Annotated in this window: 99 protein-coding genes and 1 pseudogene (2 of these 100 cut by a window edge); 66 read left to right on the forward strand and 34 right to left on the reverse strand. The window is 53.6% G+C overall.

Annotated elements, in window-relative coordinates:
• On the forward strand, nt 1–746 hold the 3' portion of the coding sequence (locus Y017_RS06325; protein ID WP_011587309.1) for an ATP-binding protein. The gene continues 31 nt to the left of window position 1, outside the view; only the last 746 of its 777 coding nucleotides appear in the window; its start codon lies beyond the left edge, outside the window; the stop codon is at nt 744–746.
• Nucleotides 747–894: 148 nt separating this feature from the next.
• On the opposite strand, the gene Y017_RS06330 is transcribed toward Y017_RS06325, so the two are convergent.
• Complete coding sequence (locus Y017_RS06330; protein WP_035459699.1) at nt 895–1,473, reverse strand: DNA-3-methyladenine glycosylase I; 579 nt, start codon at nt 1,471–1,473, stop codon at nt 895–897.
• 161 nt (nt 1,474–1,634) lie between these two features.
• On the opposite strand from Y017_RS06330, the gene glyQ reads away from it, so the two are divergent.
• From glyQ to Y017_RS06355, 5 genes are all read left to right on the forward strand, one after another.
• On the forward strand, nt 1,635–2,639 hold the full coding sequence (gene glyQ, locus Y017_RS06335) for a glycine--tRNA ligase subunit alpha (protein WP_011587307.1): 1,005 nt from the start codon (nt 1,635–1,637) through the stop codon (nt 2,637–2,639).
• Nucleotides 2,639–4,711 (forward strand): glycine--tRNA ligase subunit beta, encoded by a 2,073-nt coding sequence (gene glyS, locus Y017_RS06340; protein ID WP_035459701.1) that lies wholly within the window; start codon nt 2,639–2,641, stop codon nt 4,709–4,711. Before glyQ ends, glyS begins: the two co-directional genes overlap by 1 nt.
• 118 nt (nt 4,712–4,829) lie before the next feature.
• Nucleotides 4,830–5,378 (forward strand): D-glycero-beta-D-manno-heptose 1,7-bisphosphate 7-phosphatase, encoded by a 549-nt coding sequence (gene gmhB / locus Y017_RS06345; RefSeq protein WP_035459704.1) that lies wholly within the window; start codon nt 4,830–4,832, stop codon nt 5,376–5,378.
• Entirely contained in the window at nt 5,375–6,103 is a 729-nt protein-coding gene (locus tag Y017_RS06350) for a 1-acyl-sn-glycerol-3-phosphate acyltransferase (protein ID WP_011587304.1), read from the forward strand. Before gmhB ends, Y017_RS06350 begins: the two co-directional genes overlap by 4 nt.
• A 152-nt stretch (nt 6,104–6,255) precedes the next feature.
• Nucleotides 6,256–6,612 (forward strand): H-NS family nucleoid-associated regulatory protein, encoded by a 357-nt coding sequence (locus Y017_RS06355; protein WP_011587303.1) that lies wholly within the window; start codon nt 6,256–6,258, stop codon nt 6,610–6,612.
• 94 nt (nt 6,613–6,706) lie between these two features.
• Here Y017_RS06355 and gyrB read toward each other — a convergent pair whose 3' ends face one another.
• From gyrB to dnaA, 4 genes are all read right to left on the reverse strand, one after another.
• Nucleotides 6,707–9,124, reverse strand: a complete 2,418-nt coding sequence (gyrB, locus tag Y017_RS06360; protein ID WP_011587302.1) for a DNA topoisomerase (ATP-hydrolyzing) subunit B — start codon at nt 9,122–9,124, stop codon at nt 6,707–6,709.
• 9 nt (nt 9,125–9,133) lie between these two features.
• On the reverse strand, nt 9,134–10,243 hold the full coding sequence (recF, locus tag Y017_RS06365) for a DNA replication/repair protein RecF (RefSeq protein WP_035459707.1): 1,110 nt from the start codon (nt 10,241–10,243) through the stop codon (nt 9,134–9,136).
• A gap of 87 nt (nt 10,244–10,330) precedes the next feature.
• Nucleotides 10,331–11,431 carry a DNA polymerase III subunit beta gene (gene dnaN, locus Y017_RS06370; protein WP_035459709.1) on the reverse strand — a complete coding sequence of 367 codons (1,101 nt, stop codon included), beginning with the start codon at nt 11,429–11,431 and terminating at the stop codon, nt 10,331–10,333.
• Nucleotides 11,432–11,483: 52 nt separating this feature from the next.
• A complete protein-coding gene (dnaA, locus tag Y017_RS06375) occupies nt 11,484–12,908 on the reverse strand; it encodes a chromosomal replication initiator protein DnaA (protein WP_011587299.1) in 1,425 nt (474 codons plus the stop codon).
• A gap of 509 nt (nt 12,909–13,417) precedes the next feature.
• On the opposite strand from dnaA, the gene rpmH reads away from it, so the two are divergent.
• From rpmH to mnmE, 4 genes are all read left to right on the forward strand, one after another.
• On the forward strand, nt 13,418–13,552 hold the full coding sequence (rpmH, locus tag Y017_RS06380) for a 50S ribosomal protein L34 (protein WP_011590025.1): 135 nt from the start codon (nt 13,418–13,420) through the stop codon (nt 13,550–13,552).
• 38 nt (nt 13,553–13,590) lie between these two features.
• Nucleotides 13,591–13,956: a ribonuclease P protein component gene (gene rnpA / locus Y017_RS15025; protein ID WP_062810741.1), complete on the forward strand. Its 366-nt coding sequence runs from the start codon at nt 13,591–13,593 to the stop codon at nt 13,954–13,956.
• Between the two features lie 40 nt (nt 13,957–13,996).
• Nucleotides 13,997–15,745, forward strand: a complete 1,749-nt coding sequence (gene yidC, locus Y017_RS06385) for a membrane protein insertase YidC (protein ID WP_035459713.1) — start codon at nt 13,997–13,999, stop codon at nt 15,743–15,745.
• A gap of 113 nt (nt 15,746–15,858) precedes the next feature.
• Complete coding sequence (gene mnmE, locus Y017_RS06390; protein ID WP_011590022.1) at nt 15,859–17,229, forward strand: tRNA uridine-5-carboxymethylaminomethyl(34) synthesis GTPase MnmE; 1,371 nt, start codon at nt 15,859–15,861, stop codon at nt 17,227–17,229.
• Nucleotides 17,230–17,379: 150 nt separating this feature from the next.
• On the opposite strand, the gene Y017_RS06395 is transcribed toward mnmE, so the two are convergent.
• The gene (locus Y017_RS06395; RefSeq protein WP_011590021.1) at nt 17,380–17,946 is read right to left on the reverse strand and encodes a carboxymuconolactone decarboxylase family protein; all 567 of its coding nucleotides are present in this window, start codon (nt 17,944–17,946) and stop codon (nt 17,380–17,382) included.
• A 208-nt stretch (nt 17,947–18,154) separates the two neighbouring features.
• Here Y017_RS06395 and Y017_RS06400 point away from each other — a divergent pair, with 208 nt between their 5' ends.
• From Y017_RS06400 to Y017_RS06425, 6 genes are all read left to right on the forward strand, one after another.
• A complete protein-coding gene (locus Y017_RS06400) occupies nt 18,155–18,715 on the forward strand; it encodes a TetR/AcrR family transcriptional regulator (protein WP_101235005.1) in 561 nt (186 codons plus the stop codon).
• Nucleotides 18,716–18,830: 115 nt separating this feature from the next.
• Nucleotides 18,831–20,219 (forward strand): lyase family protein, encoded by a 1,389-nt coding sequence (locus Y017_RS06405; RefSeq protein WP_035459716.1) that lies wholly within the window; start codon nt 18,831–18,833, stop codon nt 20,217–20,219.
• 227 nt (nt 20,220–20,446) lie between these two features.
• A complete protein-coding gene (locus tag Y017_RS06410; protein ID WP_035459718.1) occupies nt 20,447–22,078 on the forward strand; it encodes a fatty acid--CoA ligase in 1,632 nt (543 codons plus the stop codon).
• Between the two features lie 307 nt (nt 22,079–22,385).
• Nucleotides 22,386–23,534, forward strand: a complete 1,149-nt coding sequence (locus Y017_RS06415) for an efflux RND transporter periplasmic adaptor subunit (protein ID WP_035459719.1) — start codon at nt 22,386–22,388, stop codon at nt 23,532–23,534.
• Nucleotides 23,531–26,623, forward strand: coding sequence for an efflux RND transporter permease subunit (locus Y017_RS06420; protein ID WP_035459720.1), 3,093 nt, complete (start codon nt 23,531–23,533; stop codon nt 26,621–26,623). Before Y017_RS06415 ends, Y017_RS06420 begins: the two co-directional genes overlap by 4 nt.
• A 153-nt stretch (nt 26,624–26,776) precedes the next feature.
• Complete coding sequence (locus Y017_RS06425; protein ID WP_011590015.1) at nt 26,777–27,442, forward strand: M48 family metallopeptidase; 666 nt, start codon at nt 26,777–26,779, stop codon at nt 27,440–27,442.
• A gap of 200 nt (nt 27,443–27,642) precedes the next feature.
• On the opposite strand, the gene Y017_RS06430 is transcribed toward Y017_RS06425, so the two are convergent.
• The 3 genes from Y017_RS06430 to Y017_RS06440 all read right to left on the reverse strand — a co-directional run bounded on the left by Y017_RS06430 (nt 27,643) and on the right by Y017_RS06440 (nt 30,360).
• A complete protein-coding gene (locus Y017_RS06430) occupies nt 27,643–27,846 on the reverse strand; it encodes a cold-shock protein (protein WP_011590014.1) in 204 nt (67 codons plus the stop codon).
• A gap of 187 nt (nt 27,847–28,033) precedes the next feature.
• On the reverse strand, nt 28,034–28,930 hold the full coding sequence (locus Y017_RS06435; protein WP_011590013.1) for a D-hexose-6-phosphate mutarotase: 897 nt from the start codon (nt 28,928–28,930) through the stop codon (nt 28,034–28,036).
• A gap of 56 nt (nt 28,931–28,986) precedes the next feature.
• Nucleotides 28,987–30,360, reverse strand: coding sequence for a wax ester/triacylglycerol synthase family O-acyltransferase (locus Y017_RS06440; RefSeq protein WP_011590012.1), 1,374 nt, complete (start codon nt 30,358–30,360; stop codon nt 28,987–28,989).
• A 423-nt stretch (nt 30,361–30,783) separates the two neighbouring features.
• Between Y017_RS06440 and Y017_RS06445 the strand changes: the two genes are divergently transcribed.
• Nucleotides 30,784–32,382, forward strand: coding sequence for an isocitrate lyase (locus Y017_RS06445; RefSeq protein WP_035459723.1), 1,599 nt, complete (start codon nt 30,784–30,786; stop codon nt 32,380–32,382).
• A gap of 358 nt (nt 32,383–32,740) precedes the next feature.
• Here the strand turns inward: Y017_RS06445 and Y017_RS06450 are convergent, their stop codons facing one another.
• The 3 genes from Y017_RS06450 to Y017_RS06460 form a co-directional block, all read right to left on the reverse strand.
• Nucleotides 32,741–34,042 (reverse strand): hypothetical protein, encoded by a 1,302-nt coding sequence (locus Y017_RS06450; RefSeq protein WP_035459726.1) that lies wholly within the window; start codon nt 34,040–34,042, stop codon nt 32,741–32,743.
• Nucleotides 34,043–34,243: 201 nt separating this feature from the next.
• Entirely contained in the window at nt 34,244–36,058 is a 1,815-nt protein-coding gene (locus tag Y017_RS06455; protein ID WP_011590009.1) for an acyl-CoA dehydrogenase C-terminal domain-containing protein, read from the reverse strand.
• A 274-nt stretch (nt 36,059–36,332) separates the two neighbouring features.
• Nucleotides 36,333–38,033 carry a potassium/proton antiporter gene (locus tag Y017_RS06460; RefSeq protein ID WP_035459729.1) on the reverse strand — a complete coding sequence of 567 codons (1,701 nt, stop codon included), beginning with the start codon at nt 38,031–38,033 and terminating at the stop codon, nt 36,333–36,335.
• A gap of 329 nt (nt 38,034–38,362) precedes the next feature.
• Between Y017_RS06460 and mnmG the strand changes: the two genes are divergently transcribed.
• The 30 genes from mnmG to Y017_RS06610 all read left to right on the forward strand — a co-directional run bounded on the left by mnmG (nt 38,363) and on the right by Y017_RS06610 (nt 65,179).
• Nucleotides 38,363–40,258, forward strand: a complete 1,896-nt coding sequence (mnmG, locus tag Y017_RS06465) for a tRNA uridine-5-carboxymethylaminomethyl(34) synthesis enzyme MnmG (RefSeq protein WP_011590007.1) — start codon at nt 38,363–38,365, stop codon at nt 40,256–40,258.
• Nucleotides 40,255–40,869, forward strand: a complete 615-nt coding sequence (gene rsmG / locus Y017_RS06470) for a 16S rRNA (guanine(527)-N(7))-methyltransferase RsmG (RefSeq protein ID WP_035459733.1) — start codon at nt 40,255–40,257, stop codon at nt 40,867–40,869. The genes mnmG and rsmG overlap by 4 nt, the downstream gene beginning before the upstream one ends.
• A gap of 63 nt (nt 40,870–40,932) precedes the next feature.
• Nucleotides 40,933–41,730 (forward strand): ParA family protein, encoded by a 798-nt coding sequence (locus Y017_RS06475; protein WP_011590005.1) that lies wholly within the window; start codon nt 40,933–40,935, stop codon nt 41,728–41,730.
• Between the two features lie 96 nt (nt 41,731–41,826).
• Nucleotides 41,827–42,741, forward strand: a complete 915-nt coding sequence (locus tag Y017_RS06480; protein ID WP_035459736.1) for a ParB/RepB/Spo0J family partition protein — start codon at nt 41,827–41,829, stop codon at nt 42,739–42,741.
• 383 nt (nt 42,742–43,124) lie between these two features.
• Complete coding sequence (locus Y017_RS06485) at nt 43,125–43,550, forward strand: ATP synthase subunit I (protein ID WP_231483423.1); 426 nt, start codon at nt 43,125–43,127, stop codon at nt 43,548–43,550.
• Between the two features lie 33 nt (nt 43,551–43,583).
• Nucleotides 43,584–44,492 (forward strand): F0F1 ATP synthase subunit A, encoded by a 909-nt coding sequence (atpB, locus tag Y017_RS06490; protein ID WP_011590002.1) that lies wholly within the window; start codon nt 43,584–43,586, stop codon nt 44,490–44,492.
• Nucleotides 44,493–44,563: 71 nt separating this feature from the next.
• Nucleotides 44,564–44,785: a F0F1 ATP synthase subunit C gene (atpE, locus tag Y017_RS06495; RefSeq protein ID WP_007151035.1), complete on the forward strand. Its 222-nt coding sequence runs from the start codon at nt 44,564–44,566 to the stop codon at nt 44,783–44,785.
• Nucleotides 44,786–44,850: 65 nt separating this feature from the next.
• Nucleotides 44,851–45,321: a F0F1 ATP synthase subunit B gene (locus tag Y017_RS06500; protein WP_011590001.1), complete on the forward strand. Its 471-nt coding sequence runs from the start codon at nt 44,851–44,853 to the stop codon at nt 45,319–45,321.
• A 15-nt stretch (nt 45,322–45,336) separates the two neighbouring features.
• Nucleotides 45,337–45,873 carry a F0F1 ATP synthase subunit delta gene (locus tag Y017_RS06505; protein WP_011590000.1) on the forward strand — a complete coding sequence of 179 codons (537 nt, stop codon included), beginning with the start codon at nt 45,337–45,339 and terminating at the stop codon, nt 45,871–45,873.
• 16 nt (nt 45,874–45,889) lie between these two features.
• Complete coding sequence (gene atpA / locus Y017_RS06510; RefSeq protein ID WP_011589999.1) at nt 45,890–47,434, forward strand: F0F1 ATP synthase subunit alpha; 1,545 nt, start codon at nt 45,890–45,892, stop codon at nt 47,432–47,434.
• A gap of 23 nt (nt 47,435–47,457) precedes the next feature.
• Nucleotides 47,458–48,318, forward strand: coding sequence for a F0F1 ATP synthase subunit gamma (gene atpG / locus Y017_RS06515; RefSeq protein WP_011589998.1), 861 nt, complete (start codon nt 47,458–47,460; stop codon nt 48,316–48,318).
• 49 nt (nt 48,319–48,367) lie between these two features.
• Nucleotides 48,368–49,750, forward strand: coding sequence for a F0F1 ATP synthase subunit beta (gene atpD, locus Y017_RS06520; RefSeq protein WP_011589997.1), 1,383 nt, complete (start codon nt 48,368–48,370; stop codon nt 49,748–49,750).
• A 22-nt stretch (nt 49,751–49,772) separates the two neighbouring features.
• Complete coding sequence (locus Y017_RS06525; protein ID WP_011589996.1) at nt 49,773–50,192, forward strand: F0F1 ATP synthase subunit epsilon; 420 nt, start codon at nt 49,773–49,775, stop codon at nt 50,190–50,192.
• A gap of 157 nt (nt 50,193–50,349) precedes the next feature.
• Nucleotides 50,350–51,708 (forward strand): bifunctional UDP-N-acetylglucosamine diphosphorylase/glucosamine-1-phosphate N-acetyltransferase GlmU, encoded by a 1,359-nt coding sequence (gene glmU / locus Y017_RS06530; RefSeq protein WP_035459741.1) that lies wholly within the window; start codon nt 50,350–50,352, stop codon nt 51,706–51,708.
• Between the two features lie 12 nt (nt 51,709–51,720).
• Nucleotides 51,721–53,550, forward strand: coding sequence for a glutamine--fructose-6-phosphate transaminase (isomerizing) (gene glmS, locus Y017_RS06535; RefSeq protein ID WP_035459744.1), 1,830 nt, complete (start codon nt 51,721–51,723; stop codon nt 53,548–53,550).
• A 396-nt stretch (nt 53,551–53,946) separates the two neighbouring features.
• Complete coding sequence (locus tag Y017_RS06540) at nt 53,947–54,702, forward strand: urease accessory protein UreD (protein WP_197017548.1); 756 nt, start codon at nt 53,947–53,949, stop codon at nt 54,700–54,702.
• 32 nt (nt 54,703–54,734) lie between these two features.
• Entirely contained in the window at nt 54,735–55,037 is a 303-nt protein-coding gene (gene ureA / locus Y017_RS06545; RefSeq protein ID WP_035459747.1) for an urease subunit gamma, read from the forward strand.
• 25 nt (nt 55,038–55,062) lie between these two features.
• Complete coding sequence (locus Y017_RS06550; RefSeq protein ID WP_011589991.1) at nt 55,063–55,368, forward strand: urease subunit beta; 306 nt, start codon at nt 55,063–55,065, stop codon at nt 55,366–55,368.
• A gap of 130 nt (nt 55,369–55,498) precedes the next feature.
• Nucleotides 55,499–57,193 carry an urease subunit alpha gene (gene ureC / locus Y017_RS06555; RefSeq protein WP_287963387.1) on the forward strand — a complete coding sequence of 565 codons (1,695 nt, stop codon included), beginning with the start codon at nt 55,499–55,501 and terminating at the stop codon, nt 57,191–57,193.
• Between the two features lie 21 nt (nt 57,194–57,214).
• Complete coding sequence (gene ureE, locus Y017_RS06560; protein WP_035459752.1) at nt 57,215–57,745, forward strand: urease accessory protein UreE; 531 nt, start codon at nt 57,215–57,217, stop codon at nt 57,743–57,745.
• A 45-nt stretch (nt 57,746–57,790) separates the two neighbouring features.
• On the forward strand, nt 57,791–58,375 hold the full coding sequence (locus Y017_RS06565; protein ID WP_051428716.1) for a HupE/UreJ family protein: 585 nt from the start codon (nt 57,791–57,793) through the stop codon (nt 58,373–58,375).
• A 7-nt stretch (nt 58,376–58,382) separates the two neighbouring features.
• The gene (locus Y017_RS06570) at nt 58,383–59,072 is read left to right on the forward strand and encodes an urease accessory protein UreF (protein ID WP_035459755.1); all 690 of its coding nucleotides are present in this window, start codon (nt 58,383–58,385) and stop codon (nt 59,070–59,072) included.
• Between the two features lie 140 nt (nt 59,073–59,212).
• Nucleotides 59,213–59,860 carry an urease accessory protein UreG gene (gene ureG / locus Y017_RS06575; RefSeq protein WP_035459758.1) on the forward strand — a complete coding sequence of 216 codons (648 nt, stop codon included), beginning with the start codon at nt 59,213–59,215 and terminating at the stop codon, nt 59,858–59,860.
• 511 nt (nt 59,861–60,371) lie between these two features.
• Nucleotides 60,372–60,830 carry a hypothetical protein gene (locus Y017_RS06580; RefSeq protein WP_011589585.1) on the forward strand — a complete coding sequence of 153 codons (459 nt, stop codon included), beginning with the start codon at nt 60,372–60,374 and terminating at the stop codon, nt 60,828–60,830.
• A 99-nt stretch (nt 60,831–60,929) separates the two neighbouring features.
• A complete protein-coding gene (locus tag Y017_RS06585) occupies nt 60,930–61,799 on the forward strand; it encodes a TIR domain-containing protein (protein ID WP_046962238.1) in 870 nt (289 codons plus the stop codon).
• Nucleotides 61,800–61,896: 97 nt separating this feature from the next.
• Nucleotides 61,897–62,286, forward strand: a complete 390-nt coding sequence (locus Y017_RS06590; protein WP_035459761.1) for a hypothetical protein — start codon at nt 61,897–61,899, stop codon at nt 62,284–62,286.
• An 89-nt stretch (nt 62,287–62,375) separates the two neighbouring features.
• The gene (locus tag Y017_RS06595) at nt 62,376–62,636 is read left to right on the forward strand and encodes a hypothetical protein (RefSeq protein WP_051428717.1); all 261 of its coding nucleotides are present in this window, start codon (nt 62,376–62,378) and stop codon (nt 62,634–62,636) included.
• Between the two features lie 89 nt (nt 62,637–62,725).
• The gene (locus Y017_RS06600) at nt 62,726–63,595 is read left to right on the forward strand and encodes a DUF3553 domain-containing protein (protein ID WP_035459762.1); all 870 of its coding nucleotides are present in this window, start codon (nt 62,726–62,728) and stop codon (nt 63,593–63,595) included.
• 115 nt (nt 63,596–63,710) lie between these two features.
• Entirely contained in the window at nt 63,711–64,823 is a 1,113-nt protein-coding gene (locus Y017_RS06605) for a hypothetical protein (RefSeq protein ID WP_051428718.1), read from the forward strand.
• Nucleotides 64,824–64,900: 77 nt separating this feature from the next.
• On the forward strand, nt 64,901–65,179 hold the full coding sequence (locus Y017_RS06610) for a hypothetical protein (protein ID WP_035459764.1): 279 nt from the start codon (nt 64,901–64,903) through the stop codon (nt 65,177–65,179).
• A 64-nt stretch (nt 65,180–65,243) separates the two neighbouring features.
• Here the strand turns inward: Y017_RS06610 and Y017_RS15030 are convergent.
• Nucleotides 65,244–65,465: pseudogene (locus Y017_RS15030) on the reverse strand (IS30 family transposase); the annotation flags it as partial.
• A 7-nt stretch (nt 65,466–65,472) separates the two neighbouring features.
• On the opposite strand from Y017_RS15030, the gene Y017_RS06615 reads away from it, so the two are divergent.
• Entirely contained in the window at nt 65,473–65,808 is a 336-nt protein-coding gene (locus Y017_RS06615) for an SMI1/KNR4 family protein (RefSeq protein WP_051428719.1), read from the forward strand.
• A 217-nt stretch (nt 65,809–66,025) separates the two neighbouring features.
• On the opposite strand, the gene Y017_RS06620 is transcribed toward Y017_RS06615, so the two are convergent.
• The 10 genes from Y017_RS06620 to Y017_RS06670 all read right to left on the reverse strand — a co-directional run bounded on the left by Y017_RS06620 (nt 66,026) and on the right by Y017_RS06670 (nt 77,610).
• Nucleotides 66,026–67,486 carry a hypothetical protein gene (locus tag Y017_RS06620; protein WP_035459766.1) on the reverse strand — a complete coding sequence of 487 codons (1,461 nt, stop codon included), beginning with the start codon at nt 67,484–67,486 and terminating at the stop codon, nt 66,026–66,028.
• 18 nt (nt 67,487–67,504) lie between these two features.
• Entirely contained in the window at nt 67,505–68,686 is a 1,182-nt protein-coding gene (locus Y017_RS06625) for a S41 family peptidase (RefSeq protein WP_035459768.1), read from the reverse strand.
• A 71-nt stretch (nt 68,687–68,757) separates the two neighbouring features.
• Nucleotides 68,758–69,390 carry a CsgG/HfaB family protein gene (locus Y017_RS06630; protein WP_035459771.1) on the reverse strand — a complete coding sequence of 211 codons (633 nt, stop codon included), beginning with the start codon at nt 69,388–69,390 and terminating at the stop codon, nt 68,758–68,760.
• 38 nt (nt 69,391–69,428) lie between these two features.
• The gene (locus Y017_RS06635; RefSeq protein WP_035459774.1) at nt 69,429–70,262 is read right to left on the reverse strand and encodes a hypothetical protein; all 834 of its coding nucleotides are present in this window, start codon (nt 70,260–70,262) and stop codon (nt 69,429–69,431) included.
• Nucleotides 70,259–70,705, reverse strand: a complete 447-nt coding sequence (locus Y017_RS06640) for a hypothetical protein (RefSeq protein ID WP_035459784.1) — start codon at nt 70,703–70,705, stop codon at nt 70,259–70,261. Before Y017_RS06640 ends, Y017_RS06635 begins: the two co-directional genes overlap by 4 nt.
• 20 nt (nt 70,706–70,725) lie before the next feature.
• Entirely contained in the window at nt 70,726–71,961 is a 1,236-nt protein-coding gene (locus tag Y017_RS06645) for a hypothetical protein (protein ID WP_197017549.1), read from the reverse strand.
• A gap of 650 nt (nt 71,962–72,611) precedes the next feature.
• The gene (locus Y017_RS06655) at nt 72,612–74,219 is read right to left on the reverse strand and encodes a GMC family oxidoreductase (RefSeq protein WP_035459788.1); all 1,608 of its coding nucleotides are present in this window, start codon (nt 74,217–74,219) and stop codon (nt 72,612–72,614) included.
• A gap of 27 nt (nt 74,220–74,246) precedes the next feature.
• Nucleotides 74,247–75,701, reverse strand: a complete 1,455-nt coding sequence (locus Y017_RS06660; RefSeq protein ID WP_035459789.1) for an aldehyde dehydrogenase family protein — start codon at nt 75,699–75,701, stop codon at nt 74,247–74,249.
• Nucleotides 75,702–75,752: 51 nt separating this feature from the next.
• Nucleotides 75,753–76,277: a rubredoxin gene (locus tag Y017_RS15555; protein ID WP_081737585.1), complete on the reverse strand. Its 525-nt coding sequence runs from the start codon at nt 76,275–76,277 to the stop codon at nt 75,753–75,755.
• Between the two features lie 118 nt (nt 76,278–76,395).
• Nucleotides 76,396–77,610 (reverse strand): alkane 1-monooxygenase, encoded by a 1,215-nt coding sequence (locus tag Y017_RS06670; RefSeq protein WP_035459793.1) that lies wholly within the window; start codon nt 77,608–77,610, stop codon nt 76,396–76,398.
• Nucleotides 77,611–77,873: 263 nt separating this feature from the next.
• Between Y017_RS06670 and Y017_RS06675 the strand changes: the two genes are divergently transcribed.
• From Y017_RS06675 to Y017_RS06685, 3 genes are all read left to right on the forward strand, one after another.
• Nucleotides 77,874–80,456, forward strand: a complete 2,583-nt coding sequence (locus Y017_RS06675) for a LuxR C-terminal-related transcriptional regulator (protein WP_231483428.1) — start codon at nt 77,874–77,876, stop codon at nt 80,454–80,456.
• 143 nt (nt 80,457–80,599) lie between these two features.
• Complete coding sequence (locus tag Y017_RS06680) at nt 80,600–81,946, forward strand: Na+/H+ antiporter NhaC family protein (RefSeq protein ID WP_011589976.1); 1,347 nt, start codon at nt 80,600–80,602, stop codon at nt 81,944–81,946.
• 46 nt (nt 81,947–81,992) lie between these two features.
• Nucleotides 81,993–82,925 (forward strand): DUF808 domain-containing protein, encoded by a 933-nt coding sequence (locus tag Y017_RS06685; protein WP_035459799.1) that lies wholly within the window; start codon nt 81,993–81,995, stop codon nt 82,923–82,925.
• A gap of 45 nt (nt 82,926–82,970) precedes the next feature.
• On the opposite strand, the gene msrB is transcribed toward Y017_RS06685, so the two are convergent.
• A complete protein-coding gene (gene msrB, locus Y017_RS06690) occupies nt 82,971–84,032 on the reverse strand; it encodes a peptide-methionine (R)-S-oxide reductase MsrB (protein WP_035459803.1) in 1,062 nt (353 codons plus the stop codon).
• A gap of 146 nt (nt 84,033–84,178) precedes the next feature.
• On the opposite strand from msrB, the gene Y017_RS06695 reads away from it, so the two are divergent.
• The gene (locus tag Y017_RS06695; RefSeq protein ID WP_035459805.1) at nt 84,179–85,030 is read left to right on the forward strand and encodes a DNA ligase; all 852 of its coding nucleotides are present in this window, start codon (nt 84,179–84,181) and stop codon (nt 85,028–85,030) included.
• Between the two features lie 67 nt (nt 85,031–85,097).
• Here the strand turns inward: Y017_RS06695 and Y017_RS06700 are convergent, their stop codons facing one another.
• Nucleotides 85,098–87,077: a bifunctional 2',3'-cyclic-nucleotide 2'-phosphodiesterase/3'-nucleotidase gene (locus tag Y017_RS06700; protein ID WP_035459808.1), complete on the reverse strand. Its 1,980-nt coding sequence runs from the start codon at nt 87,075–87,077 to the stop codon at nt 85,098–85,100.
• Between the two features lie 66 nt (nt 87,078–87,143).
• Entirely contained in the window at nt 87,144–89,030 is a 1,887-nt protein-coding gene (locus Y017_RS06705; RefSeq protein WP_035459817.1) for a hypothetical protein, read from the reverse strand.
• Between the two features lie 246 nt (nt 89,031–89,276).
• Between Y017_RS06705 and Y017_RS06710 the strand changes: the two genes are divergently transcribed.
• Together Y017_RS06710 and Y017_RS06715 are read left to right on the forward strand one after the other, a co-directional pair.
• Nucleotides 89,277–90,680: a phospholipase D family protein gene (locus Y017_RS06710; protein WP_011589970.1), complete on the forward strand. Its 1,404-nt coding sequence runs from the start codon at nt 89,277–89,279 to the stop codon at nt 90,678–90,680.
• A gap of 66 nt (nt 90,681–90,746) precedes the next feature.
• Complete coding sequence (locus Y017_RS06715) at nt 90,747–91,190, forward strand: thioesterase family protein (RefSeq protein WP_035459821.1); 444 nt, start codon at nt 90,747–90,749, stop codon at nt 91,188–91,190.
• A 101-nt stretch (nt 91,191–91,291) separates the two neighbouring features.
• On the opposite strand, the gene Y017_RS06720 is transcribed toward Y017_RS06715, so the two are convergent.
• From Y017_RS06720 to Y017_RS06730, 3 genes are all read right to left on the reverse strand, one after another.
• Nucleotides 91,292–92,134 carry a MerR family transcriptional regulator gene (locus Y017_RS06720; RefSeq protein ID WP_011589968.1) on the reverse strand — a complete coding sequence of 281 codons (843 nt, stop codon included), beginning with the start codon at nt 92,132–92,134 and terminating at the stop codon, nt 91,292–91,294.
• Between the two features lie 95 nt (nt 92,135–92,229).
• Nucleotides 92,230–93,975 (reverse strand): SDR family oxidoreductase, encoded by a 1,746-nt coding sequence (locus tag Y017_RS06725; protein WP_035459823.1) that lies wholly within the window; start codon nt 93,973–93,975, stop codon nt 92,230–92,232.
• Nucleotides 93,975–94,187: a hypothetical protein gene (locus Y017_RS06730; RefSeq protein ID WP_011589966.1), complete on the reverse strand. Its 213-nt coding sequence runs from the start codon at nt 94,185–94,187 to the stop codon at nt 93,975–93,977. Before Y017_RS06730 ends, Y017_RS06725 begins: the two co-directional genes overlap by 1 nt.
• A gap of 473 nt (nt 94,188–94,660) precedes the next feature.
• On the opposite strand from Y017_RS06730, the gene Y017_RS06735 reads away from it, so the two are divergent.
• Complete coding sequence (locus Y017_RS06735; protein WP_035459825.1) at nt 94,661–96,955, forward strand: mechanosensitive ion channel domain-containing protein; 2,295 nt, start codon at nt 94,661–94,663, stop codon at nt 96,953–96,955.
• A 163-nt stretch (nt 96,956–97,118) separates the two neighbouring features.
• On the opposite strand, the gene Y017_RS06740 is transcribed toward Y017_RS06735, so the two are convergent.
• Entirely contained in the window at nt 97,119–97,961 is an 843-nt protein-coding gene (locus tag Y017_RS06740) for a metal-dependent hydrolase (RefSeq protein WP_011589964.1), read from the reverse strand.
• 87 nt (nt 97,962–98,048) lie between these two features.
• Here Y017_RS06740 and Y017_RS06745 point away from each other — a divergent pair, with 87 nt between their 5' ends.
• Nucleotides 98,049–99,035 carry a hypothetical protein gene (locus Y017_RS06745; protein ID WP_035459826.1) on the forward strand — a complete coding sequence of 329 codons (987 nt, stop codon included), beginning with the start codon at nt 98,049–98,051 and terminating at the stop codon, nt 99,033–99,035.
• 122 nt (nt 99,036–99,157) lie between these two features.
• Here Y017_RS06745 and Y017_RS06750 read toward each other — a convergent pair whose 3' ends face one another.
• Nucleotides 99,158–102,037 (reverse strand): GGDEF domain-containing phosphodiesterase, encoded by a 2,880-nt coding sequence (locus tag Y017_RS06750; protein WP_011589962.1) that lies wholly within the window; start codon nt 102,035–102,037, stop codon nt 99,158–99,160.
• Nucleotides 102,038–102,211: 174 nt separating this feature from the next.
• On the opposite strand from Y017_RS06750, the gene uvrD reads away from it, so the two are divergent.
• Both uvrD and Y017_RS06760 read left to right on the forward strand, forming a co-directional pair.
• The gene (gene uvrD, locus Y017_RS06755; RefSeq protein ID WP_011589961.1) at nt 102,212–104,374 is read left to right on the forward strand and encodes a DNA helicase II; all 2,163 of its coding nucleotides are present in this window, start codon (nt 102,212–102,214) and stop codon (nt 104,372–104,374) included.
• Between the two features lie 139 nt (nt 104,375–104,513).
• A complete protein-coding gene (locus Y017_RS06760) occupies nt 104,514–105,662 on the forward strand; it encodes a TRAP transporter substrate-binding protein (protein WP_035459827.1) in 1,149 nt (382 codons plus the stop codon).
• A gap of 64 nt (nt 105,663–105,726) precedes the next feature.
• On the opposite strand, the gene Y017_RS06765 is transcribed toward Y017_RS06760, so the two are convergent.
• From Y017_RS06765 to Y017_RS06775, 3 genes are read right to left on the reverse strand one after another with little or no spacing between them, the layout of a single operon-like run.
• Complete coding sequence (locus tag Y017_RS06765; RefSeq protein ID WP_035459829.1) at nt 105,727–106,122, reverse strand: acyl-CoA thioesterase; 396 nt, start codon at nt 106,120–106,122, stop codon at nt 105,727–105,729.
• Between the two features lie 4 nt (nt 106,123–106,126).
• Nucleotides 106,127–107,497, reverse strand: a complete 1,371-nt coding sequence (locus tag Y017_RS06770) for a TRAP transporter large permease subunit (RefSeq protein WP_197017550.1) — start codon at nt 107,495–107,497, stop codon at nt 106,127–106,129.
• Nucleotides 107,497–108,057, reverse strand: coding sequence for a TRAP transporter small permease subunit (locus tag Y017_RS06775; protein ID WP_035459831.1), 561 nt, complete (start codon nt 108,055–108,057; stop codon nt 107,497–107,499). The genes Y017_RS06770 and Y017_RS06775 overlap by 1 nt, the downstream gene beginning before the upstream one ends.
• Before the next feature lie 252 nt (nt 108,058–108,309).
• Here Y017_RS06775 and Y017_RS06780 point away from each other — a divergent pair, with 252 nt between their 5' ends.
• The 8 genes from Y017_RS06780 to arsB all read left to right on the forward strand — a co-directional run.
• Nucleotides 108,310–109,356, forward strand: coding sequence for a substrate-binding domain-containing protein (locus Y017_RS06780; protein WP_011589956.1), 1,047 nt, complete (start codon nt 108,310–108,312; stop codon nt 109,354–109,356).
• Nucleotides 109,357–109,496: 140 nt separating this feature from the next.
• Entirely contained in the window at nt 109,497–110,885 is a 1,389-nt protein-coding gene (gene pstC / locus Y017_RS06785) for a phosphate ABC transporter permease subunit PstC (RefSeq protein ID WP_011589955.1), read from the forward strand.
• Between the two features lie 15 nt (nt 110,886–110,900).
• A complete protein-coding gene (gene pstA / locus Y017_RS06790; RefSeq protein ID WP_011589954.1) occupies nt 110,901–112,169 on the forward strand; it encodes a phosphate ABC transporter permease PstA in 1,269 nt (422 codons plus the stop codon).
• Between the two features lie 25 nt (nt 112,170–112,194).
• A complete protein-coding gene (pstB, locus tag Y017_RS06795; RefSeq protein WP_011589953.1) occupies nt 112,195–113,088 on the forward strand; it encodes a phosphate ABC transporter ATP-binding protein PstB in 894 nt (297 codons plus the stop codon).
• Between the two features lie 24 nt (nt 113,089–113,112).
• Nucleotides 113,113–113,826, forward strand: coding sequence for a phosphate signaling complex protein PhoU (gene phoU / locus Y017_RS06800; protein ID WP_035459833.1), 714 nt, complete (start codon nt 113,113–113,115; stop codon nt 113,824–113,826).
• A gap of 207 nt (nt 113,827–114,033) precedes the next feature.
• Nucleotides 114,034–114,351 carry a metalloregulator ArsR/SmtB family transcription factor gene (locus tag Y017_RS06805; protein WP_011589951.1) on the forward strand — a complete coding sequence of 106 codons (318 nt, stop codon included), beginning with the start codon at nt 114,034–114,036 and terminating at the stop codon, nt 114,349–114,351.
• Nucleotides 114,352–114,367: 16 nt separating this feature from the next.
• A complete protein-coding gene (locus Y017_RS06810; protein WP_011589950.1) occupies nt 114,368–114,862 on the forward strand; it encodes an arsenate reductase ArsC in 495 nt (164 codons plus the stop codon).
• Nucleotides 114,862–115,343, forward strand: partial view of an ACR3 family arsenite efflux transporter gene (gene arsB / locus Y017_RS06815; protein WP_035459837.1) — the start only. It continues 538 nt past the right edge of the window; 482 of the gene's 1,020 nt are visible here — the first part of the coding sequence; the start codon lies at nt 114,862–114,864; its stop codon lies off the right edge, out of view. The genes Y017_RS06810 and arsB overlap by 1 nt, the downstream gene beginning before the upstream one ends.

Raw genomic sequence — 115,343 nt, forward strand, 5'->3', positions numbered from 1 at the left:
GCCATACCCCAGCGGCCATCTGGCGCGGCCGTTCACAGACATTGCGTCCGGTTCCCCATCCGGACCCGGTACGATTGGACGACCTGCTCGGCATTGCCCCCCAAAAAGCCAAACTGGTGCAGAACACGGAACGATTTCTTGCCGGGCAACCTTGCAACCATGTGTTGCTGTGGGGCAGCCGCGGCACCGGCAAGTCCTCCATCGTCAAAGCCCTGCTCAATGAATATTCCCCACGCGGATTACGGGTAATCGAAGTGGACAAGGACGATCTGCACGACCTGCCGGATATCGTTGACGATATTCGTGACCGCAGTCAGCGGTTTATTATTTATTGCGATGACTTGTCTTTCGAAGATGGCGAGAACCAGTACAAACACCTGAAGAGCGTGCTGGAAGGGTCACTGGAATTGCCGCCGGAAAATGTGCGCATCTATGCCACCAGCAACCGACGCCACCTGCTGCCTGAATATATGAAAGACAACGAGCAAACCCAGGTCGTTAATCGAGAGTTGCACCATGGCGATGTGGTAGAAGAAAAAATCTCCCTGTCTGATCGGTTCGGTCTGGGACTGAGTTTTTACCCTATCAACGAAACCCAGTATTTTGACATCGTCGACCATCTGTTCGGCACGGTGCAAGACCGCGAACAACTGCACGTGCGAGCGCGGCGTTTTTCTATGGAAAAAGGCGTCCGCTCTGGCCGCACCGCCCGGCAGTTTTATAATCAGTTTGTTGGCGAATTTTAAACGCAGAAAACGTTAAATGTTGGAAGGGCAGGGGAGATACACGCTCTTCAACAGGCGATGGGTTGATCGAAAGGCCTTGCTCACGCGCACCGGAAACCGAAGCATGACAGCATAAGCTCATCCATTCACAACCCATTCTGGTGACGTGTCAGCTTTGTACTCCTGGATTCAAATCCCGGTGCCTCGGACAGCTAGTAAGATGATCATTCACCATACCCGTGGCCTGCATGAAAGCATAAACGATGGTGGGACCGACAAACCGGAAACCACGTTTTTTTAGATCTTTACTCATGGCTTGCGCCAGCGCCGTGGTCGTGGGCACCTCTTGCAGGGTGCGGTAATGATTAATTTGCGGCTTACCCTCCACAAAACCCCAGAGATACTGATCCAGAGTGAGGCCCTTGTCTCGCAAAGCCAGATAAGCCTGAGCATTGCCGATAGTAGCCGCCACTTTCAAACGATTGCGTATAATCCCCGAGTCCACCAGTAAGTCAGCCACCTTGCGCTCGTCATAGCGGGCGATTTTCTCCGCATCGAAACCATCAAACACCCGCCGGTAATGCTTGCGTTTGCGCAGCACCGTAATCCAACTCAACCCGGCTTGAGCGCCTTCCAAGTTCAAGCACTCGAACAGGCTGCGTTCGTCATGGTTGGGCACCCCCCACTCATGGTCGTGATAATACTGATAAAGCGGGTCATCTCCGCACCAGGGGCAACGCTCGTTCATTCTTTTTCCTCTCTCTTCTCTGCCCGGCATTGTCTGCTTGGCAGCAAGCAACCGCCACCGGTATCACCTATCGAGCCGGGCCGGTATACTTGGCGCCTTTCGCGGCCATCCCTCGCGACCATCTGGGACCGGAATACCTTTACCGAATAACAGGATTCACCATGGCGGAACAACCGCAAACGGATATTTTGACCTTTCAGGGCCTTATTCTTGCCCTGCAACAGTACTGGGCTGAACAGGGCTGTGTCGTTGTGCAGCCGCTGGATATGGAAGTAGGCGCGGGGACTTTCCACCCCTCCACTTTCCTGCGCGCCATTGGCCCGGAAAACTGGAACAGTGCCTATGTGCAGCCCTCCCGCCGACCCACCGATGGTCGCTACGGGGAAAACCCGAACCGGCTGCAGCACTATTATCAGTTCCAGGTGGTGCTGAAGCCATCGCCAGACAATATTCAGGAGCTCTATCTGGGCTCGCTGCGTATGCTGGGCTTTGATCCACTGGTGCACGACATCCGTTTCGTAGAAGACAACTGGGAATCGCCCACGCTGGGCGCCTGGGGCCTGGGCTGGGAAGTGTGGCTGAACGGCATGGAAGTCACCCAGTTCACCTATTTTCAGCAAGTGGGCGGTATCGACTGTTATCCGGTCACCGGTGAAATTACCTATGGCCTGGAACGCTTGGCCATGTACATCCAAGGCGTGGATTCCGTCTACGACTTGGTGTGGTCAGATGGCCCCTTCGGCAAGGTGACCTACGGTGATGTGTTCCTGCAAAACGAAGTGGAAATGTCCACCTTCAACTTCGAACACGCCAATGTTGACGAGCTATTCAAGCAGTTCGACCTGTTTGAGGGCGAATCCTCCAAGCTGATTGACGCGGGCCTACCGCTGCCGGCCTACGAGTACGTTCTCAAAGCCTCCCATACCTTTAACCTGCTGGATGCCCGCAAGGCTATTTCTGTCACCGAGCGTCAGCGCTTTATCTTGCGTGTGCGCACACTGGCACGGGCGGTGGCCCAGGCCTACTTCGACAAGCGGCGTGCGCTGGGCTTCCCCATGGCGGATGACACCGTTCGCGAGGAAGTAATGGCAGAGCTGCAAAAGCAGGATGACAAGGCCGCCAAGCAGGCCCAGAAAGACGGCCAAAAGAAAAAGGGGAAGCAATAATGTCCCGGGATTTACTGATTGAACTGGGCACCGAAGAGCTGCCCCCGAAAGCGCTGGCCTCACTGAGTGCCGCGCTCACTGATGAATTTGTCCGCCAACTGGATGAAGCTGGCCTGAACCACGGTGCTGTAGAACGTTTTGCCGCCCCTCGCCGTCTGGCTTTGCTGGTGCGGGATCTGGATGAGAAACAGGCCGACCGCGATATCGAACGCCAGGGCCCTGCGGTGCAGGCAGCCTTCGACAGCGACGGCAACCCAACAAAAGCCGCCCAAGGCTTTGCCGCCTCGCTGGGACTGACCGTAGACCAGCTCGGCCGCCAGGACACCGGCAAGGGTGAGCGCCTAGTGGCACAGATCACCGAGCAGGGCAAAAGCGCCGCCGAACTGATCCCCGCCTTTTTCACCCAGTCCATCCAGAAGCTGCCGATCCCCAAACGCATGCGTTGGGGCAAGCGCAAGGTGCAGTTTGTGCGCCCGGCCCACTGGCTGGTGGCGTTATTTGGTGACGAAGTCATTCCGTTTGAGCTACTGGATCTGCAATCTGGCCGCACCAGCTATGGCCACCGCTTCCATGCTCCAGGCGCTATCGAACTGGCCTCTGCCAGCGAATATGCCCAGCGCATCGAAAACGACGGTCACGTTCTGGCAGATTTTGACCGCCGTAAGGCCATGATTAAAGAACAGACCTTGGCGGCCGGCAAAGAAGCCGGCGGGGTCGCCCAGATCAATCCAGACCTGCTCAACGAAGTCACCGCTCTTGTGGAATGGCCAGAGGCACTCATGGGCAGCTTTGATGATGACTTCCTGCGCGTTCCCCAGGAAGCCCTGATCAGTGCCATGGAAGAGCACCAGAAATATTTTTCGGTACTGGATAACGACGGCAAGCTGATGCCCCGCTTTATTACCATCAGCAATATCCAGTCCAAGGATCCGCAACAGGTGATCCACGGTAATGAGAAGGTCATCCGTCCGCGCTTGGCCGACGCCGCCTTCTTTTACGACAACGATTGTAAGCGCACTTTGGCACAGCACGCCGAAGGCTTGACCAATGTGGTATTCCAACAGCAGCTAGGCACCGTCGCCGAAAAGTGCGAACGCATTGGTGGCCTGGCCGCCGTGATCGCCGAGAAAATCGGTGGCGACGTGGACAACGCTAAACTGGCCGGAAAGCTCAGCAAAGCCGACCTGAACAGCGAAATGGTCGGCGAATTCGACACGATGCAGGGCATCATGGGCTTCTATCTGGCCCAGCGGGAAGGTCAGCCGAAAGAGGTGGCTAACGCCTTGTATGAACAGTACCTGCCACGTTTCGCCGGCGACACCTTGCCGCAAAGCAAAACCGGCATGGCTGTTTCCTTGGCCGACAAAATCGATACCCTGGTGGGCATCTTCGGTATTGGCCAAAAACCCAGCGGGACCAAAGACCCCTATGCGCTACGTCGCGCTACCTTGGGCGTGCTGCGCATTATCATCGAACATGAACTGGCGCTTGACCTGCGTGAGCTACTGGATAAAGCAGCTGAACAATTGGGCGAGCGTATTGATACCGCCCAAGTGGATGATGCTTTTGAGTTCATCAAAGGCCGTTACCGCGCCATTTATCAGGAACAAGGCATCGCTACCCCGGTGATCTTGTCGGTGCTGGCCATCGACGATGCTTGCCGCAAGCCACTGGACTTCGACCGTCGGGTGAAAGCCGTGGCGGCCTTCCAACAACGTGACGAAGCGCAAGCACTAGCGGCTGCCAACAAGCGCGTCTCTAACATCCTTGCCAAGCTGGAAACCGCACCCGCCGAAGAAATCGATGGCGCCTTGCTGGAAGATGAAGCAGAAAAAACGTTGACCAATATGGTCGTGACCGCATTCGAACAGACCTACGAACTGCTGGAAGCCGGCGACTACGCCAGCGTGCTGGAAATGCTTGCGCAACTGCGTGAGCCTGTAGACACCTTTTTTGACACCGTCATGGTGATGGCGGAAGACGAAGCTGTGCGTAATAACCGGTTAGCGTTGCTCGCCTTCCTGCGGGATCTGTTCCTGAATGTGGCGGATATCAGTTTGTTGCAGGAATAAAAGCCATACGCTAAAACCTAAATAAAGGCCGCTTAATCAGCGGCCTTTATTATAATAATCTGCCGTAGAAACATTACTGGCAGCGACGCTCTGCGGCAGAGGAAATAAATATTCGCTCATGAATAAGATCATTATTCTCGATCGTGACGGTGTCATCAACGAAGACTCCAATGCTTACATCAAAACGGTAGACGAGTGGATCCCCATCCCCGGCAGCATTGACGCCATTGCCCGCTTGAGCAAAGCAGGCTATATCGTAACAGTGGCGACGAACCAATCGGGTATCGCCCGCGGCTACTATGATGTAGCCACGTTAGAGGCCATGCATGAGCGACTTCGCGCCTTAGTAGAAGAGCAGGGCGGCAAGCTCGGCAAGATCTTCTACTGCCCCCACGGTCCCGATGACGGCTGCACTTGCCGCAAACCGCTCCCCGGTCTTATCGATCAGATTGTTACCGAGTATGGCGATGTGGCCGGGGCTCCGCTGATTGGTGATAGCCTTAGGGATCTTGAAGCGGGAATCGCTCGCCATTGCCTACCGGTACTGGTACGCACCGGCAAAGGCAATAAGACTCTTGAAAAGGGCCTTCCGGACTCCTTGGGCACCGTTTCTATTTATGATTCCCTCGCTGACTTTACAGATCACCTCTTGAAGGAAAAAGCATGACCCCGCACGCTCCACCGTCGCTGTCGATCAAGGTCCGCAGCGCACTTTTTTTTGTGCTATATAGCCTGACCGGCATTTTTCACAGTTTCTTATGCGTGCTTATCGGCCCATTTCTGCCACGGCATGCGCGGCACCGGTTTATTAATCAGTGGACTCGTTTTGCCATGTGGCTCGACCAGCGGCTAAACCGTATTACCGTAACGTTAGAAGGCCACGAACACCTCAGCGAAGACCCTTGCGTCATTCTCGCTAACCATCAAAGCAGCTGGGAAACATTTTACCTACAGGTACTCATCAGCCCGCAAGCCACCGTGTTGAAAAGGGAACTCCTTTGGATTCCCTTCTTCGGCTGGGGTTTAGCGTTGCTTAATCCCATTCGCATCAACCGAAGTGATGGCAATGGTGCGCTGAAATCCGTTCTTTCCCAAGGCAAACAACGCCTCAAGAGCGGCCTGCGTGTGGTCATTTTTCCGGAAGGAACACGACAACCACCCGGTACGCTAGGCAAGTTCAACCACGGCGGCAGTTTGCTGGCAAGCCAAGCAGGTGTACCCGTGATAGCCATTTCCCATAACAGTGGAAATTGCTGGCCACGAAAAACCTGGATCCGTTATCCAGGTACTATCACCTTGCGCATAAGCCCCCCCATTTCGACCGAAAATAAAAAAGCCAAGCAAATAACCGCTGAAGTACACCAATGGATAGTGGATCATTACCCAAGCTAAAATTTACAACCTTCGCTATTTTATGAGTATGAGCGGTTGATAAACTGGGGTTAGATGTTACTTGGGCCATTTAATAGCTTTTATATTGCCAAGGCCTTTTAAAATAATTACAGTCTGAGCCGTTATTCTACGATCTAAATAAGGGCACCTTAATGAGCATTAATCTTGACCAATTGTCTGTCGACGAACTGGAAAAACTGATTAAGCAGGCAGAATCCGCGCTAGATAAAAAGCGTAAAGCCGAATTGAAAAATGCCCAGGCTGTACTGGAGAAAATGGCCAAAAATTTGGGTGTCGCTCCACAGGATCTGCTGAAAAGTTCTACTGAGAAGAAAAAAACTACTCGCAAGAACGCCGCAAAAAAGAAAACCGGAGTTCGTCGTCCGGCAAAAGTAAAATTCCGCGACCCTAACAACAGTGGCAATACCTGGACCGGTCGCGGCAAACGCCCGCTGTGGTTGCAGGATGCCCTGAGCAAAGGCGCCAAGCTGGAAGATTTTGCGGTATAAAAATTACCGCACGCTGCAGCAACACAAAAAAGCGAACCCTAAGGTTCGCTTTTTTTATACCTGCTACAAGTAACGTTACGCGTACAACGTCTCTTTACACATCCAAATTAGATACCTGAAGCGCGTTGGACTCGATGAACCGACGGCGCGGGTCTACATCATCACCCATCAGGCAGGTGAAAATCTGATCCGCTGCGATGGCATCTTCGATGGTCACCTGCAACATACGACGACTTTCCGGATCCATGGTGGTTTCCCATAGCTGGTCCGCGTTCATCTCACCCAGCCCTTTATAGCGCTGGAAACTGGTGCCACGACGAGCCTGGGCCATCAGCCAGTCTAGAGCTTCTGCGAAATGACGGATAGGCCGCTGTGACTCACCACGTTGAATATAGGCATCCTCAGCCAGCAAGCCTTCAAGGGTTTCCCCCAGCGCCTTGATTTTCTGGTAGTCCGGAGACTGCAAGAAATCCAGTGTCACCTTATATTCGCGGGGTACACCGTGAGCGAGCACTTGCACACGAGGAAGATACAGACCCCGCTCCTCGTCCCGCTGAGCAGTAATAGTGAAGGTCTGGGTCGCATCAGTAATCGCATCCACACGTTTACCCAAGGTCTCACACCATTGCATCATGGCAGCTTCGTCGTTCAATGAGCTTTCGCTGAGTGACGGCATATAAATCATCTGCTCCAGTACTTCTTCCGGGAATACCCGGGACTGGCGATCGACAATTTTCATTACACCACGGTATTCAGCAATCAGCTTGGCCAGCGGCTCACCACTGATCGGTGGTGCATCGTTGCCTGGATACAGGCCGGTTTTATCCAGTGCCAAGGTGGTTAAATACTCCTCCATGGCCGGATCATCTTTAAGGTAGGTCTCTTGCTTGCCTTTCTTCACCTTGTACAACGGCGGTTGAGCAATGTAGACGTAACCGCGCTCAATCAGCTCAGGGAGCTGACGGAAGAAGAAGGTGAGCAGCAGGGTACGAATGTGTGAGCCATCCACGTCCGCATCCGTCATGATGATGATACGGTGGTAACGCAGCTTTTCGATATTGTACTCATCTCGACCAATACCACAGCCCAGAGCCGTAATCAGGGTGCCCACTTCCTGAGAAGACAGCATCTTGTCGAAACGGGCTTTTTCCACGTTCAGAATTTTACCCTTGAGCGGCAAAATCGCCTGGTTCTTGCGGTCTCGACCCTGCTTGGCCGAACCACCCGCAGAATCACCCTCCACAATGTAGAGTTCAGACAACGCCGGATCTTTCTGCTGGCAATCAGCCAATTTTCCGGGCAGGCCAGCGATATCCAGCGCGCCTTTACGCCGAGTCATCTCACGGGCTTTACGAGCCGCGTCACGGGCGCGGGCCGCATCGATGATTTTTTGCACAATACTGCGTGCTTCACCTGGGTTTTCCAGCAAATAATCCTGGAAGAGATCACCCATAGTTTGCTCTACCGCGCTTTTCACCTCGGAGGACACCAGCTTATCTTTAGTCTGGCTGGAGAACTTGGGATCCGGCACTTTCACGGAAATCACCGCAGTCAGCCCTTCCCGAGCATCATCACCGGATGGACTAGCTTTTTCCTTCTTGAGGAACCCCTCCTTGTCCATGTAGCTGTTCAAGGTCCGGGTCAGCGCTGCCCGAAAGCCTGCCAGGTGAGTACCACCATCGCGCTGAGGAATATTATTGGTAAAGCAGAAGATATTTTCCTGATAGGAATCATTCCACTGCATGGCCACTTCTACCGCAATACCATCCTCTTCGCGCTCGTAATTGAAGTGGAATACCTGATTTAGCGGGGTTTTATTGGTATTCAGGTAGCTGACAAAGGCGCTTAAGCCACCTTCATACTCGAAAACATCCTCATCACCGCTACGCTCATCCATCAGATGAATACGCACACCAGAGTTCAGGAAACTCAGCTCACGCAGTCTCTTGGCAAGAATGTCGTAATGGAATTTGATATTGCTGAAGGTTTCCGGAGAAGGGCGGAAGTGCACCGCGGTGCCGCTGGAATCTGTCGTGCCCACTACTTCAAGTGGTTTTGCTGGCACCCCGTGATTATAAATCTGCTCGTGGACCTGGCCATTACGGCGAATAGTCAGTTTCAGCTCTTCTGACAAAGCATTCACCACCGATACGCCTACACCGTGAAGGCCACCGGACACCTTGTAGGTGTTATCGTCGAATTTACCACCAGCGTGCAGCACCGTCATGATCACTTCCGCTGCACTAACACCTTCTTCCTCGTGCATTTCGGTAGGAATGCCACGACCATTATCTTGAATAGACATGGACTCATCGGGATGGATAACCACTTTGATTTCAGAGCAAAACCCGGCGAGAGCTTCATCGATGGAGTTATCTACGACCTCAAACACCATGTGGTGCAGGCCTGTGCCATCATCCGTATCACCGATATACATGCCTGGACGTTTACGTACGGCATCCAATCCTTTCAGCACCTTAATGCTGGATGAATCGTATTTTTTCTCCGCCATGGTATTTCCTTATTTGCTCTCGGTGAGGGATCGCAGCTTTCCATGTTCCACGTGGAACATTTTGCTCTCGACCGACTGTAATGCGTCATTATCATTAACGATGGCAGCCCATTGGGGCATATCCAGCGCAGTAATCAATGTCTGGTGGCCCGTTGTGGCAAGATAGCCAAGCAATTGATTACGATGCTCTTCGTCCAATTCAGCCGCCAGATCATCCACCAACAAGGTGCAAACCTTACCTGACTGACTAATCATGGGCAGCTGAGCCAAGACCAGCCCATAAGCGACCAATTTCGCCTGCCCGCGAGATAAACGATCGCGGGCGACAACGCCGTGGCTCTCTATACGGATATCACTGCGGTGGAACCCAGCCTGGCTAAAACCGCGCCGCAAGTCATCAGACTGAAGACGCGACAATGCTTGGGCATAGGACTCACCCTTATGGAGCCCTGTTTGCAACCTAAGGCGTATTTTTAGCTCCGGTGCCAGTACCGTTAAGGCCTCATCAAGACCACGCTGCAGTGCATTCAGATAGCCTCTGCGCAACCCTTCAATTCTATCAGAAGTCTGCGACAGTTGCTGATTCCAAAAGCCCAGTTCGCGCAGGTTTGGATTGCCGGCTCGCAGCAGCGCGTTGCGCTGCTTTAGCGCGGCGGATCCCGCGCGCCACACTGGCATAAACTGATGTTCCACGTGGAACATTCCCCAGTCCATGAACCGACGACGCAGCTGAGATGCACCAAAAACCAACTCAACCGAAGTAGGGTGCAGCGCTAATACCGGCAACAGAACAGCCACTTCACTCAGCGCTTTGGGGGTCTGACCGTCCAACTTGATTGCATCAATCCCCCCAGGCGTACGGCGAATCCCGATACGGTGTACATCTTGAACACCAACCACTTCAGCGTACAAGGTGGCGGCCTCAGCACCATCACGCACTAACCGCGACAAACGACCACCACGAAAGGAACGACCGCCACTACCGATAAAATAAATCGCTTCCAGCAAACTGGTTTTGCCGCTGCCATTATCCCCAAGGATCACATTCAGGGACGAAGACAGATCCACTTCAGCGGTGCCGTAGTTACGGAAATTGCTTAACTGGAGACGGCTAAGCATAGGAAAGACAACAGCGGTCAAAAAAAGGGGAGGGGAAGAACATCAACGGGGCGACGATGGAGACCACCCCGGCAAGACAATACATACTCAGAGGCGCATCGGCATAACCACATACACGGCTGCCTTACTCTCAGGATCAAAAACCAGGGCACTGCTATTGCTATCACCCATCTCCAATTCCGCCTGCGTGCCACCCATAGTATTCAGCACGTCCAACAGATAGCTGACATTGAAACCAATCTCCAAGGGCGAGCCATTAAAATCTACGGACACTTCTTCTTCCGCTTCTTCCTGCTCTGGGTTGTTAGCCACAATCCGCAAACTACCCTCAGACAACTGCACCCGCACACCACGGTACTTTTCGTTAGAAAGGATCGCCACCCGAGCCAACGCTTGGCGCAGGGTCTCACGGTCAGCCACCACCTTACGGGATCCTTCCTTCGGGATTACTCGGTCATATTCCGGAAACTTACCATCAACTAACTTGGACGTGAAAGTGATCGCTCCGACCACGATACGCACATGATTACGACCAATAGTCAGGCGTGCAACTTCACCGCTATCCCCAAGGATTCTCGATAGTTCCATCACCCCTTTGCGCGGCAGAATAACCGACGCCTCTTCCACGGGTACATCCAGTTCTGCATCGCACAGGGCCAGGCGGTGGCCATCGGTAGCCACCGCACGCAAACGGCCAGACTTAAGTTCAAAAAGCATCCCGTTCAGGTAATAGCGCACATCCTGCTGAGCCATAGAAAACGCTGTTCGATCAATCAGACCACGCAACACATCCGGCTTAATCTCAAGGCTACTGCCAGCGGCATCTTCTTCCAGATTCGGGAATTCGGAGGCCGGCAGGGTGGACAGAGTAAAGCGGCTACGGCCAGAACGAACCAGCATGCGCTCACCATCCACCTCAAAACGGATATCCGCCTCCGCCGGCAAGCTCTTGGCAATGTCTACCAGCTTACGGGCCGGCACGGTGGTTTCGCCAGGCTCAAGCTCGCCCTCAAGCGGCAAACGGGCGACCAGCTCCAGTTCCAGGTCTGTCCCGGTCATAGATAGCTGGCCATCACCCACTTCCAATAACACATTGGACAGTACCGGCAAGGTCTGCCGCTTCTCCACCACTGCCGCAACCTGCTGTAGCGGCTTGAGCAGCTGTTCTCTATTGATTGAGAATTTCATCGCGCTTTCCCGTTCTGGTTATTGGGTCTTGCTCGCCACAGAGCCACCCCGATTAGGACGTCAATGTCCGTAACAGATTCAGATAATCTTCTTCAATTTCTGGATTGGATTCCCGCAACTCCAGTACTTTGCGACAGGCGTGCAGTACCGTAGTGTGATCCCGGCCACCAAAATTCTCACCAATTTCCGGCAAGCTGTGGCTGGTCAACTCTTTCGACAACGCCATAGCAACTTGCCGGGGCCGCGCCACGGAACGTGTGCGTCGTGGAGACAAAAGATCATTAATCTTAATTTTGTAGTATTCGGCTACGATGCGCTGAATATTATCAATACTGATCTGTCGCGCCTGCAGTGCAATCAAATCCTTCAGCGCTTCCTTGATCAGGCCGATATCAATCTGCGCACCGGTAAAGCGAACGTGAGCAATCACCCGACGCAATGCGCCTTCTAGCTCCCGCACGTTTGAACGAATCCGCTGGGCAATAAAGAAGGCCGCATCATTCGGCAGATCCACCTTGGCTTCTTCGGCTTTTTTCTTAAGAATCGCCACTCGCGTTTCCAATTCCGGCGGCTCCATCGGCTGAGACAACCCCCAACCAAAACGGCTCTTCAGACGCTCCTCTAGGCCATCCACCTCTTTAGGAAACTTGTCGCAGGTGAGAATGATCTGTTGCCCATTTTCCAGTAACGCATTGAAGGTGTGAAAAAACTCCTCCTGGGACTGCTCTTTTCCTGCAAAAAATTGAATATCATCAATCAGCAGAGCATCCACAGAACGATAAAACCGCTTAAACTCGTTAATGGTCTTGTTACGTAAGGCAGAAATCATATCTGCTACAAACCGTTCACTGTGCAGATAGACCACCTTGGCATTGGGGTTGCGTCGCAACAACTCATTGCCGACCGCATGCATCAGGTGAGTTTTACCCAGCCCCACACCACCATACAAAAGCAAAGGGTTATAGCCATGACTGGCCGGGTTTTCGGCTACCTGCTGCGCTGCCGCCGCTGCCATACGATTGGATTTACCCTCAACGAAGGTTGAGAAAGTAAAGCCTGTATTAAGGTTGCTGCGGTGCTTACGAGCTCCACCCAACGAAGTGGGTTGCGGTCGGCTATCAGACTCAGGCTGACGGGGCGCTGGAGCCGCGGCAGGCGTCGTTATCGGCCCATTACTAGAGGAGGAGGAGGAACCATTGAAGTACGATGCTGCAGGCGTGCTGGCACGGGTAGACCCTACCTCCAAACGCAATTGGGGAAGGGGGCCTGACTGCATCTCCCCTAGAACCTCGCTAATGCGATCTAGGTACTTGTCACGAACCCAATCCACCACAAACCGGTTAGGGGCAAACAATGTTAGCTCCGCACCATCTGCAGACGCAGCAACTTGAAGCGGCCGTATCCACATATTGAACTGCTGCGACGGCAACTCATCTTCCAGCCGCGTCAAACAGCGTTGCCAGAGCTCTTCAGACACGCACCCGCCTTGTGTTATCCAATGTATTACTCGCCATAAGGGCCCTTTACTAGGACACAAAGGCCAATCTAATCGAACATTCTACCCCTACAGACACCCACCTATCCACAGGATACAGGGCTTTTTTTTAACAACGCCCCCCTGTGGATAACTAGGCTTACAACCCTGTTAGCGAAGCACAGTGCAACCCGGTGGATAACTACACGAACAACTTATATCCACATTTAATGACAACTCATCCACACACGACCCCCATAGCTCTAACGGGTTAATACGCAAGTTATAAAAACCGCAACATATTGATTAATATAAATATATAGCACTTACACACAGAAAAAGCCGAAGCCTATAATTACCACTACAATCAATAAATACTTAAATATATAAAATCTATTAACAGCCATTTCTTTTCTTCCAAAGAGCAGGAAAAAAAGCACGTTGACACAGCCCCATTGGTTCCCTAGACTTGCCGCCCTTCTAATCGCTGTCTAATCCATGGGGAAGACGCCATGAAACGCACATTCCAGCCAAGCGTACTTAAGCGCAAACGTGCTCACGGTTTTCGTGCTCGTATGGCCACAAAAAATGGCCGTAAAATCTTGGCCGCTCGTCGTGCCAAGGGCCGTAAACGGTTGGCTGCATAAGCCAACCGTTTCACCTTGCTTTCCTGGCTGAGGTAACAGTGCCAATCTCACAGGCCTTTACCCGCCAACATCGCCTGCTTACTGGGCCCCAATATCAAACCGTCTTTGACCAACCCGAGTGGAAGGTTGGTTTAGGTGGCTATTTGCTATTGGTAACCCGAAATTCCCAACCGCATCCTAGACTAGGTTTGGTAATAGGCCGAAAACGCGTCAAACGCGCCGTAGATCGTGCGAGAATCAAACGACGAGTACGCGAACAGTTCCGCTGCCGACAGCAGGAATTGGCCGGTTTGGACATTATTCTTCTGGTTCGTGGTCGGATTGAAAACCCGAATCCAGACCAAGTGACCCTCGATATTACTCGGCTATTTGACAAGCTGCTTGCTAAGTGCCGGCAAGCTTGAGAAACTGCGGCCCGTTTTTCATGCCACAGATAAGCCTCCTATGGAAATCCAGCGCGCCTTAGTTATTACCGGCATTGCCGTTGTTTCATACCTGATGATTCAGGCTTGGCAGCGAGATTACGCAAACCCTGCAAGCCCTGTCCCTGTTGAACAGGTGGCAGAACAGGGAAACTCTTCATCCTCAGATAGTGCGGATTTGCCTTCGGTACAGTCGCAAACCGACAACAGCATTCCTTCGGCTCAGTCCGACAATGATCTGCCATCGGTTTCACCCGCAGATATTGCCCAACCCACACCCTCTTCTCAGCGTATTGAAGTCAATACGGATGTTCTTCGTGTGGAAATCAATCCTGTGGGGGGCGATATCGTTCGCCTGGCATTGCCCGATTATCCCAAGCATGTAGATACCCCTGATCAACCTTTTGTGTTGATGGATCAGAATAGCAATGGCACTTATGTGGCTCAGAGCGGGCTAGTAGGCAAGAATGGCACCGACTCCAGCAAAGGCCGCCCGCACTGGAATAGCGCCCAGCAAAGCTATCGACTTGCTGAAGGGGATAACGAACTTAACGTTGACCTGACACTTACTCAGGACAGCGGCGCAGAAATCATCAAACGTTATACTTTCGAGAAAGGCAGCTATCTGATTCGTGTTAGCCACATCGTGCGCAATAACGGCAGCACCCCTTGGACCGGCGCCTTGTACGGACAGATCAAGCGCGATGGGCGTGATGACCCGGGTCTCTCCAAAGCGGGGTTTGCCCCCATGCCTACCTACCTTGGAGCTGCGTACTGGAGTGCTGACAAGCCGTATAACAAGCTCACGTTTGACGACATGAGCGAAGACGACGTCAAGCTAGACCAGACCGTGGAAGGCGGCTGGCTGGCCATGGTGCAGCATTACTTTGTATCTGCCTGGATACCTGACGCCAAACAAAAGAACCATTACTCCAGCGTTTACCTGAAGTCTCGCGATCAGTACCTGCTGCGGTTTGTGTCGCCTAATACCACCATACAGCCGGGTGAAGAATCGGTGTTGTACTCCGAGTTCTATGCTGGGCCCAAGCAGCAAGATAACCTGGAAGCCATCAGTCCTGGGCTGAACATGACTGTGGACTATGGCTGGTTGTGGTTTATCTCCCAGCCTATCTTTGCCTTGTTGGTGTTCTTGCAAAGCGGAGAAGTGTCCGTATTCGGTATGGATATCGATATCGGTGGCGGTGTGGGTAACTGGGGTGTGGCGATCATCTTGTTGACCTTAATCATCAAGGCTATCTTCTTTAAGCTCAGCGCCACCAGCTATCGCTCCATGGCCAAAATGCGCAAGGTTGCGCCGGAAATGCAGCGCATCAAGGAGCAGAATAAGAACGATAAACAAAAGCAGCAGATGGAAACCATGAATCTGTTCAAGCGGGAAAAGATCAACCCGCTGGGCGGCTGTTTGCCAATGCTTGTGCAAATGCCCGTGTTTATCGCCCTATATTATGTGCTGCTGGAATCGGTGGAGCTGCGTCAGGCGCCGTTCTTCTTGTGGATTAATGACCTGTCTGTGATGGATCCGTACTTCGTACTGCCAATCCTGATGGGCGCCTCCATGTTCTTGCAGACCCGCCTAAACCCGACGCCGGCAGACCCGACTCAAGCGCAGGTGATGAAGTGGATGCCAATGATTTTTGCGGTGTTCATGCTCTGGTTCCCGGCTGGGTTGGTACTGTATTGGCTAACCAACAACATCTTGTCTATTGCTCAGCAGTGGATTATTACCCGTAATATTGAGAATAGTGCCTGACGCACGTCGTAGGACGTTGGCTGCAGAAAAGAGTAAAGCCGGTCTCACGACCGGCTTTACTCTTTTCTGGCCACGTCTAGCATCAAACGTCGAGTGCTTTCTATAATCAGCCTATGCTCACTTCGTCTCCAGATACCATTGTTGCCATTGCTACTGCTCCCGGGCGGGGCGGTGTCGGTGTGGTACGCCTTTCCGGCCCGCAGGCGCTAAGCATAGCGTCATCCATTGTTGGTGAGCGGTTACTTTCCCCACGGTTGGCGCATTTTTGTCGCTTTCGCAATCAGGATGGTGACGTTCTGGATGAAGGTTTGGTGATCAGCTTTCCCGCCCCTCACTCTTTTACCGGGGAAGATGTGGTCGAGTTGCAGGGGCACGGTGGCCCGGTAATTTTAGACATGTTGGTGGCCACATGTATTGAGGCGGGGGCTCGGCAGGCCCGTGCCGGTGAATTTTCCCAGCGGGCTTTCCTTAACGACAAGATGGATCTAACCCAGGCGGAAGCTATCGCCGATTTGATTGATGCGGGCACGGCTGCCTCCGCGAGGGCGGCGCTACATTCTTTACAAGGGGTTTTTTCTGCTGAAGTAAATCAACTGGTGGAAGCACTGATTGGCCTGCGCATCTATGTGGAGGCAGCCATCGATTTCCCGGAAGAAGAAATTGACTTCCTGTCTGATGGTAAGGTCGCTAGTGATCTTAGGGCGGTACGCAAGCAGTGCTTGCGGGTGCTCGGTGAAGCCAATCAAGGACGGTTGGTACGCGAAGGTATGACCTTGGTGATTGCTGGTAAACCGAACGCGGGAAAATCATCATTGATGAATGCTCTGGCCGGTTTTGATGCGGCTATCGTCACTGATATTGCCGGCACCACTCGGGATGTACTGCGTGAGTCCATTCAGTTGGATGGTATGCCCTTGAACCTGATTGATACCGCTGGGCTACGCGACAGTGCCGATGTGGTGGAACAGGAGGGTATCCGCCGCGCTTACGCTGAAATGCGTAAGGCTGATCGTTTGTTGGTCATGGTGGATTCCCGTGATCCGCTAGACGATATTCACAATCTCCACGATCTGTTGCCGCAAAGCCAACAGCAATTGGAAAATTTGGACTTACCGGTAACCGTAGTGCTCAATAAAGCCGATTTGTCAGGATTATCAACGGGTCCGCGTGCTGATGGGGCTTTTGTGATTTCCGCGGCCAATGGCGAGGGCTTGGATGCGTTGCGCGGCCATTTGAAGCAGGTTGCGGGTTATCAGGGGGAAGGCCAAAGCCGTTTTTCTGCCCGTCGTCGCCATATTACCGCTCTTGAGAAAGCGCTGATGGCATTGGAAAGTGGTGAGCAACAACTGCATGGTCAGGCTGCTGGAGAATTGTTAGCTGAAGACCTTCGTGCTGCTCAGAAGGCACTAGAAGAGATCACCGGAGTATTTACGGCGGATGATCTTTTAGGTCGTATTTTTTCATCATTTTGTATCGGTAAATAATCAAGCAACGTTACCCGCTAACCATAGCGACGCTTTTTCTTGGGAGTAACTATGGGCTTGTTAGGCTTATTGCCATGAGAGGGACGCGAGTAGCGAGGGGAAATCTTTACCTGCCCCACGGTCAAGGGTGAAGCAGGTAAAGGCGTTGCATTAAGATGATGGCGTACTATCGGCATGCCATTCAAATTTTTTGAACGGCTTATCAACTGGAGTGTTGGCCAGGTGGTTAGTGTAATTGCTCATCACCTTCTGAGACACGCCGAGAATGATTTCCAGGATATGCCGTTTTTCATAGCCTGCGTCCAAGAAAGCCTGCACCGTTTTTTCATCCACCTCACCGCGATCACGGACCACCGATAAAGTGAAATCGCGCAAGGCTTCGAGTTTGTCGGTGGGCAACGGTGTTTTGTCGCGCAATGCATTGGTAATGCTATCGTCAACGTCCATGGATTTGGCAATGCCGGTATGGGCTGGGACGCAGTAATGGCAGGCGTGTTCTACATTGATAGTTTGCCATACCACCGTCACTTCTTCGTCAGTAAAGCTCGTTTCTAGAAAAAGAGCGTGCAGTTTCTGATACCCCTCTAACAATCCTGGCGCTTCCGCCATTACCGCATGCAGATTGGGAATCATACCAAAGCTTTTTTGCGATTCTTTCAGTAAGGTCAAGCTAGCTTCGGGGGCTGTTTCATCGGTGTGAAGAGTGAAATCGGTCATAATTGCTCCTTTGTATCGGTTAATTGAGCGGTTTTATATTTGAGCAACCACTCAATAACGGTGCCACCCTAACATAGTGATCATGACCTGCAATAGTATTTTGAGTGATCACTCAGCTATTGTTAGACTCTTTTATTATCTGTGTGAAGGGGGAGCATCTATGCCCAGAGTAGTGGCGTATGATCGACAAGATTGCCTGGAAAAGGCCATGACTCTGTTCTGGCAGAAAGGGTTTCATGGCACCACGCTCAAAGATATTGAGCACACGCTGAATATGCGCCCGGGTAGTATTTATGCCGCTTTTGGCAATAAAGAGTCGCTCTACAGCCAGGCGTTGGATCTGTATGCCGGAACTATAGGCAGAGGTTTTCTCGAAAAATTGAAAGAAAAGGGCACTCCTCTTGAGGGCTTGGCAGATTATGTACATGAACTAGGTAATCTGCGCGACATAAACCCGCCTTCTCGGGCATGTATGCTAGTAAAAGGTTTATTGGAAACCGGAGATGAAACGCCTGCACTGCAGAGAAAAATTGAAACGCGGTTGGCCGATATGGAACGTATTTTTCGGCAAGCTTTTACTGAGGCACATGAAGCAGGGCAAATTCGAGATCCGGATCTTTCTGCTCATCAGCCGGATCGTTTAGCACGAAGACTGCAGTGTGAAGTGATGGGGTTACGTGCATTTGCCCAACGATCCGGTGATCAGGAAGAGTTGAAGTTGTTAGCCGAGGATATTGCGCAGAGCCTGCTTTCCATGCAGGCGGAATAAGCTTTCAGCGGGTTGCCGAAACGGTATATGTGTTGATTGCACTTCTAATGAATCTGGCTTGTTGCCGTGCCATCATAAGACCGAACGAGTTTTTAATGTTGGCAGGAGGCAGACCATGTCCACGGATCACTCTGATACTCGCATCGAAACGGACTCCTTGGGAGAGATAGCGGTTCCAAGTAGAGCTCGCTGGGGGGCACAGACACAGCGGGCGGTGGATAACTTTCCTATTAGCGGCCGCACGCTTCCGCCACGGTTTATTCAGGCGGTGGTGCACATTAAGCGTTGTGCGGCTGAAGCAAACCGGGAGCTGGGAGAATTGCCTTCCAATAAAGCAGTGGCCATTGTTGGGGCCTGTAATGACTTGTTGGCGGGTCACCATGGCGATCAGTTTCCTGTTGATATCTTTCAAACGGGTTCCGGCACTAGCACCAATATGAACGTTAATGAGGTGATTGCTCATCTGTGCGAAGAAGCGGGGGCTTCGATTCATCCCAATGATGATGTGAATTTGGGACAGAGCAGTAACGACACTATTCCCACCGCCATCCATGTGTCTGCGGCGTTAGCCGTGACCGAACACCTGATTCCTGCGCTGGAGCAGCTGATCGTCGAGCTGGGACTGCGCGCTCGGGAGCATCGGGAGACGGTGAAAACCGGGCGCACCCACCTTATGGATGCTATGCCAGTGACGGTCGAGCAGGAACTGCAAACCTGGGCGATGCAGTTGCAGGATGCTTGCGGGCGTGTGGCCGGTGCGCGCGACGCCTTGTTGGCCGTACCCCAAGGGGGGACGGCCGTGGGGAGTGGCATCAACGCGCATCCAGCGTTAGGTGAGACCTTTGCCAGCAAGCTAGCAGATGAAACTGGCCTGGCATTTCGGGCCTTACCGCACCCCTTTGTAGCGCAGAGCGCGCTGGATGGTCCGTTGGCATTATCGGCAGCGCTGCGTGGTATTGCTGTGGTGTTGATGAAGATCAGTAACGATTTGCGCTGGATGAATTCCGGGCCTACTCATGGGCTTGGTGAGATTCAATTACCGGCTACTCAGCCGGGTTCGTCGATTATGCCTGGCAAAGTGAACCCGGTTATTTGTGAGTCTGCCACTATGGTGGCAACTCAGGTTATGGGTTTGGATCAGGCCAATGCTATTGCCGCCCAGAGCGGCAATTTCCAGCTCAATGTGATGTTACCGCTGGTGGCCAGTAACTTGTTGGATATGACAGAGTGGTTAGGCAATAGCTGCACTAATCTGGCTGAGCGAGCGATTAAAGGGATGACTTTCAATGAAGCTCGATTGGCTGAAGGGGTGGGTAAGAACCCTATTTTAGTCACGGCCCTGAACCCTGTGATTGGTTATGAAAAAGCAGCGAAAATTGCTAAAGAAGCGTTTGCTAGCGGCAGGCCGGTACTGGAGGTAGCCGAAGAACAGTCTGGTCTATCTAGGCAGAAATTAGAGCAGCTGCTGGATCCAAAGGACCTGACGCATCCTTTAAAAGGATGATTGCGTTTATCCCTGGGTACATTACTACTTGCAGAACATAATCATTGGAAGTGATTCCTTGAAGTGAGCGTTCGGCGGGGTGTCTACCTGGGTGGGATTTGGTAACCTAGCGGCCTGGCGGCGGATGGCCCAAGTTCGGATTTATGGCAGTACTGAGCGTCAGTCATACTAACGGGTAGGGGGGTCCTTCCCGTGAACGGCAGAATAACAAGGGAACGGAGCAAGTTATGAGTAGTCAAGTGAACATCACTCGCAGCGACTCTGCGGTGGAGTCATCCTTAGTCATCAACCATATTCTCGCAGCCGGAGTACTCAAGTCCCCGGATCAGACCATTACTTATGGTGATCGCACTTTAACCTATCGTGAATTAAATGAGCGAATACACCGTTTGGCGGGTGTGTTGGCAGCCCAAGGCGTCAAGCCCGGCGATACGGTGGCGGTGATGGAGTGGGATACTAACCGTTATCTAGAAGCATTTTTTGCCATCCCGATGATGGGTGCCGTGCTGCATACAGTGAATGTACGCCTAAGCCCGGAGCAGATTCTTTACACCATCAACCACGCCGAAGATGATGCGATCCTGGTTAACAGTGAATTTCTGTCGACCCTGGAAGAGATTAAAGACCGTATCGAAACGGTGAAAACCTACATCCTACTCGACGACAGTGGGGTGAAAGGGAGTGACAGCCTGCCGTTAGCGGGTGAATACGAAGAGCTGCTGGCCAAGGCGCCGGCTCAGTACGATTTCCCTGAGCTGGACGAAAACACCCGCGCCACCACTTTTTACACTACCGGCACCACGGGTCTGCCCAAGGGAGTGTATTTCTCCCACCGTCAGCTGGTGCTGCATACTTTTGCTGCTCGCAATACTATTGCCGGTGTCGGGCAAGGGCGCTTCAATGAAAATGACGTCTATATGCCGATCACGCCCATGTTCCATGTGCATGCATGGGGCATTCCGTACATGGCGACCTTGATGGGTGTAAAGCAGGTCTATCCGGGTCGCTATGAGCCGGCCACTTTGCTCCGGCTGCTGGCTACCCACAAAGTCACTTTTTCACACTGTGTGCCCACGATCATCCAAATGTTATTGCAGTCGGAAGCGGCCGAGAGCGTCGATCTGAGCGGCTGGAAAGTCATTATTGGTGGTTCCGCCTTGCCCAAGGCGATGGCCACGAAAGCGCTTAAACGCGGCATCGATATCTACACCGGTTACGGTATGAGCGAAACTTGCCCGCTGTTGACCCTGGCTCTGTTGACCCCGGAACTGGAAAAGGCGGACCTGGAGACCCAGGTGGATTACCGCACCCGCACAGGCCGCCCGGTAGCCATGGTGCAGTTGCGTATTGTCGATGGAGAAATGAATGACGTGCCCCACGATGGTGAGAGCCAGGGTGAAGTGGTCGTGCGCGCCCCGTGGCTGACTCAGGGTTACCTGAAAGATCCGGCAAAATCTGAAGAGTTGTGGCACGGTGGTTGGTTGCATACCGGTGACGTAGCGGTGATGTCCGATGACGGTTGGTTGAAAATCGTCGACCGTATCAAGGATGTGATCAAGACGGGCGGTGAATGGGTGTCTTCCATCGACCTAGAAAGCCTAGTACTACAGCATCCCGGCGCAGGCGAGTGCGCGGTGGTTGGCGTGCCCGATGAAAAATGGGGCGAGCGCCCGGTGGCGCTGGTGGTAAAAAATGGTGAAGTCGATGAAGACAGCATCAAGGCACTGGTTGCTGATTATGCCGAGAAGGGTGTGATCAGCCGTTACGGGATTCCCGATCGAGTGATCTTCGTTGATGAGTTACCAAGAACATCCGTAGGTAAACTCGACAAGAAAAAGATGCGTGCCGAAATGGTTTAGCTAGACGCAATAGGCCAAGCGCTAAGATACAAAGCCCGCCATTTTGGTGGGCTTTTCTTTTTTATCGTAAAGCGTCGTTTTCTATGGATGGATGCATGGTCGTATTTAGCTCCTTCGTAGGGAACATCTTGAAAATCGTGCTTTCTTTGCCTCGTGTGGGTGCAGATTGTCCCCCAGCCTGAAAGACGCAGCATGCAAGGGGTTTTCAGCGGTCCTTTAAGGCGTGCTACACATTGCTTGCATAATTTAACGCTACACTGATGTGCTTCAATCAGTCTAGGTTTGAATGAAAATAATGGAGAGTGGCATGGCGCGGATTATCGCGGGGCTGGTGCTGTTAGTACTGGTGGGGGTTGCTGTGTGGTGGTTTTGGCCCACGGAACAGGCGCCCATGGGCTCGCGCCCGCCGACGGCGGTGAACTTAGCGCCGAGTATCGAGTGTCCTCTCTATGACCGGGTAGAAGCTGTGGGCACCGCTCGTGCTGCTCAGGCCGTTGTGCTGTTGGCAGAAGTACCAGGGCGGGTAGCGGAAATCCACTTCCAGCAGGGTCAGCAAGTCACGCGCGGGCAATTGCTGGTGACCTTGGATGACCGCAACGCCCGCGCTGAACTCGCTCGCGCTGAAGCGGAGCACCAGCGTGCCAAGGACGACTACCGTCGTGGCCAGCAATTGGTGGATCGGCGCGCCATTTCCCAGTCCGAGGTAGATACGTTCCGCACTACTTTGGAAGCCGCTCAAGCCAGCCGGGATGTCGCCCGCGCCAATTTCAGTGACCATACCATCCGCGCCCCATTTGCCGGCGTGTTGGGTCTTCGACAGGTGGACCCTGGCGCTTATCTGCAGACCGGTGATCCGATCACGACGCTGGATAATGTGGGGCATTTGGAAGTGGATTTCCAGATACCAGAACGCTACTTGGCTAAGTTGGCTGTTGGTTTGCCGGTGCAGATCCGCAATTCAGCGTTTGAAAATCAGACCTTTGAAGGGAGCATTACCCATCTGGATTCGCGAGTGAACAGTAGCAGCCGTAGCCTCACTGTGCGTGCGCGATTGAATAATCCTCAGGGCCAGTTATTGCCTGGGCAGTTTTTGCGAGTGTCTGTGCAATTAGCGCAACGCGATGCCTTGCTGGTGCCGGAGCAGGCAGTTATCACCCAGGGCGCGCAGAGCTATGTGTTCACCGTGAGCAAGGATAACCGGGCGCGGCGTCATCCGGTTACCTTGGGCGGGCGCCGTGATGGCTGGGTGGAAGTCACCAGTGGCCTAACGGATAAACCGGACGTAGTCGTCAATGGCCACTCCCGGCTCGGCAGCGGTCAGCCGGTAAAGGTGATTGATGATCCGGAGGCATTGCTGCCCGGCCAGCGGGTGTTGCTGAACTCGGAGCCAGCAGACGATGCTCCCTTTGGGGAGCCGCAACCGAATGATTCGGCTGTTAATGAGGCGGCGGCATGATCCTGTCGGATGTTTCTATTAAACGACCGGTCTTTGCCACCGTTATCAGCCTGCTGATCGTGGTGTTTGGCGTTAGCGCCTTGCTAAAATTGCCAATCCGGGAATATCCGGATATCGACCCGCCGGAAGTGTCGGTCAGTGTGGATTACGCTGGTGCCGCGCCGGAAGTCATCGATACCCAGATTATTCAGGTTATTGAAGGCGCGATTTCCGGAGTGGAAGGGGTGCGTAAGATTGAGTCGCGTAGTCGGCTGGGTTCCGCCCGCACAACGGTAGAATTTACCCTTGAGCGGGATGTGGATATCGCCGCCAATGACGTGCGTGATGCGGTGTCTCGGGTGCTAAACCGTTTACCTGAAGAAGCTGAATCCCCGGTTATCGCCAAGGCCGATGCAGATGCTCGGCCCATTATCTGGGTTACGTTGACCAGCAGTAGCCTAGCTCCCCAGGAACTCACGGACTTTGCTGAACGATCATTGGTGGACCGCTTTGCGATGCTCGATGGTGTGTCGGAAGTGATTATCGGCGGTGAGCGCCGTTATGCCATGCGGGTGTGGCTGGATCGCCAGAGTATGGCGGCCAATCAGGTTACCGTCACCGATATCGAGCAGGCTCTGCGTAACAATAATGTGGAGCTGCCGGCGGGTAAGCTGGAATCGGAATCCCGGGCTTTTACCATTCGCGCAGATAATCGTCTGGCCACGGTGCAGGCTTTTGAAAACCTGGTGGTTAGCCGTCAGGGGGATTATTTGTTGCGCTTAGGGGATGTGGCGCGGGTGGCGCTGGGCGTGGAAAACGATGATTCGGTGCTCCGTGCTAATGGCCAAACGGCTATTGGGCTAGGTGTGGTGCGTCAGTCTAAAGCCAACACGGTAGCAGTATCAGACCGGGTGCGCGAAGAAATTGTGGCCGTGCGTGACAACCTGCCGGCGGATATCCAGCTAGACATCAATTCTGATGAGTCCTTGTTTATTCGGGCCTCTATTCGTGAAGTGCTGATTACCCTGGGCATTTCCGTGGTACTGGTGATAGCGGTGATTTTTGCCTTCCTGGGTAACCTGCGGGCTACCTTGATTCCGGCGGTGACTATTCCAGTGTCTGTGATTGGTGCCTTTATCGGGTTCGGGGTGATGGATTTTTCCATCAACGTACTGACTTTGCTGGCGTTGATACTGGCCATTGGCCTGGTGGTGGACGATGCCATTGTGATGCTGGAAAACATTCAGCGTCGTATCGACGAAGGTGAGTCACGGCTGGTGGCAGCGTATCTCGGTGCCCGTCAGGTTGCGTTTGCTGTGGTGGCCACGACGCTGACATTAGTAGCGGTGTTTGTGCCCATCTCCTTTATGGGAGGCGATGTGGGCCGGCTGTTTAGTGAGTTTGGTTTTACACTGGCCTCGGCGGTGATTATTTCCAGCATCGTGGCGCTGAGCTTGGCTCCGATGTTGTGTTCACGCTGGCTGCACCGCCACAGTCATAAAGAAAGGCAGGGCCAGAGCAACGTTCTTCAACGCGGGCTTACCCGGTTAAACCAAGCCTACGCCAATGCTCTGCAACGAACGTTGAAAAGCCCTTGGCCGTTGGCGCTAGGGTGTGTGCTGCTGTGTTTGGTGGCAGCGTTATTATTTCGGCAGCTCCCCCAAGCGCTGGCGCCTACGGAAGATCGCGGCGTGTTTATTATTCCTGCTACCTCACCGCAGGGCTCCACCGTGGAATACGGTGCGCACCATACTCGGGCACTGGAAAAAATTCTGATCCCTCTGGTGGAAAAGGGGGAGGCAGAGCGGGTGCTGGCAATTATCGGTTTTCGTGGTGTGCCGGAGCGGGCGTTTACCATTGTGCGGCTAAAAGATTGGCAAGAGCGTGAACGCACTCAGCAGGAAATTGTTAGCGAGTTACGCGGCCAACTGTCCCAAGTCACCGGCTTGCGTGCCTTTGCCGTCAATCCGCCGGGGTTGGGGCAAAGTGCCTTCGACCAGGCTTTGGAAGTGGTGGTGGCCGGGCCGGACTATGAGCAGGTGCTGGCTTGGAGCGAGACTCTGATGGCGGCCCTGCGCGAAAACCCCAACTTGATCAGCATCGATACTGATTTTGAGCAGACCCAGCCGCAGCTGGATGTGAATTTGAATCGTGAACGGGCGGCAGATTTGGGGATCACAGCCACCGATGTGGGCACTACCCTGCAGGCCATGTTTGCCACCCTCACCGTATCCACCTATGTGGACCGGGGGAGGGAATACGATGTGCTACTGGAAGCGGAAAAGAGCGCCAGTGAAGTTCCCGAGGACGTGCTGCCGATCTATCTGCGCAGTGACAATGGTGGGTTGGTACCATTCTCCAGTGTGGTAAATCTGACGACCACTGGTGATGCACCAGAGCTGCGCAGGGTGGACCGGTTACCGGCTATCACTTTGTCTGCCAATCTGGCCGATGGCTATGACCTCGCCACCGCCATGCGCTATGTGGAAGCGAAAGCGAAGGAGCGGTTACCGCTGCAAGCGCGTATTGGCTACAAGGGTATGGCCGAGGAACTGAAGGAATCGGCGTCAGCGATTTTGGTGACTTTTGCATTGGCGTTGGTGATCGTGTTTTTAGTGCTGGCCGCCCAGTTTGAAAGTTGGATTCATCCGTTAATTATCATGCTCACGGTGCCACTGGCGTTAGCAGGTGCGGTAATTGCGATCAGTATTACCGGTGACAGCCTGAACATTTACAGTCAGATTGGCATGATCATGTTACTCGGGCTGATGGCGAAAAATGGCATCCTAATTGTGGAATTCGCCAACCAGCTTCGTGATCAGGGGCGCAGCGTTAAAGACGCTATCTACGAAGGTGCTATCGTGCGTTTTCGGCCAGTATTGATGACAGGGGTCTCCACTATCTTCGGTGCTGTGCCGTTGGTGCTGGCCACCGGCGCTGGTGCGGAAAGTCGTTTTACCATCGGCGTAGTGATACTCGGGGGGTTATTGTTTGCCACCGTGCTGACCTTGTTCATTATCCCGGTGCTGTATCAATGGCTGGCACCCTATGCCACACCGGCGGATGCGGTCAGCCAACAACTGGATCAGGAAATGCGCAAAAGCCGTTGAAAGTGCAAAATTAAAACACGGATGATATTTTGCCAGTCGAGAATGTTATTACCTGTGTGTCCCCCACAACGATTTCGCAGCCACGGCGAGCCAGAAAAAAATCTGCGCTCGCGGCATTTTCTTTAACGGTTAACTTTTTAGCCTGCCTTTGTAATGACTGATTACGAACTGATCCGCAGCAAGCGCCGCAGCCTGGAGCTTCGTGTTCTGGAAGATGGGCGTGTTCAAGTGCGCGCGCCTCAACAGACACCTCTACGGATGGTGCAGGCTTTTGTGGCAAGCCGTAGTCAATGGATTGCCGCGCAGCAAGAACGGCAAGCACAGCGGCCCCGACAGCGTTGGCACGACGGTGCTGCGTTTGTCCTGCGGGGGAAAACTCTCAGCCTGGATGTGAGCGAAGGGGCTACCCGGGTTTTCGTCAGTGGCGGCTATCTCACCGTACGAGTGAGCGATTCGGATCAGGAAAGCAGTGTGAAAACGGCGGTGCAAAACTGGTTACGCAAACAGGCGCGAGCGGCTTTCGAAGACAGTATTGAGCGCCAGTTCGACTGGTTTGCTGCTGAAGGATTCTCACGCCCGGTATTACGGGTGAAAAGCATGCGTACCCGTTGGGGGTCTCTGTCTGCCCGCGGCTACATAAATCTTAACTTGGCGCTGCTGCACTATCCTCCCAAGGCGCTGGATTATGTGGTCATGCATGAACTTTGCCATCTCATACACATGAACCACGGCCCCGGTTTTCACGCCCTGATGGACGCCCGTATGCCCGACTGGCGTCAGCGAAAAAATCTCCTAGACCAACCATGTTATCAGCCCTGAGCGCTGAGTTAATCGTGCAGAGTGTAAAGTTCAAACGCGGGAGGGTTGGTGATGGTGTGCCGGTGATGAATCAGAGTACGCGGGCATGGTCTTTCAACACGCGAGCACTTGTTGCGCGTTTTTAAACGTTACACTTTCAACGTTTCACCAGACATAAAAAAAAACCCGCCGAAGCGGGTTTTTTCTACTAACGTGGTTGCTTATTCAGCAACAACGTTAGCAGCCTGTGGACCTTTTGGGCCCTGCTGGATCTCGAAGGAAACCTTCTGACCCTCAGCCAGGGTTTTGAAGCCTGAGCCGGTAATTGCACTGAAATGAACGAACACGTCCGCACCACCATCGTCCTGGGAAATGAAGCCAAAACCCTTGGACTCGTTAAACCACTTCACAGTACCTGTAGCCATGTGAATATATACCTCAAAAACTATTACTTAGGGTGTTGCTTGCAAACCATGTTGAGCGGTGTTCGGAGACAACTTCAGCTTCACGCAGGGAAGACAACTACCAAAACAATCCACGGCCATAATTCGCAGCCACTTCTGACTCTACTCCCCTTTTTTTGATTGCACCACCCCTTTTTTTTGCCTGTTTTTAAGGCTGGAATGAACCATTGTCTCTAATCTCAACGGCCATTTCGTGGGACTCCCCTGGAGCCAAAGTGAGCACATCATCCAATACTCGAGCGGTTTCGATGCACAGCATTCGCTGCCATGCGTCGGGGGCAAATTGACTGAGCAACTGACTTTTTTTGATCCACGGATTCCAGATAACGGCGGAGTGGCTGCCTCGACAAGTCAGCTGAATTTGTCGTTGCCAGAGGGGATCTTCCACGTGTAGCTGCGAAGGCAGTTGCAGGTAAAGTCGGTCGGTTTCCTGATGCAATTGCAGTGGCTGATCGTCTTGGCGTGTCTGCCAGTCGTCCAGTGCATCCACGTAGGGAGTATGGGCGAGCCCGTGCACGGTAATCTGCCGGCTGTCGGCCACGGCCAGATAGGTGTGCAGGGCTTGGCTGAGAGTGACCGAACGGTTGCCGTGATTATGGTTGCTCAGGCTTAACGTTAGGGTGTTGCTGAGGGTGACAGTGAGTGTGGGCGTGACCGGGGGAAAATGCTGGTGGTCGCCATGCTCTGCCAGTTGGAAAATCAGTTGCACTTGTTCTTTGTCCATGTGCTCTTCGTCGAGCCGCCAGGGTTGCTGGCGAACCAGGCCGTGGGCGGGCGGCTCGTGGAGCTGATATTGCCGCTGAACACTGTCAGGGTTGCGCTCCAGTGCGCCGAACCAAGGCCAGCAGATCGGCACGCCGCCGCGCACGCCTTGGTCAACTTCGTAGGCCGCCTGTTCACTGAGCCACAGAATAGGTGGCTCGCCATCGCGCCGGTATTCGAGCACTTGGGCACCTTGTTCGGCGATTACCAGCGTCTGGCCGCGATGGTGTAACTGCCAGCAGTTGAGACCGCCTCGCCTGATGCGGTTTAGTTCAGTTGCCATAATTGTTCGCCGGATGCCAAACGTCGGACCGGTCAGGAATCAACAGCCTGGTGTGACTATTTAATTCCTGCACCGATTTCCAATTCGCGGATGGACTGTTCCAGGTAATCCAGTAGTCGCTGCATGGAAGGTAGAGTACGGCGGCAGGCGATAAGCCCAAATTCCATCTGGTCTACATAACTGGTGAGGGTGATATTTAGGGCGATGCGATCCAAGGCAATGGATACTGGATACACTCCTTGCAGCTGTGCACCATTCCAGTACAGCGGCTCTTTCGGCCCGGGTATGTTGGAAATCACCACGTTGAAGGCCCGCCATTTTGGCGCTAGGCCGGTCAGTAAGTTCAAGCCGGTGGGAGCCATGGTGAGGGCGGTGAAATTGAGAATTTCTTCCGGGCTCATCTGCGAGAAGCGGGATTTGGCTTCCTCGACGGAATCGTGGATGACGCGCAGGCGATTAGCTGGATCACAGATGTGGGTGCCCAGGTTAGCCAAGATCATACCGATCTGGTTGCCGCCAGTGCTGTCGTCCTGCCGCAGGCTCATGGGCACCATGGCAATCAGTGGCTCATCGGGCAGCGCGTGTTGGCTAATCAAGTATTCGCGCAGAGCGTGGCCACACATGGAGAGCACCACGGTGTTAATGGTGCAGTTATAGGCCTTGGCGATAACTTTCAGGCGCGGTAATGGAAAGCTCTGGGCGGCAAAGCGGCGTGAACCGGTGATGGTATTATTCAGAATCGTGTCGGGAGCCTGAAAAATAGACACATAGTTTTCATCTTTTTTGGCTTTTTGGGTTACTTTGTAAACCTCCCGCGCGAGACCGGGCACTGTGGCAGCTTGTTTGCTTATGCTCGCGGTTAGGCGCGCCATGCTGGAGGCCATGTCAACCGGGTTGCTGGGCAGTGAGCGGGAGCGTTTTTTGGTGTTGAACGCCCAAGCCGGAGCCATTTCACGTTCACTGGGGTCAGTGGAAAGCGTTTTGGAGGCGATACGCATGGCGGATATGCCATCCATCACCGAATGGTGGATCTTATAATAGAGAGCGAACTGGCGACCGCGGATCCCTTCGATCAAATGGGCTTCCCACATGGGGCGCTCCCGGTCCAGCAGGTTGGAATGTTCGGCGGAGACCAAAGAAAGCAGTTCGCGAATGCGACCGGGTTTGGGGAGTGCTTCGTGGCGGAAGTGGTGGTCGATATCGAACTGTTTGTCTCTAGTCCAGTAATACTGGCCGAGTCGACGGGTCAGGCGCTGGTTGAATGGCGCCACCGGGTGGCAGTAATCCCGCATTTGCTGGGCCAGCTCACTCACATACTTGGGGCCGGCACCTTCCGGGAAGGAAAACAGCTGCAAACCGCCTACGTGCATGGGTTGCTGTCGTTTTTCCAGCCACAGGAACAGTTGATCCACTGGGCTAAGCGCTTTCATATATTCTCCTTGGTAATAATTTTCTCCCTAGACACACGCTGTCTACCTTTAACAGGTTATGCACTCTCCATGCCAGCTGCGCAAGAGTAAATCATAGTAACAAAGAGGAGGGCGGGTCATTCTCTGTGTGCCTGTGTGTGGGCACGCAAAGAGTGGGCGTTGCGCTAAGCTGTCTTGGTGGGAGGGGATGATGGCCAGATTCTACTAGTGCTTAAGTCTTAGGTAAAAGGCCAGTCACTAGCGTTGAAAAGACAGCATTATCAAGGCATTCATGCTGTGAATACCGAATATAGATCATATTGATTATGTTTATGTGTTGTGGGGCACTAGAATGCGCGACATCGGTAGATCGGCATGGAATGTCATGAACAGGGTTTTCACTCTCCGGCATCGATAAACTAATTTCATATTCAGAGGTTCACCATGTCATACACCAAAGACATCGAAGCACTCGGCTCCGTGGTTGGTGCGCAAAGCACCTGGAAAGATATCAACCCGGAATCTGCGGTTCGCATGCGTCTGCAAAACCGTTTCAACACGCATCTGGACATCGCCAAGTACAACGCCAAGATCATGCGTGAAGACATGGCGGCCTATGACGCTGACACTTCCAAGTACACCCAGTCCCTGGGTTGCTGGCACGGTTTTGTTGGTCAGCAAAAAATGATCTCCATCAAAAAGCACTTCGGTAGCACTAAAGGTCGTTACCTGTACTTGTCTGGCTGGATGGTTGCTGCACTGCGTTCTGAGTTTGGTCCGCTGCCTGACCAATCCATGCACGAGAAGACTGTCGTCGCTGACCTGATCCGTGAACTGTACACCTTCTTGAAGCAGGCTGACGCTTGGGAACTGAATCACCTGTTCCGTGCGCTGGACGATGCCAAAGAAGCTGGCGACGAAGCCAAGCAGAAAGAAATCATCGATCAGATCGACAACTTCGAAACTCACGTTGTTCCGATCATTGCCGACATCGATGCTGGTTTCGGTAACCCGGAAGCCACCTACCTGATGGCCAAGCAACTGATCGAAGCCGGTGCTTGCTGTATCCAGATCGAAAACCAGGTGTCTGACGAGAAGCAGTGTGGCCACCAAGACGGTAAAGTAACCGTTCCTCACGCTGACTTCCTGGCCAAGATCAACGCTGTACGTTACGCGTTCCTGGAGCTGGGTGTGGACGATGGTGTAATCGTTGCCCGTACTGACTCCCTGGGTGCTGGCCTGACCAAGCAAATCGCAGTAACCAACGAGCCGGGCGACTTGGGTGACCAGTACAACGCCTTCTTGGACGGTGAGGTGATTGAGTCTGCTGAGGACATCAACAACGGCGACGTTGTGATCAAGTCTAACGGCAAGCTGCTTAAGCCGAAGCGTTTGGCTTCTGGCCTGTTCCAGTTTAAAGCCGGCTCCGGTATCGACCGTGTTGTTCTGGACTGTATCACCAGCCTGCAGAACGGCGCTGACCTGTTGTGGATTGAGACTGAGAAGCCTCACGTTGGCCAGATTGCAGAAATGGTTAACCGCATCCGCGAAGTGGTGCCGGACGCCAAGCTGGTTTACAACAACAGCCCGTCCTTCAACTGGACCCTGAACTTCCGTCAGCAGGTATTTGATGCTTGGGAGAAAGAAGGTAAAGACGTGTCCGCTTACGATCGCGATCGTCTGATGAGCGCTGATTACGACAGCACTGAGCTTGCTCAGCTGGCTGACGAGTGGACCAAGAACTTCCAGCGTGATGCGTCCCGTGAAGCAGGTATCTTCCACCACCTGATTACTCTGCCGACTTACCACACTGTTGCTCTGTCTACCGATAACCTGGCTAAAGGCTACTTCGGTGACGAAGGCATGTTGGCTTATGTTGCAGGCGTTCAGCGTAAAGAAATCCGTCAGGGCATCGCTACTGTGAAGCACCAGGACATGGCCGGTTCTAATATCGGTGATGACCATAAAGAGTACTTCTCCGGCGAAGCTGCACTGAAAGCTGGCGGTAAAGACAACACCATGGGTCAGTTCGAGAACACCTAATTCTCGATAGATTCAAGGTAAGTCTTTAAGAGGCGGCCTCCGTAAGGGGGCCGCTTTTTTGTGCTGAAAAAAAACGTCTTCCACCACAGTAAAATGCCGGGTAGTTGTCCCATTCAGCCAGGGTGGGCGAAACCAGAAACAGTTGAGCTAACACAAAACAGAGAAAGCAGTGTTTGATGATGTACCGCGAGGCTGAATGGAATAATGCTGCACTCTAACTAGAGTACGATTCGGCACGCGGTGGTCGCATCACCTATATGAGATAATCGGTGGCCGGGACCGAATATGCCGAGGGGATTAACGAAGAGGATTGACCAACGGCCAGTTGGCCATTGGTCAAATAAAGGGGCAGGGAAGGTTAAAGCGGTATCGGACAGTTGAGTCCGCCGAATTTTTTCTTGGTAGTACTGATGCATAGTTTGGTTGCGATGCCAAAGGGGTCACCTGGAATACGGCCACAGGCTTCTTTGGCAGCGTAGGCTTTAGCGCACTCCGATGTAGTAGAGGAAACCACACTGGCGGGTGTGTTTGCTGCAGGAAAGGTACTTGCCGGTTGGCTCGGCGCTGTGGGCTTAGCTATGGTGGCGGCTGGAGAGGGAAAGCCATTGCGAATTTTCAACAAGGGATCCATATACACCCCTTCTTCGCCGAAGCTGCTTTCGGTGGCGCTAACGCAATCGTAGGTATTTTCAATTCTGAAATAATCCACCGACTGGCCCATGTCTTTACAGTACACACTTTGTTCACCGGTATGGCTGGGAACAATAAAAACACCATGCTGAACACCATCTCTCTGGGTAAGAACGGTACCGTTATGCGTCCAGGTGCGGTTCATGAAGCGGTCCTCTTCTTGCCACCGCATTCTGATGCTATTGCCGGTTTTATTGACAACAGTCTGCCGTATCAGAGTAATGCCTTGGTACGGGGCTTGGGTAGTTGAGGCAACATAGTGAGCGACATACATGGGTTTATCGATAAACCGGGAGGTATCGATATCGCCTTTCTTGAGCCGATCGGTTTTTTGCCAAGTGGTTTTAATAACAGGGAAATCGTTTAGGCCACTATCGCGACGGTAGCGTTTTACGGTAATGCGAGATTTACCCAGGTCGCTTTTTCTCCATGAGCCATTGATATTGATTCGATTCTTGATGTGGTTGGTGTAAACCGCATGAATATAAACCGGGTGCCGGAAGGCATCGGGCAATTGTTTCAGTTCCACCACCATGTTCGGGATGGTGTGCATCTCAACGGCGCTTAACGCATGACATCCGGCTGGAGTTGAGCGAATGCTAATCTGTTCATAGCCAACAGTGGAAAGGCTTTCAATCGTAGCGCTTTTACTGGGTGGATTAATCATCTCGGGGCTGAGTCTGGCAATCTCTAAAGCCCGTTCCTGCGGCAAGGCGCATTCAGTCAGACTGGGGAAATCGTCATACACTTCACCGTTGGCGTAGTCCTGCTGGTAGTGAGTGAAGAAATCCGACTCAAGGATGCTGATATCAAATTGTGTTTGTGTGGGCCAGTGGTCCAGAGGATCAACAACCTCGGCATACAAGGCGTTCTGAGCAGCGTTGGTTTGAGCGAGTTGTTGATGAGGTGCGGCGCAGCCGACCAGAAGGCTAGCCACAACAGCGAGCCGCAATGGTTTCAAGATGGTCATGACCTTCCCCCGATCATTATTTATAACGTAAAACCCCCGATCAAACCGTTGCTAATGTAGCAGTTGGCAGCTACTGAGTGGATACCCTATATGGGGGATGAATAAAAGGAGGGTGCCTGGATAACCAGGCCTGGTTGGGGTGCGGATAGATAAAAAATAATAAGGCGGCCAAGTGGCCGCCTTATTATTGAACGCAAGGTGTTATTCGTAATCGAACGAGAAGTGCTCAGCGCTCAACTGCATGGTGCTTTTGGTGGGCTTGAGAGCCGCTTCGGCATGGCCCTTGGCGCTGGGCAGCATGCGGTCGAAATAAAATTCTGCGGTAGCCAATTTGGCTTTGTAGAATTCTGCCGGCTCTTTGCCGCCATTTTCCAGCTTGTCAGTGGCAACACCGGCTTGCAGCGCCCAGAAGTAAGCCATCATGGCGTAACCGCTGTACATCAAGAAGTCGTAGCTGGCAGTGGCCACCATATCGCGATCCTTTGCGGCCACCAGCATGATGCGTGTGGTTAGGTAGTTCCACTCGGCAGCAATTTTCAGCAGCTTCCAGGCGAACGGACGCAGCTTGGGATCACGTAGGTTCTTGGTGCCGAAATCCACCAGTTTTTTGGAGAATTCACGCACACACTTGCCGCGGGAAGACAGCAGTACCTTGCGGCCAAGTAAGTCCAGCGCCTGGATACCGGTGGTGCCTTCGTACAGAGTTGAGATGCGCGCATCGCGAGCGATCTGTTCCATACCGTGTTCTTTAATGTAACCGTGGCCACCGAAAACTTGCATGCCTTCGTTGGCCGCTTCCAGGCCTTTTTCAGTGAGGAAGCCTTTCAGGATCGGCGTAAGGAAACCCAGCTCGCTATCCCAGTGGTCGTATTTTTCCATGTCGTCTTCGAGCATGCCAGCGATCATGTTGTCTGCGTACTGGGCAGCGTAATAAATCATCGCGCGGCCGCCTTCGGCAATAGCCTTTTGCTTGAGTAGCATGCGGCGTACGTCGCCGTGATGAATCAAGCTGTCAGCGATGGCATCGGGCTCTTTCTTGCCGGACAGTGCGCGCATGGACTTGCGCTCTTTGGCGTAAGGTAGTGCCCCTTGATAAGACCGTTCTGCATGGGCCACACCTTGCATTGCCGTACCGATACGGGCGCTGTTCATGAAGGTGAACATGCACTCCAGGCCGCCGTGTTCCGGGCCGATCAAAAAGCCGGTGGCTTCATCAAAATTAATCACGCAGGTGGCGGATGCCTTGATGCCCATTTTCTTTTCCAGGGAACCACAGCTTACGCCGTTGTGTTCACCGATTTTGCCGGGCAAGTACTTGGGTACGATGAACAGGGAAATTCCCTTAGTACCTTTCGGTGCATCGGGTAGGCGGGCCAACACGATGTGGATAATGTTTTCGGTTAGGTCATGATCACCGGAGGAAATGAAAATCTTGGTACCGGAGATTTTGTAAGAACCGTCTTGCTGCGGGTCGGCTTTGGTTTTTACCTGGCCCAGGTCGGTGCCGCACTGAGGTTCAGTTAGGCACATGGTGCCGCCCCAGGTGCCTTCGGTGAGCGGTACCAGGTAATCCTGTTTCTGTTCTTCGGAACCGTGCATCTGGATAGTGTTCATGGCACCCAGAGATAGCCCCGGGTACATGGAAAAGGACCAGTTAGCCGTGGCCATCATTTCCTGTTTAATCAGGCCCAGAGACATGGGCAGGCCTTGGCCGCCCACTTCTACCGGGTGGCTCAGACCTTGCCAGCCGCCAGCGATGAATTCGTCGTAGGCTTCTTTGAAACCCTTCGGGGTGGTCACCACGCCATCTTCCAGTTTACAGCCTTCCTCGTCACCGCTCTGGTAAAGGGGCGCAATAGTGTTTTCACATAATTTGGCCATTTCACCGATAATGGCTTCTACCATATCGGGGGTGGCTTCTTCACCATTGGGCTGAGCCTTGTAGTGACGCTCAAAATCGAACACTTCGTTCATCAAAAAGCGCATATCGCGCACGGGAGCCTTGTAGGTTGGCATAGCAATCACCCTAAGAAAACGGATTAACTGTCAGGAACGGACAGCGCAACAGGGCAGGCATTGTTGGGCAATTCAAGGATGAAGGCATTGACTGCCAAGGCGCCGCACGGTTGGCGTTAGGGTGAATGGGTGTAAACACAATGCTGGGGAAAAATCGGTAAGCGACAATGTCATTATAGTGGTCTTCTACCCGAACTTCTTCCCAGCGCTTTATGCTTGGAGGCCGGCACATTGGCTCAATAACAGCATACTTTGCATGTGCTTTGCGCCGGCCTTATCCGGGAAGTTTCAGCCCGGCCATGACGACCGTGCCGTTTTCAACAGATCTTGCTCTTAGCCGCAGGCCGCTGACACGCACCGTATCACCCACTACGGTTTGTTTTCCCACTTGTTTGGTGAAGATCTCGGCCACGGTCAGTCCTTGCCAGAGTGGTGGAGGGGCTTGTACCCCATACACCGCAATCAATTGCGCTACCGGGGTTTTGCCCAGCACGCTGAAGTCGCCGTAATAACGTTTCTCATCACTGCTTAATTTATGGCATAGGTCGGACAGGCCGGATTTGTGTGATAGTGGTGCGAGCCAAGCAATCAGGTCGCCGGGTTCAATTTTGGGATCATCACTGAGGCTGAGCACCCGCGTGTTGCGATACAAAATCAACGGAGTGCGATCGTTTTCCCCCAGTTCCCCCAAGTTCTTGCCTACGGCCTTGGCGCCGTCTTCCACTTCAAACTGCATCAAGTAGCGATCTCGAGGGGCGGCCAGGGCCACGGTTTGTTTCGGCTCGGTGGTGCGCGGCACCGAGACTTTCAGTTTGCGGGCGACAAAACGCAGGCTTGCGCCTTGCCCAAGCAGAGAAATCAGCACCACCACGAGGGTAATATCAAATAGCAGATAGGTTTGTTCCACGCCGGCCAGTAGCGGGAAAACGGCCAGTACAATGGGCACGGCACCACGTAACCCGGTCCAGGCAATAAAGGTTTCTTCGCGCCAAGTAAAACGGAAGGGTAGCAGGCTAATCCATACGGATAGCGGGCGGGCTAGCAACATCAAAAAGGCTGCCACGGCGAGGGCATAGGGAAGGTTTTCGATGAGTCGCGACGGCGTCACCAGCAGACCCAAGATCAGAAACATGCCGGACTGGGCCAGCCAGGCCATGGAGTCCATGGCTTTGAGCACATTGTCACCGGTGCCGCCCCGGCGATTACCGGCTACCAAGCCGGTCAGGTATACCGCCAGAAAACCGGAGCCGCCTACCAAATTGGTAATGGCAAACACCATGGCGCCACCGCTGCACAGCAGTAAAGCATGTAGCCCTTCGTTGCTACGCACCCGCAGCAACACTTCGCTGATCACGGCCCCCAGCAACAAGCCCAGCAGGATGCCCAAACCAAACTGTTGGATCAGAGTGACCAGCATCCCCGCGCCCCACTGGGCATCCGGGTCCACCAACATGCCTACCAGCATCAGGGTAATAAAGATGGCCATGGGGTCGTTGAGACCGGATTCGATCTCCAGGGTACTTGCCACACGTTCATTCAGGGTGACGCCAGCGCCTTTGATAACACTGAAAACGGCCGCCGCATCGGTGGAGCCGATAATACCGCCCAGCAGCAGACCCACCCGCCAGTCCACCCCGATTAACCAAGTAGTAAAAGCGCCCACCAGGGCGGCAGAGATGGCCACCCCTAAAGTAGCCAGGCTAAGGGCGGGGCGTAGGCCCAATTTGAAGGTGCTTAATCGAGTGCGTAGGCCGCCATCGAGCAGAATCACCGCCAACGCGATATTGCCAATCACATAAGCGGTGGAGAAATCATCAAACTCGATGCCGCCTAGGCCGTCTTCCCCGGCCACCATGCCCACCACTAGAAAGATGAGCAGGGACGGCACCCCGAAGCGAGCGCTCAGAGAACCCAGTAGCAGGCCGGTGAACATCAGACCGGTGCCGATCAGCAGAAAGATATTCAATGATTCCAAATGCGTTCCTAGTTAAGTGAGAACAGAGTTATAGAGTACAATAGCTTACACGGAACCGGCGGTGCGATTCAGGCCAAGCTCAAAACTCTTTTCGCCACCCAGGCACCTTCACGGTGTTGGGGGGCGCGCCTTCAGCTACTTTATGCGTGGCAGGAGCGGTGGTTGAGTTGCGGCTTGCACCGGCAAGATTACGGTAATCGGCTTGGCGGCGAGGGTTTTCGGTTCCTGCCTATTGCGAGAGGCTTGCAGCGTGAAGCGTACTCTCTATACTAGCGCGCCCGGTTGACTATATTTTGAGCAGCAGGCCAGCCCTGCAAGGTAAGTGCAGCATGGATTTTTCCCAGCGATTTGGCGTGATTGTGATTGGCGGCGGCCATGCCGGAACCGAAGCGGCACTGGCATCCGCACGTATGGGCGTTTCCACGCTGTTGCTTACTCACAACATTGAAACCCTGGGTCAGATGAGCTGTAACCCAGCCATCGGCGGCATCGGCAAGAGTCATCTAGTCCGTGAAATTGATGCTTTGGGCGGGGCCATGGGCCGTGCCACTGATAAAGGCGGTATCCAGTTTCGCGTCCTCAATGCCCGTAAAGGCCCAGCAGTGCGCGCCACTCGTGCCCAAGCCGATCGGGAACTCTATAAGGCCGCCATCCGCGGCACCCTGGAAAACCAGCCCAACCTGACCCTGTTTCAGCAAGCGGTGGACGACCTGGTGGTGGAAAACGGTCGCTGTGTGGGTGTGGTCACTAACATGGGCCTGCGTTTCATGGCCGACGCGGTGGTACTCACCGCTGGCACCTTCCTGGGCGGTGTGATCCATATTGGCCTGGATAACCATCAGGGCGGGCGCGCCGGTGACCAGCCGTCTAATGCACTGGCATGCCGTTTACGTGAACTGCCGTTTCGGGTTGATCGTCTAAAAACGGGTACGCCGCCGCGGATTGACGGCAAGAGCGTGGATTTTTCGGTGATGGAAGAGCAGTGGGGGGATAACCCGCTGCCAGTGATGAGCTACTTGGGTAAGGTGGAGGAGCATCCGCAGCAAGTGTGCTGCTACATCACCCATACCAATGCGCAGACCCACGACATTATCCGCAGTGGTTTTGATCGCAGCCCCATGTTCACCGGAGTTATCGATGGGGTGGGGCCGCGTTATTGTCCGTCCATCGAAGACAAGGTAAACCGCTATCCGGACAAAGACAGCCATCAGATTTTCGTGGAACCGGAAGGGCTCAATACCCACGAGTTATATCCTAACGGCATTTCCACCAGCCTGCCGTTTGATGTGCAGCTGCAGGCGGTGCGCTCCATCCGCGGCTTTGAAAACGCCCATATCACCCGCCCTGGTTATGCCATCGAATACGATTATTTTAATCCCCAGGACCTCAAGCACAGCCTGGAAACTCAGCATATGCCGGGGCTATTCTTTGCCGGCCAGATCAATGGCACGACCGGTTACGAAGAAGCGGGCGCCCAGGGATTGCTGGCGGGCCTGAACGCGGCCCGGCTGAGTCAGGGTAAAGACGCCTGGACCCCCCGCCGCGATGAAGCCTATATAGGCGTACTGGTGGATGACCTGATTACCATGGGGACTCAAGAGCCCTACCGCATGTTCACTAGCCGCGCCGAATACCGGTTGTTGCTGCGTGAAGACAACGCGGATCTGCGCCTCACAGAGAAGGGCCGTGAGCTGGGATTGGTGGGTGACGAACGTTGGGCGGCCTTCAACGCCAAACGTGACGGCATGGCCAGCGAAGAGCAGCGTCTTAAAACCACCTGGGTGCGGCCAAAAACGCCAGAAGCCGAGGCGGTGAATGCGTTAATCGAAAAGCCGTTGACTCATGAATACAATTTGCTCGACCTGCTCAAGCGCCCTGAGCTGACCTACGCCAATTTAGCGGAAGCGGTGGCGCTGGCGGACCGCCCGGATAGTGCAGTCATTGAGCAGATGGAAATTCTTGCCAAGTACGCAGGCTATATTGATCGTCAGGCAGACGAAATCGAAAAACTGCGGGCCGCAGAAACCACCGCCCTGCCGGTGGAATTTGATTATGGCCAGGTAAAAGGCCTATCCAATGAGGTGAAGCAAAAGCTCAGCGAGATTCGTCCGCAGACCTTGGGCCAGGCGGGCCGCATTCCCGGCGTCACCCCGGCGGCTATTTCCTTACTGATGATTTACCTGAAAAAACATCACCATCAAAAGAAGGCCGCCCAACAAGCATGAGTCTTTCCAGCACTCTGACCCAGGGAATTGATGCCCTTGGCCTTTCCTTGAGCGACGATCAGCAGCGCTTGTTACTCGCGTATGTGGATCTGTTGGTTAAATGGAACCAGGCCTATAACCTCACCGCGATCCGCGACCCACAGGAAATGGTGACCCGCCATTTGTTGGATTCTCTGGCTGTATTGGCCTACCTGGAAGAAGGCGATACCCTGGATGTGGGGACCGGTGCCGGTATCCCCGGGGTTATTCTGGCGGTGGCTCGCCCGCAGCAAGTCTTTGTGCTGCTGGATTCCAACGGTAAGAAAACCCGTTTTGTCCGTCAGGCCCGCCGCGAATTAGGGTTGGATAACGTGGAGGTTGTGCACGGTCGCGTGGAACAGTACCGTAAAGCCCCATCACAGATCATTTGTCGCGCTTTTGCTTCCTTGTCGGATATGCTGGCGTTGATGACGCCCATAATGACCGATAATACCCGCCTATTGGCAATGAAAGCGGCCAGCACAGAAGAAGAGCTGGCCACCCTGCCGGCGCAGTGGCAAGGGCGCCATCACACCCTGACAGTGCCGGGCTTGGATGAGCCTCGCACCTTGGTGGTAGTGAATAAAGCTTGATAGTGAACGGGGGCCGTCAGGCACCCTGTCTCAAGCGTCAGGCGTAAAATCAAGGAGAACGCAGTGACCACCGTATTTGCCGTAGCCAATCAGAAAGGCGGCGTGGGCAAGACCACCAGCAGTGTGAATCTGGCGGCGTCGCTGGCGGCCACCCGCAAGAAGGTGATGCTCGTGGACATTGATCCACAGGGCAATGCCACCACCGGGTCAGGCGTAGATAAGTTTGATACCGATTACACTATTTATGATGTGCTGTGCGATGACGTGGCTATCGAGCAGGCGGTGACGGACACCCCGGAAGATTCTGGGTTTGATCTGATCGCCGCCAATGGTGATTTGACCGCGGCTGAGGTTCAGTTGTTGGACATGAGTGCTAAGGAGTTTCGTTTGCGTAACGCCTTAGCGCGAGTCCGTGATCAGTACGATTACATCCTTATTGATTGCCCGCCGTCCCTGAACATGCTCACCGTCAATGCGCTGACGGCGGCAGACTCAGTAATAGTGCCCATCCAGTGTGAGTACTACGCCTTGGAAGGCTTGACCGCACTGATGAACACCATTGAGAAAATTCGCATGGTACTTAACCCGAAGCTGCACATCGGGGGTTTACTGCGCACCATGTATGACCCACGCAACAGCCTCTCCAATGATGTGTCCAACCAGTTAATTAGCCATTTCGGTGACAAGGTGTATCGCACCATTATTCCCCGTAACGTGCGGTTGGCGGAGGCGCCCAGTCATGGTGCGCCAGTGATTACCTATGATCCAAAATCCCGCGGTGCGGTTAGCTATTTGGCGTTGGCCGGCGAGATTTTGCGCCGGGAGCAGGCCATCAAGGCCCAGCCTGTCGCAGCGTCATGATGGCGGCATCCGGTAATATTTTTTTTGGCGGGCGGAGTGTGTCCGCAGCGTCAGGCGCCGAGCGTCTGGCGTCATGCGTATCATCAAGGATTAACCATGGCGGCAAAGCGTAAACGCGGTCTCAGCAAGGGCCTGGATGCCCTGCTCAGCAGCAACGAGTCCTACCAGCGGCATCAGGAAGAAGTGAGCCTACAGAATCAGGGCGAAACGAGCGGTGAGCCCAGTCTGCGCCCCCGTGATGGCGAATTGCGCCACCTGCCTGTGGAGTGCATGGAGCGTGGCCGTTACCAGCCACGCCGGGATATGTCACCCGGTGCCCTAGAGGAGCTGGCTGAGTCGATTCGTGCCCAAGGCGTGATGCAGCCCATCGTGGTGCGCCCATTGGGCGATAAGCGCTACGAAATCATCGCCGGTGAGCGCCGCTGGCGTGCCGCACAGATGGCCGAGCTGGACACCATTCCAGCGGTTATTCGCGAAGTGCCCGACGAAGCCGCCATCGCCATGGCGCTGATTGAAAATATCCAGCGGGAAAATCTCAACCCAATGGAGGAGGCCATCGCGCTGGGCCGATTGAAAGAAGAGTTCGGGCTCACCCATCAGCAAGTGGCCGATGCGGTGGGTAAATCCCGCGCCATGGTGACCAACTTGCTACGGTTGATGAGCCTGGAGGCCGACGTTAAGAAGCTGCTGGAGCACGGCGACCTGGAAATGGGCCACGCTCGCGCCCTGTTAGCGCTGACCGGCAACAAACAGGTTGAGGCTGCCCGCACCGTGGTGGCCAAAGGGCTGTCAGTACGCCAAACCGAAGAACTGGTCCGCGATTTTGAAAAAGCCAAACCTGCGAAACCGGCGGCCCCTAAAGAAGACCCTAATGTGAAGGCGCTAATCAGCGACTTGTCTGATCGCTTGGGGGCGCCGGTGCAAATTCAACAACAGGGGAAAAAAGGCAAGCTAGTGATCAGCTATAACAGCTTGGATGAATTGGATGGCATTTTGGCTCACATCAAATAGCAGGCCTGCGTATTGCTGTCCGAAGGGATAATTTGCAACTAGCTGTTTCCGTAGCATCTCGTTAGCCGTGCGGACCTTGATGGCAGAGATCAGGGTTTGGCGATCGCCCCATTTGCGCTATTGCAGGCAGGATGGAAGGCTGAGCGGGGGTATACAAAAATATCTCAATAGGCGGTGCTTTTTCATGAACTGTGTTCAGCCCTGCTTTGTGGAGATCAGGTGAAAGAAAGTCGCCAACAAACCCTAAAGTTTGCCGAACAATCCGCCCGTTACGGTTGCCACTTGCGTGCCAACTCCATATACTTCGCCGCGCTAAAGATCAGGGGTGCTCGAGACCTTAGCGCTTGGTGCGGCATCATTTTGCATCAGCCAAGAGGCTCAAGGTGACCAGCAACGAATTTCAGCCCAACAGAGCATTGTTCTGGGGCTTAATGTGCGCTCAACTGACCACGATAGTGGTATTTGGGTTGCTGGTAACCGGGTTGGCTGGCGTGTTCGCCGGTCTAGTGGCTGTCTGGGGCGGCACTATCAGCCTGATCGCTTATGCTTGGGGTGGCTTCCAGATATGGATGCACCCAGGCAACCGTGCGCCAAAGCGTATGGCTACCGCAGCAATGCGGGCCGAGATGGGCAAGATCGCAATTATGCTATTGCTGTTCTGGCTAACATTCTCCAAGGTCCCTGAAGCGCGGGAAATGAAAATTGCAATGGTTCTGCTGTTAGGCTTCTTGCTAGCCCAGGTGGTGGGTTGGATTCAGGTAGCACGCCTCGACGGGCAAACAGCAGGGCAAGACAGGCACAATGACTAGCCTGTAGGCATCGGCTCTCTATAGAGGTTTGACATGGCAGCGAACTCCGCCGGCGAGTATATCAAGCACCATCTGGGCAATCTGACCTATGGCAAACTGCCGGAAGGCTATGTCCGTGAATGTCACGGTCATGCGGAGACTCTGAGCCAGGCAACCTGGACCATGGCGTGTAACGGCACCGAAGCCAAAGATATGGGTTTTGCAGCCTTTCACGTTGACTCCTTAGCTTGGTCTGGCGGTCTTGGCATTATCATGTGCCTGTTGTTCTGGTTGGGCGCGCGTAAAGCGACTGCCGGTGTGCCTTCTGGTTTCCTTAATTTTGTGGAAATCATCATTGAGTTTATCGATACACAGGTGCGTGACTCTTTCCACGGCAAGAGCAAGTTGATTGCGCCGCTGTCGTTGGTGATCTTCTGTTGGGTGTTCTTGATGAACCTGATGGATCTGATCCCGGTGGATTTCATTCCGAAGACATTTGAATGGGTGATGGTGACCTTCTTCGGTTGGAGTGCACACGAAGCCTATTTCAAGATTGTTCCCAGCACCGACCCGAACATTACCTTGGGTATGTCCTTCAGCGTGATGTTCCTGATTATCTTCCTCACCATTAAGACTAAGGGTGTGGGCGGTTTTGTGGGTACTCTAGCGTTGCATCCTTTTGAATCCGGCAACCCGGTGGTCAAGGCGCTTCTGATCCCGATTAACCTGTTGCTGGAAACCATTGCTCTACTGGCCAAGCCGGTATCTCTGGGCCTGCGACTGTTCGGTAATATGTACGCGGGTGAGTTTGTATTTATTCTGCTGGCAGCGATGATGGGCACCTGGCAATTCATCGGTGCCTGGCCTTGGGCGGTGTTCCATATTTTGGTAATCACCCTGCAGGCATTTATCTTCATGGTTCTGACCATCGTGTATTTGAGCATGGCGGTCGAAGAGCACTGATTTAAGTAAGTAACAGTTTTTTTAAACCGGTTTTTAATTAAACCAACCAAGCACTTAACGGGAGTGTAAAGATGGAAGGCATTCAATTTCTTGCTGCTGCTATCGTAGCTGGCCTGGCGGCCATCGGCGCAGGTTTGGGCTTCGGCATGATGGGTGGTCGTTTCCTTGAGTCTGTGGCTCGTCAACCGGAGCTGGCTCCGATGCTGCAAACCCGCATGTTCATCATTGCTGGTCTGCTGGATGCTGTGCCAATTATCTGTATCGCTATCGCGTTCCTGCTGATTTTCCAGTAAATCGCGCTTTAACGTTTAAGCCCCGATTTAGGGAAATCTAAAGCAACGCGGATTGAGGTGTTGGCATGAATATTAATGCGACACTAATTGGCCAGGCCATTTGGTTTGCCCTGTTTGTGTTCTTCTGCATGAAGTTCGTTTGGCCCCCGATTTCACGGGCGCTGGATGAGCGTAAGCAGAAGATTGCCGAAGGCCTAAGTGCCGCGGATCGGGCAGAGCGTGATCTGGAACTGGCGCAGGAAAAGGCGACCGCCAATCTCAAAGAATCTAAAGAGAAGGCGGCCGAAATTATTGATCAGGCCAATCGCCGGGCTAATCAGATTGTGGAAGAGGCTAAAGATGCAGCGCGCGCCGAAGGTGAGCGTCTGATTGCCAAAGCCCATTCTGAGATTGACCAAGAGGTTAATCAGGCTCGCGAGCAATTGCGTAAAGATGTAGCTGTACTGGCGTTGAGCGGTGCCGAAAAGGTACTGGGCGGCGAAGTAAACCAGGACAAACACACGCAGTTGCTTGAGCAGCTGGCGGCTGAACTCTGAGAATACGGGTAACCCATGGCTGAACTGACCACCATCGCACGCCCCTACGCCAAGGCCGCATTTGTGTTCGCTAAAGAACACGATGCCCTGGAGCAGTGGGAGAAGATGCTGGGCCTGGCAGCAGCAGTGGCAGGTGATGCCTCCATGCGTGCCTACCTTGACCAGCCGGAACTGGATGACGCCACCAAGGTTTCTGCTTTTGCAGAAGTCTGTGGTGATGAGCTGGACGAAAGCGGTCGCAACTTTGTTGCGCAGCTAACGCAGAATAAGCGTTTGCCGCTTTTGCCGATCATCCTGCAACTGTTCCACGAGCTTCTGGCCGAACAGCAGCAGTTCACCGATGTGGAGATGATCTCTGCATTCGAGTTGGACGATGCTGCTACCGACAAGTTGGTAGCAGCGCTTAAGAAACGCCTTGGTACGGAAGTGAATGTCACAACTTCCGTCGACCAATCTTTGATTGGGGGCGTGCTGGTGCGAGCCGGCGATACCGTAATTGATGGCAGTGTGCGCGGCCGGCTTAATCGCTTGGCAGAGCAACTGAACTCTTGAGTTTGAGGGATTAGAGATGCAGCAACTCAACCCGTCCGAAATCAGCGAGATTATCAAGTCGCGCATTGCGAAACTTGATACCTCCACCGAAGCACGCAACGAAGGTACGGTGGTTTCCGTATCTGATGGTATTGTGCGCATTCATGGTCTGGCCGACGTGATGTTCGGCGAGATGATCGAGTTTGAGGGCGGCATCTACGGCATGGCCCTTAACCTGGAGCAAGACTCTGTCGGCGCCGTGGTGCTGGGTGATTACCTGGGCCTAGCCGAAGGCCAAAAAGTTCGTTGTACCGGTCGTATTCTGGAAGTCCCCACTGGCCCCGAAATGCTGGGTCGTGTTGTTGACGCTCTAGGTAATCCGATTGACGGTAAAGGCCCGATCGAAGCCAAGCAAACCGATGCGGTTGAAAAGGTAGCGCCCGGCGTTATCTGGCGTCGTGAAGTTAACGAGCCTGTTCAAACCGGTTACAAGTCCATCGATGCCATGGTGCCAATCGGCCGTGGTCAGCGTGAGCTGATCATTGGTGACCGCCAGATCGGTAAGACCGCCGTGGCGGTTGATGCGATTATCAACCAGAAAGACTCCGGCATTAAGTGTGTCTACGTCGCCATCGGCCAGAAGCAGTCCACCATTGCTAACGTGGTGCGCAAACTGGAAGAGCACGGCGCGATGGAAAACACCATCATCGTTGCGGCCTCCGCTTCTGATCCGGCTTCCATGCAGTTCCTGGCACCGTTTGCTGGCTGCACCATGGGCGAGTATTTCCGTGATCGCGGTGAAGATGCACTGATCGTTTATGATGATCTGACCAAGCAGGCGTGGGCGTATCGCCAGATCTCCCTGCTGCTGCGTCGTCCGCCGGGCCGTGAAGCTTATCCTGGTGACGTGTTCTACCTGCACTCCCGTCTACTGGAGCGCGCCGCCAAGGTAAACGAAGATTATGTTGAGAAGTTCACCAACGGTGAAGTGAAAGGTAAGACCGGTTCTTTGACCGCTCTGCCTATCATTGAAACCCAAGGTGGTGACGTTTCTGCCTTCGTACCGACCAACGTGATTTCCATTACCGATGGTCAGATCTTCCTGGAAACCGACCTGTTCAACTCCGGCATTCGCCCGGCGATGAACGCCGGTGTGTCTGTATCCCGTGTAGGTGGTGCAGCCCAGACCAAGATCGTTAAGAAGCTGGGTGGTGGTATTCGTTTGGCTCTGGCTCAGTACCGTGAACTGGCTGCATTCGCTCAGTTCGCTTCCGACCTCGATGATTCTACTCGTGAGCAGTTGGAGCATGGTCAAGCCGTTACCGAGCTGATGAAGCAGAAGCAGTACAGCCCGATGAGCGTTGCTGAAATGGGTGTTGTGCTGTACGCCGCTAACGAAGGTTACCTAAAAGGTATGGAAGTCGAAAAAATCGGCGCCTTTGAAGCTGCACTGCTGGACTACATGAACAGCGAAAAGAAAGCGTTGATGGATAAAATCAACGAGAAGGGTGACTACAACGGCGAGATCGAAGCTGAGATTAAAGAATCTCTCGATCAGTTCAAAGCTACCCAGACCTGGTAATTCGCTGATAAAGGAACGTTCCTATGGCCAGCGGTAAAGAGATCAAAGGCAAAATTGCCAGCGTCCAGAGCACGAAGAAAATTACTCGTGCAATGGAAATGGTAGCAGCCTCCAAGATGCGTAAGGCGCAAGAGCGTATGACGGCCAGTAAGCCGTACGCCAGCCGTATGCGTCAGGTGGTTGCTCACCTGGCTAACGCCGATCTGGAATACCGGCACGTTTACCTGCAAGAGCGGGAAGTTAAAAACGTTGGCTACATCGTAGTGAGCTCCGATCGGGGCCTCTGCGGTGGCCTCAACGTGAACCTGCTCAAGAACGTCGTCAAAAGCGCGAAGGCATGGGAAGAAAAGGGTGCCAAAACCAGCTACTGCGTAGTCGGTTCCAAGGGCATGTCTTTCTTCAAGAGCGTTGGCGGCAATGTGGAAGCGAATATCACAGGCTTGGGGGATACCCCGCACCTGAATGATTTAATCGGTTCCATCAAGGTGATGTTGGATGCCTACGAAAGCGGTGCAATCGACCGTTTGTACATCGTGTACAACGAATTCGTGAACACCATGACCCAGTCGCCCAAGAATATTCAGTTGCTGCCGCTGGAAGCGGGTAGTGATGAAGAGCTGAAGCGCCACTGGGACTACATTTACGAGCCAGCCCCGAAAGAGCTGCTCGACGAACTGCTGGTGCGGTTCATTGAGTCTCAGGTGTATCAGGGTGTGGTTGAAAACAATGCCTGTGAGCAGGCAGCACGTATGATTGCCATGAAGGCTGCCAGTGATAACGCTGGTGACATCATTCGTGATCTGCAATTGGTGTACAACAAGGCACGCCAGGCTGCTATTACGCAGGAAATCTCCGAAATCGTTGGTGGTGCTGCTGCGGTTTAATCGTCAAGCAGATTAACGTGGCAAAAACGCAAGTTAAGAGGATGCAAGCATGAGTAGCGGTCGTATTGTTCAGATCATCGGTGCCGTGATCGACGTGGAATTTCCACGCGAAGCCGTACCGAAGGTATATGACGCCCTCTCCGTGGACGGTACTGAAACTACCCTGGAAGTTCAGCAGCAGCTGGGCGACGGTGTAGTGCGGACTATTGCCATGGGCTCCACCGAAGGTCTGAAGCGCGGCCTTGGCGTGACTGATAACGGTGAACCGATTCAGGTTCCTGTGGGCACCAAAACCTTGGGCCGTATCATGGACGTGCTGGGTCGCCCGATTGATGAAGCGGGCCCCATCGGTGAAGAAGAGCGTATGCCGATTCACCGTGCAGCGCCTACTTATGCGGATCAGGCAGCCACTAACGAACTGCTGGAAACCGGCATCAAGGTAATCGACCTGGTTTGTCCTTTCGCCAAAGGCGGTAAGGTTGGTCTGTTCGGTGGTGCGGGTGTTGGTAAAACCGTAAACATGATGGAGCTGATCCGGAACATCGCTATTGAGCACTCCGGTTTCTCCGTGTTTGCTGGTGTGGGTGAGCGTACTCGTGAGGGTAACGACTTCTACCATGAAATGAAGGACTCCAACGTACTGGATAAAGTATCGTTGGTGTACGGTCAGATGAATGAGCCGCCTGGTAACCGTCTGCGTGTAGCGCTGACCGGTCTGACCATGGCCGAGAAGTTCCGTGACGAAGGTCGCGACGTACTGTTCTTCGTGGATAACATTTACCGTTATACGCTGGCGGGTACGGAAGTATCTGCACTGTTGGGCCGTATGCCTTCAGCGGTAGGTTACCAGCCGACTCTGGCGGAAGAGATGGGCGTTCTGCAGGAACGTATTACTTCCACCAAGACCGGTTCCATTACCTCCGTTCAGGCGGTATACGTACCTGCGGATGACTTGACTGACCCGTCTCCGGCCACCACCTTCGCGCACTTGGATTCCACTGTATCCTTGAGCCGTGATATCGCGTCTAAGGGTATCTACCCGGCGATTGACCCGCTGGATTCCACCTCGCGTCAGCTGGATCCGCTGGTTATCGGTCAAGAGCACTACGACATTGCACGTGGCGTTCAAACCGTACTGCAGCGCTTTAAAGAGCTGAAAGACATCATCGCTATTTTGGGTATGGACGAACTGTCAGAAGACGATAAACTGATTGTATCTCGTGCCCGTAAGATTGAGCGTTATTTGTCTCAGCCGTTCTTTGTGGCCGAAGTATTTACTGGTTCCCCGGGCAAGTATGTTTCCCTGAAAGACACCCTCGCGGGCTTTAAGGGCATCCTTGGCGGTGATTACGATCACATCCCGGAGCAGGACTTCTACATGAAGGGCTCTATCGACGAAGTGATTGAAGCCTACAACAAGCGTAGCAAGTAACCTGCACCTGGGAGACAAGCAAATGGCGATGACCGTGCATTGCGACATTGTAAGTGCAGAACGCCAGCTGTTCTCCGGCTTGGTTGAAATTGTGGTAGCTTCCGGTGTGGAAGGTGACCTCGGTATCATGCCCGGCCACGCCCCGCTGCTGACCCGGCTGAAGCCGGGCCCGGTACGGGTGAAGAAGCAGAATGGTGAAGAAGAAGTGTTCTACGTATCCGGTGGCTTCTTAGAAGTGCAGCCGAAGCTGGTGACCGTACTGGCAGATACGGCTGAACGCGCTGAAAATATGGACGCTGCAGAAGCTGAGCGTGCTAAAGCCCGTGCCAAAGAAGCGTTGGAAGGCAAGAGTTCCGAAATGGATTACTCCCGTGCCGCTGCAACTCTGATAGAGGCCGTTGCACAGCTGCGTGCCATTCAACAATTGAAGAATAAGCGGTAAGTATCTTTTGCAATTCTTCAACACAGGAAAGGGTAGCCAAGTGCTACCCTTTTTTGTTTCTGTCGTATAGTGAGCGCCCGGTTGGAATAGGTCCTGTGCGAATCAGAGGCGGCACAGTGGTATAACGGTACCGGCATGTAAAAGACAAGGATAGGGTATGAGTCTAGCAGTAGTGATTCTGGCGGCGGGTAAAGGGACGCGGATGAAAAGCGCTTTGCCAAAGGTGCTTCATGCAGTGGCCGGCAAGCCAATGGTGCAGCATGTGGTAGACGCGGCAGCGTCGCTGGAACCAGCCAATACCGTCATCGTATACGGCCATGGTGGCGAACAGGTGAAAGCCTCGGTCACTGGTGAGCAAGTGGCTTGGGCAGAGCAAGCTGAACAGCTCGGTACTGGCCATGCGGTTGCGCAAGCCATGCCTTATGTAAAAGAAGACATGGTATTGGTGTTGTACGGTGATGTACCGCTGATTCGCCCGGAAACACTAAAAGACTTTGTCGCCACGGTGGACGATAGCACCCTGGCGCTGATGACCCTAACCTTGGATGACCCGAACGGTTACGGCCGTATCGTTCGTGATGGTCAGAACAACGTGCAGCGCATCGTTGAGCAGAAAGACGCAAGCGAAGCTGAGCTGAGTATTCAGGAAATCAACACGGGCATTCTTGCCTGTTCACGGCGATTCCTAGAAGAAAGCTTGCCCAAGCTTTCCAGTAATAATGCCCAGGGCGAATATTACCTTACTGACCTGATCGCAATGGCGTCACAGTCGGGCTTGAATGTGCAAACCCTGCAACCCAACGAAGGCTGGGAAGTGGACGGGGTGAATGACAGAGTGCAATTGGCAAGGCTAGAGCGCATTTACCAGCAGGCTCAGGCTGAAACCTTGATGCGTGACGGGGTAACATTGCTGGACCCTTCTCGTCTGGATATTCGCGGCAGCGTACAGATCGCCAGTGATGTAATCATTGATGTGAATGTCATTTTAGAGGGAGATGTCACCATCGAAGAAGGTGTGGTGATCGGTCCTAACTGTATTCTGCGAGACGCCAACATCGGCGCCGGCACCGTCATAGAAGCGAACACACTCATTGACGGTGCTATTGTGGGTGAACACTGTCAGCTAGGCCCCTATGCCCGCTTGCGCCCTGGAACAGAACTGGCCGACAAAGCGAAGATAGGCAACTTTGTTGAAACCAAAAAGTCCTACATTGGCGAGGGTTCCAAGGTAAACCACCTGACCTATATCGGCGATAGCGAGATAGGTAAAGGCGTCAACGTGGGTGCCGGCACTATTACGTGTAACTATGATGGCGCCAACAAATTTCAGACCGTGCTGAAAGACGGAGCGTTCATTGGCTCCAATTCCTCTCTAGTTGCTCCAGTCACCATTGGCGTAAATGCCACTGTAGGTGCGGGCAGCACTATTACAAAGGATGTGGGCGACAACGGCCTAGCGGTTGCTCGAACGCAACAGCGCAACGTGGCTAATTGGCAGCGCCCCAAGAAAGGGTAAGGAAGAGCATTTATGTGCGGAATTGTTGGGGCCATTGGCCAGCGGAATGTGACCAATATTTTGATCACTGGTCTCAAGCGACTTGAGTACCGGGGTTACGACAGTGCGGGAGTCGCGCTGCTCAACGATAAGGGCATCAGTCGTGTCCGTCGTCAGGGAAAAGTGGCCGGGTTGGAAGAGGCGGTCCTGGAAGCACAAACCCAGGGTTTCACCGGCATTGCCCACACGCGCTGGGCTACCCACGGCAAGCCTTCGGAGCCTAATTCTCACCCGCATATGTCCGGTGATGATTTGGCCCTGGTGCATAACGGTATCATCGAAAATTTTCAGGCACTCAAAGACGAGCTTGAAGCCAGCGGTTATACGTTCAACTCCCAAACCGATACGGAAGTGATTGTGCATCTGGTGCATCAGGCGCTGGATAACGGATTGAATCTTTTCGACGCCGTGCAAGCGGTCACAAAGAAACTCGATGGTGCCTACGCACTGGGTGTTATTCATGCTTCTGAGCCGCACAAGTTGGTTACCGTGCGCTCTGGTAGCCCGCTGGTCATCGGCCTGGGGATTGATGAAAACTATATCGCATCCGACCAACTGGCCTTGTTACCAGTAACCAACCGGTTCATCTTTTTGGAAGAGGGTGACCAGGCAGAAATTACAACTAATAGCGTGCGTATAGTGGATGCAGCAGGTGAGCCGGTAACACGCGAAGCTCACGAGTTTGATGGCACCCATGAAGATGCGGAAAAGGGCGAATACCGCCACTATATGCAGAAGGAAATTTTCGAGCAGCCCGCAGCTATTCAGAAAACCTTGGAAGATCGCATTGATAGCCCGGCTAGCCTGATTGAGTCTTTCGGTGAAAAAGCGCCTGCTATTTTCGATAAGGTTAAAACCGTTCAAATCGTCGCCTGCGGTACTAGCTATCACGCAGGTATGGTGGCCCGTTATTGGTTAGAAGACATTGCCGGTATTCCTTGCCAGGTCGAAGTAGCCAGTGAGTTCCGCTACCGCAAGCACGTGGTGCCAGAAGGCACTCTCTTTGTCACCATTTCCCAAAGCGGTGAAACCGCCGATACCTTGGCAGCGCTGCGTGATACTCAGTCACCCAATTATGTGGGTCGCCTGGCTGTGTGTAACGTGGACAGCTCATCGTTGGTGCGTGAATCAGAACTGGTTTTTCTCACCAAAGCCGGTCCGGAAATCGGGGTAGCTTCCACCAAGGCCTTCACCACTCAACTGGTTGGGTTGTTGATGCTCGTGTTAGCGCTGGGCCGCCAAAAAGGCCTGGCCGACAGCGAGATCGAAAAAATTCTGGAAGAACTGCGTCAGCTGCCCAATTTGATCGAGCAGGCGGCGGCGTTAGACAAGCCCATCGAAAAACTTTCAGAGGCGTTTGTGGAAAAACACCACGCCCTGTTTTTGGGGCGTGGCGTGCAATTTCCGGTGGCTTTGGAAGGAGCCCTTAAGCTCAAGGAAATTTCCTACATCCACGCCGAAGCCTACGCAGCGGGAGAGCTTAAACACGGCCCGTTGGCCTTGGTGGACAGCGAAATGCCGGTGGTGTCGGTGGCCCCCAATGATGAATTGTTGGAAAAGCTGAAATCCAATCTGCAAGAAGTCCGTGCCCGTGGCGGTGAGCTTTATGTGTTTGCTGATAAGAATGCTCACGTAAAAGAAGGGGAAGGGATTCATGTGTTAAACATGCCCTCAGTGCCCGACACTGTAGCCCCGATCGTTTATACCGTACCGCTGCAGTTGCTTAGCTACCATGTGGCGGTGCTGCGCGGCACCGATGTGGATCAGCCTCGTAACCTAGCCAAGTCGGTAACGGTGGAATAGCCGCCACCCGCAAGGCAATACAAAAAAAGCCCGGCAATCGCCGGGCTTTTTTTATTGCCGCTTTATCTCCAGTGCCATTGCATACCACCACGGGCACGGGGTGGCGCATAAGAATCAATACCATGGATCGCGCTAACGCTCTTAGGGTGATGGCCCCTCTACAAGTCTCGGCCCTTATAAGGGATAAGCCGCCCTCTATTTCAGCAGGTGGCACAAAAGCTGCATAAATTTGGTGCATGATAAAGAGCAGGCAAAGGGGCCAGGCCAGTGAGCGTAGAGAAACCGGTAGCAGCGGGCCGGCAGAACAGTAAGGCCACAGGCAGGCATAAGGGATGGCAAGCAAAACTGCATATGCAGCTTGAGTGCGCCATAACTGGGCGCGGCATGAAAACCGTCATGGCCGAATTGCACCATTATGGCCCGTTGCGCGTTCAGCGCCCTTTCTACCCAGAGCAGGACACCGCACACATCTATTTACTGCACCCACCAGGGGGGGTTGTGGGTGGTGATGGACTGGATATCAGCATTACCGCATCGAGCCAGGCCCATGGCTTACTCACTACCCCTGGGGCAACCAAGTTTTACCGCAGCGCTGGGCAAACCGCCCATGTGAGCCAAACGCTCACCGTTCAGGCAGGAGGGACACTGGAGTGGTTTCCCCAAGAAAATATTTTCTTCCCTGGGGCACGGGTACAGATGGACACCCGGATCGACCTGCACGGGGATGCCCATTTTATGGGCTGGGAAATTTCCTGCTTGGGTCGGCCGGTTAATAGTGAAGTGTTTCACGAGGGAAAAATCGACGCCCGTTTTCGTATTAGCCGCGACCGTAAACCGCTGCTGATTGAACGCCTTAAGGTGGATCAGCCCAGCCACCTCAATGCGGCCTCTGGGCTGCGTAATTTCCCCATGCAGGCAATATTTGTAGCCACGGGGAGTAATGAGGGGTTGCTGGAGCAGGCCCGTGAATGCATTGAAAAGCAGGCCACCGACATGCCCTGCGGCCTCACCCTGATTGACGACATTCTGGTCATGCGTGTGCTCGGCACTCGCTGTGAAAAAATTCAAGCATTGATGCTTCCCGTCTGGCAATTATTGCGTCAGGCCACCCTGAATAAACCGGCGGTGATACCGCGAATCTGGAACACCTGATAACGGTGTAAGGAAAGGCAAAAAGGTAAAGCATGGAACTGACACCCAGAGAAAAAGACAAGCTGTTAATTTTTACCGCCGCGCTGCTGGCCGAACGGCGCAAGGCCCGTGGCGTTAAGCTTAACTATCCGGAATCGATCGCTTATATCACCGCCGCCATTATGGAGGGTGCTCGCGACGGCAAAACGGTCGCCGAATTGATGGGCGAAGGGCGAACCTTGCTCAAGCGTCAGGATGTGATGGAAGGCGTGCCAGAAATGATCCATGAAGTGCAGGTGGAAGCGACCTTTCCCGATGGCACCAAACTGGTAACGGTTCACGACCCCATCGTTTAAGACGATCCGCTATAGGAGAAGCCAAATGATTCCAGGCGAATACGCTATTCAGAACGGCGACATCGAGATCAATCCTGGGCGGGAAACGCTCAGCGTGGAAGTGGCCAATACGGGCGACCGTCCCATTCAGGTGGGCTCTCACTACCACTTCTATGAAGCTAACAATGCCCTGCAGTTCGACCGAGAAAAAACCCGAGGCTTCCGGCTCAATATTCCGGCCGGCACCGCCGTGCGCATTGAGCCAGGGCAGAGCCGGACAGTAGAGCTGGTGGCGTATGCAGGACAAAGAAAAGTGTACGGGTTTCAGGGCAAGGTCATGGGGCCGCTTTGAATTAGGGCTGAACTTGCCCGTGAAAATCGCGCCATGGGAAGCAGGCCGGCGCCTGTACAACACCGCATTTCGGAAAGGCTGCCGATAACCAGCCGGTAGATGCAAGAACAGGAGAATCATCGTGGCAACAATGTCCAGACAAGCCTACGCCGACATGTTCGGGCCCACCACAGGTGACCGGGTACGCCTGGCCGATACCGATCTGTGGATCCAGGTAGAAAAAGATTTCACCGTCTATGGTGACGAAGTGAAATTTGGCGGCGGCAAGGTAATTCGTGATGGCATGGGCCAATCCCAGCTGCCTTCGGCGAAGGTTATGGACCTGGTCATTACCAATGCCTTGATCCTCGACTACTGGGGAATCGTTAAAGCGGATATCGGCATAAAGAACGGGCGAATTGCGGCCATTGGCAAGGCGGGTAACCCGGATGTGCAACCGAATGTGGATATCATTGTTGGCCCTGGCACCGATGTGATTGCTGGTGAAGGCAGCATCATTACGGCGGGGGGGATTGATTCGCATATCCATTTTATCTGCCCGCAGCAGATCGACGAAGCATTAGCATCCGGGGTCACCACCATGATCGGGGGCGGCACCGGGCCCACCACCGGCACCAATGCCACCACAGTGACGCCCGGGCCCTGGAACATGGCCCGCATGTTGGAAGCGGCGGATTGCTTTCCAATGAATCTGGGGTTCCTTGGCAAAGGTAACGCCAGCTTGCCGGAATCCCTGAGCGAACAGATCAGCGCCGGCGCCATTGGCCTGAAATTGCACGAAGACTGGGGCACCACCCCCGCCTCAATCGACAACTGCCTTTCGGTTGCAGAAGAAACGGATACTCAAGTGGCGATCCACACCGACACCTTGAACGAATCCGGCTTTGTGGAAGACACCATCGCCGCGTTCAAAGATCGCACCATCCATACCTATCACACCGAGGGAGCCGGGGGCGGCCATGCGCCGGATATTATTCGCGCTGCTGGGCTTGCCAATGTGCTGCCTTCGTCCACAAACCCGACGCGACCTTACACGGTGAATACCGCCGATGAGCACCTCGATATGCTCATGGTCTGTCACCATTTGGATCCGAGTATTCCAGAAGACGTAGCGTTTGCTGAATCCCGCATTCGCCGCGAAACCATTGCCGCGGAAGACATCCTTCATGATCTTGGTGCGTTCTCCATGATTGCCTCAGACTCCCAGGCCATGGGGCGTGTGGGCGAAGTGGTGATGCGCACCTGGCAAACGGCCCACAAGATGAAAGTGCAGCGCGGTTCCCTAAAAGGCGACCCATCCGAACATGATAATTTTCGCGCCAAACGCTACATAGCCAAGTACACCATAAACCCGGCATTAGCCCACGGCATGGCCCATGAAATCGGCTCGGTGGAAGTGGGCAAGCTCGCCGACCTGGTACTGTGGAGCCCGGCCTTTTTTGGGGTAAAGCCCAACCTCATCATTAAGGGCGGCATGATCGCCATGGCCAAGATGGGCGACCCTAACGCATCCATCCCTACACCCCAGCCAGTTCATTACCGCCCCATGTTTGGGGCCTACGGCAAGGCTCGCCAAGCCACCACCATGACCTTCATTTCCCAGGCCGCCATGGATGCGGGTATCCCTGAGCAACTCACATTAGCCAACCGCATTGGTGTGGTGAAAGGCTGCCGCACAGTGAAAAAGAAAGACATGTTGCTCAATGATTGGCTGCCACATCTGGAAGTGGATCCACAGACCTATGAAGTACGTGCCGATGGCCAGCTGCTAACGTGCGAACCGGCGGAAGTGTTGCCAATGGCGCAGCGCTATTTCTTGTTTTAACGCATTGTTTACGAGACAAGCATGATCGAACTGACGAAAAAAATTACCGATACCGCCGCGCTGGAAAAAATCGATCCGGCGAGACTAAAAACCCTCAGCCTACCGCTCGATGCACGGATCAAAAGCCGGCAAAAAGTGCAGCTGACATCCGGCGAAGGCGTGGGCCTATTCCTAGAGCGAGGCACCCTGCTTCGCGGTGGGGATGTGCTTACCAATGCAGACGGAGAGTTGGTCAAGGTGTTGGCCGCCAACGAAACCGTTTCCACCATTGTTTGCAGTGATGCACTGATGCTAACCAAGGTGGCCTATCACCTGGGCAACCGTCACGTTCCGCTGCAGATCGAAACCGGCTTTGTTCGTTACCAGCACGACCATGTGCTCGACGACATGGTGCGTCAGCTTCCGGGCGCCGACACCTGCGTGGACGTACAGGTTGAGCAGGCCCCCTTCGAACCGGAAGCGGGTGCCTATCAGCAAGGCGGTGGCCATTCCCATGGCCATGCGCACAGCCATTCCCACGAAAAGCCACACTCGCACACTCACAACCACTGATTTCTCACGGTGCCAAAGGGCACTGGTACGTTAAAGGAGCACAGCATGAACAACACAAAACACAAGCTTACCGCTGCTGTTATTACCTGTGGGCTTGCCATAAGCCCCATGGCCGCGATGGCCCATACCGGCGAAGGCGGCCACGTTCATGGCGGTTTTACCGCCGGGCTCATGCATCCAATTACCGGCATGGATCACCTTGTGGCCTTAGTGCTGTTCGGCGCCTTACTGGCCGGTATTCGCCTGCAAGAAAAACGCTTCGCGTTGATTGCTGCAGGCGTTAGTTTGGCGGCGGGCTTTGTTGGCGGCGTGGCACTGGGTGGCCATGTGGCCATGGAGTGGTTGATTACCGCATCAGCGTTGTCGTTCGCCGCAGCGTTGGCGTTTCCAGCGGGCTCGCGGGGCAAGGCGGCTTGCGTGGTGGCTGTTCTATTGGGCGCGCACGGCTGGGCCCACGGGGTGGAAATGAGCGGTGGCATGGGCGGGTTTGCGTCAGGCTTCTTCGTCAGCTCTATGGTGCTAATGGTAGCCGGCTTGGTGCTAGGCCAGCAGTTACAGCGAATTGCTCCCGCTCTGCGCGCCATTGTGGCTGGGGGTGCCGCCCTCGCGTTAATGCTGCTGGCAGGCTGATCGCCTCATGAATAACAGCGCCTTCTTTCGTTTGCAGCAATTGATCAGCCCATCACTGCCCATCGGTGCCTTTACCTATTCGCAAGGCATGGAGTGGGCCGTGGAGTGTGGCTGGATCAAAAATGCGGATGACCTGCATTGTTGGCTCGAATCCCTGCTGCAAAGCAGCGTCCAAACCTTGGAATTACCGGTACTAGCGCGGCTCCATCACGCCAGTTGCCATCAGGATCGTGAAGCCTTTACCCATTGGGCGCACACCCTGTTGGCCTGGCGAGAAACCCGTGAGCTACGCACGGAAGAATGTCAGCGTGGCCACGCCCTCACCATGGTACTGGACAGGCTCCCAGACGCTGCGAATTGGCCAGAGCTGCAGCAACCCGAATGGCGCCATGCGCTGGCGCAAACCCAATTAGCAGGTTTCGCCCTGGCGAGTGCCCGCTGGGGCATCGAGCTGCAGCAAGCGCTCAACGGTTACCTATGGAGTTGGCTGGAAAACATGGTGATCGTGGCCGTGAAGTTAATTCCTCTTGGCCAGAGTGATGGGCAGAGAGAGCTCTATCGTTTCAGTGATCAATTGGCCGCGATTACCCAGCACGCCCTGGCCATGGATGACGACGATATTGGCTCCTCCTCTCCCGCCATGGCCATCGCCAGTTGCCTGCACGAAACCCAATACTGCCGGCTCTTCCGATCATAAGGCAGGTTCAAGAAGGGCACCAAACAAAGAAGAGCATCTAACAAAGCAGCTGCGGCAGCACAGCCGTGAAAAATTGATGTGGGAGCGTGCTTACACGTGAAGCCCAACACCTCGATAGGCACCACACAACGGAGACAACCATGACAACCGATTATAAATCCCCCCTGCGCGTTGGTATCGGCGGCCCAGTAGGTTCCGGAAAAACGGCCCTGCTGGAAAAACTGTGTAAGGCCATGCGCGACGATTACCACATCGCCGTAGTCACCAACGATATTTATACCAAAGAAGACCAGCGCATCCTCACCGAAGCGCAGGCTCTGGAACCGGAACGTATCGTTGGTGTGGAAACCGGTGGTTGCCCGCACACGGCCATCCGTGAAGACGCCTCCATGAACCTGGCCGCAGTAGAAAACCTGGCGCGTAAATTCGGCAACCTGGACGTAGTGTTTGTGGAAAGCGGCGGCGACAACCTTAGCGCCACCTTTTCGCCGGAACTGGCGGACCTCACCATCTACGTCATCGATGTGGCCTCCGGCGAAAAAATCCCGAGAAAAGGCGGCCCCGGCATTACCAAGTCAGATCTGCTCGTCATCAACAAAATCGACCTCGCACCGATGGTGGGCGCCGATCTCGACATCATGGCATCAGACACCAACCGCATGCGCGGACAAAAGCCCTGGGCGTTTTCCAATTTAAGAAATGATGTGGAGGGGCTGGAGAAAATTATTGGGTTTGTTGTAGAGGAAGGAATGCTGGTGAGCCATTCGGAGAAAGCGGTAAGCGGTTAATTATGAATGAACAGCGCAAGCCCGGCTAAGCCGGGCTTTTTTGTGGCTATGAAAACCCTCTACACAGGAGCACCGCTGGTGAAACCATAGCCGCCATTTATTGAATGGCTTTGCGCAGCCAGCCACGGGCTTGATCAAGTAGATTTACGGGCTTGTCAGCAATGAAACCCGGAATATCTGTGGCTCTATTACTCATAGCGTTCTCCTTACCCATAGCTGGCTTGGGCTATGGAAACCCGTGCTCAACAGAACGGGGCGCAAATGCGTGTAGGCGATATCTCAAAATTCGCTAAGTCATTGATCTTTGGTTCGGATTGCGACTTAAATGTGCATGGAGTCCCCGGAAATAGGCCGCTCGTTCGAGTTTTGTCAGATGCGAAAGGTTCTCGCTTCTTGGGTAAGTTGCTAAATGCTATGGGTTTATCGGAATTATATACGGTGGCCTGTTAAGAATTATGTCGAAAAAAGATATGTCGAATCGTTCGACTGAATACGCTGTTAGGTTTCGAAAATGTCTCCTTTAGATTTCTACATCGGCTTGGCAATTACCAACATCGTTGTTCTTGGTGGTTGGGCTTTCTCAATTGTCCAGAACAAAGTAGCACTTCGTCGTGAGCGACGCGTATCTCAATTGGCTGCTGCCTACGATACCTTTGTCCGCGTAGGAATAGATGGTGGTCGGCCTGTTCGCATAAATGCGGCTGGGGAGCTCGACGATTACACCCGGGAATTTGAACACGCTGTTGCAACGGTGCATCTCTATGGAACAGAGGAGGAGGCGGAGCTTACAAATATTTTTGTTAGGCAACTTACCGGAAAAAATCATTACAGTGCGGATGACCTCGTCAATGCTCTGCGGAACGATATAAGAAAAGAGATGGGAATGGCTGCGCTCAAGCATGCACCAACATATTTAAAGCAAACTATTACTGATAATCGGGTTCGCCCCACGAATGAAGCCAAAACCTAACAAATTGTTGTAGTTCGTTCCGGCCTGCGGCCTCCACCGGACGCCCTTGAGGGGGCGCCGCTAAACAAAAGCGTTAGATTTTCAGGAGAGTAAGGAAGTATGTATAACCTTTTAGTTACTGCTCGCGCAGGTGTTTGGGACTTGCCTGCATATGAGTACGATAAAAGTAGGTTTTTAGAATATTCCAATGACAAGGAAAAAGCTCTCTTTAAGAATTTTACCGCTGAAAATATTGAACTATTAAAGTCCTTTCCCTGCTTGTTTGCTTACGAGGGTACCGATGATGATGTACGAGTAGGTTACATACGCTCCATCAAGGAAAGAGGCCCAACATTGTTCATTGAGTACGAGTTCGAACAAGATATTGAACCAATTGCGTTTTCTTCCTTAGAACCAATTTTAAATCTTCTGGATTACAGGAAGTCTGAAACCTACAGAACCCATTGGGCTGTCAAAGATGAAGATCTCTTCGAGAGGCTCCATTCAGCAGGGCTAATTGATCCGAAATTTGTTCGACCTGAAGGTAATACAGGTAAATTGGAAGAACTTCGATTTAAAGCTGCTTTTTCATTTCCCGGTGAGCTACGCGATCGCGTGTCAGAAATTGTGGCTTTGGTAAAAGATGAGCTGCCGTCGGGTGCAGTTTTTTATGACGACGACTTTACTGCCCAGTTAGCTAGGCCCAATTTAGACAACCTTCTTCAAACTGTTTATTTAAATAACTCAGATTTAGTAGTTGTCTTCTTGTCAAAGGACTACGAGAAAAAAATGTGGTGTGGCATCGAGTGGAGAGCTGTTCGTGAAATTATCAATAACAAAAGCGATCATTCGCTGATGTTTGTTCGTTCTGATGATTCAGATATACCGGGCGTATTTGCACATGATGGGTATATTGATGTGAATCGATTCAATGATAAACAAATTGCTGATTTTGTCGTAGAGAGAATTCGACTGAATGAACAGGGATAAATCTAACAAACAAAGGCAGGGCGACGCCAAAAAGCGGCGCGCCTGCTTTGGGCGTTAGCGCCGGTGTGCTAAAGCACCGAGACTCTAAGGATTGAGAATGGGCATTAAAGACTGCTTTGCTAAATATGGCGCTACGTTGAAGAATGTGAATTGGTCAGTTTCTGCAGAGAATACAGAAGGTGAGTTGGTCGTCAGCCTTTGGAATCAATTTTTTACGCCGCCGACTAATGGCAAGATTTCATACATAGACAAGGTTAATCGATGGTCTGGGCATGGTAATGCTGAGTTCCGGGAGCGCATTCAGAAAGCCTACGCAACTAATCAGCCAGTCCGCGTGGTAATAGCTCGCACCAATGATGAAAATGCTATCCGTCGTGGAGATGACGCAAGCAAACTAAAAAATCAGTTTCACGTCCGAGAAGACTGGGTCGGAAAAGTTACCCTATGGGATGGGGATAATTTTGAAATCGAATTCAGTTCCAAGTAACCGCATAACAAGGCGCAGCAGTTCGTGGCCTACGGCCACCGGACGGCTTTCAGCCGCTGCTATGCTTTAGCATTATATGGGGGGAGGTCATGGAAGATTTAGCTGAAGGATTCCTCAGAGGGCTTGGAAGGGCTCTTGGTTATGTGTTTGTAAATATTCTCTTTGAGTTTTTCTTTTACTATCTTGGCTGGCCTGTGGTGAAAATGTTCACGTTGGGCGCTTATCCCAGAGGTGCAGATAGATATGGTTGGAAAACAGAAAGCCATGAAGGTGCTTGGGTGAGTGGTATTGGAGTGCTTGTCTTTGCTGTGTCTGCTATGGCCTGCTTTCACTATGTGGGCTTCATATAACAAGCGGTGGCAGGCGGATCAAATTTTCGCTCCTCCGTCGTTACAATTTGCCCGCTGCGCGGGGCGTTATGCGAAAAAGAGGGCAACGCATGGAATATAAGAAAGGCGATAGAGTCAAGCACCCAACCAAAGAAGACTGGGGGCTTGGTGAGGTTGTCGAAAATAGTAACGGAGCAACAGTCCGTGTGTTCTTTGTTGGCGCCGGAGAAAAGACATTATCTCTACAATACGTTCAGCCAATCAAAGTAGAAGGTAACGAGGCAAATAACGCTGTCCTTGATAATCTCAAAATCAGCAAATCCTTAAGCGGCATCAAATATCAAAGCCTCCCTCAATCCATACAGTTTTTCTTAGAGGAATTTCCACAAGGCTTTTACGGAGAAAAATTTAAAGAGCATGAAAGAGATTACAAAGATAAAGCTCATGCCTTAGCGAGTGATCTTTTAGATCAAGAGACTTATTTCCAGCTATTGGAATCCGAAGACTATTCCGAAATAGTGAAACGCGCACTAAAGGTTGCCAACTCAACGAATCTAATTTTTCCGAATGAGAAAATGTCGTTAAAGGATGGGTTGCAATCTCTGGAAGCGCAGAAGCAATTCAGTAAATCGCTGTACTCGCTGCTCTATAGTGAAGAAGAATTAGAGAATCGGTTTGTTGCTTTTGCTAAGGTACTCGAAAATATTGATGCGGCTAAATGGACAACAGCAACCTATTTCCTGTTCATTGTTCACCCTGAAAAACACATGTTTGTAAAACCAACAATTACGCAATACTCGTCAGAATTGTGTGGTTACGAGGTAAATTACAAGCCGCAGTTGAATTGGCTCACTTACAAGTCGGTTCTTGGCTTTTCAGAATATATCAGGTCTGAAATATCGGAGTTGAAACCAAGAGACATGATTGATGTTCAATCTTTCATGTGGTGCATTGCACCCGGAACGTATGGTGGCGCATAACAAGGCCATAACCGGACCCAAAAAGCGCCGCTCCTTCGTCGCTCTGCTTTTTGGGTCCGGTTATGGCAGGCGTTAGCCATCTACTCCGAACCATGGCTTAACTACAGAGGAAGTAATGGAAAGTACACTAATTGAATTTGATGAAAAAGTAGCCGAACTCAAAGATCATGTAGATCAATTAAAGGATTACATTGGTGATATTGCTGTTTCTAAAAAGATAAGAGATGGTTTTAAATCGTTCTACATGCATCTAGATACGTATTCAACTTCTACAGACAATGAAGATATCGAAAAAATTGCTAGCTCAGCAAAATCAGTTGCAGTATACGGGCAAACTATTGGTCAAGGGATAGCTCAGTTCAAAGAAGCAGATAACCAAATGAAAACCCTTGGTTCAGTTCTACTAGATAAGGCATCTTCTTTCAGACATTGGGTAGAAAACAGTCCTCTTGAAACTCAACCAATGGAGTTCATTAATTCAAAAGACTCTAATCTATCATTAGCTAGCTATAAGTCAGTTAAAAATAATATGGAAAAGCTTGCCAATGATCACCTAGAGCATGACAAGAGAATAAAAAGGCTACTAACTGAAAGTGAGTCCAACGCAAATAATCTACTCAACCGGATTGAGAAAATAGAGCGCGATGTAAAAGTTGAAATAGAAAAAATAACGTCTTTGTATAAAGAATCATTGGCTGAAGTAGAGGCTAAAAAACAACAAATAGACGATATTCTAGGACATGTTTCAGGTCGAGCAGTTGCTGGTGATTTTGAAACAAGTTCAGCCGAAGAAAAGACAACGGCAAATTGGTTAAGGTATTCATCTCTTGCTTGCATGGCTTTCATCGTTGGTGTTGTCGGTTATTCTTTTTGGGAAACAACAACTACCGAATTCCAGTGGCAGAATTCTGTTTTTCGTATTGCTCTAGCTATTATGCTTTCAGTGCCTGCAGCATATCTTGCCCGAGAATCAGCCAAACATAGAGAGCAGCAGTATAACCATTTGCAAACCTCGTTAGACCTAAAAGCCATTAGCCCGTATATAGCTTCACTACCAATTGACGAGCAACATAAAATAAAGATTGAGGTTGCTAGTAGACTCTTTGCGGCAAGGGATTATTCAAAAGTTGGGGCCGATCCATACCCAGTCAATGTTCATGAAATAGTAATGGAGATAATTAAAAAACTAGAAATAAATAAACAAACCAAAAGCGATAAAAATGGCTAACAAGTCAATCAACTTCGCGCCTTTTAGGCTCCGGATGCAGAAAAGCTGCGCCGGTTATTGAGGCGTTAAGGATAGACATGAAAATTTATGGGCACGGAGATAATATTTACGATGCAGTTGATGCGGTAGTTGAGCACGGAGTAGCAGCTGTCGAGGGGACGAAGATCCCTGCCGTCAATTATGCAAGTCGTGTTATTGAAGCATTAGCTGTTTATCCAGATGTGGCCGCAATTATTGGCTATCAAAATGTAGTAAATGAGGGTTACCTGTACTATGTCTTTGATGCAAATAAGTTCGGTTGTGGGGATGGTCGTTTAGAAGAAATAATCAATGAAATTGATGAGTCAAATGCCTAGTATCAAGTTTTAACCGCGACAGTAATTCAGATTAGAATACATTGTAGATTTCTTCTGGTGTTTTTTAGTTGTGTCTCTTTCTTGGTCGACTATTAAGTTTGCCTGCGATCCTGTCACATTCAATCTGAGTCAGCTCCGACATACTTGTTCCTTTCGGGAGATGTTGTCGTACTAGCCCATTCGCATTTTCATTGCTGCCTCGCTCCCATGAGTGATGAGGCGTAGCGAAGTAGAATTTCACGCCAGTGAGCTTTTCAACCTGTTTGTACTGATGGAATTCGGTGCCTTTTCCAGTGGATGAGAAATATATAGCAAATACCGAAAATGAATTGGGGGTAAAATTTCCCGATTCGTTCCGAAAAAAGATGATGAAGTCGAACGGTGGTGGCGTTGAAGTATCAACGGATTATTTTGAAATACACCCGTTCTACGATACTTCAGATAAAAAGAGAATAAAAAGAACCTGCAATAGTATTCTTTACGAAACGAAAATAGCGCGTGAGCATTATCGACTTCCTGAAAGTTTAATCGTCATCGGTAATAACGGGGCGGCGAGGTTCTTGCCTACAAAACTGAAAAAGAGGGCAGTAATAATGTCCAATCACCCCGGTGTCAGGGCGGTTTCATAGATGCGCCCAATCAGTGCATCCTATTGTTTTTGTTGGATATCCATCAGGATTTCCCTGTGATCCCTCCGTTTTACCTTAACAAATTTCCGCCGCCGCGCTGTAGCGTAACGCTGGGCTGGCGCCGGGTAAGCTGGGACTTGGGGAGAGTAAACGAAAGGGGGCAAGCGGCGTGCAGCGCTGCCCCTGCCCCTGCGTTGCGGGGACGCTGCGAAGTGGATTACTGCGTGGAAGCCAGGGACTGCATCAATCCGGGGTAGATGGCATCGGCGGCCTTGACGGCATCCTGGAAGTTGCCGTTGTTTGCATGGACGGCGTTCAGGTAGCGGGCCATGTCATCCAGGTTGCGAAAGGACTGATCGGACGTCTCGCGGATGTATTCCATGCCGCCGGAAGCGCTGATAGCGGCTGAGTGGCCGACTTTCTTGCCAACCTTGGAGCCCAGGAAGCCACCAACGAAAGGAACGTTATCCAGCGCTTTCTGCGCCGCATAGGCACCGGCGGCAGAACCAATAGCGCTACCCATTTTGGCATTGATGGCCTTGTCGACCCACTCTGCAAGCACGCCATCGCTGGTCCAGGGGTTCATGTATTCACCGCTATTGTCCGGAATAAGCAGGGCGGCCACGTTATCCTGAGGGGAGGTGCGGGCCGTGCTGGCAACGCTGGAGGCCGGTGCGGACTGCTGTGCGTTACTGCGGATCATGGCGGCAATCAGGTCGTTGGACAGCCCGCTCTTGCGCAGGCGACGGATCTCCTCATCACTGAACACTTTATAGGGGCCCTGTGTTTCCACCTGGGCAGCCAGGATTGACTGGCTGGTGCCACGCTTGACAGCGTCCACCAGATCAATCACCCGCTGGCCATCAGGCCCGACAAACCACAGCGCATCCTCTTCAGAAAGGAAGGCCAGGTAGCCCGGGAACAGGGACACGTTTTCCTGGTGCCAGCCCAGGGTGTCACGACGCGGCGTGTGGCTGGCCAGATTGCCGAGAATGTCACCGGCAAACAGGCTGCTGGGATTATCGATCAGCCACTGGCGCTGCTCGAGTATGTCTTTGCCTGCGATTTCCTGATCATACGTTTGCTTTTCAGTGGCGACCCACTTGCCCAGCTCGCTACGGTGGCTGGTCAGCATGGACTGGCTCATTTCCTTGGAGGCGTGGCTGGGGTCGGTTTTGCCGATGAACAAAGGCGTTGGGAAGTAGACAGATAAATAGCGGCGAAGAGCGCCTTGCGACTCTGATCGAAACAGCGTTTGGCCATTGGCCTCTACGGTCATCTCGCTTTCGAAGCCGACTTCGTAGCTGGCAGGGACCAGGCTCAAGGTGACAATGTAAAGGAAAAAAGAGCCCCAGTTGGTTTTGGCTGTATCGTTTTCCACATTGTAGGTCAGTGTGGGAGAACGAACCGGAGCATTGGCGGCGGACCATGTATCGAGCTCACCGCTGGCGGTGCTTTCAAGTACAGGTTGAATCTTCTGCCATTCAGCATCACTCAAGTAGGGGCTCTTGCTGTTCAGCTGTGGCGGCTGCACCAGCAATGTCACTGGCAGGGAAGAGGACTCACTGGTGGACGCAGCGTTACTCTCTCCAGGGATATAGCGATAGGTCATGCAGCCACTTATGAGAAGCAGGCTGGCCATAATCAGGCTGAAGCGATACACGGATTTTATGGACATGAATGACAGGTTCCTTGATTAGCGTGCCGAATTAGCCACGGCGGTTTGCAGGCCCGGATAGATCTTGTCGGCAGCCTTGATTGCGTCCACAAAGTTGCTCTTGGTGCTATGGGTGGTGGCCAGCCATTGCGCCATGTCACTCATGGAGTTGAAGGAAATGTCTGAGCTGCTGCGGATGAAGTCCCAGCCGCCGGACGCTTCCAGGGCGGTGTTGCCGCCCACGGCCTTGCCAGCCTTGGAGCCCAGGAATCCGCCCAGCATGCCGCCGAAGGGCACATTTTCCAGTACCTTGTTGGCCGCGTAGGCGCCAGCAACGCCACCGACTGCGGAGCCGGTGGCCTTGCCCATGGAGACGTTGATGGTCTTGTTGACCCATTCGGCAGTGACGCCGTCGCTGGTGTATGGCGAGAGGAATTGGCCGCTGTTGTTCTTGAGCGCCAGGCCATCGATTTTCTGTTGCTGGATGGCGGCCAGCTGTTCGCTGGTTTGCTCGCTGCGCTCCAAGACTACGTCACGGGTGCCGGCAGTGCCCGGAGACATGACGCTTAGTCGTGCGAAGCTGCCTGGCTGTCCACGCATTTGCGCAACCAACTGGTGCAGAGTCTGGCCGGCAGTGGGAGTCATCTCTCCGTTCTTGCCATCGCCGATGGCAACGATTAAGTCGCCGCTCTGTAGCAGGCCGCTCTCTTCCGCTGCGCTCAACGGCACCAGGCTTTCCACTTTCAGAAAGTGCTTGTCTTCAGTCTGGTGGATTCGGATCCCGAGCAGACCATCACCGAGAGGTTCATCACTTGTCGATACGCCCTGGGCTCCCGTCGAGTTCGGGTCGAGAGTAGCCCAAACCTGCTGACCGCCTTTGCCATAATCAATACAGCGCCAGGCACCGACAGTGTGTTCGGCCTGGACCTGAAAGCTTCCCGAAGGGACCACCAGGGAGTGGTACATCAGCTTGCCGGATGACACTTCGGTCTGCAGGCAGGCTGCGGTTTTATTGTCACGGGCCTGAAAGACCTGCTTTTGATAGGCCTCGGAACCGGTTGACGAGGTTATCTGACCGTTGACGGTGGTTGTGGCCGGGCCGTTTTGGATGGCCGGGCCATTGTTTGCGCCGCCTTGCTGATAACTGGAGGCGCAGGCGCCCAGCATTGCAGAACCCAGCACGACCGCCCCCAAGCGGATGCAGGTAAAAATACGTTCCATGATGATTATCTCCGGATAAGGTCTGTCCGGGCGGGCGGTCGTTCCCGTGGCGCCCGCGGACAGTAAAAAAGTTAGCGGTAAAGCACGTTGTCCTGGGTGGCCTTGCTCATTTCAAAGCCGTCCCCCCACACCAATGTACCCAGCTCCATGTCCACCATTTCGAAGGAGATGTAGTGGTAGCGCTGACGCATCTGGCTCTGACGGTCGATGGCATCCTGGGAGGTAATAGTGGCAAACATCTGGTAGTCGACACCGGCAGTAGCCTGGGTCTTGCGGATGGTGCCGCCGTCTACCAGCCCTTCGCGTTTGATTTCACGTTCTTTCTGGATGGCGGCCAGGTTTTGACGGTTCACGAACACCATCCGGCCATTGGCGGCGCGAGTCAGCTCGATCTGCAGACGCTTGGCCAGCATGTTGAGATTGATCACGGAGGTGCTTTCGTTTTTGAAACCTTCCATATCAATCAATACCCGGGGCGGGGTGGGGCGGTTGGAGACCATGGGGTTGGATAGCAGGCTGCGCATCATCTTGTCGGTCATGGCGACCACGTCCTGGGATTCGATACCGACCCCCTGAACCCGCCCGGCACTGCCTACGTCCTGGTATACGGAAGGCTGCCCGGCGGCGTTATCAACCCGCGACGGCGCACAGGCGCTGACCAGCACAGCGGCACCGAGGATGGCGATGGGTTTGAAAGCTTTCATGGTGTTCCCCTCATGGAATTCGTGGATAAATAAGGTGCTTACTGGCTCATCTGGGCCATGGTATGAAGAGCAATTTCCTTGCCGGTGGCGCTCATGGGCTGTGGGCGATCGCGCTTTTCGAAGCCGCTGTCAGCCACCACCCAGGCATGCTGGTCTTCACTGCCCGGCGGTTTGCCATCGGTGTTGAAAACCGCGAGCAAGCTGGCATCTTTCACGGACAGCACGCGCACCTGGTACAGGCCATCGCGATCAAATTCGCTGCCGACTACCAGTTCCAGTACGTAATCTGCTTGCTGGGACAGGGCGCGCATCTGCAGGCGTAACTGATCCGGTGAGACGCGTTCGAAGGTGCCGTCTTCCAGGGCGTTATCGGTAATGCGCTGGGCCATGGCTTGATCAATGATGGTGGCGCCGCCTTGCTTGAAGGCGCTGATGAGTCCGCTCTGCAAACCCAGAGCGACGGCGTTGCGATCGCTGGCAGGTAGCCCGCCGCGGCGTTCCTGTTCCATGGTCAGGGTGGCGCGGCCTTTTTCTTCGCGGGCCTCCTTGCCGGTGACGCTGAGCTCGCCCTTGGCATTAAGGCTGCCGCGATAATGGCTGTACCAGTCGCTGACGCGGCTGGGGAATTCACGATTCCAGAACACTGCAATACGTGGTTTTCCCTGGTCGGGAAAGGCCTGACGAAAACGGCTGATGATGTCCTGCTCGGGCGGGCGCTGAGATTGATCACGCAGGCTTTCCGCGTAGGCTTCCTCGCTCATGGGAACCTGGGCCGGTGCCATCATTTCGGTAGCAGGATGGTCCTGTTGAGAAAGAGCCTGGCCGCTGAGAAGCCAGGTAACGGGGAGTACGAGAAGGGTCGACGTTTTCATTTTGCCTGCCTCACTTCCACCCGGTATTTCAGTTGAGCGGTGGTGGTGGATTTTTCCAGATAGACACTGGTGGAGTTGGCGGGAACCACCACTCGTTGCCAGCGGGGAGCTACATCGGTAGGAATTTCGGATTGATCGAAGAACTGGGTGCGTGCTTCGAGGATGCTGTTGTAGTCGGTGTGATTGCGCAGTACGACGAAGACTTCGGAGGTATTGGCCGGGGTGCGGCGAATGCCATGCTTGTCGGTAGTAATACGGAAGACCTTGTCAGGACCGGGAATGCCGCCGCTGAAATTACGGTTCAGATCGTAATCGGTAAAGGTGACGCTATTGTAGGTAGTGGGTGCTGTGCGCTGTTCCAATTCAAGCTTGCTGCTTGACTGGCAACCGGCAAGCAGAGCGCTGGCCAGCAGGCTGGCGGCGATGGCGAATTTCGCGTGCATGGTGTTCTCCATAACGTGGGTTAACGGGCACTGGCGAAAATGACGCCGTTGCCATTCTTGTCGAAGAAAATGCGGGCGGGTTTACTGCCCGGCGGCTGGGTGATGCCGGCCTTGTTGGTGAAGGTGGCACTGGCGTTCTGGGTGTCCGGGGAAAGCCGGGCGCTGCCCAAATGCAGGGTGTCGGGCAGGCTGCTCCAGTAGCGAGTGTCAGCGCGTGTCTTGGCTCGAGCAGACATGCCCTGGGCGGCGACACCAATGGCGGTAATGGTGTTGAAGCCGGCGGCAAGGCCGCCACCGGCACCGGAGGCGATGCCGGTTATCAGGCTGTTGTCGCTGAGGCTGGTCATGGCGTCGCCCACGTTGCCGGTGGTCTGCTTGAACTGCACCTTGCCTTCGATGATGCGATCCACGGCCCGCCCGCCTCGGGTGGAGGCCTGGAAAAACACATCTTCTGCCGGATAAAGGGCCTGATTGAGACCGTCGCCGGCGATCTTTGCGTGGTTTTCGGTGAACCCCTTGCCGCGACGGTAGACCAGCTCGTAGTGACCGACGCCGTCGGCCAGTTTGCGTGGAGATGTGCCGGTTTCTGCCACCATCAGGGTATTGTCGCTGTCACCAGGGATCGGGCCGTCGGGGTGGAACTGGCGGTATTCTTCAAAATGCTCACCGGCGAGATGTTCGTTGCCATCCAGGCGTGCCGCCCAGCCAGCCAGGTAGACCAGTGAAGCAAAGTCGGTGCTGTGCTGTTCTTCCTCGGCGAACGCATCCTGTAGCAGGCCATTGAGAAAAGTGGCGCGGGCGTTACCGTAATCGCCATCGATCAGGTAAATCAGGCCGCGATAGTAATAGACCATGGAGCGTTCATAGGGCTCGCCCTTGAATTCTTTTTCGCCTTCTTCGTACCAGAGGCTGCGTGCCTTTCGAGCGGCATCGTTGTCGGCGTAGACGCTTTCGATATTGGCGATGGCCTCATCCAAGGCTCGGCGGGCCACATCCAGATCCCCGGTTTTGAAGGCGGTGGCGCCGATTTCCATGAGGTTGAGCACTTCATTGCGGCGCCCTTCCTGGAACAGTTTGCGCCAGGCGGGCTGCAGGGCCGCTGGCTGACTGGCCACATACTCCTGTTTTGCAGGGTCCAGCGGTGTCACCACGTATTGCTTGGGGCCGGTGGCGCAGGCAATCAGTAGGCCGGCACCGATCAGATGGAGTAGGAGCGGCCTGGCCCCGGAAACAACAGGCGTAAACATGGTAGCCATTAACTTCCCCGTTGGATGGATTCTTGTGGCTTTCGTGTGAGGTGTCTCCAGACCCTCACCCTCACGAAGCTTTGGCTACCAGTATGGAGTAGGGAGTAATTAGCGCGCATCACCCATATGGGGGATACGCGCTTATTCACTTTTCTGCCTCTGAATCAGGTGGCTGTCACATCTGGCCACAAAATTCTCGTTTCCTTGGGGGCGAATGCCGAGGGTGCTCAACGCTTGGATAAAGGCCGGGTTGCTGGATGCAAAGCCGATAAAGCTGGCATCGCTAAGTGGACTACCCCGGGTTTCATGGGCACTTCTGGGTTAATCTTTTAGCATAGGAGGAAAGCCAATGAGTGGCTGGTGGGAGGAAATATCGGTGACGCATAGAGCAATGCCCTACATGCGGCAAGCGCATAATGGAGGGCGTTAGGGGGGAACTGTTCACTTCCTCCTTCAGCGAGGTAAAGCGTTAGCCATGTCTGTGGCTCATTTTTCTATTCTCGCTCCGTGCTTTTACCAGTAACAAGAGCCATTCAGGCCTGATCCAGATGCAACTTTCATCATCTGATCAAGTACGACTACCTTATATCGCTTTCGGTTGTTCGTACGCCTGAATGGCCGATGTCATTAGTATGCCCGGTGGCTTACGCCGCTCGGGTTTACACTTGGACCTTTCCCAGCAGGATGTCGGCCGCATTTTCGGCAATCATCATTGTGGGTGCGTTCGTGTTACCCGCCACCAAGCTGGGCATTATCGAGGCATCGACAACTCTAAGCCCTTCAACGCCCCTGACTTTCAGTTCCGGATCGACAACGGAATCAGGATCGGCCCCCATACGACAAGTGCCAACAGGGTGGTAGATGGTTTCAGCATTTTCACGGATAAAGTCTGTTAGTTGAGCGTCCGTAGATACGGACTCTCCGGGCATAACTTCCCGTTTACTATGAAGCGCCATTGTTGGTGCTCCGAGAATGCGTCGCCCAAACTTAATGGCGGAAATCATTGTTTTGATATCTTCGGGGTCGCTCAGATAGTTAGGCTGAATCAGCGGATTCGCCAATGGGTCAGGGCTTTGCAATCCAATGAAGCCTCGGCTTTTCGGCAACAAATCGCAAATGTGCAAAGTGTAGCCATAGCCTGCCATTACTTTTCGGCCATGATCCTTCAGGTAAGTGGGCAAAAAGTGGAACTGCACATTGGGTCGCTCAGACGAAGGATCCGATTTCACAAAGCCGCCAGACTCGGCAACATTACTGGTAAGAAAACCACGTCGCGCAAAGATATAGGAGAAAAGTGCGCTCACCCCACGGAATAAGAAGCTGGGTGCAACGCCAATGGGCAAACGAGAGTTCGCCGTGTGCATGATCGTGATGTCCAGATGATCGGCCAAATTCTGGCCGACTTCGGGAAGGTGATGCACTAGCGGAATGCCGTGTTTTGCAAGCTCTTTACTATCCCCGATGCCAGACAGCAGGAGGAGTTGTGGTGAATTAACTGCACCACCAGACAGGATGACTTCGCCGCCAGTATTGAGTCTCAGCTGGCGATATTCACTTCCCTGTTTCAGGGTCACGCCAACAGCTCGTTTACCCTCCATAGCCACGCGGGTTACTCGAGCATCGGTTAGCACGTCAAGATTAGACCGGCTCTCAGCGGCACGCAAAAATGCTTGCGCTGAACTCCAGCGCTGGCCATTTTTCTGTGTTACTTGGTAAAGCCCCAATCCGTCTTGTGATTTGCCGTTAAAGTCCGTGTTCACTGGCAGGTCTACGTGAGGCGCTGCTCGAACAAAATCACGGCTCAGCGGGTTGATCGATTTTAATTCGCTTACAGTGAGCTCACCATCTTTGCCGTGGTATGGGTCTGCGCCAAGGCGTTGGTTGTCTTCCACCCGACGAAATAATGTTAATGCACGATCCCAACCCCAGAGGTTGTTGTTACCGGCAACTTGGCCCCAGTGATCGTAGTCGGCTTTGTGGCCCCTGATGTACACCATGGCATTAATAGAAGAAGAGCCACCAAGCGTCTTTCCGCGGGGCCAAAACAGTTGGCGGCCTTTCAAGTGTTCTTGTGGCTCGGTTTCTAGCGCCCAGTTGAGTTTTCTATTGTTGGCGAGGAGAGCGATACCAATAGGCATATGAATTAGGGGATTTTTATCCCGTGGGCCGGCTTCGATCAGCGCTACGCGTTTTGAAGTATCCGCACTAAGGCGGTTAGCCAACACACAGCCAGCCGACCCGGCTCCTACAATAATGTAATCGTACATAATAACTCTCTTATTATTTGTTAATACTCAGCCTAAAATACGAACAGCAGCATTTATAAGCTGCCGAACCCAGCCAGTGTAGGGAGGGAAAAGGAGATGGATGAGAGAATGCCTGTCCTCCATCAAAACCTTATCGTGTGAAAATGAACGGAAGCCATATTCGCCATGCGCCGCTCCGATCCCTGAATGATTGACTCCACCGAACGGAAGATTCGGATGTAGAAAATGCACCACCGTTAGGTTAATTCCCACAGCCCCTGAACTTGTTTGCTCGACAATATGTTGGGCAAAGGATTTATCTTCATCAAATATATAAAGCGCGAGAGGCTTAGGGTTGTCGTTGATTTGTTCAATAACCGAATCGATATCATCGTATTCAATAATGGGCAGAATAGGGCCGAATAGCTCTTCCCGTGTGATGTCCATATCGTTGGATACATTTGAAATCAATGTGGGAGCGATAAAGTTTTGATCAGTATCTATAGCCCCGCCTTCAAAAATTTTCGCCCCTTTAGATTTTGCGTCATCTATTAGGTTTGAAATTCGCTGAAAGTGACGCCTGTTTACTATTCGACAATAGTCAGCGGTAGATTTTTGAGCTTCAAGCGTTTTTCCGTAGACGCGGCCAATTTCTTTTTGAAGTGCTTGGTTGAATTGCGCTGCAATATTGCTGTGCACAAAAACATGATCTGGAGCGATGCACGTTTGCCCGTTATTAGCGAACTTACCCCAAACAATGTTTCTTGCGGCCTTCTTTATATTAGCATTTGGGCCTACAACAGTAGGCGATTTCCCGCCCAGCTCCAGGGTTACCGAGCAGAGGTTCTTGGCGGCAGCTTCCATAACCACCTTGCCTACCGCAGGGCTGCCTGTGAAAAATATGTGGTCGAAGGGCAGGGCTAACAGTTTTTGTGATACAGTAGCGTCGCCTTCAATCACGCTGACTAAGTCAGGCGGGAAGGTTTCGGCGACAATGTTGGCAATGACTTTAGAGGTGTGTGGCGTCATTTCCGAGGGTTTGATGATGACGCTGTTGCCGGCAGCTAACGCTGATACCAGAGGGCCTAGTGCAAGATTGAGAGGATAATTCCAGGGCGCAATAATTAAGCACACACCCTTTGGCTCCGGCCGGACATGGGACTTTGTACCTAATACACCAATGGAGGCGGGCGCCCATTTGGGACGCATCCATTTGCGCAAATGTTTTTTTGCATGTCGAATTTCCTGAAGTACCGGGAGAAGCTCAGTTAATTTGACTTCAGGCGCAGGTTTTTTAAAGTCTGCTGCACACGCGGCAATAATGTTTAATTCATGGCGTTTGAGCGAATCTCGCAACTTATTCAGCTGTGCTATTCGAACATCCAGAGTGAAACTAGCACGGCGCGCAAGTTGCGCCCGCTGTAATGCAGAAAAGACGGAATCAATTGTATCGGCGGTTGGCGCGTTAGTCGCACCAACCTCAGCCAGATTAGCAATCTTCATGATGAAATTACCTCTTGCCGAATGAGCCTATCGTTATTATGAGCCTGATGGCTAATCTTCATGGAGGACATAGTCCTCTTTTGTGGCACCACAGTCGGGACAGCACCAATCGTCCGGGATATCTTCAAAAAGAGTGCCTGGCGCGAACCCTTCAGTTTCATCGCCAAGAGCTTCATCATAAATGTGACCGCAAGTGATACAGATCCATTTACGAAAGGTGGTCTCTTTGCTGGTGGAGTCTTTAGACGATTTTGCCCGTGCGGGTTTGGCTTTAGCCTTTGCTTTGGCTTTATTGTTAGTTGAAGGAGTCGAGGCCCCCGTTGATTTTTGAGGTGAAGCCTCTGCCTTAGGTGGGGTGGTAGCAGTGCGCACTTCTGGGGTGGCCGCGCCAGACGCCGGGGACGCGGAACCGGATTCTATTACTACGAAGTCAGCTTTATCCCTTACTGCACAGTCTGGGCAGGCCCACTCTTCAGGAATCGTTTCCCAAGACGTTCCTGGGGGAAAGCCTTCGTGTGGGTGGCCAGCGACTTCATCGTATATATATTCGCAATCGGGGCATTGATATTTAGCCATTTAAAGCACCTTTGAACCAATATTATTGTCTTTAGTTAATGGCGCCCGACGTACACGCCGGGCGCTGTTCCTCAAAGTGTGAAAGCACGAGGTTTAATGGATGGATTTCTGTTGGCGATTATTTGGCAACGGTTATATCGGGTGACTCCGAACCCTTTACTCCAAATTTTTGCTCATAGAATTCACGCATTCCCGGCTGAATCTGGATCTTATTAATGTCTCCGTGCGCCCACTCCATCACCCGATCATCCATTAGTGAACGAAACCAGGAGGGAAAGAATGCGACGAAGAACATCCCAGGGTAGCCCGTAGGCAGGGTGGGAAGGTCGCTGAAGTCCCTAAGTGATTGATAAGATCTTGTAGGATGCGCATGGTGATCTGAATGACGTTGCAGATGAAACAGGATGAGGTTCGACATTACATGGTTTGAATTCCATGAATGATGGGGTTTTTGATGCTCGTAACGCCCGTTCGGCAGCTTTTCACGCAGCAGTCCGTAGTGCTCAATATAATTGGCACTGGTCAGCTGCCACCAGCCGAAGGCCATTTGAATGGGCAAAAAGATGAGCATTAAAGGACCGAAAAATGCCAGCAATGCGGCATAAAGCACTACCGTCAAAATCATAGGCTGTAAGACTTCATTATCTAGGCTCCATACGCTTTTGCCGCAACGGCTGAGGCGCTGCTCTTCCAGGCCCCATGCCCGTTTAAAGGCACCAGGAATTTCACGCAGTGAAAACGTATAAATAGATTCGCCCATGCGGGATGTAGCCGGGTCCATCGGTGTTGCTACGTCACGATGATGCCCTTTATTGTGTTCAATGAAGAAGTGACCATACCCGACCACGGCCAGCACAAGCTTGGCCATCCAGCGGTCAAAGGTTTCTTTTTTATGCCCGAGTTCATGGCCTGTGTTGAGTGCCAGGCCATTAACAATGCCTAGAGAAAGGGCGAGAGCTAAAAACTCGAATACCCCTATTGGTTGGGTAGATACCCACCAGGCACTTATAATCAACGCTGCATAATGAATAGGAACGGTTAAGTACGTTAAAACTTTGTAGTAACGGTCTTGTTCAAGCTTAGGAACAACGGATTCAGGAGGGTTGGAATAATCCTCGCCAAGCATGGTGTCGATCAAAGGGACTAGGCCGTACCATAGGATTAATACTAATCCGTACCATATACTCCACCCTGTTTGGGATACGAGATATAGGCCAATTATTGGTGTTGCTGGCCACAGTACAGAAAGAATCCACAAGTGGCGCTTTCGGTCCACATAACCCTCATTATCAGCATCACTTCGTGGGGGCTCGGTTAAAATGTTCTCTGACATTAGGATCACCTTGTTTTATCATATTGATTGTTTCTACAGGCTGTGCGACACCGCGTAATGTTGGTGAGCGGACGAGTTGTAGGTTGTAGGCAGTGGTAGGGTTAGCTAGAAATAGAGGCCAAACAACTACTCCAAAGGGTAGTTTTTGCTCTGTACATAATATCAATATGCATTCATCCCTTAGTACGCAGGTCTTTGGAGGAGATGCAACAGGGGGTCTTGTTGCCATGCTGTGCGATAACTTGGAAAACTGGTGCCTTAGAATGTCTGACCGGATGTGGGCCCGGCAGCGTTTTATTACTCAAGGGTGCATAGAGCGCGGTCGCCTGAAAGCCTCTGCCGAGTCCGAATCAAAAGTTATTCTTTACCGGGCCCCTTTAGGTTATGGCAAGTCTGTGCAAGTTGCTTTCGAGGCGGGCACTCAGGGCCGAGAGGAGGGGGGCGTCGCCTATATCAATACGCGATCGTATCCTGGCTCCGGTGAAATTACGGATTCTTTGTTGGCTGCGTTAATTTTATATCAAATTAAAGGCCGTGAACCCTGGAGCGTTATTCAAAGTAATGATGACATCATTGAGTCACTTCGAGATACGCTGTGTAATGCTAAAAATCCGATAAAAATTTGCATAGATGGCATTGGGGAGGCTGAGCATGGCGTGGGCCTGGTTGAGAATTTAATATGCGAAACCCCCAATAATGTGAAATTTTATATTGCTCCCAGTAATGCTGGAGCGTTGGCGCGCTTGTCTATGATGGCGGGTGTGGTGACATATGGCGCGCATGACCTTGTCTTCACAGAAGAGGAAGTATGTGAGTTGCCGGGAATGCATAGCGCCAAGGCTAAAAATGTTATAGAGGCTACTGGTGGATGGCCCGCACTTGTTGGGCTTATGTGCCACACTTCAAATCCAAACCTCCCCGCTGCGACCTGGCCGGAAACCCGTTCGTATTTCAGAAACAATCTACTCAACGCGCTGCCAAATAATACACGGGACTTTATTTGCAAAGCCGCAATGCTGGAAGAGATCAGCGTTGCCTGCTACGACTACGTATATAAAACAGAAGAGGCCCATAAAGAAATTCCGTTTATTAATGAAAATTATGCGCTCTTTACCCCCACAGAATCTTCCAGAGAGTGCATGGTTATGCACCCGGTGCTAAGAGAGTATTTGCGTGGTTTGTTTGATTCTATTCAGCGAGAGCGTCGCTCATATGTGCTAAAGCGTGTCGCATTTTGGCATTGGCGTAGGGGTGAGTATCTCCATTCAATCAATGCCGCTCAGGAGGCGAGCGATCACAGCTGGGCTCGAGCGGTAAGCGATAGCATTATCTTAGACGTAGCACTCAGGCAAGGCGAAATAGAGGTGCTTCGAACATGGTTCGAAAAAGTGCCGGTTCGAACGATAAAAAAAATCGCGTCCTTAAGCATCAGCTATGCTTGGATCTTGTATTTCAGCCAGCAAGCTCGGCAAGCAGAAAAAATACTGGCAAGCTCCACGGAGTCCTGCAGCAGAGGTTTAGACAACCTTGATGAAAAAGGATGGCGGAAGCTGGTCGACGCGGTAGGAAAAGCGACACAGGATCAGTTTGCGCAAAGCCAAACCCTCTGCCAGCAATGGATTGACACTTTCGGCGAGCGTAACATGGTCGGTAAGGGAGCGGCGCTTACGTGCCAAGCATACATTGCTTCCAGTGATCGTCGCTTTGAGGATTTAGAGCAATTATTGCACAGGGGGGCGGTAGCCAATCAGTCCTCCAATCAACATTACGCTTTTGTTTGGCTTAAAACGGCAGAGCTTCAGGCTGAAATATTTAAAGGTGATATCGCTCATGCAATGAGTATATTACTTGAAGCCAATAAAACAGCAGAGAAGATGGGGGTGTCAAAAACATTTTTAAATAAAATGCTTGGTTCCCTTGAGTTGCAAATTCTGCACGAAAAAAGCCCTAGCCTAATTAGTTATGAGTCTGCGGAAGAGTCATTCAACTTCGCATTAAACTATGGTGTTACAGATATTTTATGGGGTTGCACGCAAACGTTCAGTAGTTTCCTGTACCAGCAAGGGTTAAGAGATAGGGCTATGGCCATATTGGAGCAAACCCGGATAGCTGCCTGCGAAAGAGACCTACCTCGACTTAACATGCTAGCTAAAATACAGCTGGCTGAATTTACGCTCATAAACGATGAGGAATTAGAGCCGCCGATACTTCCTGATGAGAGTGAGCTGACATTTTTGCCAAATCAAAACCAAGCCATTCGCGCACGTATTGCGCTAGTCAATTCAATGTATAGGTTGAGGCTTGGAAAGCAGTTTGGTGTTGCTGAAAAGTATGCAAAAAAAGCATTACAAAGCGCCAGTGCAATTTCAGACGCTAGAACCAAGATCGCCGCCCAATATTGCCAGGCATTAGCGATTTTTGGCCTCGGTTCATCAAAATTAGCGAAGCGCACAATTATTGATGCCGACCAGCTTACGGAACATTTAAGCTGTTATTTTACCCGAGACTGGATTAAAGAAGCATTAATGTCGTTTAGCCCCATTGCTCGGGATCTTTTTGATACGTTGCCAGAAAGCGCAGAGACTAACGCTACAAAAGATCTCGAGGTGAGAAAAGAAGAGGCTGACGCCCGCCCTAAACTCACTAATACCCAATCAACCATTACGATAAAGCAAATTTCTCTGTTGAAATGTGTAAGCAGTGGAATGACGAACAAAGAGATCGCTGAGCGGCTTCTTATAACAGAGGATACCGTCAAATGGCATCTGAAAAAGATTTTCAGCGAACTTAAAGTAACCAACCGGGTTAAGGCAGTGTCTGAAGCTAGGCTACGCGGGCTTCTATAGCACCACGAAAATAAAAGAGAAGATGAGCGAGTGCGCAGCAAGTGGCCATTAATTGATTTTTTAATGGCACGTTAAGGCGGCTATCGACATGGCCTCGGAAGCTCTACACTGGGTCGATCATTGGTTGATCCGGACGCCCCTACATGGCCAACACACATAACCACGCTGTGCCCTCTGGGCGCGTTTGGCCGCTGCTCCCTTTGTTGTTTTTCCTGGTGGTGTTTCTTGGTAGTGGCTTGTACTACACCGCTGCCGATACTGACTTTGCTTTCTACCAGATAAAGGCGCCAGTGGTGGCCATGGTCGCTATTGTGTTGTCCATGTTGATGGCGCGATTGGCCGGGCAGCGATTAAATACCAGTGTGGAGCGCTTGGTGGCGGGGATCGGCCACCCCAACATTATTCTCATGTGTTTAGTGTTTCTGCTGGCCGGCGCTTTTGCCAGTGTCAGCGTTAGCATTGGCAGTGTGGAGGCCACTGTCCAACTTGGCCTGAGCATTATTCCTTCCCAGTGGGTGCTGCCTGCCCTATTTCTCATCTCTGCTTTTATCGCCACCGCCATGGGTACGTCCATGGGCACCATTGCGGCAACGGCTCCCATTGCGGTCGGCTTTACCGGCGCTACCGGGTTGCCCATGTCACTGGCGTTGGGCGCGGTGGTGGGTGGCGCCATGTTTGGCGATAACCTGTCGATGATCTCCGATACCACCATCGCGGCTACACGTAGCCAGGGTGTGTCGTTGAAGGACAAATTTCGGGTCAACATCTGGATTGCGGTGCCGGCGGCCTTACTGACTCTGGGCTTGCTAATCGTATTGGGCGGTGGTGAGCACCAGGTAGAGAGCAAACCTTTTCAGGTTGCTCTAGTGGTGCCTTACCTGTTGGTGTTTGGTTTGGCACTCAGCGGCCTTAATGTACTGGCGGTACTGATCATCGGTATTGTCGCTGCAGGCGCCACCGGCATCGCGATGATGGACGATTATAATCTGGCCACCATGAACGGCGCGATCTATGAAGGCTTCCAAGGCATGTTCGAGATCATGCTGTTGTCCATGTTGATTGGCGGCTTGTCTCAGCTGATGACCGACCAGGGCGGTACCCGCTGGGTTATTGAGCGCATTCATGGCTTGACGCGCTGGCTTAGGCTGCCGTTGCAACGTGCCGGTGAAATGGGCATTGCCCTGCTGGTGGTGTTTGCGAATGTGTTTGTGGCCAACAATACCGTGGCCATTGTGCTGACTGGGGAGATGGCCCGTGATATTGCCACTGACCATGGTGTGGACTTGCGCCGTTCTGCCAGCATGCTGGATATTTTTTCCTGCGTGGTGCAAGGCTTAATTCCCTATGGGGCGCAAGTGTTGCTGGCCTGCTCCATTGCCAAGCTTTCACCGTTGGCGTTAATCGGTTCTATCCATTATTGCTGGGTTCTGGCCATTGTCGGCATTGTCGCGATCACCATTAACCGGCCTAGGTTGAATTTTGTAAAGTGACAAAAAATTAGACTTCAAAAAAATTTATTTTTTAAGGATAAATAACGTGGCAGGAACAAGTTTACTGATGTTGCTGGATGACATCGCCGCAGTGCTTGATGACGTGTCGGTGATGACCAAGGTGGCAGCCAAGAAAACCGCAGGGGTGCTGGGCGATGACTTGGCGTTAAATGCGGAGCAGGCATCGGGCGTGCGTGCAGAACGCGAGCTTCCTGTGGTGTGGGCCGTGGCTAAAGGTTCCATGCGCAATAAATGTATTCTGGTTCCTTCGGCGTTGTTGATCAGTGCTTTTTTGCCTTGGTTGATCACTCCATTGTTGATGTTAGGTGGCGCTTACCTGTGCTATGAAGGGGTGGAAAAACTAGCGCATAAATTTTTTCATGGAGCAGAAGAATCTCAAGAGCATAAAGAAAGAATTCAAGCCATGATTGACCCGAAAGTGGACTTGGTCTCTTTTGAAAAAAATAAAATTAAAGGGGCTATTCGAACGGACTTTATCTTGTCTGCAGAAATTATTGTTATTGCTTTGGGAACAGTACAGGCTGCGCCTTTTTTACAGCAAATTATGGTGATAAGTCTTATCGCGGGGGCCATGACCATCGGCGTTTATGGATTGGTGGCTGGCATTGTTAAGTTAGACGATGCGGGTTTGTATTTGATTGAATCGGGTAAAGAAAAAAATGAAAAAATTCGGTCTTTTTTAGGAGGGATGCTACTTGGTTTTTCTCCTAAACTAATGAAGTTTTTATCCGTGGCAGGAACGACTGCTATGTTCTTGGTAGGCGGGGGTATTTTGCTTCATGGCTTGCCAATGAGTCACGATACTTTGCATTATATAGACGAACTAATGGTGACCTTTCCCATGGCCGCTGTGCTAAGCGTTTTGATGACCATGCTTGTAAATGTAGTGCTGGGCATTGTCGCTGGCAGCATTGTTTTGTTTGCAGTAAAGGGCGTTAATTTTTTGAGACAAAAATAAGAAAAAATTGGAAAAGCGAGAAAAAATTCTCGCTTTTCATGTGCGCTATTGAAAATAGGAAAGATATTTTCCGTAACCCTTTTGGGTCATTTCCTCCAGAGGAACAAATCGCATTGCGGCAGAGTTCATGCACCATCGCTTGCCTGTAGGTGCTGGGCCGTCATCAAAGACATGGCCCAGATGCGAGTCTGCGTAGCGGCTGCGCACTTCGGTACGAGTGGTGAACAGTGTATTGTCTTCATGAGCGGTGATAAAGGCCTCATCTATAGGTTGGGTAAAGCTCGGCCAGCCTGTGCCAGATTGGTACTTGTCTGTTGAAGAGAAGAGTGGCTCGCCACTGATCACATCCACATAAATGCCTTTTTCTTTGTTATCCCAATAGGGATTGTGAAAAGCGCGTTCGGTGGCGTCTTCACGGGTCACCTTATAGGTAAGTTTTGGTAACGTTTTTTGTAAATCCGAATCACTTGGGCGCTCAAATTTATCTGCTCCCTGCCAGGATTGTGTTACGTCTTTTACAAGCCAAGGGCGGTGATCTGGATCATCCCAGTGCTCTTTTAGAAACTGGTCGCGACCGGATCGATAGCGGTAATACTTGTACTTGAGCGAGTGGGTTTTGTAGTAATCCTGATGGTAATCTTCCGCGGGATAAAACCTATCTAGTTTGGTGATTGCTGTGACGATGGGTTTTTTAAAGGGGCCACGTTCTTCCAGTTCCATCCTTGATGCTTTAGCAGCCTCTTTTTCTTCATCGGTTTGATAAAAAATTTCGCTGCGATACTGGGTGCCCCGGTCCACGAATTGTCCGTTGGCGTCGGTGGGGTCGATATGGCGCCACAACCAGGTCAGTAGGTTGTCGTAGCTAACCACTTTGGGGTCATAGATGACCTTTACGGCTTCGGTGTGCCCGGTGCTGCCAGCGGCTACTTGTTGATAGCTGGGATTGGCGACGTCGCCACCCGCATACCCGCTGATAACTTCGCTAACGCCGTTCAGTTGCTCAAAATCGGACTCGGTACACCAGAAACAGCCACCGGCGAAATAGGCTTCGGCGGCTAGGGATGGTGCGCTGATTATCAGCAACCCCAGTAATGTAATCATTCGCATAAGTGCTTACCTCCTGCCTGTTGGATGCAGCCGGTCGTGATTTGTTGCAAACCGTTATGGCTTACATCACCGGTATGTGTAAACGGACAGGGAGCGGAGCCCGAATCTGTCATGGTACCAGCCTGACATAAACCGGGGGCAATGCCGTGAAGAGCAGGCAAGGGCTGGCGATTATTGGTCTGTGGATAATGGCTGGCTGGTGTTTGGCGCAGGGCCCGGCACTTCAGCTAGCGCAGACATATCAGCAGGGAATGGCCCTGGAGGGGTACTGGGTCAGCGAAAAGCTGGATGGGGTGAGAGCTTACTGGAATGGGGAGCACTTGATCAGTAAAGGGGGGTATGTGATCAATGCCCCGGCTTGGTTTGTGCGCGGTTACCCGAGTACGCCTATGGACGGGGAGCTGTGGATGGGGCACGGGCGTTTTTCGGCTGTTTCTGCAGCGGTGCGGCGGGTGCAGCCCAACGCTGAGGAGTGGCGGCACATTCAATATAAGGTGTTTGATTTGCCGGCCAGTGGTGCGCCATTCTCACAGCGTATTCAACAAATGAAGGCGCTGGCGTCAGCCAGCAATGGCTATACCTTTTCCGTCATAGAGCAGCAGCCGGCCTCAAGTCACGCGGCATTATTGCAGCGGTTAGACAAGGTGATGGCGGCAGGGGGGGAAGGGCTGATGCTGCATCACGGCGATAGCCTGTACCAGGCGGGCCGCAGTGATGCGGTGTTGAAAGTGAAGACCTATCAAGATGCGGAAGCGGTGGTGATTGGCTACACAGCAGGCAAGGGGAAATACCGTGGCATGATGGGGGCGCTGGTGGTTGAAAAGGCGGATGGTCGGCAATTCAAGCTGGGGACCGGCTTTACTGATAAACAGCGCAAGGCACCGCCGCCCTTGGGGGCCACGGTGACTTACAAGTATTTCGGAAAAACGGCTACGGGGCTGCCCCGCTTTGCCCGTTTTCTGCGTATTCGACGCGATGAACCTTTGGCCGAGCCGTAAGGGGGCTGGTGTTATTTCGGGTACAGCGATATTACCCGGCCCACCGTGCGGGGCAGGCCGGGATGCCTCAGGGTTGCAGGTTCAGTTCGTAGATGGCTTCGTTACCACTGTCGTCCAGTAACGTGGCGAGGAAGCTGCCACCCGCTCCGGCAACCGCATCCGCCACAAAATTCTTTGCGCGGTTGGTATTGGGGACCCGGAATACGATTTCCAGATTGCTGGTGTAACCCAGGATGGGTGCGAAGGACCAGTTATTGTCGGCGGTGGGCGTTACCGGGCTGTTGGCCTGAATGTAGTTACCCACTACCTGGCGGTTTTCATCCGGGGATTCAATCACCACATGATCGCCACCCGTGCCGGCGAATTTACCGCCGTGGGCGCGGTAGTCGTTACTGGCAATAAGAAACGTCTGCTCAGGATCAATGGCGGTTCCTTCAAATTGCAGGTCGACAATGCGTGTTCCATCGCTGACTTTGACACAGTCGCCGTTGTAGCGGGCCGGTTTGGTTACATCGATTTGGTAGGTGACGCCGTCGATCACATCGAAGTTGTAGGTGGGGAAGCCAGTGAAATCCACCAGCTCCTGACGGTCAGCCGTATCGGTGATCTGGAAGAACTGCGAGGCGGAACACTCCAGCCATTGTTCCAGCTCGGCACCGGTGACTTTAACCGCCATCAGGCGGTTGTTATACAGGTACAGGTCGGCAATGTTTTTCACTTTCAATTCGCCGGCGGGCACCACGGTGAAACTGCTTTCCTCGGCGCAGACGCCCTTGCGGTCGCAGGCTTTGAACGGCGCCGCAGCAGACAGCACCGGCAGGCCATCCAGCTCGGTGCCGACAATGGCGTCTTCCACATAGGCCTTCTGGGCATCGCTAACAATCTGGATGGAAGGATCATCCTTTACCACGGCCAGGAAGCTGAAAATGTCGTCGGTGGATTCGCCGATCACTTGGTCCATGTACTCCAGTGTGGCGTCGTGGTCGGGTTTGACCAATGCGGTCAGTGCGGCGTCTGCCTCGCTTTCCGGGTTTAGGGCTCGGGCTTCTACCTTGCTGTCCACCACGGCCCAGCTTTCGTCGTCTTCATTGAGTGCCAGAGTCAGGTCGATGATGCCCAGGTGGCTGCCCCAGTAGCCGGGCATCACCGAGGGCACACCCTTGATGGTGCCTTTTTCCAGATCCACGTTGGCGGTTTTGGCAAAGTCTATGGAAGGAAAGGTTAGGTGGCTGTGGCCGAACATGATGGCGTCGATACCCTCCACATCGGCTAGGTACCAGCTGCTGTTTTCTGCCTTGGCGTTTTCCGAATAGGCGGTGGTGTTGATACCGGAATGGGGGATGGCGACGATGATGTCCGCGCCCTCCGCTTTCATCTGTGGGACCAACAGCTCGGCAACGGCCTTGATGTCTTTAGTGCTGACCTTACCCTCCAGGTTCTTCTTGTCCCACTGCATAATCTGTGGCGGTAGAAAGCCGATAAAACCGAGAGTCAGCTCATGAGGATTGCCGTCGCGATCATAAACGGTCTTGGTGATTAGCGTGTACTGGTCAAAGTAGGGGGTGCTGCCGTCGGCGCTAAAAACGTTGGCGCTGATGTAAGGGAAGGCGGCGTCGTTTACGCTCTCGGCGAGGAAGTCCAAGCCATAGTTGAATTCGTGGTTGCCGTAGTTGCCCACGTCGTAGGCCATTTCATTCATGACTTTATAGACCGGGTGCACCTCGCCGCTGGTGAGCCCTTGAGCTTGACGCCAGTCACCCATAGGGCTGCCCTGGATTAAGTCGCCGTTGTCCACCAGCGCGGAGTTACCCGGGTAGGTGATTTCCTCGCGGGCCTGTTTGACCAGCATGGCGGTGCGTACCAGGCCGTGGCCGTTATCCACGCTGTCGCTGTAGTAATTATAGTCCATTACGTTGGCGTGGATGTCGGTGGTTTCCATCAGGCGAAGATCCACCCGTGGGGTGTTGTTATCATCGCCGCCACAGCCACTCAGCAAGGCGCCGCTGGCCAGAGACAGAACCAGCAGGGATCGCAGTGAAGTACTCATGGTGTTTCCTGTGTGTTGAGTTGAAAGAAGGGCGACGCGAACGCCGCTGGTGATGTCTTGGGTGTTTCAGGGGCAGTTACCCATTACCGCGAGATGGCTCACGGATTCTAGGCTGGGTGTGCTCATGTAGAGGTCGCGCACGCCGTCCACCTTGAGGGTCTGGCCGACCATGGCGGGGTTGTTGGCGGGACTGTATTCGGCGCGTTGATCCGCTTCCAATTTCACGTAGAGGGTGGTGCTGCTAACAAGGTCGCCCAGCTCCAGGGCATGGGGGTCGTTAACGCCGCCAATCACTTCGCCAATGACGGTGAGCGGACTGCCTTGGCTGCTGGCGTAGGCATCATTCACCGAGACGGCGCCATTGCTGCCACACGTGCCGCTCGATGCATTGCTGGCCACCCATTGCATGTCGGTGACGTATTCGATGCTCGGTTCGCCCATGTAGACATCACGCTCGCCAGAGACCTGGAGTGTCTCGCCGATCACCTGCGGATTATTCTGCGGGCTAAAGGCACTGCGATACTGACTTTCCAGTTTCACGTAAAGCGTGGCGCTGCCGGCACTGTCCTGGATTTCTAGGGCGTACTCGCCGTTGATGGCTTGGGTGATCACGCCTTCCACCGTCACCGTTGTTCCCGTGGGTTCGGCTAGAGCGTCGCTCACGGATAGAGCATTGCCGTTGCCACCGCCAGTGCTGCCGCCCGGGCCGTCCGGTGCGCCGTAGGCCGCGTAGTCAAAGGTGCTGGCATCCCAGGGGTTATAGCCGCCGGAGGGGGTGTTCCAGGGCTGGCCGTTATCCGGGTCGTCCAACTCTTCGCTGGCCATGGGGGTAGGGGTGGCGGTGCCTGCTGGGTGGGCGCTGGTGTCGAACCGAGTATAGCTTTGCGGTGTAGCAAGCCAGTCGATCAGGTTCATGCTGAGCTGAGCCGCGTTACCGGCATCGGTCCAGCCTGGGTAGGTGCTTTTGGTATTACCGTTATCCTGACGTTTGTATTTTGGGCTGGCATCTTCGATGGGGCTGGAGTCGCCAATAAAAGCGGCTTTGCCCGCCCCGGATTTGGCGATGGCCACATAAGGGCCTTCGGCGGTGCCGCCAAAGTAGAGACCAGAATCCACCGCGTGGCTCCAGCGGCTGGGGCTGTCGCTAGTGGAAAAGTACACTAGCCCCTTGGCTTTGTTGGGGTCGGTGATGGCAAGGGTGGCGCCGCCGGCCATCAGCACAGGGCCTACGCCGGTTGTGAGGCCTTCCACTTGGCTGGCGGGTTCGATACCGCTGGCGCCGCTATGCCAGTCGATGGCGTTGAAGCGGAAACGAATACCGAACTCCTGGGCTAACCAGCCGTTGGCGGTGCCCGGGTTGCGTAGATCGCCGTAGCTGCCGCCTACATTGAACTGGGGCAAGGAGGAACGATTGTAGCCGTTGAATACTTCGGTACTGTCCCAAGTGTTCAGGTTGCGGTCTGCGTTATAGTGGTCGGCAACAAAGAAGATGCCCTTGCCATCGGCGACAAAATCTTCCAGCGCCTGTAATTCCGATTGGGTGAAAGGGCGGTTGCTTTCAGCCAGCACCAATACGTCGGCATGACTAATAGCGCTGTAGGTAATGACCGCTTCATTAGCGTTACTGTTGGCCGTGCTGGGGTTGGTGTAGTCATCGACGAACTGGATAACGCCGTCGCTGTTTTTATCTACCCCGCGATATTCCTGCACGGTATAACCGGCATTGACGAGACTGTCAGCAAAATCGGAAAAGCCGCCGTCGATAACCCAGTCGGCATTGCCTTCCGTACCACCGTGGGAGACATCGAACAGCACCACCTTGCCGTTATTGTTAGCGCCTGGGGATTTAATCGGTGCCGGGTAGTTCCAGTCGTAGGGAGCGGCGCTGACGCTGATGCAGAGCGTGGCGAGAATGGCGGTGACTACGGGTGTTGTGAGGGCGCGTTTTTCCATGTGCGGTCATCCTTACAAGAAAGGGGGACAACAAGGCTGACGCCATAACAAGAAAATGCGGTAAAAAGATCGTGATAGTTTGATGAATCCGAATGAATGTATGGCAGGGTTGGCACTCAGAATAGATTTTATATTCTTGTCATCAGAAGGTCATGATGGGAGCGGAGAGGACGGCGGCATGCATACCGGTTTGCGGATTAACGAGCAACCACTATGGCCAATGCATTGGTCAAAAGGTGAAGGAAAATGAGCCGAGCAACATCAGGCTCCGCACTTACACCGGTATCGTCTTTTTCTCTGGTGGCAGATAGCGATCAGGCTTTTACGCTGCGTGTTACTTTGGCACGTTTGGCCACTCGCACACTGGATATGCAGTATTACATCTGGGATGACGACACGACCGGAAAGCTGCTCATCTACCGAGTGTTGGAGGCAGCGCGGCGGGGCGTGAGGGTGCGCATGTTGTTGGATCATGCCAATCAGCTGGGCCGGGATGTGAAGTGGGCGGTGCTGGATGCGCACCCAAATATTGAGGTGCGCCTGTTCAATCCGTTCAAGGGGCGCTACAAGCATTTTCTGCAATGGCTCTACTATGCTCCGCGATTAAATCACCGCATGCATAACAAAGCTTGGATTATGGACGGCGAACGAGCGTTGGTGGGTGGGCGTAATGTTGCGGATCACTATTTCGGCGTAAACCCATCCACTAATTTCCGTGATCTGGATCTGTATGCCCATGGCGCCATCGTGGCCGACACGCAAATGGCTTTTGATGCCTTTTGGGATAGCCCGTTAGCGGTGTCTATGAAAAGTTACCGTCATCGCACGGAGGCGACAGCGGATCGGGCCTGGCGTTGGTTGGGGCGCTGGCGCACTTCATTGCAAGGCTACCCTTACCTCTTTCCCCAGCATGAAGCATTTTTCACCGATTACTTGGCAAAACAAGAGCAGCAATGTGTGCAGGCTCCGGCAGCGTTGCTGTTTGATAGCCCGGATAAGGCCAGTGGTGCGAAGCAGACGTTGATGGGAGAGCAACTGGCGCGTTTGCTGGGCAGGCAAGACAATCGGGAGTTATTGATGGAGGCCAGTTATTTTATTCCCGGTGATGCTTTTGTTGAGGCGCTGGGAGGGTTCCAGCAGCGCGGCGGACGCGCGGCGGTGCTGACTAACAGTTTGGCCACTAATGATGTGATTGCCGCTCATGGTGCTTATGCGCGTTACCGTGCAGCACTGTTGGCTGCAGGGGTTGAGCTGCATGAATTACAGCCCAATGCCCGGGCACTGCACCGGCAGGTGCGGTTGTTCAAAGGGCGCTCCCAGGCGAGCCTGCATACCAAAGCGATGGTGTTGGATCGACGCGAAGTGTTTGTCGGTTCTTTCAACATCGATCCGCGCTCGGTGCATTTGAATACCGAAATGGGATACTACGTAGTGTCCGCTGAACTGGGGCAGCAGGTGGCGGCATTTATCGAAGAAGGGTTAGCGCCGGAAAACAGTTACCGTCTTGAAAAGCAGGAAGGCGAATTATTGTGGGGCGCGGATGGATATGACGGTAAGCCGGTCTTGTATTCCCGTGAACCCAAGGCCACCGTTTGGCGACGCATGCTGGCATGGTTATTGTCGTTATTGCCGATTGAGCGGATGTTGTAATCACAGTCGTGCTTTGGCCATGCCATGCGTCTATGTCGACGCGAAAAGAATGAAAAAAGGAAAATCATGACCCAACCGTTCTGTTTTCGTTTTCGGGTGCGCTACAACGAATGCGATGCTCAGCAAGTGGTGTTTAACGCCCGTTATGGCGATTACGTGGATATCGCCATGACTGAATTCATGCGCGCGTTGGGCTGTGATTACCGCCAGTTGCTGGCGGCGGGGCTGGATAACCAGGTGGTGAAATTGACCACCCAATGGCGGTCGCCGGCACGCTTTGACGATGTGTTGGATGTGTTTGTTTCACTTACCCATATGGGCACCACCTCGTTCTCGCTACAGGCGGATATCCGCCATGCGGACGATGGCCGTGCCATTGCCCATTCAGAAGCGGTGTATGTGATGATGACCACTGAGCCGTTCGAGAAGACAGCGGTGCCGGATGAGCTACGCGAACTGTTGCGGGCGGGCGCGCCAGGCGTCGTGATCGACCAGAGCGGCCGAGGCTGAACGCTTGGGTTCCGGCAGAGCGGGTGTGTGCGGCTTAGCCGCCAAAGACGTCAAGTGCGACCTTGCCTTTGGCGGTACCTGAGGTTAGCGCGGCCAGCGCGTTATTTTTCTTCTATGTGGGCTAGCACGTTGGCAAGGCGGTCAACGAGAATTTTGTTGATGCTTTTTTCCAGCACCCGGCCGAGTTCGTCGCTAACGACGGCATCTGCCAGTGGGCGGATACGGGTAATAAAATCGGCCAGTTTGGGTACGTCTTCGCCTTCGGGAAGGGCTTCGTCGCCGTACTTTTCATCCACCATGTGATGGATGATCATGCCGATAAAACGCTCCGCCAACTTGTCTACTTCTTTGCGCACTAGGCTTACATGGGTGAGCACTGCATCCAGCGGTACGCCCGCTTGGTTGAGCTCTTTACCCGCGTTGTAGACGCGTGGATAGGGCAGACGTAGGCGCATGCCTTCGGGGATGATATAGCCGAGTTTGACGGCCTTGGTCATTACTTCTGGTGTGATGTCTTCGCCGAAGTCGTCCAGCAGGTCCTGATAGTCCAAGTAGGAGGGGACGCTGGGAGTCTGCCAAGTGGTGACTGCTACTTCCAATCCAAGGATGTCATTGAGCTCGCGACCTTGTTCCCAGGCGCTGAGTAGATCGCGGATATTGTTGAGTGTGTAGCCGCGATCCAGCAAGGCGCCGATGATCTTCAGGCGCGCCAAATGCACATCGGTATAAATACCGGTGCGGCCGCGCTTTTCCGGGGGCGGCAGAATGCCGCGATCCTGGTAGGCGCGCACGTTACGCACCGTCGAGCCGGCTTCGAGCGCCAGTTCGTCGATGGTAAATTCTTTGTGGTCTCCGGCGTCTGCCGGTGCCTGTTGCTCAGCCGGTTGAGTGTATTTCCTCAGGCTGCGCAAAATAGCTGCGGGGTTACGGTCACTGGATTTCATGCTGGGATGATAGCCCCCTTTTTGCAGCGGGGCCACAGCCCGCAGTGGTTGCGAGGTGCACCGCTGCTTCCTACGGAGGCATGGATGCGCCCAGCTCAGGGGGTGAATTCTACCTGAGCCAGATTACGGGCCAGCGAGGGTGTGAAGCGCCCCAGCCATTGCATACCCAGAGCTTCTGGGCTGACGGGAACTACCGCGCGGTTTTTCTCTACCGCCTCGACGATGGCCTGCGCGACCCGGTCGGGAGTAAAGGCACGACGTTGGTAAAGTTTCTCAGCGTTTTTCTGGCGGCGGCTTTGTTCGTCATCGTCGACGCCTACAAAGCGGGTGTTGCGGGTGATTGGGGTATTGATGATGCCCGGACAAATGGCGCTGACGCCGATGTTGTGTTCGCCCATTTCTGCTCGCAGACACTCGCTGAACATTAACACTGCGCTCTTGCTGGTGGCATAGGCCGGCAACATGCGCGAAGGCATAAAAGCGGCGGCAGAGGCTATGTTGACGATATGCCCGGCGCGCCCTTGGTCGATCATCTGGCGGGCGAATAGCCGGCTACCATGAATCACGCCCCACAGGTTGACCCCTAGCACCTGCTGCCAATCTTTAACGCTGGTGTCGAGCAACGAGCCGGACAGGCCGATGCCGGCATTGTTGACGACGATATCCGGGGCACCTAATTCCTTTTCTACCCAAGTCGCCAGCGCTTCCATGGAGCGGGTGTTGCTGACATCGCATTTGCGGCTCAGGGCTTCGCCGCCTTCAGCGGTAATGGTGCGGGCGGTGGCGGCGGCCGCTTCGCTGTTGATGTCGGTGCACACCACTAGAGCGCCACGGCGGGCGAAAGCTAAGGCCGTTTCCCGGCCGATACCGGAACCGGCACCGGTGATGATCACCCGTTTACCGCTGTCTGGCCCGGTTGGGTGGCCTGTGGTGACTTTACTGCGTTGCAGCGGCCCGGCGGCAGGGGCGCCTTCGATGTGGTGAATGAATTCTCGAACCCAGTTGGCAGTTACATCCGGGTGCTGCAAGAGCGGGCCCCAGTGGCCACAATCCAGCTCGCGGCGCCAAAGTTGCTCGGTCCATTGTGGTAGATCTTCGAGCATGGCTGGGCGTACATAGTTGTCTTCGCGGGCAACGATTAGCTGTACCGGTACTTTGGTGTAACGCTCACGGGGTTTGAGCAGGCAGGGCAGCATGTTGGCGCGGTACAGTTCAATCCCGTGGGTGCCATCCTGCAGTTGGGTGACGCTAGCTTCACTGTAAAGGTTCTCGGTGCGCCGCAGTACCTGTGGCCAGACCTTCGCTAACCCGGCTTTCCACAGTGCCGGGGCTAACACCGGTAACTGAAAGGCGCCGATATACCAAGAGTGGGCGAGTTGGTTGAGCACGGCGCCAATTTTTTGCTCGCGCAGCCGGGCATTCATCCATTGCCCCACATGGTCGAGGCAAGGACCAGACAGGGTCGTATAGGACGCGATACGGTGCTCAGCGTTGGGCTCGGTGACCGATTCCCACGTTTGAACGGAGCCCCAGTCGTGCCCCACCAGATGGACTTTTTCATCGGGGCAAACTGCATCCATAACCGCATGCAGGTCGCCACGCAGCTGGGACAGCTTATAGGCCGCGCGGTTCTTGGGGGTGGAGGAGTTACCGGCGCCGCGCACATCGTAGGCGACCACTTTAAAATCTCGGCTGAGCCGTTCCGCCACTTTTTCCCAGACATGGCTGGCGTCCGGGTAGCCGTGTACCAGCACCACGGTGGGGCTTTTGTCGGGACTCCAGGTCCGCACGGCCAAGTCTATGCCATTACGGCTCACTTTACTGTCGCGCCACTGCACCATCAGGCTGCTTCCTCTTGCTTGTCGCTGTTGTTGTGGTTGTTTGTATCTAACCGGTGGGCCGCGATGGCAGTTAGCCAGCGGGGCCCATGATCGTCCACCAGTAGCAATGCGCTGTAGGCTACGTTGTCGGTGCCGTCGCTCAGCGTTGGCCCTTCACCAATACGGTCGCCTTCATGCCGTGCTTGAGGCTGTTTGTTTACGGTAGCCCGCACAAACGGCTATGCAATGGCGCCAAGGGCGCATTGGCTGTGCCGTTGGGGGGTGGCCTTGGCAATGTAGCCAGAGCGAACCGCAGCGCAGTCTATAACTCGGGCCGATACCATAACGCTGGGTGGCCGATCTGTAAGCCTTTGTTGGCTTGCTCCAAAGTATGGATATAAGGAGCTAAAGCCTGAGCGTCAGGGCTCCAGAATGCGTTCCTTAACGCTGCCACTGAGTGGTATTGATCGTTACTCAATGAATAACCAAACCCGATAGTTACAGTGAATAATGTCACGGTCAACCTAAGGGATTGGCACTTCCTCGCCGCCGGTGGTTCGCTAGGGCCAATTCGCAATTGATAAATCACGTAATTCCTTGCCGTAATCTTCACATTGTCCACGCTCTTGATTGTTAGGGTGGGCGCCTGAATGACCATCGAATGAATGTATTTTGCTCGGCGTTAGCCGGGGTAAGGAGATCAGTGATGAGCCATCACCCCCAGCTTTTACGGGGCCTGACAGCCTGTCTTTCTCTTATTCTTCTGCTATTTACGGCCGCTGCGCCTGCGCAGGAGCCGGTCGCGAAAGCCAATCAATACGGTGAGCTGGCGGACCTGCTGGAGGATGACGCCAGCCGCCAGCTGTTGATCGACCAACTGCGCGATTTACAGGAAGGGGCGGTATCAGCGCCTATCGGGGTGGAGGATGATGCGCGGGCCGCAGAGATCGCCGATAAGGCCCCCAGTGGGCAAACCGCAGAGCAGGTCTCACTGGCCCGGCGGATGGCATCGGTTACCGGCAGTTTGGCGGGTGATATGGGCCGGCAGTTTGTGGCGTTAGGCGCCTTGGTTACGGGATGGTTTGGCGCCGACGCTGAGCCTGCTGGTGCGCCAGCAGCCTCCTCATCGTTGGATATGAAAACGGCGAGCGCGGCGCTATTGAATCTGGTGATTCTGGCGGTTGTCACGTTTGTTGTGTTTTGGGCATTACGGGCACTGGCCAGCTCGATCTTTGCGCGTCTTAGTCACTGGGCCGGTGCTGGTCCAGCGAAGCTGGCTATTTTACGCACCACGGCGGCGGTAGCGTTGGCAATTCTTGTGGATGGGGTTGTGGTGGTTTTGGCTTATCTGGCCGGTACCTTTGTGACGCCGTTATTGAGCGAACAGCTGGGGGCGGATGCCACCCGATTGGCGCTGTTTTTGAATGCGTTTTTATTGGTGGAACTCGCTAAAGCGGGGCTGCGAGTGTTTTTCTCCTCGCGCTATGAAGGCCTGCGGTTGTTGCCGGTAGCGCAGCAGCAGGCTCGCTACTGCAATCGTTTTCTTGCCCGTGAGGCCGGGCTGATTGGCTATGGTTTGCTGGTGCTAGTGCCGATGTTGAATTTCAATTTTTCTCCTGTATTGGGTAGCGCTGTTAGCACGGTGGTTATGCTGGTGGCGTTGATTTATGCAGCCACCGTCATTTTGCGTAAACGCACGGTGCTGCGTGATGCGTTGAAGCAACGGGCGAGCGCCAGAACCGGGGTGGTGCGTTTAATGTGGCTGGTATTGGCGCGTAGCTGGCATTGGCTGGCACTTACGTACGCCTTGCTGGTATTTGCCGTTACGGTACTGAACCCCGAAACCGCCTTGCCCTATGTGGCGCTAGCAACACTGGAGACGCTGGTGTTTGTGGGGCTGGGCTTGCTGGGGTCTGTTGCATTAGGGCAATTGATCGGCAAGGAAATACAGCTTCCCGAGGGGCTGAAAGCCAGCATGCCGCATCTGCAAGATCGGGTGAACATTTATGTTCCCACTGGGCTGAAAGTGATCCGTGCGCTGATATTGGCGTTGGTGATTGTGATGTCGCTGGATGCTTGGGCCTTATATGACTTGGGTGCTTGGTATGCCACGACAACCGGCACCCAGGCGGTTTCGGCCCTGGTCGATATTCTGATTATTCTGGCGTTGGCCGCGGCGGTGTGGGTTGTGTTGGCTAGCCTGGTGGAACATAAATTCTGCCCTGATGAAAACAGCACCCCAGCTCAGGCCGCCCGTGGTGAAACCCTACTTGGCCTGTTCCATACTACGTTGGCCATTACCATTATTATCATGACGGTGATGATTGTGCTTTCCGAAGTGGGTGTGGATATCGGGCCGCTGATTGCCGGTGCCGGTGTGCTCGGCCTGGCCGTTGGCTTCGGCGCACAGAAGCTGGTTCAGGATGTGATTACTGGGGTGTTTATCCAATTGGAAAATGCCATGAACACGGGGGATTTCGTTGGTGTTGGTGCTCACTCCGGCACCGTGGAGCGTGTGGGTATTCGGTCGGTGGCGTTGCGTGACCTGTATGGTACTTACCACATAGTGCCGTTTTCCTCGGTGGATGCGGTGTCTAATTACACCCGTGAATTCGGTAATCATGTGGGTGAATATGGCATTGCTTATCGCGAGAGCATCGACGATGCCATCGTGCAGCTGGAGGCTGCGTTTGAAGCGTTGAAGGACGGCGAGCACAGGAAGGATATTCTGGCTCCGCTGGAAGTGGCTGGGGTGTCGGCCTTAGCGGACAGTTCGGTGAATATCCGTGCGGTGATTAAAACCACGCCGGGCAACCAGTGGGCTGTGGGGCGTGCCTTCAATCGGCTAGTGAAGATCTACTTCGACAAAGCGGGCATTGAAATTCCGTTCCCGCACACCACGCTGTATTTCGGTGAAGACCGGGACGGCAGCGCCCCGGCGGCAAACGTTCGCCTCGCTGATGATCGGGTTGTTTCCACCCAAGTTGGCAATGGGGGGTAAATCTCCGTGTTCCACAAAAACGCCGGTGATCGAGCCGGCGCTTTCTTAGGTGAAAATTTGAGGTTGTAACGTGGCATCGGTGGAATCAAATCAAAAAAAAGGCCGGCAAAAATGCCGACCCTGAAAATCACCGGAAAAGGGAGAGCACGGTGAAGTAAAACGGTTATGCCGCGTCCTTGAGACGGTCGCCAAGCAGGGCTTTGAAGTTTTTCAGGTGTTCGCGGTTGTCGTGGTCCCAAGGGTGAAAGCCGGGTTTGAACCAATCAAACCAAGGTTTGGTGATGTTCAGGAAAACCCCTTTGCGGCCCCAAGTGTGTTTGGCCACCGCTCGCCAGCCCTTCAGGTCGGTCAGGCCACCCTTGATGCGTACATTGTGTAAATAAAAGGGGGTGAACAGGGTAAAGAACGCGGCGGTAGACAATACCAGAGTGCTGCTGCGCAGGGCGTAGGCGCCAAGATTGCTGTCTTCGCCGATAACGGTACGGTATACATCGAAGGCCACGGCCTTGTGTTCGGTTTCCTCTAGAGCGTGCCAATACCAGATGGCCTTATAGTCTTCGTCTGAGCCATCCATGATTTCCGGTAGGTCTAGCAGGCCGCCGCCAAGAATGGCGGTCAGGTGTTCCAGAGATACGGTGATGGCTAATTGAATGGCCTCTGGGCTGTATTGCTGAACCACGCCAAGTAGCTTGGCAACAATGGCCTCTTGGGCATGCAAGGGAACGCCCGCCTGGGCAACGAAGTCATTGTACTCTTCGTGCTCACGGCCGTGGATGGCTTCCTGACCGATAAAGGCGGTTACGGCCTTTTTCAGTTCTGGATCGGTAATCTGGTCGCGATAATTGCGGACGCTGTTGATAAAGAAGCGTTCACCGACCGGGAAGAACAGGCTCATGGTGTTGAGGAACTGGCTAATATTCAGACCGTCCCGGTGCCAGGTCAGCGCCTTGGCCGGGTTCAGGTTGAATTTTAAATTTCGTCGAATAGGTAGAATCGAGGTCGACATTATACATTCCTCCGCAACTGTTACATCACTGAATGATACAATTGATGTGCGTATCATCAAGAACTTTCTTCATAGGGAAGGTAAAAAATGGCGAGCAATAAACAAGAAGTGGCGAATCGTTTACTGGATGGGCTGATTGGTTATCTATTGGCGCGCCTCTCGCCGGGGCATCTGGATTCGTTGATCGTTGATGAGCTGGATTACATTCTTGAGAAAGCGGCAAGCTACTCCTTGAATCAGTGGGTACAGGCTGAGCAGGTGTTTGCTACGGCGCAGAAGTACGCGGTGAAGATGGATATCAGTGGTGCGATTCCCGAGCTGGTGGGCGATATGGTGGAGCAATTCTATGACCACGCTATCCAGAGCGAACGCATTGTGGAAGAAGTTATCGATGAGGCCGTGGTGATGGCTCTGTTCGATAAGGTGCTGGAAATCCCATTGTCTCGGGAAGGGATGGCTTGGCTGGGGCGCAACCCGGTGTTGCTGGCGCTGCTGGCGGGGGGGGCCCAGCTGGGAATCAAGACGCTGTTGCATCAGGGCTTACCTAGCCCCTTTCGCGGCCAGTTGAGCAAACGATTACCGGAGCGCTGGCTGGCCAGCCTAGAGATCCGCTTGCAGGAATGGTTGCTGCGCCGTACGGAGCAATTATTGAGTGACCCTTATTTGTACTGTGACGAGAACGTAGCTGAACTGCGTGAGCTGGTGAAGGTGGCCTGGCAGGATTTTGGGCAACGCCCGGTGGCGGACGTGAAAGAGCTGGTGAGCAGTGAGGATATTCAAGAGCTGTTCGTGATCGTGTTCGAGTATTGGCGGGAGCTTCGCCACACAGATTACTTCAATGTCATGTTGGAATCCGGGGTGCAGGCGTTTTTTGATAAATACGGTGATACCAGCCTGACGGGCTTGCTTGATGAATTGGGTGTGACCCGCGAGCTGATGTTGGATGATGCTCGTCGCTTCCTGCCGCCGGTGATGGCTAAGCTGCAGGAAGAAGGCTTGCTAGAGGCATGGTTGCGTCGCCATCTGGAAGGGTATTTTCAGGCGGAGGATACGCTGGAGATGCTTAAGGGTTAGTGCGTGGATACGCGCCGCAATCAGCTTAAGGAGCCTCAGCAACGCTATTTCATGCTCAGCCTTGCCGCTGGTTCGTTGCCCTTGGCCAAGGTAACGACGGTGGTGCCGTGAGTCAGCGATTCTCAATGATCAATGGCGTCCCTATACGCTTGGGTGTGCAGTAATTCTAGTAACTCAGATTCCGGTACGGGTCGGCTTATCAGGTAGCCCTGGATGCTGTCACAATGCATGTCTCGCAGAATGCTCAGGTGATCTGCGGTTTCCACCCCTTCGGCGATTACGTTCATTTTCAGGCTATGGGCCATGTCGATGATGGCGCGGGTAATGGCGGCATCGTCCGGGTTCTTGTCTAGCTCCATGATAAATGAGCGATCAATTTTCAAGGTATCTACCGGGAAACGCTTCAGGTAGCTGAGCGAGGAGTAGCCAGTGCCGAAGTCGTCCAGGGCTAACTCAACACCCCGGCTGCGCAATTGCTGGAGCAGTTCGATGTTCTGCTCCATGTCTTCCATGATTAGGCTCTCGGTGAGTTCTAATTCCAACAGGTGCGGGGACAGTTCCGTGGTGGATAGGACTCGATCGATGGTTTCCGCTACGTTTCCTTTGCGGAACTGGTGAGCAGAAAGGTTTACTGAGACGCAGATCTCGCCGAGGCCTTGTTTCTGCCACTTGTGTGCTTGGCGACAGGAGCGTTCCAGTACGAGCTCACCAATGGCAGAGATCAACCCGGTTTCTTCGGCAAGCGGTATAAAGTCTGCCGGTGGAAGCAGGCCCATGGTGGGGTGCTGCCAACGCACTAGGGCTTCCACCGAGGTAATTCGATTGCTGGCCAGGTTCATTTTGGGTTGGTAGTGCACCACGAATTCGTTCTTGAAAATGGCCTTGCGCAGGCTAGTTTCCAAGGCCAGTTGTTCTACTGAGGCCACGCGCATGTTGCTGCGGTAAAATTGGAAATTATTGCCGCCGCTACGTTTGGCCTGATACACCGCCATGTCGGACTGGTTGATCATGCTCTGCGCTTCTTTGGCGGTATCCGGGAATATGCTGATACCGATGCTTGCGCCCAAAAGTAGTTCGTGACCGTCAATCAGGAACGGCTTTTTCATGGCATTGATAAGCTGTTGGCACTGCTGACTAATGCTGCCTTCGCTGCCATGATTCTCTAATAATAGGGTGAATTCATCGCCGCCGACCCGAGCCAAGGACTCTTGCCCGCCGGCATGTTGGGCCATGCGTTCGGCGGCTGCTTTTAGCAGACGATCGCCGATTTCATGCCCTAGGGATTCGTTAATGGGCTTGAAACGGTCTAGGTCGATCATTAACAGGGCGACCTTTTGGCGGTTCAGGCGGGCAAGGGTTAGTGACTTGTGTAGATGCTCGCGGAACTGGGTGCGGTTGGCTAGGCCGGTGAGGCGGTCATAGTTGGAGAGAAACTGTAGTTGTTGCTCGGTTTCCTTACGCGCGGTCAGGTCAGACATCATCCCCACATAGCGGATTACCCGTTTCTGCTCGTCTCGCACCGCGCTCATCTGTAGCCATTCCGGATATATTTCGCCGTTACGGCGGCGTTCGTTGATTTCCCCTTCCCAGAAGCCGTTATCGAGCAGGGCGGCGGTAATCTCCAGATAGATTTCCCGGTTCGCCTGGGCGCCTTCTTCTTCCAAGATACGGCGGCCGATAAGCAGAGACTCGGTATAGCCGGTGATCTGCTCGAAGCGGGTGTTTACGGCAAGGAAACGGAATTTATGATCAAGAATGAAAATGCCTTCTGGGGCGTTTTCAAACACGGTTGCGGCTAACCGTTGTTGTTCCTGGGCCTGGCGATCTTCGGTGATATCACGACGCGTGCCGATCATGCGTATGGCGCGACCGCTTTCGCTGCGGGACACCACTCGACCTTCGTCCTCAATCCAGCGCCAGCTGCCGTCTGCGTGGCGCAATCTATAAACCGCGTGGTAGCGGGGGTCTTCACCCTTGAAGTGCGAAACCATGGCTTGGCGGATTCGAGCCAGGTCATCCGGATGAACCAAGGTATCCAAGTCGCCGAAGAAGTTTTTGAAGTAGGCGCTGTCGTATCCTAGCAGGCGGTCGAAATTAGTGTGGTGATTGAGTCCGGTATCCAGCATCCAATCCCACAGGCCGATGTTGCTGGCTTCCAAGGCTAGCTCTAGTCGTTCGCTGGTCGCCGCCAAGGCGGTGTTGGTTTCGCCTAAGGCTCGGGTGCGTTCCTGCACCATGCTTTCTAGTCGATCGTTGGTGTCTTGTAATCGCTGGCGAGCGTCTTTGCGATCGTAAATCTCTTGAGCCAGTTTCTCGTTCAGAGCTTCAGCGTCGCTGCGTGCGCGGTTCAGGTAATCAATCAGTGAGCGGTTGTTGGCTTGCAACATCATGGCTTTGTGGCCGGTGTGATTGATGCGACGGGCGGCGACCAGGAAGAACAACCCCAGCAGGGACATCAGTAGGACCAGTGCCAATTGACTGTGTTGCTGGGTTTCCGATAGGCGAGCCACTGCTGGGCCGAGCAGCATGATCAAATACAAAAACACGGTGGGGAAATGGCTACTGTAGGCGACCAGCGCCGTGGTGCTTAGGCCTAAGCCCAGACAAATTAATACCAGTTGTGCGCCTAGCATTGGCGGGCTGAATAGGCTATCCAAAGGGTTGAACAGGTAGCCGGCCAAACCGATCAATAAGGGCGAGGCGAGAGCGAGGGCTGAGAGCATACGCCTGAACAAGGGCAGGGCTTCTTGGCCATCTAGTTGGCGACGGTAATAGGACAGAATAAATAAACGGGCAATCTGTACCACGGCAATGATGCCAAACCAGGTTAGCACGGTTGGCTGGGACACGGGGCTGTGCCAGTAAACCCACGCCAGGATAATGACGGCGGCACTTTCCAACAGCAACAGTTCGGCGATGCCGCTTAGCAGCAATTGGCATTGCTCATTAAGCACACCATTAAACTGGGGTGCTGGCTGGAATGATGGGGGCTGTAATGACACCGTTTACGTTTCCTCTGGCTTAAGAGCCGAGTGTTTTTGTTTCCAGTTTACCCACAGGTTGGGGGCGAGGGAAACCGACTTTCTTGGGAGAGAGGAGGGAAGTATCGGGACAGGGGGAAATTGCCCTCTCCGGCGGGCATCACCGGCAAGGACATTCTGCTAAACTTTCGCGCCATGGATGACGTGACTTCCCTTATTGATGGTTTGAACCCGGCCCAGCGCGATGCGGTGGCTGCCGATGATCAACACTTGCTGGTGCTGGCGGGGGCCGGTTCCGGCAAAACCCGCGTGTTGGTACACCGTATCGCCTGGCAGATTGCCACCGAACAGGCTTCGCCGTTCGGTATTTTGGCGGTGACCTTTACTAACAAAGCCGCTGCGGAAATGCGCGGGCGTATTGAGCAGCTGCTGGACATGTCTGCCGATGGCATGTGGGTGGGCACTTTTCATGGTATTGCCCATCGCCTGCTGCGCGCCCACTGGCAGGAGGCCGGTCTCCCCCAAGGCTTCCAGATCATTGATGCGGATGACCAAATCCGGCTGATCAAGCGAGTCAGCAAGGAATTGGGCCTGGATGAACAACGCTGGCCAGCCCGTCAGGCCACCTGGTTTATTAATAGTCAGAAAGACGAAGGACTCCGCGCTCGGCATATGGATACCGGCGGCGACCTGTTCGCGTTGACCATGCAGAAGATCTACTTCGCCTATGAAGAGGCCTGCGAGCGGGGCGGGTTGGTAGATTTCAACGAAATGCTGCTACGGGTACTGGAGCTGTTCCGCGACAACGACAACCTGCGCGGCCACTACCAGCGTCGCTTCCGGCACATTTTGGTAGACGAGTTCCAAGATACCAACAGCATCCAGTACGCCTGGTTGCGGTTGCTGGCGGACGAAAATAATGCGGTCACCATTGTCGGTGACGATGATCAGTCCATTTATGGCTGGCGTGGCGCCAAGATCGAGAACATCCACAAATTCAGCCGCGACTTCCCGGATACCCGTACCATTCGCTTGGAGCAGAATTACCGTTCCACCGGCACTATTCTGAAAGCGGCCAACGCGGTGATCGGCCATAACAGTGACCGCCTAGGCAAGGAACTGTGGACCGAGGGCGGCGATGGCGATTTGATCCGCCTCTATTCCGGTTTCAATGAAGTGGATGAAGCGCGCTTTATTGCCGGGCGCATGGATAAGCTATTTCAGGAAGGCACCGCGCGGCGGGAAATGGCGGTGCTGTACCGCTCCAACGCCCAGTCGCGGGTGCTGGAAGAGGCTTTTCTGCAGGCGGGGATTCCCTACCGTATCTATGGCGGGCAACGCTTCTTCGAGCGGGTGGAAATCAAAAATGCACTGGCCTATCTGCGCCTACTCAGCCACCGCCATGCGGATGCCGCCTTCGAGCGAGTGGTGAACACACCCACCCGCGGCATTGGCAACAAGACCCTAGAAACCCTGCGTGAGGTGGCGCGGCAGCGTAACGTGTCCCTGTGGGACGCTGCCCAGGCAGTCGTTAGTGAGCAGTTGCTTACCGCTCGAGCCATTAATGCGTTGGCGGTGTTCCTGAATCTAATCGCCCAGCTGGAGCAGCAGTGCGATGGGTTGTCGTTGGCGGAAACTACCGAGCATGTGATTGAAGCCAGTGGGTTGCTGGAATTTCATGGCAAGGAAAAGGGCGAGAAGGGCCAGCAGCGGCTGGAAAACCTGCGCGAACTGCTTTCCGCCACACGGGAATTCGGTGATGAGGATGAGGACTCCGAGCTCGATAGCCTCACCGCATTTCTGGATCACGCGGCGCTGGAATCCGGGGAGGGCCAGGCTGACGCCCACGAGGACGCGGTGCAGATGATGACCCTGCACTCGGCCAAGGGGCTGGAATTTCCGGTGGTCTTTATTACCGGCATGGAAGAAGGCTTGTTCCCCCACAAGATGTCCAGCGAAGAGCCGGGCCGGTTGGCGGAAGAGCGCCGCCTTTGCTACGTGGGCCTGACACGGGCCATGCGCGAGCTGTATCTGACCCACGCGGAAAGCCGCCGGTTGTACGGTAACGAAAATTACAATCCACCCAGCCGTTTTCTGCGAGAGATTCCCGCCGAAACGCTGGAGGAAGTTCGCGCCCGTGCAGGGTTCAGCCGGCCCATGGGCGGTGCGGCTAAACCCATTCGTGAAACCGAGTCTAACGGCATCAGCCTGGGTGCTCGGGTGTTACACCCGAAATTCGGGGAAGGTACGATTTTGCAATTTGAAGGGCAGGGGCCTAATGCGCGCCTACAAATCAATTTCGATGGCGCGGGCACCAAATGGCTGGTTAGCCAATACGCTCGGCTGGAAGTGATATAGGGCTGGCGGCTCGCTTGATTCTCGCCCCCCTGATGCCTGACGCTGAAACGAAAGACGGTCTGGCATTGGCATGTAGTGTCAGGCTGCAAAAATAAACCGAAAGCGGCAGAACTGCCGCTCACTATCGGAGGATGTCCCATTGGATCGCCGTAAATTTGTTTCTGCCCTAGGTTTGGGGCTGGGAGGCTTGGCGCTGGCCGGCTGTGAACAGAAAGATTGCCCGCCGACAGACAAGGCGGTGGTGACACCGCCGGAACCTGAGGAGAAAAAACTCAGGCCACAGACCTATGAATGGAAAATGGTTACCACTTGGCCAAAGAACTATCCGGGGTTGGGTGCGGGCGCCAACCGCTTTGCCAAACGGGTGGAAGAAATGTCGGCCGGGCGAATTAAGATCAAGGTTTATGGCGCCAAAGAATTGGTGCCGGCCTTTGAGGTGTTTGACGCTGTACGCCAGGGCAGTGCGGAAATGGGCCATGGGGCTGCCTATTATTGGAAAGGAAAGCATCCTGCCACGCCGTTTTTCACCGCTGTGCCCTTTGGGCTCACAGCCCAGGAAATGAATGGCTGGCTGCACCATGGCGGGGGGCAGGAACTGTGGGATGACTTGTATGCCCAGTTCAATCTTAAGCCTTTTGCCTGTGGTAACACCGGTACGCAAATGGCGGGCTGGTTCAATAAAGAAATCAACAGCATTGAAGACCTGAAAGGGTTGAAGATGCGTATGCCAGGCCTGGCTGGGGAAGTGTTGGGCAAGGTGGGTGCTACCCCGGTACAGCTGCCGGGTGCCGAGGTGTTTACCTCGCTGCAAACCGGGGCCATTGATGCGGCGGACTGGGTTGGGCCCTACAACGACCTGACCTTTGGCCTGCACCGGGTAGCTGAGTACTACTACTATCCGGGCTGGCAAGAGCCCGGCCCAACGCTAGAGCTGACCATTAACAAAAAGGTGTGGGAAGGCCTTCCCGCAGACCTGCAGGCGATCATTCGCTACGCGGCCCAGTCCGAAAACCAGGACATGCTGGATGAATACACCGCCCGCAATAATGCCGCCTTGGATGAGCTGGTTAACAAGCATGGGGTGAAGTTGCGTCGCCTGCCGGACGATGTGCTTAAGGCCCTGAAGGATGCCAGCGATGATGTGATCGAAACCCTCGTGGCGGACAACAAGGACGCACGTAAGGTATACGACTCCTATCGCGGTTTCCGGGATCAGTCGTTGCAATCTATGACGGTGGCGGAGCAGTCGTACATGAATGTGCGCAGCGAGCTACAAGTTAAAGGTTAAAAGCGCGGCAGGGGCCTGGCCCGTGGGACGGCCCGCGTTACGGCGTGTCACTAGCGGTTGGCGGTTAATCCCGTGGCACTGCCCGGGTGCGGCCCGTGTCGTCAATCGCTACGAAAGTGAAATGCCCTTCGGTAACTTTCGACAAGGTGCCGGAATCTTCGCGAATCCATACTTCTACCAGGATCTGCATGGAGCTGCGGCCGATGTCTTGTAGCTGGGTATAGCAGCTGACAACAGCGCCCACGGGAACCGGGCGCAAGAACGCCATGGAATCAATGGCTACGGTGGCCACGCGGCCACGGGCTTTTTTGCGGGCAGTGACGGCACCGGCCAGGTCCATCTGCGAAACTAGCCATCCGCCGAAAATATCCCCATTCCAGTTGGCGCTTTGCGGCATGGCAATGGTTTGGATGGCAAGGGTGCCAATCGGCTGGGGCACGTCGTCAGTGTGGTCTGTCATCTTATTATCCGTAGAGCGTATGAGGCAGCCAGGTGGCGAGTTCAGGGAACAGCGCCAGAATGCCCAGCATGATTAATTGTATAAAGATAAAGGGTATCACGCCTTGATAAATGTGCGTGGTTTTAACCTCTGCCGGCGCCACCCCGCGTAGATAAAACAGCGCGAACCCGAAGGGTGGGGTCAGAAACGAAGTTTGCAAGTTCAATGCAATCATTACGCCAAGCCAGATGGGGTCCAGCCCCATGCCCAGCAGAACCGGGGCGACAATGGGCACCACCACAAAGGTGATCTCGATAAAGTCGAGAATGAAGCCGAGTAGGAAAATCAGCAGCATCACCATGAGGGTGGCACCAATCACTCCACCGGGCATGGCGGCGAACAGATTGTGCACCGCTTCCTCGCCGCCAAAGCCCCGGAACACCAGTGAAAATAGGCTGGCGCCGATCAGGATCATGAACACCATGGCGGTGACTCGGCTGGTGGCTCGAACCACTTCGCCAAGGATGGTTCTGTTCAGGTGTCGATTGGCCGCCCCCAGCAGCAGGGCACCAAAGGCGCCGACGCCGGCGGCTTCCGTGGGGGTGGCCTTGCCGGTGAGAATGGAGCCCAGCACCGCCGCAATTAATAATAGGGGGGGGAGCAAGCCACCAAGCAGGGAGCGCCAGCCGCGGGCTTTGCCGTCGGCGGGCGCAAAGGCGGGAGCCCATTGGGGTTTTAATAGGCTGATCGCCACCACATAGAGCAGGTACAGAACTACTAGAATCAGTCCGGGAATCAAGGCGCCGACAAATAAATCGCCCACCGATACGGTATCCAGCGACCACAGACCCTGCTTGAGCTGGGCGTCCTGATAGGCATTAGCCAGCACATCGCCCAGTAATACCAGGGCTATCGAGGGGGGAATAATCTGCCCGAGGGTGCCGGTGGCGCAGATCAGCCCGGTGGATAATTGTGGTTGATAGCCCTGACGAAGCATGGTGGGCAACGAGAGCAGGCCCATAGTGACCACGGTGGCGCCGACAATGCCGGTGCTGGCGGCGAGCAGGGCGCCCACCAAAATAATCGCTAGCCCCATGCCGCCAGGGAGTGGCCCGAATAGTTGACCCATGCTGGATAGCAGTTTCTCCGCCACCCGAGATTTCTCTAGCATCACGCCCATGAATACGAACAGGGGTACCGCCATTAGTGTGCTGTTTTCGATGATTCCGAATAGTCGGTTGGGCACAAAACTCAGGTCAGAAGGAGAAAAGGTACCGGTAAGAATGCCGCCAGCTGCAAACAGCAGCGCGGTGCCGCCTAGGGCAAAGGCCACTGGGTAGCCGGTAAGCAATACCACGCATACGGCCACAAACATGGACAAGGGAAGCCATTCCATCACAGTCCCTCCTCCGGGTGTTTCTCATGTTCGGTGGTGCGTGGGGGAAGGGGGGCGCCAAGTAACGTTAGCCCATGGCGTAGCAGTTCAGCCAATGCCTGCACACTCAGCAATGCGGGCAGCACTAGCAACAGGCTTTTGAGCAGATAGACATAGGGCAGGCCGCCGTTGGCGGAGCCCTCCTGCTCGCGCCAGCTACTGGCCACATAATCCAGAGATAACCAGAAAATTGCCACGCAGATGGGCAGTAGCAAAAACAGGGTGCCTAGCAGATTCACCCAGGCCTGCCCGCGCGGGCTAAAACGCTGGTAGAGCACATCCACCCGGACATGTTCGTCTTCGGCCAAGGTGTAGGCGATGGCTAACATAAAGAGGCTGCCGTGCAGATAGGTCAGGGATTCTTGCAGGGCAATGTTGCCGATGTTGAACCCATAGCGCAGAACGACGACTAGCACCATGCCCAGTACTAGCAGCAGCGCCAGCCAAGCGCTGCCGCGGCCGATGGTGGTGGTAAAAGCGGCCAGCCATTGCTGGCCGTTCTGTAGGTTCTGTTTTGTCATTATTGTCAGGGGATAGCGAGAAAACAGGCATTATACGGAAAACGCCACAGGCAGCACGCATTCCGGGTGTGGGCTGGGCTAGGGTGTCTGTAGCCTGAATCTGATCTCAGTGTAATGTCGTTGTCACAAACCCTCTCTAGCATGCGCTGTGCTGAAACATGAACTGGCTTGCAACACGCGCAAGACAAACCGGGGTGGATACTTCCTACAAGCGCCGGTGCCAAAACTAGGAGGCTTATTGTGAACGTTAAAATGAAAGCAACACTGGCAGGTGCCGCTGCTGCTCTGGCCATGGCCAGCGCTCCGGGTACCGCGATGGCTCGTGACACCATTTCCATCGTGGGTTCATCCACGGTATACCCGTTCGCCACCGTAGTGGCCGAGCGTTTTGGGCGTACCGGTAACGCCACCCCGAAAATTGAATCCACCGGTTCCGGCGGCGGCATGAAGCTGTTTTGCCAGGGCGTCGGAACTCAGCACCCGGACATTACCAATGCTTCTCGCCGGATGAAGAAATCCGAGTTTGAGCTGTGCCAGAGCAACGGTGTGAAAGACATTACCGAGGTGAAGGTAGGTTATGACGGCATCGTGATTGCCAACTCGGTGAAAGGTAAGCACATCGATCTGTCCCTGCGCGAAGTTTTCCTGGCCCTGGCCAAGGATGTGCCGAACCCGAAAGGCGGTGAAGAGCTGGTTGCTAACCCTTACAAAACCTGGAAAGAGATTAACCCAGCCCTGCCGAACGTGAAGATCGAAGTGCTAGGCCCGCCGCCGACTTCCGGTACTCGTGATGCATTCAACGAACTGGCCATTGAAGGTGGCTGTAAAACCTTCCCATGGCTAAAAGCCATTAAGGGTGAAGATAAGTCCAAGTACAAAGCGATTTGCCGCAGTGTGCGTGAGGACGGTGTCTATGTTGAAGCCGGTGAAAACGACAACCTGATCGTGCAGAAGTTGGAAAAAAATCCGAATGCCTTCGGTGTGTTCGGTTACTCCTTCCTGGATCAGAACCGCGGTGTGGTGCAAGCTGCAAATGTTGGCGGTGTTGAGCCCACTTTCGAAGCGATCGGTTCTGGCGAATACCCGGTATCCCGCTCTTTGTACTTCTACGTGAAGAAAGCGCATGTAGGTGTGGTGCCGGGTATCGAGGGTTACGTGAAAGAGTTCACCAGCGAGAAAGCGTGGGGTGATCAGGGGTACCTGAGCGAGAAAGGCTTGATCCCGCTGGCTGATGATCTGCGCAAGTCCATGGCTAAACAGGCGCGTAGCCTGAAGCCCATGACCGGCAACGAGCTGTAAGCAAGGGAATAATAAAGAAGCACGGATGCTTTTGGCCCGGTGGTGTTTGCCGCCGGGCTTTTTCGCCCCTGAAAAGGTGTGTTTGTTCCACCAAGATTGCCGCGGTGATCTTGGTTGAGCAAATCCGATCGGAGTGATACATGCAAACCGGAAACCTGCTGTTGCTGCTGGTAGTGATGGTGGCCGGCGCTTACTACTTGGGGCTTCGCCGCTCCTTTGCGCTGGCCCGCCCGCTGGGCGGCATTCGCCACCTGCACTCATTGCCGTTTTACTTCGCCATGCGTTCGGCTATGTGGTGCGCGATTCCCGCCTTAATCGTGCTGGGGCTGTGGTTAGCATTTGATGACAACATCATCCGCCAGCAAGTGCTGGGCAGCTTGCCGGTGGAGCTGCAACCGACGGATGCCTCCAGCTATAACCTGACGCTTAGCAAAATTCAGAATGTGGCCAGTGGTGCGCTACCGACTAATTTCGTGGAGCCGCCGATTGCCGCAGCGGCGGAGCATCTGCAGTCATTGCGCCAGACCAGCGCCATGGCGCTGACCGTGGTGATTATTGTGCTGTGTATGTTGGGCGGCACCTGGGCCTGGCTGAAAGTATCGCCGCAATTGCGCGCCCGTCAGCAGGTGGAGCGCGTACTGCAGACGCTGTTCATGCTGTGTGCCACGGTAGCGATCCTTACCACCGTGGGCATCGTTATGTCGGTGCTGTTCGAATCGATCCGGTTCTTCGGCAAGGTGCCGGTGACCGATTTCTTATTCGGCTTGCAGTGGAGTCCACAGACTGCCCTGCGGGCTGACCAGGTTGCCTCTGGCGGCGCTTTTGGTGCGGTGCCCTTGTTCATGGGCACTATGTTGATCTCTGCGATTGCCTTATTGGTGGCGGTTCCGGTGGGGTTGATGTCCGCTATTTATCTATCGGAGTACGCCAGCAAGCGAGTGCGCACGGTGGCCAAGCCGGCCCTGGAAGTGTTGGCCGGGGTGCCCACGGTGGTTTACGGTTTTTTTGCTGCGTTGACAGTGGCTCCGTTTATTCGCGGCATGGGTGAAGCCGTGGGGTTAGATGTGGCGTCGGAGTCGGCCCTGGCCGCAGGCTTGGTGATGGGCGTGATGATTATTCCGTTTGTCTCATCGCTTGCCGATGACGTGATTACTGCGGTGCCCCAGTCCATGCGCGATGGCTCCTTGGGATTAGGTGCAACCAAAAGCGAAACCATCAAGAAAGTGATTTTCCCGGCGGCATTACCGGGGATTATGGGGGGCATTTTGCTAGCCGCGTCCCGAGCCATTGGTGAAACCATGATTGTGGTCATGGCCGCCGGCTTGGCCGCCAACCTTACTGCCAACCCACTGGAAGCGGTCACTACCATTACTGTGCAGATCGTTACGTTGCTGACCGGTGACCAGGAATTCGACAGTGCCAAAACCCTGGCGGCGTTTGCCCTAGGCCTGATGTTGTTCATCACAACCCTGGTTATGAATATCTTCGCGCTGCACATCGTGAAGAAATACCGCGAGCAGTACGACTAGCGTCGGGAGAAAGTTATGAGCAAAACCACAGAAAAAGTGCGTAAGACGCTGGCCCGACGCTACCGGGCAGAGAAACGTTTCAAAGCCTATGGTATGGCCTCCATCGGCATTGGTTTGATGGCCTTGCTGTTGTTGTTCACTGACATCATCGGCAAGGGCCACAGTGCCTTCGTTGAATATGAAATTCAGTTGCCGATTACCTTCGATGCGGAGGTGTTGGATGTCAGTGACCCCCGCGATGCGGAGCAGCTTAACTACGGTAATTACCAAGGGGTCATTCGTGACGCTCTGGCAGAGCGGTTCCCTGGCGTGGAGTCACGCTTGGACGTTCGCTCGCTTAACCAGCTGGTGAGCACCGGGGCTGGTTATGCTCTGCGCGATATGCTTCGCGAAGAGCCGGCCCTGTTGGGAGAGACACGAACTCTATGGCTATTGGCCGACGATGATGTGGATTTGTTTCTCAAGGCGAACGAAGAGCAACGCGAAGACAGCCGTCTTAATGACAAGCAGCAGGCATGGGTGGCGGAGCTGGAAGCGTCCGGCGAAACTCGTATGGTCTTCAATCGGTCGCTTTTCAGTTACGGTGACTCCCGTGAACCGGAGCAAGCCGGTATTTTGGGTGCCATTCTTGGTTCCTTGTTCACGATGATTGTGACGTTGCTGCTGAGCTTTCCCATTGGTGTCGCGGCAGCTGTCTACCTGGAAGAGTTTGCGCCAAAGAACCGCTTCACTGATTTCATTGAAGTGAATATCAACAACCTGGCCGCCGTGCCGTCGATCATCTTCGGCCTGTTGGGCTTGGCAGTGATAATAGGCTTGTTTGGCTTGCCCCGGTCAGTGCCGTTGGTAGGGGGTATAGTATTAACGCTGATGACCCTGCCTACGGTGATCATTTCCAGCCGTGCGGCGATCAAGGCGGTGCCGCCCAGTATTCGTCAGGCCGCCATGGGGCTAGGCGCGTCGAAGATGCAGGTGGTGTTGCACCATGTACTGCCGCTAGCGCTCCCCGGCATGCTCACCGGCGCCATCATTGGCATGGCCCAGGCACTGGGTGAAACAGCACCGCTGCTGATGATTGGCATGGTGGCCTTTATCGTAGATTTGCCCGCTGACCCGTTGGATGCCGCAACAGTATTGCCGGTGCAAATTTATCTTTGGGCAGACAGCCCGGAACAATCTTTCGAAGCCCTGGCGTCCGCCGCCATCATGGTGCTACTGGCTTTCCTGATTACCATGAACACCTTGGCGGTGATTCTGCGTAAGCGCCTTGAGCGGCGCTGGTAACAGACGGATAAAGAGGAATCGAGCAATGGAAACCGCACAGCAATTGGACAAACCGGCTCTGGACACCAATGATGCGGCCAGAGATAAGGCCATTAACGAGCAGGTAACGATGACACAAGACACCCCCTATCCAGACCAGACCGTGGGCAACCCCTTCGTGGATGACCCCAAAATGCGCCTGCGCGATGTGGAGGTATTCTACGATGATAATCAGGCGATTCACGGTGTTAGCCTAGACATCGGAAAGAATGAGGTGGTGTCACTGATCGGCCCTTCCGGCTGCGGTAAATCTACCTTTTTGCGTTGCCTGAATCGCATGAACGACACCATCGATATTTGTAAGGTGAAAGGCAGCCTGCATCTGGAAAGTCAGGATCTTTATGACCCTAAACTGGATGTGGTGGAATTGCGCGCTCGGGTGGGCATGGTGTTCCAAAAGCCTAACCCGTTCCCTAAGTCTATCTATGACAACGTGGCCTATGGCCCGCGCATACACGGCCTGGCTAATAAGAAATATGACCTGGATGAAATCGTAGAAACCAGCCTGCGCAAAGCGGGTTTGTGGGAGGAAGTGAAGGATCGTTTGCACGCACCGGGCACGGGTTTGTCTGGTGGTCAGCAGCAGCGTCTGTGTATTGCCCGCACCATTGCGGTGAGCCCGGAAGTGGTGCTGATGGATGAGCCCTGTTCAGCGCTGGACCCAATTGCCACCGCCAAAATCGAAGAATTGATCAGCGAGCTGAGCGAGTCTTACACCATCGCTATCGTGACTCACTCCATGCAGCAGGCCGCGCGGGTATCTAGCCGTACCGCCTATTTCCATTTAGGGCGTCTGGTGGAAATGAATGATACCGAGACCGTGTTCACCAAACCCGAGCATGATCTGACGGAAGCTTATATCACTGGCCGCTTCGGTTAACGTGCGGGTAAGGAGAACAAGATAATGGACCGTATGCATTTTGGCGAGCATAGCTCGACCCAGTTTAACGCCGCGTTGGAATCTATCCGTAACCACCTGATGGAAATGGGCGGTTTGGTGGAAAAACAGGTGGTGGATGCATTGCAGGCATTGCTGCAGGCTGACTCTGCGCTAGCTGAAAAAGTCATAGAAACCGAAAAGAAGGTCGATAAGCTGGAAATCCTCATCGACGAGGAATGCACCAAGGTGCTGGCTTTGCGTCAGCCGGCGGCTTCGGATCTGCGTTTAATCATTGCTGTGTCTAAAGCGGTATCTGATCTAGAGCGCATTGGTGATGAGTCGGCCAAAATTGCCCGCATGGGGTTGCAGCTGGCTGAAGAGGGCGAGTCACCTTGCGGTTACGTGGAAGTACGGCATATCGGTAACCATGTGCGCAATATGTTGCGTGATGCCCTGGATGCCTTTGCCCGCTTTGACGCCCATAAAGCCCTGACCGTGGCGGCGGAAGATAATGAAGTAGACATGGAATACGCCAGTGCCATGCGTTCTTTAGCGACCTTCATGATGGAAGATCCTCGCTCTATCACTCGAGTACTCAACATCATTTGGTCTCTGCGTGCCCTGGAACGCATTGGTGACCATGCCCGTAATATCGGTGAGCAGGTTATCTATTTGGTGAAAGGTAAGGATGTGCGGCACATCAGCATTGATGAAATTGAAGAGAAGTTGAAAAGCTAACAAAGTTGCCGCCCGCAGCATGAAAAACCCGGCTACGTGCCGGGTTTTTTTTGGACTGATTCCGCGCGCTATCTCTCCGCTTGTGCCTATTCCGGCGGCAATTTTTTGGTTATCGGATGGCCACAAACGGGCAGTGTTGCAGCTTGACCCTTAATGCTTGCCTCTATAATATCCGTATTTCCGAATATATGAATATACTATGCGCACATGCTCACACCTACTCAGCTCTGTAAATGCCTTGGCGATGATATCCGCCTCAGCCTGATCTGCTTGTTGCACGGTCAAGCAGAGGTCTGCGTGTGTGATTTGGTCGATGCCATGCAGGCGCCACAATCTACCGTGTCCCGGCATCTTGCCCAGTTGCGCCAGTGCGAACTGGTGGTCGCCCGGCGACAGGGCACCTGGATGCATTACCAGCTGAACCCGGCCTTGCCGGAGTGGGCTGCAGCGGCCATTAATGCATTGGTAGTGCCTGCCCGAGATGCGTTGAATATCACTCTTCCCAGTGCCGCGTGCTGCGGCTGAAAGACGAGAAAAGGTTATGAATACACCACTGAATGTCTTGTTTTTGTGCACCGGTAATTCCTGTCGCTCCATCATTGGTGAAGCGCTGGCTGATCATCTGGGGAAGGGTAAGTTGCACGGATTGAGTGCCGGCAGCATGCCTACCGGTAAGGTCAATGAAAACGCTTTGGCTGTGCTCGCCCGCCACGGTGTGCCGGTGAACACTCCCAGCTCCAAGTCCATGGATGATCTGGAAGGGGAAAAGATTGATCTGGTGATCACGGTTTGTGATGCCGCCGCGGGTGAGTCCTGCCCGGTGTGGTTGGGTGATACCCAGAAAGTGCATTGGGGCCTGGAAGACCCGGCCCATGCAACGGGAACTGACGACGAGATTCGTGGGGCTTTTGAGGTTACCTATAACGAACTGCATGCTCGCGTAGAAGCTCTGGCAGCGCTGGATTTTGAATCGATGAACCCATTGGGGTTGATCGCAACAGCGCAAAAAATTCACCGCGAAATGGATAATCAGTAATGCCGTTTTTTGAACGATATCTCAGTGTCTGGGTGGCATTGGCCATTGCTGTTGGCGTGGGCTTGGGCGTAGCCGTTCCCGGTGTCTTTGAAGCGGTTGCCGGTTTCGAGTATGCCCATGTGAATTTGGCCGTAGCAGTATTCATCTGGGTAATGGTTTACCCGATGATGATTCAGATTGATTTCACCGCGATTAAAAAAGTCGGCAGCAACCCACGCGGGCTACTGCTGACTTTGGTGGTTAACTGGCTGATAAAGCCGTTCACCATGGCGGCTTTAGGCTGGTTATTTTTCAAGGTTTTTTTCGCCGGTTGGGTGGATCCGCAAACGGCGACAGAGTACATCGCCGGTATGATCCTGTTGGGTGTGGCGCCCTGCACGGCCATGGTGTTTGTGTGGAGCCAGCTTACTAAGGGCGATGCGAATTACACCCTGGTACAAGTGTCGGTGAACGATATCATTATGGTATTTGCCTTTGCGCC

Source organism: Alcanivorax sp. 97CO-5 (genome assembly GCF_000524665.1).
Taxonomy (GTDB): domain Bacteria; phylum Pseudomonadota; class Gammaproteobacteria; order Pseudomonadales; family Alcanivoracaceae; genus Alcanivorax; species Alcanivorax borkumensis.

Coding starts and splice junctions, on each gene's coding strand:
- Y017_RS06330 (WP_035459699.1), bottom strand. CDS start 1,473: ATGAACGAGCGTTGCCCCTGGTGCGGAGATGACCCGCTTTATCAGTAT.
- glyQ (WP_011587307.1), top strand. CDS start 1,635: ATGGCGGAACAACCGCAAACGGATATTTTGACCTTTCAGGGCCTTATT.
- glyS (WP_035459701.1), top strand. CDS start 2,639: ATGTCCCGGGATTTACTGATTGAACTGGGCACCGAAGAGCTGCCCCCG.
- gmhB (WP_035459704.1), top strand. CDS start 4,830: ATGAATAAGATCATTATTCTCGATCGTGACGGTGTCATCAACGAAGAC.
- Y017_RS06350 (WP_011587304.1), top strand. CDS start 5,375: ATGACCCCGCACGCTCCACCGTCGCTGTCGATCAAGGTCCGCAGCGCA.
- Y017_RS06355 (WP_011587303.1), top strand. CDS start 6,256: ATGAGCATTAATCTTGACCAATTGTCTGTCGACGAACTGGAAAAACTG.
- gyrB (WP_011587302.1), bottom strand. CDS start 9,124: ATGGCGGAGAAAAAATACGATTCATCCAGCATTAAGGTGCTGAAAGGA.
- recF (WP_035459707.1), bottom strand. CDS start 10,243: ATGCTTAGCCGTCTCCAGTTAAGCAATTTCCGTAACTACGGCACCGCT.
- dnaN (WP_035459709.1), bottom strand. CDS start 11,431: ATGAAATTCTCAATCAATAGAGAACAGCTGCTCAAGCCGCTACAGCAG.
- rpmH (WP_011590025.1), top strand. CDS start 13,418: ATGAAACGCACATTCCAGCCAAGCGTACTTAAGCGCAAACGTGCTCAC.
- yidC (WP_035459713.1), top strand. CDS start 13,997: ATGGAAATCCAGCGCGCCTTAGTTATTACCGGCATTGCCGTTGTTTCA.
- mnmE (WP_011590022.1), top strand. CDS start 15,859: ATGCTCACTTCGTCTCCAGATACCATTGTTGCCATTGCTACTGCTCCC.
- Y017_RS06395 (WP_011590021.1), bottom strand. CDS start 17,946: ATGACCGATTTCACTCTTCACACCGATGAAACAGCCCCCGAAGCTAGC.
- Y017_RS06400 (WP_101235005.1), top strand. CDS start 18,155: ATGACTCTGTTCTGGCAGAAAGGGTTTCATGGCACCACGCTCAAAGAT.
- Y017_RS06405 (WP_035459716.1), top strand. CDS start 18,831: ATGTCCACGGATCACTCTGATACTCGCATCGAAACGGACTCCTTGGGA.
- Y017_RS06410 (WP_035459718.1), top strand. CDS start 20,447: ATGAGTAGTCAAGTGAACATCACTCGCAGCGACTCTGCGGTGGAGTCA.
- Y017_RS06415 (WP_035459719.1), top strand. CDS start 22,386: ATGGCGCGGATTATCGCGGGGCTGGTGCTGTTAGTACTGGTGGGGGTT.
- Y017_RS06420 (WP_035459720.1), top strand. CDS start 23,531: ATGATCCTGTCGGATGTTTCTATTAAACGACCGGTCTTTGCCACCGTT.
- Y017_RS06425 (WP_011590015.1), top strand. CDS start 26,777: ATGACTGATTACGAACTGATCCGCAGCAAGCGCCGCAGCCTGGAGCTT.
- Y017_RS06430 (WP_011590014.1), bottom strand. CDS start 27,846: ATGGCTACAGGTACTGTGAAGTGGTTTAACGAGTCCAAGGGTTTTGGC.
- Y017_RS06435 (WP_011590013.1), bottom strand. CDS start 28,930: ATGGCAACTGAACTAAACCGCATCAGGCGAGGCGGTCTCAACTGCTGG.
- Y017_RS06440 (WP_011590012.1), bottom strand. CDS start 30,360: ATGAAAGCGCTTAGCCCAGTGGATCAACTGTTCCTGTGGCTGGAAAAA.
- Y017_RS06445 (WP_035459723.1), top strand. CDS start 30,784: ATGTCATACACCAAAGACATCGAAGCACTCGGCTCCGTGGTTGGTGCG.
- Y017_RS06450 (WP_035459726.1), bottom strand. CDS start 34,042: ATGACCATCTTGAAACCATTGCGGCTCGCTGTTGTGGCTAGCCTTCTG.
- Y017_RS06455 (WP_011590009.1), bottom strand. CDS start 36,058: ATGCCAACCTACAAGGCTCCCGTGCGCGATATGCGCTTTTTGATGAAC.
- mnmG (WP_011590007.1), top strand. CDS start 38,363: ATGGATTTTTCCCAGCGATTTGGCGTGATTGTGATTGGCGGCGGCCAT.
- rsmG (WP_035459733.1), top strand. CDS start 40,255: ATGAGTCTTTCCAGCACTCTGACCCAGGGAATTGATGCCCTTGGCCTT.
- Y017_RS06480 (WP_035459736.1), top strand. CDS start 41,827: ATGGCGGCAAAGCGTAAACGCGGTCTCAGCAAGGGCCTGGATGCCCTG.
- atpB (WP_011590002.1), top strand. CDS start 43,584: ATGGCAGCGAACTCCGCCGGCGAGTATATCAAGCACCATCTGGGCAAT.
- atpE (WP_007151035.1), top strand. CDS start 44,564: ATGGAAGGCATTCAATTTCTTGCTGCTGCTATCGTAGCTGGCCTGGCG.
- Y017_RS06500 (WP_011590001.1), top strand. CDS start 44,851: ATGAATATTAATGCGACACTAATTGGCCAGGCCATTTGGTTTGCCCTG.
- Y017_RS06505 (WP_011590000.1), top strand. CDS start 45,337: ATGGCTGAACTGACCACCATCGCACGCCCCTACGCCAAGGCCGCATTT.
- atpA (WP_011589999.1), top strand. CDS start 45,890: ATGCAGCAACTCAACCCGTCCGAAATCAGCGAGATTATCAAGTCGCGC.
- atpG (WP_011589998.1), top strand. CDS start 47,458: ATGGCCAGCGGTAAAGAGATCAAAGGCAAAATTGCCAGCGTCCAGAGC.
- atpD (WP_011589997.1), top strand. CDS start 48,368: ATGAGTAGCGGTCGTATTGTTCAGATCATCGGTGCCGTGATCGACGTG.
- Y017_RS06525 (WP_011589996.1), top strand. CDS start 49,773: ATGGCGATGACCGTGCATTGCGACATTGTAAGTGCAGAACGCCAGCTG.
- glmU (WP_035459741.1), top strand. CDS start 50,350: ATGAGTCTAGCAGTAGTGATTCTGGCGGCGGGTAAAGGGACGCGGATG.
- glmS (WP_035459744.1), top strand. CDS start 51,721: ATGTGCGGAATTGTTGGGGCCATTGGCCAGCGGAATGTGACCAATATT.
- Y017_RS06540 (WP_197017548.1), top strand. CDS start 53,947: ATGGCCGAATTGCACCATTATGGCCCGTTGCGCGTTCAGCGCCCTTTC.
- ureA (WP_035459747.1), top strand. CDS start 54,735: ATGGAACTGACACCCAGAGAAAAAGACAAGCTGTTAATTTTTACCGCC.
- Y017_RS06550 (WP_011589991.1), top strand. CDS start 55,063: ATGATTCCAGGCGAATACGCTATTCAGAACGGCGACATCGAGATCAAT.
- ureC (WP_287963387.1), top strand. CDS start 55,499: ATGTCCAGACAAGCCTACGCCGACATGTTCGGGCCCACCACAGGTGAC.
- ureE (WP_035459752.1), top strand. CDS start 57,215: ATGATCGAACTGACGAAAAAAATTACCGATACCGCCGCGCTGGAAAAA.
- Y017_RS06565 (WP_051428716.1), top strand. CDS start 57,791: ATGAACAACACAAAACACAAGCTTACCGCTGCTGTTATTACCTGTGGG.
- Y017_RS06570 (WP_035459755.1), top strand. CDS start 58,383: ATGAATAACAGCGCCTTCTTTCGTTTGCAGCAATTGATCAGCCCATCA.
- ureG (WP_035459758.1), top strand. CDS start 59,213: ATGACAACCGATTATAAATCCCCCCTGCGCGTTGGTATCGGCGGCCCA.
- Y017_RS06580 (WP_011589585.1), top strand. CDS start 60,372: ATGTCTCCTTTAGATTTCTACATCGGCTTGGCAATTACCAACATCGTT.
- Y017_RS06585 (WP_046962238.1), top strand. CDS start 60,930: ATGTATAACCTTTTAGTTACTGCTCGCGCAGGTGTTTGGGACTTGCCT.
- Y017_RS06590 (WP_035459761.1), top strand. CDS start 61,897: ATGGGCATTAAAGACTGCTTTGCTAAATATGGCGCTACGTTGAAGAAT.
- Y017_RS06595 (WP_051428717.1), top strand. CDS start 62,376: ATGGAAGATTTAGCTGAAGGATTCCTCAGAGGGCTTGGAAGGGCTCTT.
- Y017_RS06600 (WP_035459762.1), top strand. CDS start 62,726: ATGGAATATAAGAAAGGCGATAGAGTCAAGCACCCAACCAAAGAAGAC.
- Y017_RS06605 (WP_051428718.1), top strand. CDS start 63,711: ATGGAAAGTACACTAATTGAATTTGATGAAAAAGTAGCCGAACTCAAA.
- Y017_RS06610 (WP_035459764.1), top strand. CDS start 64,901: ATGAAAATTTATGGGCACGGAGATAATATTTACGATGCAGTTGATGCG.
- Y017_RS06620 (WP_035459766.1), bottom strand. CDS start 67,486: ATGTCCATAAAATCCGTGTATCGCTTCAGCCTGATTATGGCCAGCCTG.
- Y017_RS06625 (WP_035459768.1), bottom strand. CDS start 68,686: ATGGAACGTATTTTTACCTGCATCCGCTTGGGGGCGGTCGTGCTGGGT.
- Y017_RS06630 (WP_035459771.1), bottom strand. CDS start 69,390: ATGAAAGCTTTCAAACCCATCGCCATCCTCGGTGCCGCTGTGCTGGTC.
- Y017_RS06635 (WP_035459774.1), bottom strand. CDS start 70,262: ATGAAAACGTCGACCCTTCTCGTACTCCCCGTTACCTGGCTTCTCAGC.
- Y017_RS06640 (WP_035459784.1), bottom strand. CDS start 70,705: ATGCACGCGAAATTCGCCATCGCCGCCAGCCTGCTGGCCAGCGCTCTG.
- Y017_RS06645 (WP_197017549.1), bottom strand. CDS start 71,961: ATGGCTACCATGTTTACGCCTGTTGTTTCCGGGGCCAGGCCGCTCCTA.
- Y017_RS06655 (WP_035459788.1), bottom strand. CDS start 74,219: ATGTACGATTACATTATTGTAGGAGCCGGGTCGGCTGGCTGTGTGTTG.
- Y017_RS06660 (WP_035459789.1), bottom strand. CDS start 75,701: ATGAAGATTGCTAATCTGGCTGAGGTTGGTGCGACTAACGCGCCAACC.
- Y017_RS15555 (WP_081737585.1), bottom strand. CDS start 76,277: ATGGCTAAATATCAATGCCCCGATTGCGAATATATATACGATGAAGTC.
- Y017_RS06670 (WP_035459793.1), bottom strand. CDS start 77,610: ATGTCAGAGAACATTTTAACCGAGCCCCCACGAAGTGATGCTGATAAT.
- Y017_RS06675 (WP_231483428.1), top strand. CDS start 77,874: ATGTCTGACCGGATGTGGGCCCGGCAGCGTTTTATTACTCAAGGGTGC.
- Y017_RS06680 (WP_011589976.1), top strand. CDS start 80,600: ATGGCCAACACACATAACCACGCTGTGCCCTCTGGGCGCGTTTGGCCG.
- msrB (WP_035459803.1), bottom strand. CDS start 84,032: ATGCGAATGATTACATTACTGGGGTTGCTGATAATCAGCGCACCATCC.
- Y017_RS06700 (WP_035459808.1), bottom strand. CDS start 87,077: ATGAGTACTTCACTGCGATCCCTGCTGGTTCTGTCTCTGGCCAGCGGC.
- Y017_RS06705 (WP_035459817.1), bottom strand. CDS start 89,030: ATGGAAAAACGCGCCCTCACAACACCCGTAGTCACCGCCATTCTCGCC.
- Y017_RS06710 (WP_011589970.1), top strand. CDS start 89,277: ATGAGCCGAGCAACATCAGGCTCCGCACTTACACCGGTATCGTCTTTT.
- Y017_RS06715 (WP_035459821.1), top strand. CDS start 90,747: ATGACCCAACCGTTCTGTTTTCGTTTTCGGGTGCGCTACAACGAATGC.
- Y017_RS06720 (WP_011589968.1), bottom strand. CDS start 92,134: ATGAAATCCAGTGACCGTAACCCCGCAGCTATTTTGCGCAGCCTGAGG.
- Y017_RS06725 (WP_035459823.1), bottom strand. CDS start 93,975: ATGGTGCAGTGGCGCGACAGTAAAGTGAGCCGTAATGGCATAGACTTG.
- Y017_RS06735 (WP_035459825.1), top strand. CDS start 94,661: ATGAGCCATCACCCCCAGCTTTTACGGGGCCTGACAGCCTGTCTTTCT.
- Y017_RS06740 (WP_011589964.1), bottom strand. CDS start 97,961: ATGTCGACCTCGATTCTACCTATTCGACGAAATTTAAAATTCAACCTG.
- Y017_RS06745 (WP_035459826.1), top strand. CDS start 98,049: ATGGCGAGCAATAAACAAGAAGTGGCGAATCGTTTACTGGATGGGCTG.
- uvrD (WP_011589961.1), top strand. CDS start 102,212: ATGGATGACGTGACTTCCCTTATTGATGGTTTGAACCCGGCCCAGCGC.
- Y017_RS06765 (WP_035459829.1), bottom strand. CDS start 106,122: ATGACAGACCACACTGACGACGTGCCCCAGCCGATTGGCACCCTTGCC.
- Y017_RS06770 (WP_197017550.1), bottom strand. CDS start 107,497: ATGGAATGGCTTCCCTTGTCCATGTTTGTGGCCGTATGCGTGGTATTG.
- Y017_RS06775 (WP_035459831.1), bottom strand. CDS start 108,057: ATGACAAAACAGAACCTACAGAACGGCCAGCAATGGCTGGCCGCTTTT.
- Y017_RS06780 (WP_011589956.1), top strand. CDS start 108,310: ATGAAAGCAACACTGGCAGGTGCCGCTGCTGCTCTGGCCATGGCCAGC.
- pstC (WP_011589955.1), top strand. CDS start 109,497: ATGCAAACCGGAAACCTGCTGTTGCTGCTGGTAGTGATGGTGGCCGGC.
- pstA (WP_011589954.1), top strand. CDS start 110,901: ATGAGCAAAACCACAGAAAAAGTGCGTAAGACGCTGGCCCGACGCTAC.
- pstB (WP_011589953.1), top strand. CDS start 112,195: ATGGAAACCGCACAGCAATTGGACAAACCGGCTCTGGACACCAATGAT.
- phoU (WP_035459833.1), top strand. CDS start 113,113: ATGGACCGTATGCATTTTGGCGAGCATAGCTCGACCCAGTTTAACGCC.
- Y017_RS06805 (WP_011589951.1), top strand. CDS start 114,034: ATGCTCACACCTACTCAGCTCTGTAAATGCCTTGGCGATGATATCCGC.
- Y017_RS06810 (WP_011589950.1), top strand. CDS start 114,368: ATGAATACACCACTGAATGTCTTGTTTTTGTGCACCGGTAATTCCTGT.